Source organism: Janthinobacterium sp. UMAB-60, from assembly GCF_900095235.1.
GTDB lineage: Bacteria > Pseudomonadota > Gammaproteobacteria > Burkholderiales > Burkholderiaceae_D > Janthinobacterium.
Genome location: NZ_LT607484.1, coordinates 333,498 through 425,317, shown reverse-complemented (window position 1 = coordinate 425,317; position 91,820 = coordinate 333,498). Strand labels below are relative to the sequence as shown.

General features: G+C 63.6%; 76 protein-coding genes. 58 read left to right on the top strand and 18 right to left on the bottom strand.

Features of this window, described 5'->3' with window-relative positions:
* Positions 1 to 198: 198 nt before the first annotated feature.
* Complete coding sequence (locus K0F86_RS07790) at positions 199 to 1,020, top strand: sulfotransferase (RefSeq protein WP_219133864.1); 822 nt, start codon at positions 199 to 201, stop codon at positions 1,018 to 1,020.
* Between the two features lie 68 nt (positions 1,021 to 1,088).
* On the opposite strand, the gene K0F86_RS07785 is transcribed toward K0F86_RS07790, so the two are convergent.
* The 4 genes from K0F86_RS07785 to cphA (K0F86_RS07770) all read right to left on the bottom strand — a co-directional run bounded on the left by K0F86_RS07785 (position 1,089) and on the right by cphA (K0F86_RS07770) (position 12,136).
* Positions 1,089 to 3,767: a TonB-dependent receptor gene (locus K0F86_RS07785; protein ID WP_219133863.1), complete on the bottom strand. Its 2,679-nt coding sequence runs from the start codon at positions 3,765 to 3,767 to the stop codon at positions 1,089 to 1,091.
* A 214-nt stretch (positions 3,768 to 3,981) separates the two neighbouring features.
* Entirely contained in the window at positions 3,982 to 7,125 is a 3,144-nt protein-coding gene (locus K0F86_RS07780) for an EAL domain-containing protein (protein ID WP_257572035.1), read from the bottom strand.
* A gap of 193 nt (positions 7,126 to 7,318) precedes the next feature.
* Positions 7,319 to 9,889: a cyanophycin synthetase gene (gene cphA / locus K0F86_RS07775; protein ID WP_219133861.1), complete on the bottom strand. Its 2,571-nt coding sequence runs from the start codon at positions 9,887 to 9,889 to the stop codon at positions 7,319 to 7,321.
* 69 nt (positions 9,890 to 9,958) lie between these two features.
* A complete protein-coding gene (cphA, locus tag K0F86_RS07770; RefSeq protein ID WP_219133860.1) occupies positions 9,959 to 12,136 on the bottom strand; it encodes a cyanophycin synthetase in 2,178 nt (725 codons plus the stop codon).
* A 467-nt stretch (positions 12,137 to 12,603) separates the two neighbouring features.
* Between cphA (K0F86_RS07770) and K0F86_RS07765 the strand changes: the two genes are divergently transcribed.
* The 4 genes from K0F86_RS07765 (at position 12,604) to K0F86_RS07750 (ending at position 16,436) form a co-directional block, all read left to right on the top strand.
* Positions 12,604 to 14,886, top strand: coding sequence for an ABC transporter ATP-binding protein (locus K0F86_RS07765; RefSeq protein WP_257572034.1), 2,283 nt, complete (start codon positions 12,604 to 12,606; stop codon positions 14,884 to 14,886).
* A 2-nt stretch (positions 14,887 to 14,888) separates the two neighbouring features.
* Positions 14,889 to 15,359 (top strand): DUF1854 domain-containing protein, encoded by a 471-nt coding sequence (locus tag K0F86_RS07760; protein WP_219133859.1) that lies wholly within the window; start codon positions 14,889 to 14,891, stop codon positions 15,357 to 15,359.
* 133 nt (positions 15,360 to 15,492) lie between these two features.
* Positions 15,493 to 15,969, top strand: a complete 477-nt coding sequence (locus K0F86_RS07755) for an MbcA/ParS/Xre antitoxin family protein (RefSeq protein ID WP_257572033.1) — start codon at positions 15,493 to 15,495, stop codon at positions 15,967 to 15,969.
* Positions 15,966 to 16,436 carry an RES family NAD+ phosphorylase gene (locus tag K0F86_RS07750; protein ID WP_219133858.1) on the top strand — a complete coding sequence of 157 codons (471 nt, stop codon included), beginning with the start codon at positions 15,966 to 15,968 and terminating at the stop codon, positions 16,434 to 16,436. The genes K0F86_RS07755 and K0F86_RS07750 overlap by 4 nt, the downstream gene beginning before the upstream one ends.
* 7 nt (positions 16,437 to 16,443) lie before the next feature.
* Here K0F86_RS07750 and K0F86_RS07745 read toward each other — a convergent pair whose 3' ends face one another.
* On the bottom strand, positions 16,444 to 17,958 hold the full coding sequence (locus tag K0F86_RS07745) for an AMP nucleosidase (RefSeq protein ID WP_219133857.1): 1,515 nt from the start codon (positions 17,956 to 17,958) through the stop codon (positions 16,444 to 16,446).
* Between the two features lie 123 nt (positions 17,959 to 18,081).
* Here K0F86_RS07745 and K0F86_RS07740 point away from each other — a divergent pair, with 123 nt between their 5' ends.
* The 4 genes from K0F86_RS07740 to K0F86_RS07725 are packed head-to-tail and all read left to right on the top strand — an operon-like array spanning position 18,082 to position 20,613.
* Entirely contained in the window at positions 18,082 to 18,681 is a 600-nt protein-coding gene (locus tag K0F86_RS07740; RefSeq protein WP_219133856.1) for a TetR/AcrR family transcriptional regulator, read from the top strand.
* Between the two features lie 17 nt (positions 18,682 to 18,698).
* Entirely contained in the window at positions 18,699 to 19,502 is an 804-nt protein-coding gene (gene map, locus K0F86_RS07735; protein WP_099666967.1) for a type I methionyl aminopeptidase, read from the top strand.
* 2 nt (positions 19,503 to 19,504) lie between these two features.
* The gene (locus tag K0F86_RS07730; RefSeq protein ID WP_219133855.1) at positions 19,505 to 19,909 is read left to right on the top strand and encodes a hypothetical protein; all 405 of its coding nucleotides are present in this window, start codon (positions 19,505 to 19,507) and stop codon (positions 19,907 to 19,909) included.
* A 56-nt stretch (positions 19,910 to 19,965) separates the two neighbouring features.
* Positions 19,966 to 20,613 carry an FABP family protein gene (locus tag K0F86_RS07725; protein ID WP_219133854.1) on the top strand — a complete coding sequence of 216 codons (648 nt, stop codon included), beginning with the start codon at positions 19,966 to 19,968 and terminating at the stop codon, positions 20,611 to 20,613.
* On the opposite strand, the gene K0F86_RS07720 is transcribed toward K0F86_RS07725, so the two are convergent.
* Entirely contained in the window at positions 20,610 to 23,072 is a 2,463-nt protein-coding gene (locus K0F86_RS07720) for a tetratricopeptide repeat protein (protein WP_219133853.1), read from the bottom strand. The two genes, K0F86_RS07725 and K0F86_RS07720, sit on opposite strands and share 4 nt — an antisense overlap.
* An 81-nt stretch (positions 23,073 to 23,153) precedes the next feature.
* Positions 23,154 to 23,933, bottom strand: a complete 780-nt coding sequence (locus K0F86_RS07715) for a helix-turn-helix transcriptional regulator (RefSeq protein WP_219133852.1) — start codon at positions 23,931 to 23,933, stop codon at positions 23,154 to 23,156.
* 101 nt (positions 23,934 to 24,034) lie between these two features.
* Between K0F86_RS07715 and K0F86_RS07710 the strand changes: the two genes are divergently transcribed.
* Positions 24,035 to 24,925, top strand: coding sequence for a DMT family transporter (locus tag K0F86_RS07710; protein WP_219133851.1), 891 nt, complete (start codon positions 24,035 to 24,037; stop codon positions 24,923 to 24,925).
* 37 nt (positions 24,926 to 24,962) lie between these two features.
* Positions 24,963 to 25,559 carry an O-methyltransferase gene (locus K0F86_RS07705; RefSeq protein WP_219133850.1) on the top strand — a complete coding sequence of 199 codons (597 nt, stop codon included), beginning with the start codon at positions 24,963 to 24,965 and terminating at the stop codon, positions 25,557 to 25,559.
* Here the strand turns inward: K0F86_RS07705 and K0F86_RS07700 are convergent, their stop codons facing one another.
* Positions 25,560 to 26,069, bottom strand: a complete 510-nt coding sequence (locus K0F86_RS07700; RefSeq protein ID WP_306823188.1) for a GAF domain-containing protein — start codon at positions 26,067 to 26,069, stop codon at positions 25,560 to 25,562.
* A gap of 67 nt (positions 26,070 to 26,136) precedes the next feature.
* The gene (locus tag K0F86_RS07695) at positions 26,137 to 27,027 is read right to left on the bottom strand and encodes a LysR family transcriptional regulator (protein ID WP_257572032.1); all 891 of its coding nucleotides are present in this window, start codon (positions 27,025 to 27,027) and stop codon (positions 26,137 to 26,139) included.
* 83 nt (positions 27,028 to 27,110) lie between these two features.
* Between K0F86_RS07695 and K0F86_RS07690 the strand changes: the two genes are divergently transcribed.
* From K0F86_RS07690 to K0F86_RS07630, 13 genes are all read left to right on the top strand, one after another.
* On the top strand, positions 27,111 to 28,103 hold the full coding sequence (locus K0F86_RS07690) for an aldo/keto reductase (RefSeq protein ID WP_219133849.1): 993 nt from the start codon (positions 27,111 to 27,113) through the stop codon (positions 28,101 to 28,103).
* A gap of 129 nt (positions 28,104 to 28,232) precedes the next feature.
* The gene (locus tag K0F86_RS07685) at positions 28,233 to 29,078 is read left to right on the top strand and encodes a protein-glutamate O-methyltransferase CheR (RefSeq protein WP_219133848.1); all 846 of its coding nucleotides are present in this window, start codon (positions 28,233 to 28,235) and stop codon (positions 29,076 to 29,078) included.
* Between the two features lies 1 nt (position 29,079).
* Entirely contained in the window at positions 29,080 to 29,688 is a 609-nt protein-coding gene (locus K0F86_RS07680; protein WP_219133847.1) for a chemotaxis protein CheB, read from the top strand.
* Between the two features lie 106 nt (positions 29,689 to 29,794).
* On the top strand, positions 29,795 to 30,919 hold the full coding sequence (locus K0F86_RS07675; protein ID WP_219133846.1) for a hybrid sensor histidine kinase/response regulator: 1,125 nt from the start codon (positions 29,795 to 29,797) through the stop codon (positions 30,917 to 30,919).
* The gene (locus tag K0F86_RS07670; protein WP_257572031.1) at positions 30,916 to 34,314 is read left to right on the top strand and encodes a PAS domain S-box protein; all 3,399 of its coding nucleotides are present in this window, start codon (positions 30,916 to 30,918) and stop codon (positions 34,312 to 34,314) included. Before K0F86_RS07675 ends, K0F86_RS07670 begins: the two co-directional genes overlap by 4 nt.
* Positions 34,315 to 34,361: 47 nt before the next feature.
* Positions 34,362 to 34,760, top strand: a complete 399-nt coding sequence (locus K0F86_RS07665; RefSeq protein WP_099762835.1) for an MAPEG family protein — start codon at positions 34,362 to 34,364, stop codon at positions 34,758 to 34,760.
* A gap of 106 nt (positions 34,761 to 34,866) precedes the next feature.
* The gene (locus tag K0F86_RS07660) at positions 34,867 to 36,546 is read left to right on the top strand and encodes an ATP-dependent DNA helicase RecQ (RefSeq protein WP_219133845.1); all 1,680 of its coding nucleotides are present in this window, start codon (positions 34,867 to 34,869) and stop codon (positions 36,544 to 36,546) included.
* Between the two features lie 86 nt (positions 36,547 to 36,632).
* Entirely contained in the window at positions 36,633 to 37,673 is a 1,041-nt protein-coding gene (locus K0F86_RS07655) for a ligase-associated DNA damage response exonuclease (RefSeq protein ID WP_219133844.1), read from the top strand.
* Positions 37,666 to 39,303: an ATP-dependent DNA ligase gene (locus K0F86_RS07650; RefSeq protein WP_219133843.1), complete on the top strand. Its 1,638-nt coding sequence runs from the start codon at positions 37,666 to 37,668 to the stop codon at positions 39,301 to 39,303. The genes K0F86_RS07655 and K0F86_RS07650 overlap by 8 nt, the downstream gene beginning before the upstream one ends.
* Positions 39,300 to 41,765 carry a ligase-associated DNA damage response DEXH box helicase gene (locus tag K0F86_RS07645; RefSeq protein ID WP_219133842.1) on the top strand — a complete coding sequence of 822 codons (2,466 nt, stop codon included), beginning with the start codon at positions 39,300 to 39,302 and terminating at the stop codon, positions 41,763 to 41,765. Before K0F86_RS07650 ends, K0F86_RS07645 begins: the two co-directional genes overlap by 4 nt.
* Complete coding sequence (pdeM, locus tag K0F86_RS07640) at positions 41,762 to 42,436, top strand: ligase-associated DNA damage response endonuclease PdeM (RefSeq protein ID WP_219133841.1); 675 nt, start codon at positions 41,762 to 41,764, stop codon at positions 42,434 to 42,436. Before K0F86_RS07645 ends, pdeM begins: the two co-directional genes overlap by 4 nt.
* Positions 42,437 to 42,629: 193 nt before the next feature.
* On the top strand, positions 42,630 to 43,007 hold the full coding sequence (locus K0F86_RS07635; protein WP_219133840.1) for a KGG domain-containing protein: 378 nt from the start codon (positions 42,630 to 42,632) through the stop codon (positions 43,005 to 43,007).
* Positions 43,008 to 43,180: 173 nt separating this feature from the next.
* On the top strand, positions 43,181 to 43,453 hold the full coding sequence (locus K0F86_RS07630) for a hypothetical protein (protein WP_219133839.1): 273 nt from the start codon (positions 43,181 to 43,183) through the stop codon (positions 43,451 to 43,453).
* 109 nt (positions 43,454 to 43,562) lie between these two features.
* Here K0F86_RS07630 and K0F86_RS07625 read toward each other — a convergent pair whose 3' ends face one another.
* Entirely contained in the window at positions 43,563 to 44,060 is a 498-nt protein-coding gene (locus K0F86_RS07625) for a pyridoxamine 5'-phosphate oxidase family protein (RefSeq protein WP_219133838.1), read from the bottom strand.
* 263 nt (positions 44,061 to 44,323) lie between these two features.
* Between K0F86_RS07625 and K0F86_RS07620 the strand changes: the two genes are divergently transcribed.
* From K0F86_RS07620 to K0F86_RS07600, 5 genes are read left to right on the top strand one after another with little or no spacing between them, the layout of a single operon-like run.
* On the top strand, positions 44,324 to 44,977 hold the full coding sequence (locus K0F86_RS07620; RefSeq protein WP_219133837.1) for a PepSY-associated TM helix domain-containing protein: 654 nt from the start codon (positions 44,324 to 44,326) through the stop codon (positions 44,975 to 44,977).
* A 32-nt stretch (positions 44,978 to 45,009) separates the two neighbouring features.
* Positions 45,010 to 45,525: a DUF2271 domain-containing protein gene (locus K0F86_RS07615; protein ID WP_099403641.1), complete on the top strand. Its 516-nt coding sequence runs from the start codon at positions 45,010 to 45,012 to the stop codon at positions 45,523 to 45,525.
* A 10-nt stretch (positions 45,526 to 45,535) separates the two neighbouring features.
* A complete protein-coding gene (locus K0F86_RS07610) occupies positions 45,536 to 46,360 on the top strand; it encodes a DUF4198 domain-containing protein (RefSeq protein WP_219133836.1) in 825 nt (274 codons plus the stop codon).
* A 26-nt stretch (positions 46,361 to 46,386) separates the two neighbouring features.
* Positions 46,387 to 47,424, top strand: a complete 1,038-nt coding sequence (locus tag K0F86_RS07605) for an FAD:protein FMN transferase (protein ID WP_219133835.1) — start codon at positions 46,387 to 46,389, stop codon at positions 47,422 to 47,424.
* 13 nt (positions 47,425 to 47,437) lie between these two features.
* Positions 47,438 to 48,802, top strand: a complete 1,365-nt coding sequence (locus K0F86_RS07600) for a sulfite reductase subunit alpha (protein WP_219133834.1) — start codon at positions 47,438 to 47,440, stop codon at positions 48,800 to 48,802.
* A 15-nt stretch (positions 48,803 to 48,817) separates the two neighbouring features.
* On the opposite strand, the gene K0F86_RS07595 is transcribed toward K0F86_RS07600, so the two are convergent.
* The 6 genes from K0F86_RS07595 to K0F86_RS07570 form a co-directional block, all read right to left on the bottom strand.
* On the bottom strand, positions 48,818 to 50,047 hold the full coding sequence (locus K0F86_RS07595; protein ID WP_219133833.1) for a DUF2325 domain-containing protein: 1,230 nt from the start codon (positions 50,045 to 50,047) through the stop codon (positions 48,818 to 48,820).
* Positions 50,048 to 50,087: 40 nt separating this feature from the next.
* A complete protein-coding gene (locus tag K0F86_RS07590) occupies positions 50,088 to 50,414 on the bottom strand; it encodes a hypothetical protein (protein WP_219133832.1) in 327 nt (108 codons plus the stop codon).
* Between the two features lie 86 nt (positions 50,415 to 50,500).
* A complete protein-coding gene (gene hemP, locus K0F86_RS07585) occupies positions 50,501 to 50,698 on the bottom strand; it encodes a hemin uptake protein HemP (protein ID WP_102298110.1) in 198 nt (65 codons plus the stop codon).
* 260 nt (positions 50,699 to 50,958) lie between these two features.
* Entirely contained in the window at positions 50,959 to 51,765 is an 807-nt protein-coding gene (locus tag K0F86_RS07580; RefSeq protein WP_034750901.1) for a Crp/Fnr family transcriptional regulator, read from the bottom strand.
* A gap of 331 nt (positions 51,766 to 52,096) precedes the next feature.
* Complete coding sequence (locus K0F86_RS07575) at positions 52,097 to 52,741, bottom strand: response regulator transcription factor (protein ID WP_219133831.1); 645 nt, start codon at positions 52,739 to 52,741, stop codon at positions 52,097 to 52,099.
* Between the two features lie 156 nt (positions 52,742 to 52,897).
* Complete coding sequence (locus tag K0F86_RS07570) at positions 52,898 to 53,365, bottom strand: universal stress protein (protein WP_092710636.1); 468 nt, start codon at positions 53,363 to 53,365, stop codon at positions 52,898 to 52,900.
* 467 nt (positions 53,366 to 53,832) lie between these two features.
* Between K0F86_RS07570 and K0F86_RS07565 the strand changes: the two genes are divergently transcribed.
* The 18 genes from K0F86_RS07565 (at position 53,833) to K0F86_RS07480 (ending at position 74,828) form a co-directional block, all read left to right on the top strand.
* Positions 53,833 to 54,690, top strand: coding sequence for a protein phosphatase CheZ (locus K0F86_RS07565; RefSeq protein ID WP_219133830.1), 858 nt, complete (start codon positions 53,833 to 53,835; stop codon positions 54,688 to 54,690).
* Positions 54,690 to 56,573, top strand: a complete 1,884-nt coding sequence (locus tag K0F86_RS07560) for a chemotaxis protein CheA (RefSeq protein WP_219133829.1) — start codon at positions 54,690 to 54,692, stop codon at positions 56,571 to 56,573. Before K0F86_RS07565 ends, K0F86_RS07560 begins: the two co-directional genes overlap by 1 nt.
* Before the next feature lie 268 nt (positions 56,574 to 56,841).
* A complete protein-coding gene (gene leuC, locus K0F86_RS07555) occupies positions 56,842 to 58,245 on the top strand; it encodes a 3-isopropylmalate dehydratase large subunit (protein WP_219133828.1) in 1,404 nt (467 codons plus the stop codon).
* 68 nt (positions 58,246 to 58,313) lie between these two features.
* Positions 58,314 to 58,436: a lipoprotein gene (locus K0F86_RS07550; RefSeq protein WP_010400408.1), complete on the top strand. Its 123-nt coding sequence runs from the start codon at positions 58,314 to 58,316 to the stop codon at positions 58,434 to 58,436.
* Positions 58,437 to 58,487: 51 nt separating this feature from the next.
* Positions 58,488 to 59,135: a 3-isopropylmalate dehydratase small subunit gene (leuD, locus tag K0F86_RS07545; RefSeq protein WP_096237214.1), complete on the top strand. Its 648-nt coding sequence runs from the start codon at positions 58,488 to 58,490 to the stop codon at positions 59,133 to 59,135.
* Between the two features lie 11 nt (positions 59,136 to 59,146).
* Positions 59,147 to 60,217, top strand: a complete 1,071-nt coding sequence (leuB, locus tag K0F86_RS07540) for a 3-isopropylmalate dehydrogenase (RefSeq protein WP_219133827.1) — start codon at positions 59,147 to 59,149, stop codon at positions 60,215 to 60,217.
* Between the two features lie 45 nt (positions 60,218 to 60,262).
* Entirely contained in the window at positions 60,263 to 61,390 is a 1,128-nt protein-coding gene (gene asd, locus K0F86_RS07535; RefSeq protein WP_096237210.1) for an aspartate-semialdehyde dehydrogenase, read from the top strand.
* A 303-nt stretch (positions 61,391 to 61,693) separates the two neighbouring features.
* Positions 61,694 to 64,108 (top strand): FimV/HubP family polar landmark protein, encoded by a 2,415-nt coding sequence (locus tag K0F86_RS07530; protein WP_257572030.1) that lies wholly within the window; start codon positions 61,694 to 61,696, stop codon positions 64,106 to 64,108.
* 46 nt (positions 64,109 to 64,154) lie between these two features.
* On the top strand, positions 64,155 to 64,985 hold the full coding sequence (truA, locus tag K0F86_RS07525) for a tRNA pseudouridine(38-40) synthase TruA (RefSeq protein WP_219133825.1): 831 nt from the start codon (positions 64,155 to 64,157) through the stop codon (positions 64,983 to 64,985).
* Between the two features lie 22 nt (positions 64,986 to 65,007).
* Complete coding sequence (locus K0F86_RS07520) at positions 65,008 to 65,691, top strand: phosphoribosylanthranilate isomerase (RefSeq protein WP_219133824.1); 684 nt, start codon at positions 65,008 to 65,010, stop codon at positions 65,689 to 65,691.
* On the top strand, positions 65,684 to 66,934 hold the full coding sequence (trpB, locus tag K0F86_RS07515) for a tryptophan synthase subunit beta (protein ID WP_219133823.1): 1,251 nt from the start codon (positions 65,684 to 65,686) through the stop codon (positions 66,932 to 66,934). The genes K0F86_RS07520 and trpB overlap by 8 nt, the downstream gene beginning before the upstream one ends.
* A gap of 86 nt (positions 66,935 to 67,020) precedes the next feature.
* Entirely contained in the window at positions 67,021 to 67,818 is a 798-nt protein-coding gene (gene trpA, locus K0F86_RS07510) for a tryptophan synthase subunit alpha (protein ID WP_219133822.1), read from the top strand.
* A 195-nt stretch (positions 67,819 to 68,013) separates the two neighbouring features.
* Positions 68,014 to 68,886, top strand: a complete 873-nt coding sequence (accD, locus tag K0F86_RS07505) for an acetyl-CoA carboxylase, carboxyltransferase subunit beta (protein ID WP_010400390.1) — start codon at positions 68,014 to 68,016, stop codon at positions 68,884 to 68,886.
* A gap of 135 nt (positions 68,887 to 69,021) precedes the next feature.
* On the top strand, positions 69,022 to 70,320 hold the full coding sequence (gene folC / locus K0F86_RS07500) for a bifunctional tetrahydrofolate synthase/dihydrofolate synthase (RefSeq protein WP_219133821.1): 1,299 nt from the start codon (positions 69,022 to 69,024) through the stop codon (positions 70,318 to 70,320).
* Positions 70,321 to 70,344: 24 nt separating this feature from the next.
* Complete coding sequence (locus K0F86_RS07495; protein WP_219133820.1) at positions 70,345 to 71,367, top strand: SPOR domain-containing protein; 1,023 nt, start codon at positions 70,345 to 70,347, stop codon at positions 71,365 to 71,367.
* A 20-nt stretch (positions 71,368 to 71,387) separates the two neighbouring features.
* Positions 71,388 to 71,876 (top strand): CvpA family protein, encoded by a 489-nt coding sequence (locus tag K0F86_RS07490; protein WP_219133819.1) that lies wholly within the window; start codon positions 71,388 to 71,390, stop codon positions 71,874 to 71,876.
* 38 nt (positions 71,877 to 71,914) lie between these two features.
* On the top strand, positions 71,915 to 73,438 hold the full coding sequence (gene purF / locus K0F86_RS07485; RefSeq protein ID WP_219133818.1) for an amidophosphoribosyltransferase: 1,524 nt from the start codon (positions 71,915 to 71,917) through the stop codon (positions 73,436 to 73,438).
* A 148-nt stretch (positions 73,439 to 73,586) separates the two neighbouring features.
* Complete coding sequence (locus K0F86_RS07480; protein WP_219133817.1) at positions 73,587 to 74,828, top strand: cystathionine gamma-synthase family protein; 1,242 nt, start codon at positions 73,587 to 73,589, stop codon at positions 74,826 to 74,828.
* A gap of 66 nt (positions 74,829 to 74,894) precedes the next feature.
* Here the strand turns inward: K0F86_RS07480 and lexA are convergent, their stop codons facing one another.
* Complete coding sequence (gene lexA, locus K0F86_RS07475) at positions 74,895 to 75,530, bottom strand: transcriptional repressor LexA (RefSeq protein ID WP_219133915.1); 636 nt, start codon at positions 75,528 to 75,530, stop codon at positions 74,895 to 74,897.
* Positions 75,531 to 75,806: 276 nt separating this feature from the next.
* Between lexA and rpsF the strand changes: the two genes are divergently transcribed.
* The 7 genes from rpsF (at position 75,807) to K0F86_RS07440 (ending at position 80,609) form a co-directional block, all read left to right on the top strand.
* A complete protein-coding gene (rpsF, locus tag K0F86_RS07470) occupies positions 75,807 to 76,196 on the top strand; it encodes a 30S ribosomal protein S6 (protein ID WP_116745195.1) in 390 nt (129 codons plus the stop codon).
* 20 nt (positions 76,197 to 76,216) lie between these two features.
* The gene (priB, locus tag K0F86_RS07465; RefSeq protein ID WP_034783455.1) at positions 76,217 to 76,516 is read left to right on the top strand and encodes a primosomal replication protein N; all 300 of its coding nucleotides are present in this window, start codon (positions 76,217 to 76,219) and stop codon (positions 76,514 to 76,516) included.
* Positions 76,517 to 76,541: 25 nt separating this feature from the next.
* On the top strand, positions 76,542 to 76,832 hold the full coding sequence (rpsR, locus tag K0F86_RS07460; protein WP_010400024.1) for a 30S ribosomal protein S18: 291 nt from the start codon (positions 76,542 to 76,544) through the stop codon (positions 76,830 to 76,832).
* A gap of 27 nt (positions 76,833 to 76,859) precedes the next feature.
* The gene (gene rplI / locus K0F86_RS07455; RefSeq protein WP_034783456.1) at positions 76,860 to 77,315 is read left to right on the top strand and encodes a 50S ribosomal protein L9; all 456 of its coding nucleotides are present in this window, start codon (positions 76,860 to 76,862) and stop codon (positions 77,313 to 77,315) included.
* A gap of 135 nt (positions 77,316 to 77,450) precedes the next feature.
* Positions 77,451 to 78,836 (top strand): replicative DNA helicase, encoded by a 1,386-nt coding sequence (locus K0F86_RS07450; protein ID WP_071076107.1) that lies wholly within the window; start codon positions 77,451 to 77,453, stop codon positions 78,834 to 78,836.
* 93 nt (positions 78,837 to 78,929) lie between these two features.
* A complete protein-coding gene (locus K0F86_RS07445) occupies positions 78,930 to 79,556 on the top strand; it encodes a DUF47 domain-containing protein (protein ID WP_010400015.1) in 627 nt (208 codons plus the stop codon).
* A 42-nt stretch (positions 79,557 to 79,598) separates the two neighbouring features.
* Positions 79,599 to 80,609, top strand: a complete 1,011-nt coding sequence (locus K0F86_RS07440) for an inorganic phosphate transporter (protein WP_219133816.1) — start codon at positions 79,599 to 79,601, stop codon at positions 80,607 to 80,609.
* A 59-nt stretch (positions 80,610 to 80,668) separates the two neighbouring features.
* On the opposite strand, the gene K0F86_RS07435 is transcribed toward K0F86_RS07440, so the two are convergent.
* Positions 80,669 to 81,565, bottom strand: coding sequence for an MBL fold metallo-hydrolase (locus K0F86_RS07435; RefSeq protein WP_219133815.1), 897 nt, complete (start codon positions 81,563 to 81,565; stop codon positions 80,669 to 80,671).
* Between the two features lie 198 nt (positions 81,566 to 81,763).
* Here K0F86_RS07435 and K0F86_RS07430 point away from each other — a divergent pair, with 198 nt between their 5' ends.
* The 4 genes from K0F86_RS07430 to K0F86_RS07415 form a co-directional block, all read left to right on the top strand.
* The gene (locus tag K0F86_RS07430) at positions 81,764 to 83,386 is read left to right on the top strand and encodes an HD family phosphohydrolase (RefSeq protein ID WP_219133814.1); all 1,623 of its coding nucleotides are present in this window, start codon (positions 81,764 to 81,766) and stop codon (positions 83,384 to 83,386) included.
* A gap of 17 nt (positions 83,387 to 83,403) precedes the next feature.
* Complete coding sequence (locus tag K0F86_RS07425) at positions 83,404 to 85,635, top strand: CHASE2 domain-containing protein (protein ID WP_257572029.1); 2,232 nt, start codon at positions 83,404 to 83,406, stop codon at positions 85,633 to 85,635.
* A gap of 116 nt (positions 85,636 to 85,751) precedes the next feature.
* Complete coding sequence (locus K0F86_RS07420) at positions 85,752 to 87,338, top strand: ShlB/FhaC/HecB family hemolysin secretion/activation protein (RefSeq protein ID WP_219133812.1); 1,587 nt, start codon at positions 85,752 to 85,754, stop codon at positions 87,336 to 87,338.
* 27 nt (positions 87,339 to 87,365) lie between these two features.
* The coding region (locus tag K0F86_RS07415) for an S-layer family protein (RefSeq protein ID WP_219133811.1) at positions 87,366 to 91,820 on the top strand (4,455 nt) is incomplete at its 3' end.

Here is a 91,820-nt window from a genome sequence, read left to right as displayed (position 1 = left end):
AGTGTGGTCGATACGGGCCTGCGACTGCCTGTGGCGGCTGGCAACAGCAGTATCGAAAGCCAGTAAGCGTGCATTAACCGGGCTTGCCAGTGGGTGTGCCGCTTCGTGATGTACGCGAAGCGGCATTTTTTCTGCCGCCTGCTGGTGCCGTGCTCTCCTATAATCGGGAAATGGCCTTCACAATCTCACAGGTATGCAATGACTCCACATTTTATCGGCGTATCCGGCTTGCCGCGTGCTGGCTCGACGTTGCTGTGCCAGTTACTGGCCCAGCATCCCGATCTGCACAGTGAAGGCAATAGTTCGCCATTGTGCAATGCCTTGCTCGGCATGCGGCATACGATCAGCGACGATCCTTTTTTTCTGTCCCAGCTCGATACGAGCTTCGACGCCAGCTATGGGCATTTGACGACGGCGATGCGCGGCTTCCTGCGCGGCTGGTACCAGGACTGCGGCAAGCAGGCCGTAGTGGACAAGAATCGCGGATGGCTGAAGGCGATGGAGATGCTGCTGCAACTGGCGCCGGAAGCGAAGCTGATCGTCTGCGTGCGCGAACTGGGGCAGGTGTATGGTTCGGTCGAAGCCCAGCACCAGCGTACGATCCTGCTCGATTTCATCGATCACCTGGCCGATTACGACCGGCTGGGCAGGGCCGACATGCTGTTTGGCAAGGATCGTACCATCGGCGCTCCATTGAGCGATTTGCAAGGCATCCCCGACTTGCCACTGGCAGTGCAGCAAAGGTTGTACGTGCTGCGGTTTGAAGACATGATGGCACGCCCGGCCGAATGCATGGCGCATCTGTATGCCTGGCTGGGATTGGCACCGTTCCAGATCGATCCGGGCAAGCTGCGCGTGGGTTTGCGCGAAAGCGACAGCCACTACCGCATGAAATATACGCACCGGCAGTTTTCCAGCATCCGTCCGCCGCAACAGCATGCGATTCCGCCGCGTATCCAGCAGTATATCGAAAATGCTTGCGGCTGGTTTTACGACATGTACTACCCTGCCAATACTTGAAGCAGGCAAAAAAAACGCCAACCGTTGCCGGCTGGCGCTGAAAACCCTCGCAAGGAAGAAAGAGGGGGCTAGTAACTCCAGCGTACCGATAAACCGACGACCTTGTCATAGCGGCGCACATCGCGCACGTAGTCCGGTGTGTCGTGGTAGTCGCGGTAGGTCGAGTCGAGCAGGTTGTTTGCGTCCAGCGTCACCGTGGTGTGCGGGTTGAGCTTGTACGACACCGACGCGTCCAGGGTTTTTGTCGGCGCCACGGTCAGGTGCATGCCCTTGCCGCGGTAGTTGTAGTCGTCCACATATTTATCGCGCCAGCTGTACGCCAGGCGCGCCGACCACGGTCCCTGTTCGTACAGGCCGACGAGATTGGCCGACCATTTCGACATGCCCGTGAATGGATGCACGCCGCCATCGAGTTCTTCCAGTTCGCCCGTCATGTAGGTGGCGTTCGCCTGCAGGCCCAGGCCGCTCATCCAGCCGGGCAGCTTGTCATAGAACTGCTGGTAGGCCATTTCCAGGCCTTGCAGATGGCCCTTCGAGGTGTTGCGCGGACGCGTGATGTCGTACACGATGCCGCCATACGTTTCCTTGGCTGAACCGGACAGGATGTAATTCTTGAAGTTGTGGTGGAATACGGTGGCCGTGACGGAGCCCGTCGGCGCGAAATACCATTCCAGCGCCACATCGAGGTTCTTGCCTTCCACGGGTTTCAGGTCGGGATTGCCGCCGCTGCCCGTCGGGCGCACCATCTCCAGGCTCTGGCCCAGGCTCACGCCGGGATTGAAGTCGGCGAAGTTCGGGCGCTGCACGGCCTTGCCGGCCGTCAGGCGGGCGATCAGGTCCTGGCGCAGCATGGCTTTCAGGGTCAGGCTGGGCAGCACGTCCGTATCCGACGTTTTCACCTGCACCGGCGTGATGATGCCGTTTTGCGAGGAATTGCCTTGCAAATCCTGCTTGGTCTGCACCACGCGCACGCCCAGGGTACCGTCGACCGGTACTTGTGCCAGGTCAAAGCCGATGCGCGCCTTGCCGTACACGGCATTGGTTTTTTCCACATCCCTGTAGTGGGTCATCGGATCGTCGGGGCTGCGTTCGCTGCTGCCCGTAAACAGCTGGCGCAGCACGGCCGTGTTGTTGAGCATGAAGTCGCGGCATGGCGTGAGCCAGCTTTGCAGGCCGAAGTTGCCCGTGTTCTGGTGCGAGGTGCACGCCAGGCCGGGAATCGCGTCCGCATACATGGTCGACGTCAGGCCGCCCTGGCCATTTTTTTCGCGGATCGATTCGGCCTTGCGCTTGGCCAGGCGCACGCCGCCCGAAAATTCGCGGAAGAAGCCCGTGCTGTCCATGTCGTAGGTAACGTCGCCGCGCCAGTCGGTCGAGCTGCCTTCGTCGTGGCTGTGGTTATCGTAGAAGCCGAGCAGCGTATAGTTCTTCGGGTCCAGCATGTTGTAGCCGGGGTAGCTGATTTGCGCGCCGCCGTTGACGTTCGTGCTGCCGATGATGCTGGTCGGATGCGCGAGGAAGTCGAGGATGGGGAATTCGCGTTCGAAGTTGCTGACCGTGCGCGCCAGCTCCGTGGTGGCGCGCAGCTGCGGCGTGATGTCCCAGCGCGCGCCGATGGCGCCTTGCGAGCCGATCGAGCGGTCGCGCCGCGCCTGGGTCGAGCCGAGCGTGAAGGGCGACCACGGGCCGTCGATCTTGCCCACCGTGGCCGCCTGGTTGGTGCCGGGGATCAGAGTGATGTCCGGGTTCTGGCCCCAGGGCAGCGAACCGACGAAGAACTGGCTGTCGAACGCGTGCTTGATCAGGGTCGACATGCCTTCCGCATACACTTCCACCTGCGAGTTCGGGCGCCACTGGAAGGCGGCATTGGCCGCGTAGCGCTTGCGGTCGCCCACGGTCGGGATCATGCCGACGGAATCGGGGCCCGTGATATTGCCCGCTTCGGGGCGCTTCACGGGTTCGGCGTTCCAGATCGTCTCGTCATAGTATTTGCTGCGCTGGTAGGACAGGCCGAGCAGGGCGCCGAATTCGCCATATGGGGTCCTCCAGCGGTTCGAGACCATGCCGCTGACGTTCGGGTCCGTCGAGCCGGACTTGTCGCGGTGCTCGGCGCGCACGTTGCCCGATGCCGTAAAACCCTTGAAGTCGAACGGACGGTTGGTGCGCACGTCGACCACGCCGGCCGTGCCGCCTTCGACCATGTCGGCGCCCTGCGATTTATACACGTCCACGCGCTGCAGCATGGCTGTCGGAATGTCGGCCAGGTACAGGCTGCGGCCCACCGACGTAAACATCTCGCGGCCGTTGAGCAGGGTCACCACGCCGGGCAAGCCGCGGATGATGACGGAGCCCGCCTCGCCGCCTTCGCGGCGGATCTGCACGCCCGTCACGCGGCCGAGGATTTCGGCCACGTTCTTGTCGGGGAATTTGCCGATTTCATCGGCGACGATGGAGTCGACCACCTGGTCGTTGTTCTTCTTGATCGTCTGCGCGCTTTGCGCTGCCCTGCGCACGCCCGTGACGGCGACGACGGCGATGCCTGCATTGTCGGCATTGTCGGTTGGCGCCGCCACCGGCGCTGCTTCTGCCACTTCTGCCGCCGGTGTCTCCACGGCGGGCGCCTGTTGCGCCCAGACGGAAGCGCTGCTCAGCAGGCCCGCGCCGGCCAGGGCGGCCACCGTGGCCTTCAAGGTCAACCGTGTGTTGTGCTTGGGCGTGCGGGTGCCCGTTGCCATCCATTGCTTCATCTTGTCTCCACCTGTATTTTAGTTATGTTGAGAACGCTGCAGCAGTTGCCGCCAGAGCTGAAACTTGCTCAGGAAACATGGTAGGGGGAATGACTTTGCCCCACAAATGACTTCTTTTGCGATGTCCATATCATTTCCGGTATCCCTGCTGCATTCATGCGCCCTGGCGGCGCACTGCACGTTGTCGAATCCGGCGCGTGCCGCACCGGAGGTGTCAGGCGGCGCAGGGCGCGGCGCTGTGCGCCAGCCATGCCATGAAGCGCGCCTGCGGCATGGGGCGGGCAAAGTAAAAGCCTTGCAGTTCGTCGCAGCCGGCGTGGCGCAGCACGTCGGCATCGGCCGCGCTTTCCACGCCTTCGGCGGTGACCGTCAAGCCCAGGGTGTGGCCCAGGCCGATGATGGTTTTCGTCACCGCCAGGTTTTGCGGCGAACCGTGGATGTCCTGCACGAAGCTCATGTCGATTTTCAGCTTGTCGAGCGGGAAGCGGCACAGGTAATTCAGGCTCGAATAGCCGGTGCCGAAATCGTCGATCGACAGCGCAAAACCCAGCGCCTTGATGGCGTGCAGGGTGGCGATGGTATCGTCCACATTGTCCATCAGGATCGATTCGGTCAGTTCGAATTCGATCTGTCCTGGCGTGACGGAAAACTCGCGCAGCACCTCGCGCAAGGTGGCCACCAGGGTGCCGCTTTTCAGCTGGATGGCCGACAGGTTGATCGACACGGCGATGTCGCCCGCGCCCGCCTCGCGCCAGGCCAGCTGCTGGCGGCACGCTTCGCGGATGACCCATGCGCCGATGGAGACGATCAGGCCCGACTCCTCGGCGGCGGGAATGAAACTGTCGGGCGCGATCAGGCCGTGCTGCGGGTGCTGCCAGCGGATCAGGCTTTCCACGCCATTCAGGCGGCTGCTCTGCGCATCGATGCGCGGCTGGTAGTACAGCACCAGTTCCTGCCGCTCGATGGCGTGGCGCAGGTCGCTTTCCAGGTGCAGCTGCTGCAATTGCTGCTCCTGCATCTGCGGCGTGAAAATGCGCGCATGGTCGCGCCCCCCGCTCTTGGCCTGGTACATGGCCGCATCGGCGTGACGCATCAGGGTATCCATGTCGTCGCCGTGGTCCGGGTAGATGGCCACGCCCACGCTGCACGAGACATACAGCACGTTGCCTGCTACCTGGTGCGGCTCGCGCATGGCCGGTATCAGCCGCGTGTCGAGCAGGGCGGCGATGGCCTCCGCGTCGCCGATGCCGTTGAGGATGACGACGAATTCATCGCCGCCCAGCCGGCTGACGGTGTCGCCTTCGCGTACCAGTTGCAGCAGGCGCTTTGAGACCGATTGCAGCAGGGCGTCGCCCACGTGGTGACCCAGCGCGTCGTTGACGTGCTTGAAGCGGTCCAGGTCGACGAACAGCACGCCCACCTTTTCGCCGCTGCGGCGCGCTTGCGCGATGGCGGCCGCCAGGCGCAGTTTTGACACGTGGCGGTTCGCCAGTCCCGTCAGCGCATCGTGGTGGGCCATGTGCTCGATCTGCCGCTCGCTGGCCTTGCGTTCGCTGATGTCGAGCGAGCTGGCGATGAAATGCGTGGTGACGCCATCGAGGTCGCGCACGGCGTTCATCACCAGCCAGGCCGGATAGTTTTCCATCGACTTGCGCTGCACCGAGATTTCTCCCTGCCAGTAGCCGCGCCGCGCCAGGGTCTGGCGCAGGCTGTCGAGCTGCTCGGGAGGGTTGTCCGGCGCGAGCAGGAAAGAGGGGCGCTTGCCGATCAGCTCCACCATGTCGTACAGCGAATGGCGGCGGAAGGCCTGGTTGACGGTAATGATGCGCATGTCGGCATCCATCACGATCAGGCTTTCAGCCGATGCCTCGAACACCTTGGCCCACAATTCCAGGCGCGACTCCATCAGCTTCATCTTGTTGATCGGCGTGAAGGTCGACAGCACGGCGCGCTGGCCCTGGTAGTCGATCAGGCGCGCGGAAATCAAGGCCCAGGTGGGCGTGCCACCGCCGCTCCAGCACACCTCGAATTCATCGACGGCGCCCAGGTCGCTCAAGCGCTGGAAGAAGCGTGAACGGGCTTGCGGACTCATGCCGCCCACCCACGGGTCCAGTTCCAGGCCGCCCTGCCACGCGTGCGCGGCCTGGTTCGCGTGCAGCACCTGGTGATGCGGGATCGAGGTGACCATCAGCGGGATGGGAATGGCGTCAACCAGCTGGCGCTGCGCATCGGCCGCGCTGGCGCGCGCCACCAGGTCCTGCTGCGCCATGCGCTGGAAGTCGAGCTGCTGCAGCATGGTATTGAAGGCGCTGACCAGGCGCCCCGTTTCGTCCTCGCTGTCCCAGATGGCGCGCAGGCTATGGTCGCCCGTTTCGCGCACTTCCTGCGCCACGCGCGCCAGGCGGCGGATGGGCAGGGCGATCTGCCGCGCGACGAAAAACACCAGGCCCAGTATCATCGCCAGCAGCAGCACGGCCGTGCCCAGGTGCAGCCACATGCGCGTGAAAAAGCCGTCCACGCGCAGCTGGATCAGGCGGTGCAATTCGTTTTCCGCCGCGCGCCAGGCACGCTGCAGGGCCGCGACGGCGGCCGCATCGTGCCGCAGCAGCGCGGCGTTGCCATCGGCATGGGCCGGCATGCCGGCCAGCGCCTGGGCGCTGGCGCGAAACTGCGCCACGGCTTGCCGCAGGGCCGCGCGCGAACCGTCCAGGTGCCGGCGCAGCAGCGGCGTGCTGGCCGCGAACGCCTCCGTGTAGTCGCTGCCGATGCCGCCCATGGTGGCATCCATGCGGCCTTCGAGAATCAGGAACTGGGTCTGCAGGCGCTGGCGCTGCGCGCCTTCGGCCGTCGCCAGTTGCAGCGCCAGGGCGCGCGTGCTGTTGATCACTTCCAGCAGCTCGGGAAAGCGCAGGATCACCAGCGACATCGTGTAATAGCTGTCCAGATCCGGGTCGAGGATCAGGTTCGACTGGTTGCCCACGCGCGTGAGCAGTGCGCGTCCGGCCACAAAGGCGGGCGCGGGCGCCATGCCGTCATGTGCCGCTGGCGTGCCGCCGGCCTGGCGCAGCAGGGTGGCGAATTCCCCGCTCAATTGCGCGCTGCGCATGCCTGCGCCGAACTGGCGCTCGGCCTGTTCGATGGCGGTGGCTTGTGCGTCCGCTTGCGCCGTGCTGCGCGTCAGTGGCAGCAGCGCATCGCGGATGGCGGCGATGTAGTCGTTGCCCGCCATCTCCTTGCGCGAGAAATCGATGGCGATGTATTTTTCGTTGATGAGGATGCCGGAAATGAAGATGACGGCGGACAGGTCGAGCAAATAGATCAGCGCCAGTTTGCGCCCCACCGTCAATTTTCCGATCATGCGCGAAATTCTGCCCACCATGCGTGCCCCACCTTCTCGTCAGCCCACTGATGTTTTCTTATGAGCAATTTTCATGCCTGAATTTACAAGCTTGCAAGAGGGCTTTTGCACCATGCGGGTGCGCGCAGGAAGGCGACCGGCGCCAATAAAAAGGGCGGCCCGCAGGCCGCCCTTGTCTGCAGTCAGACTGCGCTTACGCTTCGGCGACGCGCTTGGCGATGTGCGCCAGCGCTTCTTCCACCTGGTCGATCAGGATCAGGCACAGATCGCCTTCGTTCAAACGCGCCAAGGCCTTGTCGATGGCGACGAATTCGCCGTTGATTTCATCGATATGGCTGGTGCGCTTGGCGCCGTTCAAGCCCTGGCGCAGCAAGGCCACGACTTCGCCGTCGGCGCGGCCGCGCTGGCATTGATCCTGGTACAGCAGCACGTCGTCGAAGGCGGCGCCGAGGATTTCCGTCTGCTGGCGGATGTCTTCGTCGCGGCGGTCGCCGGCGCCGCTGATGACCACCGAACGGCGCTTGGCCGGCATGCTTTCCACGGCCTGCACCAGCGCCAGGATGGCGTCCGGATTGTGGCCGTAGTCGGCGATCAGCGTGGCACCCTTGTAATCGAACACATTGAAGCGGCCCGGCGCATTGTCGGCTTCATTGGCAAAGGTTTTCAGGCCCAGCGCGATGGTTTTCCAGTCCAGGCCCACGGCCCAGGCGGCGGCCAGCGACGCCATGACGTTGTCGACCTGGAAGCCGATGGCGCCGTTGCGCGTGATCGGCACCTGCGACAGGGCGATTTCGTGGCGTTCCTTGCCCTGCGCGGCGACCAGCTTGCCGTCTTCCACGTACACCACGCGGTTGCCCTGCGCGCGGTGCGTGGCCATCACGGGATGCGTCTTGTCGGCGGCGAAGAAGGTCACCGTGCCGCTGCAATTCTTGGCCATGCGCGCCACGGCAGGGTCGGTGGCGTTCAGCACGGCCACGCCGCTGTCGGCCACGTTCTGCACGATCACCCTTTTGAGTACCGCGAGGTCTTCCACGGTGGTGATGTAGTTCAGGCCCAGGTGATCCCCGGCGCCGATATTCGTCACCACGGCGACCTGGCAGCGATCAAAAGCCAGGCCTTCGCGCAGCATGCCGCCGCGCGCCGTCTCGAACACGGCCGCGTCCACGTCCGGGTGCAGCAGCACGTTGCGCGCGCTGCGCGGACCGCTGCAGTCGCCGCTGTCGATCTGGCGTCCTTCGATGTACACGCCATCGGTATTGGTCATGCCGGTGCGCAGGCCCGAGGTGGTGAGCAGGTGGGCGATCAGGCGCACGGTGGTGGTCTTGCCGTTGGTGCCCGTGACGGCAACGACGGGGATGCGGCCATCGTCGCCCTCGGCGAACATGGCGGCGATGATGGCTTCGCCCACGGGGCGCGGCTTGCCGAACGACGGCGCCAGGTGCATGCGCAAACCTGGTGCTGCGTTCACTTCGACGATGCCGGCGTTCTGCTCTTCCAGCGGTTTCAGTATGCTTTCGGAGACCACGTCCACGCCGCAGATGTCCAGGCCCACCATGTGCGCGGCGGCGACGGCGCGCGCCGCCACTTCCGGGTGCACGTCGACGGTGACGTCGGTGGCCGAGCCGCCCGTCGACAGGTTGGCGTTATTGCGCAAAATTACGCGCTGGCCCACGGGCGGCACGGATTCGGCCACATAGCCCTGCTTGGCCAGGCTGGCCAGGGCGATGTCGTCGAAGCGGATTTTCGTCAGCGAGGTGGCGTGGCCGCTGCCGCGGCGCGGGTCCAGGTTGACCTGGTCGACCAGTTCGCGCACCGTGTGCTGGCCGTCGCCCACCACTTGCGGCGGGTCGCGGCGGGCCGCTGCCACCATCTTGTTGCCGATGACGAGCAGGCGGAAATCGTGGCCCGGCAGGTAGCGTTCGACGAGGATGTCGTCGCGGAATTCCTGCGCCGCGAGGAAGGCGGCCGTCAGCTGTTCGCGCGTGGTGACATTGACGGTGACGCCCTTGCCCTGGTTGCCATCTTTTGGCTTCACGACGACGGGCAGGCCGATCTCGCAGGCGGCGGCCCAGGCGTCGTCCGCATCGATGGCGACACGGCCGTGCGGCACCGGCACGCCGGCCGAATCGAGCAGCTTCTTGGTCAGTTCCTTGTCCTGCGCGATGGCTTCGGCAATCGCGCTGGTGCCGTCCATTTCGGCGGCCTGGATCTTGCGTTGCTTGCTGCCCCAGCCGAACGTCACCAGGCTGCCTTCGGTCAGGCGGCGGAACGGGATGTTGCGCGCCACGGCGGCGTTGACGATGGCGCCGGTGGACGGTCCCAGGCGCACGTCTTCATCGAGTTCCTGCAGCTGGTGCAGGGCGCCGGTCAGGTCGAACGGCGCATCGTCGAGCGCGGCCTGGCACAGCTGCTGCGCCAGTTCCAGGGCCAGGCGGCCGACGGCTTCTTCCGAGTATTCGACGACGACCTGGAAGATGCCCGTTTCCAGGGTCGGCGTGGTGCGGCTGAAGGTGACGGGGCAGCCGGCTTGCGCCTGCAGGCCCAGCGCCGCCAGCTCCAGCACCTGCGCCATCGGCGCGGCGTTGTAATTGCCCAGCGGTTGCAGCGGGCTCAGATGCGGAAAGCGCGCGCGCAGGCGGGCTTCGAAGCCGGGCAACTGGGCGATGTCGAGTTCCTGCGTGGTGCAGGAAACAATGGCTTCCACGGCGGTGTCGTGGCTCCAGAGGTTAGGGCCCCGCAAGGCCCGTACGCGAGATACTTCCATAATTAAACCGTAATCCTGTTGTGTTCTTGTGGGCCCGGCCGTAGCCGGGCTTGAGTCTTAGCTTGAGTCTTAGTTGCCGATGCAGCCGGGGGCCGCGTCGAACGTGCGCAAGCCTGCGCAAATCAAATCGACGGGCAGGTTCATGGCCCAGGCGGCGGCCGCAACGGCCAGCACGCTGTCGACATTGCCGGCCGTGGCCGGTTTCAGCAGGTCCAGGCACAGCAAGACCGTTTCGATGCCGCCTTCGGCCAGCACGATGTGGTTGCCGCGCACGAATACGGCACGCTGGCCGGCGGCCAGCTGCGCCGCGATGGCCGGCAAGCTGCCATCCTGCGCGTACAGGGTCACCGTGCCGTCGCACAGTTCGGCCAGTTCCAGCACGTGCGCGTTGGCGGCGTTGAGCACGGCCACGCCCGTTGGCACCACCACGTCGACCTGGCTGCGTACGGCCTTGTACAGGCCAGCATCGTCGAGCACGTCGAAATCCTTGACGCTCTCCAAACTGCCCATGTCGGTGACGATGCCGACCTGGCACTTGTCGTAGGCCAGGCCTTCGGCCAGGATCATGCGCGGATTGCTCTCGAACAGGGCCGTCTGCACGGTGCGGTTGAGCAGCAGGCGCTGGCCCGCGTCCCAGTTCACGCAATCGCTGCTGACGACTCTGCGCTGGTCCAGGTACATGCCTTCGCTGCACACGGCGCCCGTGTGCAGGCCCGACAGGTTGAGCAGTTTGCACAGCATGCGCACGATCAGGCTGGCGCCGCGCGTGCCCGTCACGCCGATCAGCGGAATGCGGCCCGTTTCCTCTGGCGCGAACAGGTGGTCGACGATGGCCGCGCCCACAGGGCGGGGCTGGCCCACGCCCGGCTTGATGTGCGCCAGCAGACCGGGGCTGGCATTGACTTCGATGATGGCGCCGCGCTGCTCTGCCAAAGGACGCGTGATGTCGGTGGTGACCAGGTCGATGCCGGCGATATCGAGGCCCACCACGCGCGCGGCCAGCAGGGCCGCATGCACGACGGACGGATGCACGTCGTCGGTGACGTCGATGGCCACGTTGCCGTTCGGCTGGATCAGCACTTTCTGGCCCGCTTGCGGCACGGACAGGGCGGTCATGCCCTGGCGCTGCAGTTCCAGCACGATTTCGCCCGATTCATGCGGCTTGACGGTACCCAATGGAAAATCTTCGCCTTCGCCGCGGCGCGGATCGGTATTGATCTGCGTGTTGACCAGGTCCAGCACGGTGGAGACGCCGTCGCCGTCGACCCACAGGGATTCGCCCTTGGCGGCCGCGATCAGCTTGTTGCCGACGACGAGCAGACGGTGTTCGTCGCCCGTGATGAAGCTTTCCACCAGCACGGCCGAGCTGTCGCCCTTGCGCGCGGCCAGTTCGTAGGCTGCCTTGACGTCCGCTTCCGTCATCAGGTTCAGCGACACGCCGCGGCCATGGTTGCCGTCATATGGCTTGACGACGACGGGCACGCCGATGTCTTGCGCTTCTTCCCAGGCCGCCTCGGCGCTGCGCACCAGGCTGCCTTCAGGGACGCGCACGCCGCACGATTTGAGCAGGAATTTGGTGAGATCCTTGTCGCTGGCGATGCCTTCGGCAATCGCGCTGGTGCGGTCCGTTTCGGCCGTCCAGATGCGGCGCTGCGCGGCGCCGTGGCCCAGCTGCACCAGGTTGCCGTCGTTCAGGCGCAGCGAAGGGATGCCGCGCTCGGTGGCCGCATCGACGATGCTGGCCGTGCTCGGACCCAGGCAGCGCGCGTCGACCATGTCGCGCAGGGGCGCCAGGGCCGCTTCCAGGTCGTAGGCTTCGTCGTTGATGGCGGCCATCAGCAGTTCGCGCGCGGCGGCCAGGGCCGCGCGGCCCACGTGCTCTTCACGCGTGCGGAAAGCCATCTTGTAGACGCCGCGCTGGCTGGTCGAGCGCGTCTGGCCGAAGCCCGTGCGCATGCCTGCCAGGTTTTGCAATTCCAGCACCACGTGTTCGAGGATGTGCGCCGACCAGGTGCCTTCGCGCAGGCGTTCGAAAAAGCCGCCCCGTTCTCCCACGCCGCAGCGGTGCTCGATCATGCCGGGCAGCCATGCCACCAGACGCTCGTACAGGCCGGGCAGGGTATTCGATGGGTAATCTTCCAGTTCGCCGATGTCGACCCAGGCTTCAATCACCGGGCGATACGTCCAGATGTTGGGGCCGCGCAAGTGGGTGACGCGGGCAAATTCGATGTTCTTCTTCTTGATCATGTAAGTGGTTTCTTGATAACAAGCCAGGCGTCTGGGCGCCAGATACTTTATGGTGGCTCTACAGAGTCTTTTCAGGCTCGTGCTTGGTTCTTTATCCCGGGTATGCGCAGTGTGCCACTTTTAGCGGCCTCTTGTCGCGTTTGCTTCTCGTATTCTGCTGCTGTTGTCATACTAATTGTTACTAAATGTTGCCTTACTTGTTATAAAGATACCGACTCCGGGCCAAGCTGGAGCATTTGCGCAACAGCGGGCTGTTGTATACTTGTCGCTGGTCGATGGCTGCTCATTTTTTGCGCCGTTTTGCCATCCAATCCTTACCGGCAGGCATCCATTCGATACAATACAGGAAATTGCCACTGGTGCATCCACCTCGCCATCGCGCAGTACACAAACATTGATCGGGCGTCTGCCCCATCCCCCAAATCCCGCCCTGAAGGGCTTGGCCTCGAGCCGGAGTATGCTTTACGATGACAACTGAACTGAGTGTTCCTGCAACAACTATTCCCCTCAACTCGCTGCCTGCGCCTGTCGCAGAGGCCTGGCTGGCGGAGGTGGAGAGCAAGCTTTCTCCAGGGGAGAACGTTTTAAGTAGCGTTGAGGTTGACCTCGATGCGCGATTACGTTTCACAAAAGGCATAATTGTTGTCACCGAGAAGCGTTTGCTTGCCCGTTCGCCGGGCGATACCACCTGGAAAAGCTGGTCTTTCCGCCCCGGACTGCGCCTGACGCACCATGACCACGCCGGTGTCGGCCACCTGGAATTGTTCGATGACCACGGCCGCCTGGCCTCGTGGCGTTTTACTTTGGGCCAGAATCTGCATGCGATCCGCGTGCTGGAGCAGTTCGTCGAGCGCCTCGACAGCCACCTGACGGGCCAGCCCGTGCTGCAAGCGGAGCAGGAAGTGTGTCCGAGTTGCAAGGCGCCTCTGGAGCCGGAGCAGGAAGAATGCCCGATCTGCGCCAAGGTGCTGTACACGCCGCCATCGACCTGGACCCTGTTCCGCCTGTGGCGCTTCGCCCACCCTTACCGTGGCCAGCTGGCCCTGGGCTTCATGCTGATGCTGCTCTCCACTGCCGCGCACATGATTCCGCCTTACCTGACGGCGCCGCTGATGGACAATGTGCTGATCCCGTATCAGAACGGCAAGCACATCGACCCGTGGCTGGTGGTGTACTACATGAGCGGCTTGCTCGGTTCGGCCCTGCTGGCCTGGCTGCTGGGCTGGGGCAAGACCTATGTGCTGGCCCTGGTGTCCGAACGCATGGGCGCCGACTTGCGCTCGGCCACGTATGAACACCTGATGAAGCTGTCGCTGGAATTTTTCGGCGGCAAGCGCACGGGCGACCTGATGTCGCGCATCGGCAGCGGCAGCGACCGCATCTGCGTCTTCCTCTCGCTGCACTTGCTCGATTTCGCCTCCGACGTGCTGATGATCATCATGACGGGCGTGATTCTGTGGTCGATGAATCCGTGGCTGGCCATCATGACCCTGGCACCCTTGCCTTTCATCGCCTGGATGATCCACCTGGTGCGCGACCGCTTGCGCACGGGCTTTGAAAAGATCGACCGCGTGTGGAGCGAAGTGACCAACGTGCTGGCCGATACCATCCCCGGCATTCGCGTGGTAAAAGCGTTTGCGCAGGAAAAGCGCGAAGCGGCCCGCTTCCGCGACGCCAACGCGCACAACCTGGCCGTCAACGACAAGTTGAACAAGGTCTGGTCGCTGTTCTCGCCTACCGTCTCCTTTTTGACGGAGATGGGTTTGCTGGTCATCTGGTGCTTCGGCATCTGGCAATTGTCGCGCGGCGAAATCACCGTCGGCGTGCTGACCGCCTTCATCGCCTACAGCACGCGCTTCTATGGCCGCCTCGATTCCATGAGCCGCATCGTTTCCGTGACGCAGAAATCGGCGTCCGCCGCCAAGCGCATCTTCGACATCCTCGACCACGTGTCGAGCGTGCCGGAACCGGCGCACCCTGTGAAACTGGAGAAGATCGAAGGCAGGATCGACCTGCGCGAAGTCGGTTTCCGCTACGGCAACCGCGCCGTCAACCGTGGCATCACGCTGAACATCAAGGCCGGCGAGATGATCGGCCTGGTGGGCCACAGCGGTTCGGGCAAGAGCACGCTGGTCAACCTGATCTGCCGCTTCTATGACGTGTCGGAAGGGGCGATTTTGCTCGACGGCGTCGACATCCGCTCGTTCGCCGTGTCCGACTACCGCCGCAACATCGGCCTGGTGCTGCAAGAGCCGTTCCTGTTCTTCGGCACCATCGCGGAAAATATCGCCTACGGCAAGCCGCACGCGTCGCGCCAGGAAATCATCGCCGCCGCGCGCGCGGCGCATGCGCACGAATTCATCCTGCGCCTGCCGCAAGGCTACGATTCGATGGTGGGCGAGCGGGGCCAGGGTCTGTCCGGCGGCGAACGCCAGCGCATCTCGATCGCCCGCGCCCTGCTGATCGACCCGCGCATCCTGATCATGGATGAAGCGACATCGTCGGTCGACTCGGAAACGGAAAAAGAGATTCAAAAGGCGCTGGACAACCTGGTGCAGGGCCGCACGACGATCGCCATCGCGCACAGACTGTCGACCCTGCACCGGGCCGATCGCCTGGTGGTGCTGGACCGGGGCCAGGTCGTCGAAGTGGGCAGTCACGATGAGCTGATGGCGAAGGAGGGCGCCTATTTCCGCCTCTACGAAGCACAGGCGCGCAACAACGAACTCGCCCTGGATGACAAGGAATAAGCATGGCCAGTACAACTTTTACATTAAGCCGCGACCCCTTCGGCAAGCTGGTGATGACGGCCGAAGACGGCCAGGTCTTTGAAGGCGTGGCGCCCGTGCGCGCCTTCCCCATCCAGTCGCCCGACGAAGGCATTTCGCTGGTGCTGGGCAACGGCAAGGAAGTCGCATGGATCGAGCGCCTCGACGCCTTGCCGGAGCCGGCGCGCAGCCTGCTGCGGGAAGAGCTGGAAGGGCGCGAATTCATGCCCGAGATCGCACGCGTGAAAAGCGTTTCCAGCTTTGCCACGCCATGCACCTGGCATGTGGACACGGACCGGGGCGAGACGCAGTTCGTGCTCAAGGGCGAGGAAGACATCCGCCGCATTGGCGCTGCGTCGCTGCTGATCGCCGATAACCACGGCATTCACTTTTTGATCCGCGACATGTTCAATATCGACAAGACGACGCGCAAGATACTCGACCGCTTCCTGTAAGGAGCGCCCTGGAACGCGGCGCAGTGCCGCCGCTCATGCCGTTCAGCCTGCGCTGAACGGCATTTTTTTTGACATGAGCAAACCTTGTGATTTGCCTCATTTGAGCTATACTGATGTCTTAAAGGAGGCGATTATGGCGCAGCAAGTTGACATTCCCGTCCCGCTCCAGCAAGCGAGGACGCTATACGAGGGCATGGTGCTGTATGGCTTTGATACTGATGCGCGCATTGCGCTGATACGGCGGGGCATTCCAGCTTCGACGATCAGCCGCCTGTCTGCGCGCATGGGCATGAGCAAGGAATTCCTGTTGTCCAGCCTGGGACTGTCGCGTGCCACCATCAGCCGCAAGGAGAAAGACGCCAGCTTGCTGTCGAAGGATGAATCGGAACGCGTACTGGGTGTTGAAACCCTGATCGGCATGGTGCAGGCGATGGTCGAACAATCGGGCGATCCCGCCGGCTTTGACGCGGCGCGCTGGGTCTCCGATTGGCTGAGCAAGCCGCTGCCTGCGCTGGCGGGCGCGACGCCGGCCAGCTATATGGATACCTTCGAGGGACAAAAACTGGTGGTGCAATTGCTGTCCATGACGCAGAGCGGAGCCTATGCATGAATGTGCTCTGGCGTATTGCCGTCGAGACGCCAGCCTATCCCGCCAGTGACCTGAGCGGCACCGGCGCGAGGATCACGGGCGGCCGCTGGAACAGCCAGGGCGTCCCCGTCGTGTATTGCTCGACAAGTATCGCCCTGGCCACCCTGGAAACCGTGCATTACCTGCGCGGTGGCGGCCTGCCGTTCAACCGTTACCTGGTGCGTATCGCCATTCCCGATGGCGTATGGAATGCGCGCCAGGTACTCGACCCATTTCCCGGCGGCTGGGATGCCATACCGGCCGGCTTGTCGGGCAAGCGGGCCGGCGATGGCTGGATCGCAGCGGGAAAATCCGCCTTGCTGCTGGTGCCTTCCGTGATCGTGCCCGACGAATACAATGTCTTGCTCAACCCCTGCCATGCCGATGCCGCGGCGGTCACCGCCAGCACCGTCAGGCGGTGGAGCTACGATCCCCGGTTTTTCCCTTGACGCACGCTTACTGAAACGCCACTTCCGCAAAGCTGCGCAATTTGCGGCTGTGCAGCCGGTCCACGCCCTGGCGGCGCAGCAGTTCCACGGCGCGGATGCCGATGCGCAGATGCTGGTCGACCCGCTCGCGGTAGAAGTGGTTGGCCATGCCGGGCAGCTTGATTTCGCCGTGCAGCGGCTTGTCGCTCACGCACAGCAGGGTGCCGTACGGCACGCGGAAGCGGAAGCCGTTGGCGGCGATCGTCGCGCTTTCCATGTCCAGCGCGATGGCGCGGCTCTGGCTGAAACGGCGCTCCGGCGTGCGCTGCGGCAGCAGTTCCCAGTTGCGGTTATCGGTGCTGGCCACCGTCCCCGTGCGCATGATGTGTTTCAGATCATGCCCCGTCAGTTGGGTGATTTCCGCCACCGCCGTTTGCAGCGCCTGCTGGATTTCCGCCAGCGGCGGGATCGGCACCCACAGCGGCAAGTCTTCGTCGAGCACGTGGTCTTCGCGCACATACGCATGCGCCAGCACGTAGTCGCCCAGGCTTTGCGTGGTGCGCAAGCCCGCGCAATGGCCGAGCATCAGCCAGGCGTGCGGGCGCAGCACGGCGATGTGGTCGGTGATGGTCTTCGCATTGGCCGGTCCCACGCCGATATTGACCATGGTGATGCCGCTGCCGTCGGCGCGCAGCAGGTGATACGCGGGCATCTGCGGCAGGCGCGGCGGCGCGGCGCCCAGCGCATCGTCGCTTTCCACGGTCTGTCCCACGCGGCGCGTGACGACGTTGCCCGGTTCGACAAAGGCGATGTAGCCGTCTTCGTCCGAGGGTGCGGCGGCGTCCGGCGCGCGCTCCATCATGGCGTGCCCCAGGCGGATGAATTCGTCGATGTAGAACTGGTAATTGGTAAACAGGACGAAGTTCTGGAAGTGCTGCGGCGAGGTGCCGCTGTAGTGGCGCAGGCGCTGCAGCGAGTAATCGACGCGCGGCCCCGTGAACAGCGACAGCGGCTGCGCTTCGCCGTGCGCCGGTTCGTGCGTGCCGTTGGCGATGCCGTCGTCCATGGCCGACAGGTCGGGCAGGTCGAACAGGTCGCGCATGGCCAGGCGGCGGCCCGCATCCATATTGCCTTCGATATGGTCATGCTCGGCGAACGAGAAATGCACGGGGATGGGCTGCGCGCTGACGCCCACTTCCAGGTGTACTTTCTGGCCGCTGTTATGGTTTTTCAGCAGCAGGGTGAACTGGTCGAGGTAATAGTCGCCGAACAGGTCGGGCCGCGTCAGCGTGGTTTCAAATACGCCGGGACCGGCGACAAAACCGTAAGCCAGCGGCGAGTCGGCGCGCGCCACGGTGTCCGTCTGGATGCGCACGAAGGGGTAGCAGGCGCGCACGCGCTCGTGCATGTCTTCGCCGGCGACAAAGCGCTGCAGCGCATCGCGCAAGTGTTCAATGCTGCCGCGGTAAATGGCTTGCACCTGTTCCAACGCCAGGCGTGGATCGTCGAAGCGGGAGGAGGCGATGAAGGGGGGCGTAAGCAAGCGGATTCTCCTGGTAGCGGTTCGTGCATACCATTGTAAGGCAGCGGGGCAACTCGCGTTGGACGCGTTTCTTGCCTGCCTGGGGCGCTTGACGGATTCAAATAGAATCTGTATTCTATTTGAATGGTCAGACTCGCCAAATTCAACGAAAACAACTTCATCGACAGCGCGATCGCCGTCGCCGCCCAGTGCGGCGTGGCCGCCGTGTCGATGGCCGCCATCGCCGTCAAGGCCGGTGCGCCCATCGGTTCCGTGTATCACCGCTTCGACTCGCGCAACGCGATTTTGGCGCGCGCCTGGCTGCGCGTGAAAGGCGACTTCCGCGAGGAGGTGGCCAGCCGCTGGCTCGGCGGCGACACCTGGGCCGGCGTGCACGGCTTGCTGGACTGGTGTCGGCGCAAGCCCGTGTACGCGCGCTTCCTGCTGCAATGCGCGGACAGCCCCGATTTCAGCAGTGGCCTCAGCGAGGACTTGCTGGCCGCCGTGGAAGAGGAGCAGGCGGCGCTCGACGCCTGCTTTGTGCGCTGCGCCGAAGCCATGCCCGCCACCACGGAGCTCGACCTGGACCACATGCTGCTCAAATTCGTGCTGATCGACGCGCCCGTGGCGGTCGTCAAGCCTTACCTGACCCAGGAGCGGCCGATACCGGCCAGCGTCGACGCCATGCTGCGCGCTTCGCACGACGCCGTGCGCGGCTGGGCCTTACATGCCACATCACACTAACAAAGAAAAGAATCCCCATGCGCTATTCCACCCAGCTTGAACACGGCAAGAAAATCCCCCTGCACGACGAAGAAGGTTTCATCGGCATGCGCGCGGCCGGCCGCATCGCCGCCGACACGCTCGACTACATCGCGCCTTTCGTGAAACCGGGCGTCTCGACGGCCAAACTCGACGCCCTGTGCGAAGAATTCATGCGCGCCGCCGGCGCCATCCCCGGCACCATCGACTACCACGGCTACAAGCACGCCAGCTGCATCTCCGTCAATCACGTGGTCACGCACGGCATCCCGTCGGAAACGAAAATCCTGAAAGTGGGCGACATCCTGAACATCGACGTGACGCCGAAGTTCCAGGGCTGGTTCGGCGACACCAGCCGCACCTTCAAGGTGGGCGCCGTCTCCATCCTGGCCAACCGCCTCGTCAACACGGCGTATGAGGCCATGATGGCCGGCATCCACACGGTGCGTCCGGGCGCGACCCTGGGCGACGTGGGCGCCGCCATCGAGGCGGTGGCCAAGGCGCAGGGCTTTTCTTCCGTGCGCGACTTCTGCGGCCATGGCGTGGGCCAGGTCTTCCACGACACGCCGCAAGTGCTGCACTATGGCCGCGCGGGCACGGGCATCGTGCTCGAACCGGGCATGATTTTCACGATCGAGCCGATGCTCAACGTGGGCAGCTATCAGGTCAAGGTCTTGCCCGACAAATGGACGACGGTAACGAAAGACCGTTCGCTGTCGGCGCAGTTCGAGCACTCGCTGGCCGTGACGGAAACGGGTTTTGAGATTTTCACCCTGACCGGTTCGACCGATCCGCTGGTCTGAGCATGGATGCGGCCAGTGCCAGCCTGACGCAGCGCCTGCTGAACAAATACCGGCACGACGCGGAAGACGCGCTGCAGCAGGTGGCGCTGGCCGTGCAGCAGCAGGAAGGCATCCGCAGCGACAGCGTGCTGCGCCTTGATCGCATCGCGGCCCTGGCGCCGCCCGTCGCCGGCGTGGTGATGCTGGCCGAGTGGCTGGCCTATGTGGACTGGGAAGGCTTCGACAGCGCCTTGTACGTCAATATCGACGCGGTGGCGGCGTTCATCGCCGATGACTTGCTGCTGCCCGAGGCGGGCGCCAATCTGCTGCAAACGCGCGCTGCAGCCGTGTTTGAATCGCAGCGCCCTTTGCTGGCGACAGCGGCCTTGCGGTTCATCGAACGCCACATCGCGCTCTTTCCCGGATAGCGGCCTGCGTCTTACAATGGCGGCAAGCACTGTTGCCCCATTTTGAAGACTTCCGCATGAGCGATTTTCCCGAAGATATCTACACCGAGCCGTCCGCCGACGTGCATACCCTGAACAATCTTGGCCCCTTGACCGGCATGGCCGGCATCTGGACGGGCACGCGCGGCCTGGACGTCAAGCCGAAAGCGGACGGTCCGCGCAAGCAGGTCTTCGTCGAGCGCATCGAACTGCAGCCGATCGACCCCGTCACCAACGGCCCGCAACTGTTCTACGGCTTGCGCTACTACATCCACATCACCAAGCCGGACCAGGTCAAAACGTATCATGAGCAGGTCGGTTACTGGCTGTGGGAGCCGGCCACGGGCGCCGTGATCCAGACCCTCGCCATCCCGCGCGGCCAGATCGCCATGGCGTCCGGCACGACGACGGCGGACGCCAGCAGTTTCGAACTGGTGGCCAAGCGCGATTCGACGGCGTACGGCATCTGCTCGAACCCTTTCCTCGAACACGCGTTCACCACCGTCGAATACCGCATCAAGGTCGACATCCACGCCGACGGCACCTGGGGCTACGACGAAGACACGGTCATGCTGATCCGCGGCAAGGACGAACCGTTCCACCACACGGACCGCAACCTGCTGACGAAAATCGCCGAGCCGACACCGAACCCGATGGCCTTGCAGGCGCTGGCGGCAGCCGCTTAAGGCTGTCCCTGCGCGACGGCCTTGATCGCGCGCTCTTCTCCCATGGCGGCGGCGATCTTCCAGCGCTGCATGGCGCTGGCGCGGTCCGGGCGTTTTAATCCAGCGCCTTCCCAGTCCATCAGGCCCAGGTTGTAGATATCGCCCGCGCTGCCCTTGTCGGCGGCCAGGGTGAACCATTTGCGCGCTTCCTTGTGGTTGACGGGGATCTGGTAGCCGCGCACGTGGTACAGGCCCAGCAAATGCATGGCTTGCGCATTGCCCTTGTTGGCGGCCTGTTTCAGCAAGTCCAGCCCGCGCGCCATGTTGCGCGGCTCTTGCCAGCCTTCGGCCAGCATCACGCCCTTCGCCGTCAAGGCGTAACTGTCGTTTTTCAGCAGGCCCTTGCTCACCAGGGGCTTGGCGGCCACCTGGCGCGCTTCGCGCTGCTGCGCCGTCGGCGCGATGGCGGGACCGCTCTTGCCTTCGCCCATCAGCAGCATCCAGCCATATAGTCCATACGCGCCCGCGTCGCCCTTGCCGACCAGGCTTTCCAGCATGGCCAGCGCCTGCGCCTTGTCGCCATTTTCGTACAGCTTGACGGCTTTGGCGCTGCTCGCATCCTGCTGCACGACTGTCGGCGCATGGAGCGCGACGGGCGCCGAGGCCATGGCCGCCTGTTGCGGCGGAGCGGCCGGGCGCACGCGCACGGGCAAGCCATAGCTGGCGGCCAGCACGGCCAGGCTGGCGGGCGCGAGGACCAGCACTTGCGCCAGCTGGTTGCGGCGCCCCTTGCCGGCGATGCCCATGGCGCGTGCGGCCTGCTGTTCGCCGCCCAGCGCTTCGCTCAGCACGGCTTTGACCTTGCGGTTGAACAGCCAGTAGCCGGCGGCAGTGACGAGCAGGCCGGCGACGGCGGCGGCGCCGCGTCCCGCAAAGAACCAGGTGGCGATGGCGGCGGCCAGCGCGGCCAGCGCGCTTTTCCACCAGAATTGCTTGGCTAGCCGCGTGTAGACCTGGCGCAAGGCCCCGAGCACGCAGGTGCGCACATTCTGCGCATACTCGGCGGAGACGACGTCGACGTGCGCGTGGTCGGCGTCGCCGCTGAGGACAGACTCGATCACGTCCGCATTCAGTTCCGAGGCGGCCACGTCGCGCAGCGGCGTCAGCAAACCCTGTACATGGGCCGAGAACAGGCCGTCGTCGGCGCTGCCGGCGAGCGCATCGCTGAGCGCCTTGAGGTCGCCGCGCAGCAGCTTTTCCACGATGTCGTCCAGCGTCAGCCAGCGCAAGTCCGTGCCGTACGCCACCAGGTGGTGCTTTTCGGCGTTGCACGATGCGTCCAGGCGCACGATGCGCAGCTTGCCTCCGTACAGGGCGTCGACTTCCTGCGGCTGGTCTTCATTGTAAATGCTCACTTTCGCCAGGGCCAGGCTGCTGGCAATGGCGGCCAGTGAGTGCACGCTCTCCTTGTCGCGGATGCGGCGCGCGTCGTCGGGCGCCTGCTTGGGCAGGCTGACGCCGTAGCCGGGCGCGACGTGCACGTCGACCCAGGCCGCCTTGCCCACCTTGCCGGAACCGTCGCAGGGGTTGCAGCGCAAGTCGCCCACGCCGCTGCAGGTACGGCAGGTGACACTGCCGCTGGCGCGGCAGGTGCCGCAATTGATGTTGCCGGAACCGTGGCAGCTGTTGCACGTGACCTTGCCGTAGCTGCAATGGTAGCAATTGCGATGCTCGGTGCGGTATTGCGTGCGCGTTTCGCTGTGGTAGCTGGTATGCGAGCTGCCGTTGCTGTAGGTGGTCGTGGGCACCTGCACCGTCACGTAATCGGTGACTTGCTCGGACACGGTGCCGCTGCCGCTGCAATACGAGCACGACACCTTGCCGCTGCCGTAGCAGCCATACGCGTCACAGCTGACGGTGCGCCCGCCGTGGCAGTTCCAGCAGGTTTCCGTGGTCAGACCGTGGCAGGTGTGGCAGCTGATGCGGCCTTTTCCATGACAGTTGTTGCAGGTGTCGAGGTGCCAGTACTTGACGGCGTGCGGCAGGTAGATGCCCGCCTCGACCCCATTGTAGGCCTGGCCCGCCTGGCGCAAGGCAGCGTCGAGCTTGCCCGCCGCGCGGCGCAGCCGTTCCTTCTCCTGCGCGTGAGCGAGCGCTCCCACCTCGTGCGAGCCACAGCGGCAGTCATTGCCCGATGGCGTGAAGTAGCCATTGATGACGCGCTGTTCGAAGCGCGCTTCGAGCGCGTAATTGGCTTGCAGGGAAAAATCCTGCAGCACGTCTTCCTCGCCCAGCGGCGTGATGTCCTGCGGCTCGAAACGCGTCTTGTCCTGCACCAGCGTGTGCAGCTTGCCCAGCACGGTGGGGATGTCTTCCTTGTCCAGGCGGATGGGCGCTGGCGCCGTCACGGTCGTCTCTGTCACCTGTGGCGCATCCTCGCTGCCTGGGGTTTCATGGGCCGTCTCGGTGCTGGGGTTCATGCGCATCCTTTTGCTCTCTGGAAAGATGTTTGAATTTTAGCATCCTCATATGACACAGCATGACAAAGCGGATCCGCTTTGTCAGCGCAGGCCGCGGCGGAACTGGTCCGGCGTGCCGCCGCTCTGGCGGCGAAACATGGCGATGAAAGCGGAAGCCGTGCTGTAGCCCAGTTCCAGCGCGATCGCCTGCACGGTGTCGCCCTGTTCCAGCAGGGGCAGGGCCGCCAGGAAGCGCTGGCGCTGGCGCCATTCGCCGAACGGCATGCCCAGTTCGCGCTGGCAGCGGCGCGCCAGCGTGCGTTCGGTCACGTGCAATTGCGCGGCCCACTCGGCCAGTGAGCGGTTACTCCCCGGCTCCGCCTGCAGGGCGGTCAGCAGCGCCGCGATGACGGGCTCGTCGCTGCCGGGCAGGTAGTTGCGGCTGCACGGCGCCAGCTGCAACTGGTCGACCAGCACCTGCGCCAGGCGCTGGTCGGCCTCGGTGGCGGGCGTGGTGACGCCCCTTTCGGCAAAGTCGCCGAGTATGGCTTTGAGCAAGGGACTCAGCACCAGCGCGCACGGCTGGGCCGGCAGCTGCGCGCACAGGCCGGCATCGATGTAGGCCGAGTGAAACACGACATCCTGGCGAATATAGCCGTCATGCAAGGTGTCCGGCGGTATCCACACGGCATACTGGGGCGGCGACAGGTAGCGCTGGCCCGCCACCATGATTTCCATCACGCCCGTGGAGCAATACGTGAGCTGGCCCCACGGATGGCTCTGGTAATCGAACTGCTGGTGCGCGTGGTAATCGTCGAGGCGAAAGTACACGGGATAGGGCAGGGCGTCGGAAACGGCGGGAAAATGCTGGTTGCTGGCCATGGGGTCTTTGTCCTGTTCTTCGCATCGATTGTCCGGTATTCATTATATCCATGGAATCGGACCATGCGAAAATGGCGGTATTCAAATCTGGAGTCCGCCGCATGCAAGCCAAGCATTATCTGTTTCCCGTGATCGCCGTGCTGATCTGGGCCATCAATACCATCGTCAGCAAGATGGCCGTCGGCGTGATCGACCCGGCCGCCATCTCGTTCTACCGCTGGCTGCTGGCCGGCGTGCTGCTGGCGCTCGTGTTTGCCCGCCCCGTGTGGAAGCAGCGGGCCGTGGTGCAACCGTATCTTGGGAAACTGTTTGTGCTGGGCATGCTGGGCATGGTCATGTACCAGTGCCTCGCGTACATCGCCGCGCAAACGACGACGGCCACCAACATGGGCATTCTGGCGTCGATGATGCCGCTGCTGGCCGTGGGCCTGTCCGTACTGGTGTTGAAAGAGGCGCCCACCGTGGGCGGCGTGTTCGGCGGCATCGTGTCCTTGCTGGGACTCGGCTACCTGCTCAGCCATGGCGACCCGGCCGCGCTGCTCGCCCATGGCGCTGCTGTGGGCGACGCGCTGATGCTGCTGGCGTGTTTGTCGTATGCCGGTTACGGCGTGTTGCTCAAGCGCTGGAAGATTCCCCTGAATAACTGGCATTCGCTGCTGATCCAGGTCTGGTGCGCCGTGCCCGTGCTGTTCGTGTATTACCTGAGCCAGTCCGCGCCGCCCGTCACCAGTGCCGGCTTGCCGCTGGTGCTGTTTGCCGGCATTCCCGCCTCCATCATCGCGCCGTTTTTGTGGATGCATGGCTTGGCCAAGCTGGGCCCCAGCCGCGCGACGACCTTGATGAATTTGCTGCCCGTGTTCACGGTGATCATTGCCATGCTGTTCCTCGGGGAAACCTTGCACAGCTACGATGTGATCGGTGGCGGCGTGACCCTGCTGGGCGTGCTGATGGTGCAAACCCTGAAACGTCCATTGAGGCGCGCACAAGCGTAGTATTTTTGCTATGCTGGTATTTTGTAAAGGAGCCATCATGGCAAGCGCCGATACCATCGATACCCTGCTGGACGAACTGGAAGCGTTCGGTCTGGCCAATGATGCTGAACATGCCGAGCGCGCCAGCCGCATGCTCAACATCACGCGCGACACGGGCGAATTGCTGGCCGTGCTCGTGCACGCGCGCGGCGCACGGCGGGTGCTGGAAATCGGCACCTCGAACGGCTACTCGACCCTGTGGCTGGCGCGCGCGGCGCGCTCGCTGGGCGGCAGCGTGGTGACGGTGGAAAAGGAGCAGGACAAGTTCGACATGGCGCATGCGAACTTTGCGCGCGCGCAATTGCAAGGCGTGATCGGCCAGCTGCTGGCGGACGCGGGCGACGTGCTGCGCGATGCGGCGGACGGCGCCTACGATTTCATCTTTCTCGATTCCGCGCGCCAGCAGTACGAACAATGGTGGCCGCAGCTGGACCGCGCGCTGGCGGCCGGCGGCGTGCTGGTGGTCGACAACGCCAGTTCGCACTACGCGGACATGGCGCAGTTCCTCGATGCCATCCGTGCCGACAGCCGCTATACGGCCTGCCTGGCCACTGTCGGCAAGGGCGAATTCATCGCCGTCAAGGCGGGCAACTAGTTATTCAGCAACAATCGCCGCTTCCAGCACGCGCACCAGCGATTCGACGCCTTGCGCGTCGATATCGTCGAAGCGGCCGACCAGTGGGCTGTCGAGGTCGAACACGCCGATGATCTGCTCGTGCGCAAACACGGGCACCACCAGTTCCGAACGCGAATTGACGTCGCAGGCGATGTGGCCCGGAAACGCGTGCACATCCTGCACGACGATGGATTTGCCTTCGACCACGGTGGTGCCGCACACACCGCGGCCCTTCTTGATGCGGATGCAGGCCGGCTTGCCCTGGAACGGTCCCAGCACCAGTTCCTCGCCTTTCAGGAAATAAAATCCGGCCCAGTTCAGGCCCGGCATGGTGTTGAAGACCAGCGAGCTGAAGTTGGCCGTATTGGCGATGAAGTCGGTTTCGCCCGACAGCAAGCCTTGCAGCTGCGAGCGCAGGTCCGCATACATGGCTTGCTTGGCTGCGGGAGTATCGGTGGCGTAGGCGGCGTCGCTGATAGTAAACGTCATGGTCGTGGTGGCGCGCAAAATGGGGAAGGCGTTATGGTAGCGCGTCTGGCGCATCCGCGCGCGGCCTTCACTTTGTCAGATGTTCTTGCGCCAGCTGGCGCAGCAGGGGCAGGGCCGCATGGCCGTGTTCTTGCCGCCAGGCCAGGCCGATGCCGGCCGCCAATTCCTCGCCCTCCAGCAATGGCCGGTAGGCCACGCCAGCGAGACGCAGTGCGCGGAACGAGTCGGCCAGCAGCGCCATGCCCTTGCCGGCCGCCACGTCGCCGAGCAGCACATGGTGGTCCACGGCTTCGCGCAGGAAGGCGGGCGCGAAGCCGTGGCGGCGAAATACCTGCTGGCAATGGTCGAAGAAGGCGGGCTGGCGCGCCCGCTCGAACCAGTAGACGGATTCCTGCGCGATATCAGACAGGCCCAGCTTGCGCTTCTTCGCCAGCCGGTGGCCGGCGGGCAGCGCCAGCATCATGGGCTGGCGCGCCAGCGGCTGCACGGCCAGCTCGAACGTGGCGCTGGGTAGCGCCAGCAGGGCCGCGTCGAGCTGGCCCTTGCGCACGCTAGCCACCAGGCGCGGCGATGGCGCCGCCGTCAATTCCAGCCGAATATTGCCCAGCTGCCCCTCCAGCGCCGCCAGCAGCGGGCGGAACAGGCCTGCCGCCACGGAGCTGGTCAGGCCCAGGCGCAGGCGCTCCGGGGCGGCATCGCGCTGCAGCGATGTTTGCGCCAACTCCAGCAAATCGAGGATGTGCAGCGCCTGCGGCAACAGGGTGCGGCCCGCCTGCGTCAGGGCCACGCCCTGCGTGTCGCGCTCGAACAATCGCGCGCCCAGTTTTTCTTCCAGCGTCTTGATGGCGCGCGACAGGGGCGGCTGGGTCATGTGCAATTGCTCCGCCGCCTGGCGGAAGTTCAGGCAGCGGGCGACGGCGCAGAACAGGGTCAATGCATGGGTGTCGAGGGCTCTCATACCAGAAAGGTATCACGAAATTGCGCATTCCCTCGCCAGCCGGCGCAGCCTAGACTGGCCGTATTGACGTGAGGGAGATGAACATGCAACTGCAACAACGACGCATCGGCCATAGCGGCTTGAGCAGCTCGGCACTGGGCCTGGGCTGCATGGGCATGTCGGAATTCTATGGCGCCACGGACGAGGCGCAATCGATGGCTACGCTGGAAGCGGCCCTGGCGGCGGGCGTGACCCTGTTTGACACGGCCGACGCCTACGGCTTCGGCCACAACGAGCAATTGCTGGGCCGTTTCCTGGCCCGCCATCGCGGCCAGGCGCTGGTCGCCACCAAGTGCGGCCTGGCGCGCGAGGCGGGCAGCTATGCGCGCCGCGTCGACAATGCACCCGCCTATATCCGCCAGGCGTGCGAGGCGTCGCTAACGCGCCTGGGCGTGGATGCCATCGACCTGTTCTACCTGCACCGCCTGAACCTCGATACCCCACTGGCAGACTCGATGGGGACGCTGGCGCAATTGCGGCAAGAAGGAAAAATTCGCGCCGTGGGCCTGTGCGAAGTGAGCGCCGCCACCTTGCGGCGCGCGGCGGCGCTCTGCCCCGTGGCCGCCGTGCAGAGCGAATACTCGCTGTGGACGCGCGAGCCGGAGCAGGGCGTGCTGGCCGCCTGCCGCGACGTGGGTGCCAGTTTCTTTGCCTACAGCCCGCTGGGCCGCGGTTTCCTGACGGGTGCCATCGCCGATGCGGCCAGTCTCGACGCGGGAGATTTCCGCCAGTTCAATCCCCGTTTTGCCGTCGACAACCTGGCGCGCAACCAGGCCATCGTCGCGCAGGTCCGGGACCTGGCGCGCGCAAAGGGCTGCACGCCGGCCCAGCTGGCGCTGGCCTGGCTGCTGGCGCAAGGCGACGACATCATTCCCATTCCCGGCACCAAGCGCATCGCGTATTTGCACGACAACCTCGGCGCGCTGGCCGTGCACCTGGACGGGGCGGAACTGGCGGCGATGAACGCCGCCTTTCCCCTGGGCATGGCGGCGGGGGCGCGCTACACGGAGGAAGGCATGAAGGGCGTGGATGCCTGAAAAAAGTGGGCCGAGCGTACGCCAGCGTACCTAACTGACGCTTTTCCTGCGGGATAATCCCCTGTGATCTGCTAGCATTTCGGCTGGCCCCATGCGCCCGCGAAGTGGTGCGGGGTCGGGGAATGCTGCATGGATAGAAGGGTGGATGTCAAATTGCTAGATGATGATATTTTCGATATCGAACTGAAGTTATTACTTGAGGGAATACTGCTGCGGTATCAGCACGATTTCCGCGATTATTCCGTGGCGTCCCTGCGCCGGCGCATGCGCCAGGCCATGGAACGCTTCGGCTGCGCCAGCCTGTCGCAGTTGCAGGATCGCATCTTGCACGAGCCGGCCATGTTCGCGCAGATGCTGCAATTCTTTACGGTGCAGGTGAGCGAGATGTTCCGCGATCCCGCGTATTTCCGCGCCTTGCGCGAAAAAGTCGTGCCCGTCCTGCACACCTATCCCTCGATCAAGATCTGGGTGGCCGGTTGCAGCAGCGGTGAAGAGGTGTGGTCGCTGGCGATCTTGCTGGAAGAGGAAGGCTTGCTCGAACGCAGCATGATTTATGCGACCGACATCAATGTCGAGGCGCTGGCCGCCGCCGAAGCGGGCATCTATTCGGTCGAGCGCATCGCCCAGTTCAGCGAAAACTACCAGCTGGCGGGCGGCAAGCGTTCGCTGTCCGACTATTACACGGCCGCCTACAAGGGCGCCATCTTTGACCGGCGCCTGCGGCGCCAGTTCGTCTTCGCCGACCATAGCCTGGCGACGGACAGCGTGTTTTCGGAGGTGCACATGGTTTCTTGCCGTAACGTCATGATTTACTTCAATAAAGACTTGCAAGACCGCAGCCTGGGCCTGTTCCACGAAGCGCTGGTGAACCGGGGCTTCCTGGGCCTGGGCATGAAGGAAAGCTTGCATTTCAGCCGCCACGCGGCCAGCTTCAACGAGCTGAGCCCGGCTGAACGCATCTTCCAGCGTGCCTGACATGTTGCCGACCTGCGACATGGCGCCACCGCCCGCCGGCCTGCGCCTGATCGCCATCGGCGCCTCGGCCGGCGGCGTGGAAGCGCTGGGTACCGTGCTGCGCGCCTTGCCCGCCACCTGCTGCGCCACCGTAGTGGTGGTGCTGCACCTGGCGCCGGGCCGCTCCAGCCAGTTGCCGCAGCTGTATGCGGCGCGCTGCCAGCTGCCCTTGCGCGAAGCGCAGGACAAGGAACCGCTGCAAGCGGGCGTCGTGTATTTCGCGCCGCCCGACTATCACCTGCAAATTGAACCCGATGGCTGTTTTTCCCTGTCGCAGGAAGAACCCGTGTATTTTTCGCGCCCGTCCATCGATGTCCTGCTGGAAACGGCAGCCTACGCCTACCGGCGCGCCATGCTGGCCATCATCCTGACGGGTGCTTCGGCCGACGGCGCGGCGGGACTGGCGCGCGTGCGGCAACTGGGCGGCAGTGCCTGGGTGCAAGACCCGCAGCGGGCCAGTTGTGGCATCATGCCGGCGGCCGCGCTCAAGCTGGCCGGCGCCGACCGCGTGCTCGATTTGCCGCAGATGGCTGCCAGCCTGGCCTTGCTCGGTGATGGCGAACACAAGTGAATGGGAGTGGGGCAGTGCGTGTAATATATGTGAGAATTGAAACAATGTTGATGTTCATATCGAAACACGATGGCATCTTGCCGTTGCGATGCCTGAAGATGATTCCGTGACCGCTCCTATCCATATCCTCGTCGTTGACGACATCGCGCAAAACCTGGTCGCCGCCGAAGCCGTGCTGGCACGGCCCGGTATTGTCATCCTGAAAGCAAGTTCAGGCGCAGAAGCGCTGGAATTGCTGTTGACGCATGAAGTCGCACTGGCCCTGATCGACGTGCAGATGCCGCAGATGGACGGTTTTGAACTGGCCGAACTGATACGCGGCAGCGAACGCACGCGCGGCATCCCCTTGATTTTCCTCACGGCCGCGTCGCGCGAACCGAGCTACAGTTTCCGTGGCTACGAGGCGGGCGCCGTCGATTTCCTGTACAAGCCCATCGACGTGAAAGCCTTGCAAAGCAAGGTGGCGGTGCTGGTGCAGCTGTACCAGCAAAAGCGCGAATTGTCGGCCCAGCTCGACGAGCTCAAGCATGCGCTGCACCTCAATGAACTGTTCACGGCCGTGCTGGGCCACGACTTGCGCACGCCCCTGTCGGTGGTGATGAACGGCGCCATGCTGTTGCCGATGATGAGCGACCATCCGAAGGTGATCGTCACGGCGCAGCGCATCGAAAGCAGCGCCAAGCGCATGGCGCGCATGGTCGACCAGCTGCTGGACCTGGCGCGCATCCGTTCCGGCACGATGGAGTTGCGCGGCAGCACGCACGACTACCTGGCGCTGGCGCGCGCCATCGTCGAGGAATGCGAGACGGCCGGCCAGGCCCCGCTGGTCGAAGTCAGCAGTGTCGGCGAGCTGCACGGGCAATGCGATGCCGGCTTGCTGTCGCAAGTCATCTCGAATCTGTTATGCAATGCCATCACGCATGGCGAGGCGGGCACGCCGGTGCAACTGACCCTGGACGGACGCGACGCCGGCAGCATTGAATTGCGCATTGCCAACCGTGGCGTGATTCCCGCCGCTTTGCTGCCGACCCTGTTCGAACCGTTCCAGCAGGCAGGCGAGAAGCGCCGGACGGGGCAGGGCCTGGGACTGGGCCTGTACACGGTAAACATGTTCGTCAAGGCCCACGGCGGCACCGTCGAGATCAGTTCGACGGCCACGCAGGGCACGCTGGCGACGGTGCGCATCCCGCGCCAGTGCCAGGTGTGCGTGCAAGCGGGACTGGCCACATGAGCGGCGATATGCGCGCGCCAGCCTGGCCGCTTGGCGGCGGCGGCATGGGCGAACTGGTACGCCAGCATGACTGGTCCGCCACCAGCCTGGGCGCCCTCGAAGGCTGGCCCGCCAATTTGCGCACCAGCGTCGACATCATGCTCAATTCGCCGATGGCGATGGTGCTGATGTGGGGCCCGCAGCACGTCATGATTTACAACGACGATTACATCCAGATCGCCGGCGCGCGCCATCCGGCGGCGCTGGGCGGCACGGTGCCGGTCGTCTGGCCCGAAATCTGGGACTGGAACGCACGCATCCTCGCAGCGGGACTGCGCGGCGAGACGCAGGTGCACCGCGAGCGCTGTTTGCCGCTGTTGCGTGATGGAAAACCGACGGATGTGTGCTTCGACCTGTTTTATGCGCCCGTGCATGGCGCCGACGGCCAGGTGGACGGCGTGCTGTGCACGGCGCTGGAATTGACGGCGCGCATGGAAGAGGGGCGCCAGCTGAAGCTGGCCACGGCCGAGCTGGGCCAACTCAATACCACCTTGCAGGCGGAGAGCGAGGCCGTGCGCGCGGCCAACCGCCGCCTGGGCGAGGAACGCGCGCTGCTGCGCGCCCTGTTCCAGCAGGCGCCCAGCTTCATGACCATGCTGCGCGGGCCACAGCATGTGTTCGAGCTGGCGAATGAGCATTATCTGCGCCTGGTGGGCCGCCCCGAACTGGAGCTGCTGGGGAAAACCGTGGAATCGGCCTTGCCTGAGGTCAAGGCGCAGGGCTTCATCGAACTGCTCGACCAGGTCTACCGCACGGGCGAGCCGTTCGAAGGGCGCCAGGTGAAGGTGGATTTGCAGACGGCGGACGGGCAGACGGGCCAGCGCCAGATCGACTTCGTCTACCAGCCCATCAAGGATGACGAGGGCGTGGTCACGGGCATTCTCGTCGAGGGCATCGACGTCACCGAGCGCATGGAAGGCGAGGAGCGCTTGCGCCTGGCCCAGCAGGCGGGCGGCATCGGCACTTTCGAATGGTTTCCCGAGACGGGCGCGATGCTGGTGTCGCCTACCTTCCGCCGCCTGTGGGGCATTGCCGACGAGGTGGAAGTGACGGAGCGCCTGCTGGTGAGCCTGGTCGATGCGCGCGACCAGCAAAAGGTCGGACCCAGCAAGCTTGATCTGGCGCCCAATCCCCTGGAATACGTGGAGTACCGCATCCGCCGCCCTGCCGACGGCGCGCTGCGCTGGATCGCGCGCCAGGGCGAGGTGTTCGCCGGCCGCATGCCGGGCCAGCGCCGCTACGTGGGCGTATCGTTCGACGTGACGGAGCGGCGCCAGATCGAGGATGAACTCAACGCCAGCCAGGAGCGCATGGCCGCCATTTTCGGCCAGGCTTCCGTGGGCTTGTCCGAGCTGGGCCTCGATGGCCGTTTCCAGCGGGTCAACGGCGCCCTGTGCCGCATGCTGGGGCGTTCCGCCGAAGAGCTGCTGAGCCTGAACATGAACGACATCCTGCATCCGGCGGATGTGCCTGGCAACAACGTACTGTTCCAGCGCCTGGTGGAAACGGGTGAGTCTTTCTCGCTGGAAAAACGCTATTTGAAACCCGATGGCTCGCAAGTGTGGGTGTCGAGCAATGTCAGTCGCCTGGTCGATGAGCAGGGTCATACGCGTTCCCTGATCGCCGTCAAGACCGATATCACGGACCGGCGCCGCGTGGAAAAGGCGCTGCATGAATTGAACGAAACGCTGGAGCACCGTGTCGAACAGGAAGTGAGCGAGCGCACCAAGGCCGAAGACGCCTTGCGCCAGGCGCAAAAGATGGAAGCCGTGGGCCAGTTGACGGGTGGCATCGCGCACGACTTTAACAATGTGCTGCAAATCATCTCCGGCAATTTGCATTTGCTGCACCACCTGACGGGCTCGGATGGCCTCATGCGCCAGCGCCTGGACACGGCGATTGCCGCCGTCGAGCGGGGCGCCAAGCTGTCGTCGCACCTGCTGGCGTTTGCGCGGCGCCAACCGTTGAAACCCGTGGTGGCCGACCTGGCCCGCGTGGTGCGCAACATGGATGCGCTGCTGCGGCGCGCCCTGGGTGAAGCGATCGACATCGTGCTGGTGGGCGGCGGCGGGTTGTGGAATACCCTGGTCGACCGCAGCCAGATCGAGAACGTCATCCTGAACCTGGCCATCAACGCGCGCGACGCCATGGATGGCGCGGGCAAGCTGACCATCGAACTGGGCAATGTCGTGCTCGATGAACAGTATGTGCACAAGCTGGTCGACGTGCCGGCCGGACAGTATGTGATGCTGTCGGTGACGGACACGGGCCGCGGCATGAGCGGCCCCGTGCTGCAGCGTGCGTTCGAGCCGTTTTTCACCACCAAGCCGGAAGGCGCGGGCACGGGCCTGGGCCTGTCGATGGCGTATGGTTTCGTCACGCAAAGCCGCGGCCATATCCGCATTTACAGTGAACCTGGCGTGGGCACGGGAGTCAAAATCTATTTGCCCCGTTCCCTGATGGCCGAAGCGGACGAGGAACTGGAATTGAGCGGCGTCGTCACGGGCGGCACGGAAACCGTGCTGGTGGTGGAAGACGACGTGGGCGTGCGCACTACCGTGGTCGACATGCTCGGCGCGCTCGGCTATACGGTGCTGAAAGCCGAAGATGGAGAAAGCGCGCTGGCCGTGCTGCACAGCGGCGCGCAGATCGACTTGCTGTTTACGGACGTGATCATGCCCGGTCCCGTCAGCAGCACGGAGATGGCGCGCCAGGCGCGCGAGTTGCAGCCCGATATCGCCGTCTTGTTTACCTCGGGCTACGCGCAGGATGTGATCGTGCACGAGGGCCGGCTCGACGCAGGCGTGGAATTGCTCAGCAAGCCATACCGGCGCGAAGAGTTGGCGCGCAAGCTGCGCCATGTGCTGGCCAACCGCCAGCAGCAAATGCGCGCGCGCCAGTTTGAACGGTCCGGCGCGCCGGTGGCCGGCTCTCCGGCAAGCGTGCTGGGGAGCGGCACGCCGGGGCTGGACCTGACGGGTCATGCGCCAACACCACAGGGGGACATGCCGACATCGATGAAGATACTCGTGGTGGAAGACAATCTCGATTCCCAACTGATGGTGTGCGAACTGGTGGGCATGCTGGGCCACACGGTCAGCGGCGTGTCCGATGGCGAGGCGGCGTGGAAATTGCTCAACGAGCAAGACTTCGATATCCTGTTTACCGATGTCAGCCTGCCCGGCATGTCCGGCATCGCGCTGGCGCGCATGGTGCTGCGCGAGAAACCGGATATGCGCATCATCTTTTCCACCGGCTATGGCAAGGAATCGATGGATGAGCTGGGCTTTTCCGCCAGTGTCTTGCGCAAACCCTATGATTTGACGGAATTACAAGCGGCACTCGACCAATCCTGACGGGCACGCGCCGGTACGGCCTGCCTACCCCACCCACAGAGGTAAAGATGACTCCTGAACTGACCATGCTGGGCTGTACTTTGGTGCTGGCGCTGGTGCAAATCCTGCTGCCCGCGCTGTTCCGCACGCGCGAAACGGGCACGGCGTATAACGTCAGCGCGCGCGACGGCGACGGGCCGCCCGTGGGCAAGATCACGGGCCGCTTGCAGCGGGCCCAGGCGAACCTGTTCGAAACCTTGCCCCTGTTCGCCGCCGCCGTGCTCATCGCCCACGTGACGGCGCAGGAAAGCGCGCTGACCCTGTATGGCGCGGCCCTGTACCTGGCCGCCCGCGTGCTGTATTTGCCCCTGTACGCGTTCGGCGTGCCCGTCGTGCGCACGCTGGTCTGGTGCGTGTCGATTGCCGGTCTGCTGATGCTGTTCTGGGCCATCCTGTTCGCTTCCTGAATTCCTACGCTGGCTGTAGCAGCCGTCCTATGGTCGTACGCCAGGCCCGGCCGTAAAGTGGCGGCAAGCTGGCAATCGGCGCCGGCATGTGAGGGACCGGACCACGATGGCGACTACCATTTCTGCAGTGAGCGAACCGGGCAGTGCCCGCCAGCGCAAGATCCAGCGCCTGCTGCGCTCGGTATTCGGCATCGCGCGCCTGCGGGCGGGCCAGCAGGACGTCATCGACAGCGTGCTGGCCGGACGCGACACCCTGGCCATCATGCCCACCGGCAGCGGCAAGTCGCTGTGCTACCAGCTGCCCGCCGCGCTGTTGCCCGGCGCGACTCTGGTCGTGTCGCCGCTGATTTCACTGATGAAAGACCAGCTGGAAAAGCTGCACGCACTGGGCATCACGGCCGTGCAGCTCAACAGCAGCCTGTCGCGCGCCGAGGAAGACGACGCCATCGCCCGCGTCGCCCGGGGCGGCAGGCTCATCATCTTTTGCACGCCGGAACGCCTGGCCAGTCCCGCCTTCCTGTCCCTGCTGGCCGGCGCGCCGCCCAGCCTGGTCGTCATCGATGAAGCCCATTGCATTTCCCAGTGGGGCCACGACTTCCGTCCCGCCTACCTGGACATCGCGGCGGCCCTGCGCGCGCTGGGCCGCCCGCCCGTGCTGGCCTTGACGGCCACGGCCACCGGGGAAGTGGTGGCCGATATTGATACGCAACTCGCAGCGCGCAAGCTCAACGTCATCAATACGGGCACCTACCGCGCCAATTTGCGCTACCGCGTGATCCAGGTCACGAATGCCGGCGAGAAACAGGATGCAGTCCTGCGCCTGCTGCGCGAAACGGCCGGCGTGGGCATCGTGTACGCGGCCACCGTCAAGGCCGTCGAAGACCTGGCGGCGCGGCTGGAGGCATTGGGCGAGAGCTTCACGTGCTACCACGGCAAGCTGGCGGCGCGCGAGCGCAAGCACAACCAGGACTTGTTCATGGGCGGCGAGCGCCGCATCATGGTCGCCACCAACGCGTTTGGCATGGGCATCGACAAGCCCGACACGCGCTTCGTCATCCACTTGCAGGTGCCGGCCAACCTGGAAGCGTATTACCAGGAATCGGGCCGGGCGGGGCGCGACGGCTTGCCCGCCGACTGCACCTTGCTGTATTTCCAGGAAGACAAGCGGGTCCAGCAGTTTTTTCTGGCCAAGCGCTATCCCACGGCCGACGATTTGGCCACCATCGTGGCGGTAGCGCAAGAATTGCCAGCCACGTTTGCTTTCGCTGCGCTGGCATCCAGCCTGCCCGAGTTTTCCGACGGCCACCTGAAGGTATGCCTGAAACTGTTGAAAGACGGCAAGTTGCTGCGCCAGGACCGCAAGCTGGGCTACAGCCTGAAAGCGCCCTCGGCCAGCTCGCCCTCGTATGCGCAACTGGCGCAGATCTACGTCGACAAGCAGGAGCGCGACAAGCAGGCGCTCGAACAAATGGTGGCCTATGCGCAAAGCGGCTTGTGCCGCTGGAAACTGCTGCTCGATTACTTTGGCGATGCCGGCGATTTCGAGCGCTGCTGCGCCTGCGACAATTGCCAGTCGCCGCCCGCGCTGGCCGCGCCCATTTCCCTCGACGAGTTGCCGCCTGCTCCCGCGCCAGCGCCAGCGCCCCAGATCGCCGTCGGCAGCCGCGTGCGCGTGCCACGCTACCAGATCGGCACCGTGCTGTCGGTGGCGGGCGACCAGGTCACGATTGCCTTTCCGGAAAATACGACGCGCACCTTCATGGCCGAGTTTGTCGCACCGGCTTGAATCCATGGTGCGCTGTCGAACAGTGATCGGGCGCAAGAGCGCTAGAATCAGCCCATTCCAACGCGTTTTAAGGTAGGGGGCAGGGCATGGCGGACATGGTGGTGGTGCGCAAGGAAGGCTTGTACTGTGTGCCGGGTCAGTTCTACATCGACCCGTGGCGCCCCGTCGAGCGCGCCATCATCACGCATGCGCATGCCGACCATGCGCGCGTCGGGCACCGGCACTACCTGTGCGCGGCCGACGGCGAGCAAGTGCTGCGCGCGCGCCTGGGCCCCGTGTCCATCCAGGCGCTCGCGTATGGCGAGACCATCGAACACCACGGCGTGCAGGTGTCGCTGCATCCGGCCGGCCACGTGCTCGGTTCTGCCCAGGTGCGCATGCAGTATGGCGGCGCAGTGTGGGTGGCGTCGGGCGACTACAAGCTGCAGCCCGACCCTACTTGCGCACCGTTCGAGTCCGTGCGCTGCGATACCTTCATCACGGAATCGACCTTTGGCCTGCCCATCTACCGCTGGCAGGCGCCGCAGGAAATATACGACGACATCAACCAGTGGTGGCGCAGGAATGCGGCTGACGGACGCACCAGCGTGCTGTTCTGCTATGCCTTCGGCAAGGCGCAGCGCATCCTGGCGGGCCTTGACGCCAGCATTGGTCCCATCATCTGCCATGGCGCGGCGCAAGCCCTGACGCAGGTCTACCGCGAATCGGGCGTGGCCTTGCCCGCCACCGTGATGGTGGGCGAGGTGACGGACAAGGCCGCCCTGAAGACGGCGCTGGTGATCGCGCCCCCGTCGGCGGCCGGCTCGCCGTGGATGAAGCGTTTCGGCGACTACAGCGATGCGTTCGCCAGCGGCTGGATGCTGCTGCGTGGCGCGCGCCGGCGGCGCGGCGTGGACCGGGGTTTCGTGCTGTCCGACCACGCGGACTGGCCCGGCCTGATGCAAGCGATCAAGGCCACGCAGGCCGAACGCATCATCGTCACGCATGGCTCGATTCCCGTGATGGTGCGCTGGCTGCGGCAGAACGGCTGGCAGGCGGGCGGTTTCGAGACGGAATACGGCGACGACGAGGCCGATGACGGTGCGCCCGGTGCCGCCACGGCAGCGGAGGAAGTCACCCATGCGTGACTTTGCCCGGCTGTACGCGGAACTCGACGAGACGACCTCCACCAGCCGCAAGCTGGCGGCGCTGCAAGCCTATTTTCGCGGCGCGTCGCCCGAGAACGCGGCCTGGGCCGTGTATTTCCTGGCCGGCGGCAAGCCGCGCCAGGCCGTACCCACCCGATTGCTGCGCGAATATGCGACCGAACGGGCGGGCCTCGATGCCTGGCTGTTCGACGAGGCCTATCACGCCGTGGGCGACCTGGCCGAAACCATCGCCCTGATCCTGCCCGCACCCGCCAAACGCAGCGACGTGGGCCTGGCCGAATGGGTCGAGCAGCGCATCGCACCCTTGCGCGGTGCCGCGCCGGATACCATCCGCGCCGCCCTGCTGGAATACTGGGACGAGCTGGAAACGCGCGAACGTTTTCTGCTGATCAAGCTGATCGGCGGCGGCTTTCGCGTGGGCGTGTCGAAACTGCTGGTGACGCGCGCGCTGGCCTCCATCGCCGCCGTCGACAGCAAGCTGATCGCCCAGCGCCTGATGGGCTGGACCGATGGCAAGGTCAGCCCCACGGGCACGGGATTCTTGAAACTGATCGCCGCGCCGTCCGATGGCGAACATGCGCTGCGCGGCGGCCAGCCTTACCCCTTTTTCCTGGCGCACCCCTTGCAGGCGGCGCCGGAGAGCCTGGGCGAGCTCGCCAACTGGCTGGTCGAATGGAAATACGATGGCATGCGCGCCCAGCTGCTGCGCCGCGATGGCGTGAACTGGCTGTGGTCGCGCGGCGAGGAATTGATCACGGAGCGCTTTCCCGAACTGGCGCAGCTGGCCTTGCCCGAGGGCACCGTGCTCGATGGCGAAATCCTCATCTGGCAGCCGGGCGACGTGCCGGCGCCATTTGCCGATTTGCAACAACGGATGGGCCGCAAAACGGTCTCGCCCAAGTTGCTGGCCCAGCTGCCCGCCGTGCTGGTGGCCTACGACGTGCTGGAACTCGATGGCGTGGACGTCCGCCAGTTGCCCCAGCTGGAACGGCGCGCGCTGCTGGAAAGCGTCGTGGCCGGCGTGCATTCTCCGGCGCTACGGCTGTCGCCGCGTGTTGAGGCGCCTAGCTGGAAGGCATTGGCCGCCATCCGCGAGGAGTCGCGCGCGCGCGGCGTGGAAGGCCTGATGCTCAAGGCCGTGTCGGCCGCGTATGGCGTGGGCCGCACGAAAGACGTGGGCACGTGGTGGAAATGGAAGATAGCCCCGTATGCCATCGATGCCGTGCTGATCTACGCCCAGGCGGGCCACGGCCGCCGCGCGTCGCTGTACACGGACTATACGTTCGCCATCTGGGATGAAGGGGACGGCGAGCAGGGGGAGCGCAAGCTGGTGCCGTTCGCCAAGGCGTATTCAGGCTTGACCGATGCGGAGATCGCGCAAGTCGACGCGGCCATCCGCAAGACGACGATAGAAAAATTCGGCCCCGTGCGCAGCGTCAAGCCGACGATGGTGTTCGAGATCGGCTTCGAGGGCATCGCCGCGTCCAGCCGCCACAAGGCGGGCATCGCCGTGCGCTTTCCCCGCATCCTGCGCCGCCGCGAAGACAAGACAGTCGCCGACGCCGACACCCTGGCCACCCTGCAAGCCATGCTGGCGCACAACACATGAGCAAGAGCGCGCTGGCGCAGCGCATCGATGCGTGGTTCACGGGGCGCGGCTGGACGATCTTTCCCTTCCAGCGCGCCGTCTGGCGGGCTAGCGCGCAGGGACAATCGGGCCTGCTGCATGCGAGTACGGGGTCCGGCAAGACGTATGCCGTCTGGTTCGGCGCCTTGCTGCGCGCCGAGCGCCTGGCGCGTAAGAGTAAAAGGCAGGGCTTGCGGGTGCTGTGGATCACGCCCATGCGGGCGCTGGCGGCCGACACGGTGCGCGCATTGCAGGCGTCCGGCGAAACGCTGGCGCCCGGCTGGCGCATCGAGGCGCGCACGGGCGATACCAGCGCCGCGCAGCGGGCGCGGCAGGCGAAAGCGTGGCCCGAGGTGCTCGTCACGACGCCGGAAAGCCTGTCCCTGATGCTGAGCCAGGCGGACGCGCAGGAACGCTTCAGCCTGCTGGAAACGGTGATCGTCGACGAGTGGCACGAATTGATGGGCAGCAAGCGCGGCGTGCAGGTGCAGCTGGCGCTGGCCCGTTTGCGCCGCTGGCAGGACAAACTGATGACGTGGGGCCTGTCGGCCACCCTGGGCAATCTGCGGCAGGCGCAGGATGTCTTGCTGGGAGAGCAAAGCGATGGCGTGCTGGTGGAAGGCAAAATTAAAAAACGCATCCTTGTCGACAGCCTGATTCCCGTGAACCCCACGCGCTTTCCCTGGGGCGGCCATTTGGGCATCCAGATGCTGCAGCCGCTGATCGCCGAGATCGAGGGCAGCGCCACCACGCTGGTGTTCACCAACACGCGTTCGCAGGCCGAGCTGTGGTACCAGCACCTGCTCGATGCGCGCCCCGACTGGGCGGGACTGATCGCCTTGCACCACGGTTCGCTGGACCGCGAAGTGCGCGAGTGGGTCGAACAGCACCTGAAGACGGGGGCGCTGAAAGCCGTCGTGTGCACGTCCAGCCTGGACCTGGGCGTCGATTTCCTGCCCGTCGAACGGGTGCTGCAGGTGGGCAGCGCGAAAGGCATCGCGCGCCTGGTGCAGCGGGCAGGGCGCAGCGGCCACGCGCCGGGGCGCATTTCGCGCGTCACCCTGGTGCCCACCAACAGCCTGGAATTGCTGGAAGCGGCCGCCGCCCGCGCTGCCCTGGCGCAGGGCCACCTGGAAGCGCGGCCCGTGCCGGACAAGCCGCTCGACGTGCTGGTGCAGCACCTGGTGACGATCGCGCTGGGCGGCGGTTTTGACTCGCCCGCGCTGTACGCGGAAGTGCGCGCGGCCTGGTCCTACCGCCACCTGACAGCGGACGAGTGGCAATGGGCGCTCGACTTCGTCGCGCGCGGCGGGCAAAGCCTCACCGTGTATCCGGAATACCGCAGAGTGCTGCCCGACGATGCTGGCATTTACCGCGTGCCGGATGTGGCGCTGGCGCGGCGCCACCGCATGAGCATCGGCACCATCGTCTCGGAAGCGGCGATCCAGGTCAAGTTCCTTGGCGGCGGACGAATCGGCAGCATCGAGGAATCGTTCATCGCGCGCCTGAAGCAGGGCGACCATTTTCTGTTTGGCGGGCGCATCCTGGAATTCGTGCGCGTGCACGAGATGACGGCCTACGTGCGGCGCGCTACGGGCAGCCGCGGCGCCGTGCCGCGCTGGCAGGGCGGCAAGATGCCGCTGTCGTCGGAACTGGCGCACGCCGTGCTGGACCAGTTGCAGCTGGCGCAGCAGGGCAAGGCCAGCGGGCCGGAAATGCGCGCGCTGGCGCCGCTGCTGGCCATCCAGCGGAAATGGTCCAGCCTGCCCACGCGCACCGACTTGCTGGTGGAAACCTTGTCCAGCCGCGAAGGCCATCACCTGTTCGTGTATCCGTTCGCGGGCCGCTCCGTGCACCTGGGCCTGGCGTCCCTGCTGGCCTACCGCATCGCGCGCGTGCAGCCGGCCACCTTGTCGATCGCCGTCAACGATTACGGCTTTGAATTGCTGGGCGCGGACGATATCGCGTTTGCGCCGCTGCTGACGGCCGCCAGCGGCGCCGATCTTGCCCTGTTCAGCACGGACAATTTGCTCGAAGACGTGCTGGCCAGCCTGAACGCGACGGAACTGTCGCAGCGGCGCTTCCGCGAAATCGCCCGCATCGCCGGCCTCGTGTTTCAGGGCTATCCGGGCCAGCCGAAAAGCGCGCGCCAGTTGCAGGCCTCGTCCTCGCTGTTCTTTGAAGTGTTCCGCAAGCACGACGCGGCCAATTTGCTGCTCACGCAGGCGCAGCGCGAAGTGCTGGAACAGGAACTGGAACTGACGCGCTTGCGCGCCACCTTGCGCGAGCTGCATGGACGCAGCATCTGCCTGCAGGCGCTGGAGCGCGCCTCGCCATTTGCCTTCGGCCTGATGGTCGAGCGCTTCCGCGAACAGCTGACGACGGAAAAACTGTCGGACCGGGTGGCGCGCCTGGTCAGCGCGCTGGAAAAGGCGGCCGCATGAGCGGGCAGCGGCAAGCGCACTGCGTGGTGGAACTGGCTGGCGAGAGCGTTTGGCTGTTGGCGCACAAGGCCGTGTACTGGCCGGCGCGCCGGATGCTGATCATTGCCGACATCCATTTCGGCAAGGCGGCCGCGTTTCGCGCGCTGGGTGTGCCCGTGCCGCGCGGCACCACCACGCAAAACCTGCTGGCGCTCGACGCCTTGCTGGCCAGTTACGCCTGCGAGGAAATCGTCTTTCTCGGCGATTTTTTGCATGCGCGCGCCGCCCATGCGGCCGCCACCGTGGCGGCCATGCTGGCCTGGCGCGCGCGCCATCGGGACGTACGCCTGACGGTGGTGCGCGGCAACCACGATGCGCATGCGGGCGATCCGGCCGCCGCGCTGGACATCCGCATGGTCGATGAACCGCACCAGGTGGGTAATCTGTCGTTCTGCCATCACCCGGACACCGTGGCGCCCGGCTATGTGCTGGCCGGCCACGTGCATCCCGTGTTTCACTTGCGCGCAGACCGGGGAGGCCTGCGCCTGCCATGTTTCCTGCTGGGCCGCGAGCGCGCCATCCTGCCCGCGTTTGGCGCCTTCACGGGCGGCCATGCGCTGCGGCCCGCAGCTGGCGAACGCGTCTACGTGACGGCCGACGCGGCGATCTTTCCGCTGCCCGCCCACAGCTGAGTATTAGATACTTTTGGTGGAAAACTGAAAGTAACTGCGCCACCGTGGGCGGGACTCATCCTACATGCGCTCTTGCCATCCTCCTATTTCTTGTGCCCCATGTGCGCACTAAGATGAGGGTTCCCTTGCCATGCGAGGGGGAAGAATTGCATGGTTTGCACTGTTTCGGATTCCATCGATCAAGGAGATCATCATGGCCACATCGAGCGACAATAAACAGCAAGGTAGTAAAACCAGTAGCAGCAGCGGCAGCAGCGGCAGCGGCAGCAAGCAAAGCGATACCAGCAAGCGTGGCTTCGCTTCCATGGACCCCGCCCAGCAGCGCGAAATCGCCAGCGAAGGCGGACGTGCAGCGCATGAAAAGGGCACGGCCCATGAATTCACGTCGGAAGAAGCGCGGCGCGCAGGCAGCCAAAGCCACAAGAACGATGCCAGCCGGCAAAGTGCCGCCAGTTCCAGCGGCTCGCGTGACAATGCCAGCATGAACCAGGAGGGCAACCGCGACAGTGGCAACAAGCAAAGCGGCGGCTCAGGTTCAGGGTCGGGCTCGTCCGGTTCGCGCAACAAGTAAGCGCAAGCCGTAGCAAGGCAATCTGGCCGGCGGGAATCGCGCATTGCCGCTGGCCAGTCGCAAAATTTTGATGCAATGCAGCAGGCATGGACTATGATGAAGTAGCGGCGTCGGCGATGGCCAGGCCGCAGTCAAGCTGCAATCCACTCGCACTCACGATCAGGGGGAAGATGATGGGTAACTCCACTACGCCGCAGCCCGGCAATAGCCAGGGCGGCACGCCGTCCATGCCGTCCACGCCGGGCAACAAGCAAAGCACGGCCGAGTCGGCCGAGAACTTTGTGCTGGTCGATAGCGAGCAGGGGCTCGATATCGGCGACGATCTGTTTTCCATCGGCGAAGTGCGGCGCGCCGACCGCTTGCCCCATCATCAGTCCGGTTCCGCCGGCCTGAGCCGACAGAGCGCCGACGATGCACCCGATACCACGGGCAGTACGGGGGTCTGAGCGGCCCTTCCTGGCTGTCTGATCATCCCCGCAGGGTCAGCCGTCAGGCGTGTTCGCGCACGTCGGCTGGCCATGCCAGCCTGTGCGCGGATAAATCAGGAAGGCCCTGCTACAGCTCGACCCGGCCATGTTCACCCAGGTCTTTCGGCGGCTCGCCCGTGATGGCCGCCTTGGCCATCTCATAAAATTGCATCATCTTGCTGGCGCTGCTGTCCCAATACTCGGCCGACTGGATCGTCACCTTGATCAGCGACAGTTTCGGATCGTCGAGTCCGCCCGGGAACCAGGCTTTTACCAGCGGGTTCCACAATTCCTCCGCCTTGGCGCGGTCCTTCAGCAACTGCGCGTGGCCGCAGACGGACACATACAGGCTGTCGCCCGTGTCGACAAAGCTGACGTTGACCTGCGGGTTGTTCAGCAAATCGCGCGTGTAGCTGGCCTCGTCCGAGACAAAGAACCAGATCTGCCCTTCGTTGTCGACCTGCTGCTGCGTCAGGGGCCGGCTGGTCAGCGTGCGCATGTCGTCGCTGGTGGTCAGCATGCCGAATTTGACGTCCTTGATCCTGGCTGCGATGCTGGCCAGTTGTTCGCTGGAATACGCTTGCATGGGTGCTCCCTTGTTGGTTGTCCTGAACAACAAGCATAGGCGCTTGCTACATGCTGCTCTGTACGGCAGCTTACGTAGCCGCGGAGCTTTGTTTCAAAGCTGTTACAAAACGCTGGCCCGGCGGGGTGCCCCATGTATTGACTTAATAAATGATAATCATTATCATTTGTTTGAAAATATCAGCATGCACTTTGATTGAAGGATGGGAATGAAGCACACTGACTTGTCGCGCCACCCGGCCCGCTCCTTGCCGGGAGCGAGCCATGGGTAATGCGGGCGCCGCAGACAAGGCCAAGAACAACGCCAGCCGCGCCGTCTGGCTGAAGAACTTGCATCAATGGCACTGGATCAGCTCAGCACTTTGCCTGTTGGGCATGTTTCTGTTTGCCATTACCGGCATCACCCTGAACCACGCTGGCCAGATCGAGGCCAAGCCGGCGATCACGCGCCAAAAGGCGCAGTTGCCGGCACCCCTCGTCACGGAACTGGCCGCGTATGCCGCCAGTCACGATGGCGCCAATGCGCCCATGCCGGCCGCCGCCGAGACCTGGCTCAAGCAGCAATGGTCGCTCAACGCGGGCGGCCGTCCCGCCGAATGGAGCGTCGACGAAGTCTACCTGCCGCTGCCCAAGGCGGGCGGTGACGCCTGGGTGCGCATCGGCCTGGAAGACGGCGCCGCCGAATACGAGTTGACGGACCGGGGCTGGGTATCCTGGCTCAACGATGTGCACAAGGGCCGCAACACGGGCGTGGCCTGGAGCTGGTTCATCGACATTTTTGCCGGCGCCTGCATCGTGTTTTGCCTGACGGGGCTATTGATTTTGAAGTTCCACGCGGCCAACCGGCCATTTACCTGGCCGATGGTTGGCCTCGGTATCTTGATACCTTGCGCGATCGCCTTGCTGTTTATTCACTGATCGTTTTTATTTTTCCTTTTTACAGGCACACCATGAAATTACGCTACTCCCTGGCGCTTGGCCTTCCCCTGATCGGTACGTCGGCGATGGCGGCCGACCTGGCCCTCAAGCTTGAAATCCCGCAACTGAACGTGGCGGAATACCACCGTCCCTACGTGGCGGCGTGGCTGGAAACGGCCGATCAAAAGGTGGTCGGCAACCTGACGGTGCTGTATGACGTGAAAAAGAAGGACAAGGCCGGCGAGAAATGGCTGAAGGACATGCGTCAATGGTGGCGCAAGAGCGGCCGCGACCTGGCCATGCCCGTCGATGGTGTCAGCGGTGCCACGCGTGCGCCGGGCGAACATACCCTGACTTTCCCCGGTGCCAAGGCCCTGCTCGACAAGCTGCCGGCCGGCGAATACCAGGTGGTGGTGGAAGCGGCGCGCGAAGCGGGTGGACGCGAACTGGTGCGCGTGCCGTTCCAGTGGCCGCTGAAATCGGCCCAGTCCGTGCCTGCCAAAGGCAAGGAAGAACTCGGCAATGTCGTCGTCCAACTCAAACCATAAGGCGCACATCATGTTCAAGCAATTCAATAAACCGCTGCTCGCCCTGGCCCTGGCCGGCCTGGCCATGAACGCCCACGCCCACCGGGGCTGGATGGTGCCATCGAGCACGATGGTGGAAAGCAAGGACGCCTGGGTAACGGTGGATGCGGCCGTCTCCGATGGCCTGTTCGAAATTGACCACCAGCCGCTGCGCCTGGACGCGCTGCAAGTCATCGGTCCCGATGGCGCGAAAGTGGCGCCGGCAAACACGGTGACCGGCCGCTTGCGCAGCGTCTTCGATGTGAAAATGGAAAAGCCGGGCACGTACAAGGCGGCCATCGTGTCGCAAAACGTGATGGCCAGCTACAAGCAAAATGGCGAGCAGAAGCGTTTCCGCGGCAACGAGGAAACCTTCAAGAAAGACATGCCGGCCGATGCGCAAGACGTGAAAATCACGCGCACGGCCAGCCGCCTGGAAACCTTTTTCAGCAATGGCGAAACCAGCACGGAAGTGTTCAAGCCGACGGGCGTGGGCCTGGAATTCGTGCCGGTGACGCATCCGAACGACTTGCGCGCGGGCGAAAAAGCCACGTGGCGCTTCCTGGTCGACGGCAAGCCGGCGGCCAACCAGGCCTTCAGCCTGGTGCCAGGTGGCGTGCGCTACCGTGGCGTGCTCGGTGAAATCCGCCAGAGCACCGATGCCAAGGGCGAGATCACGTTCACCGTGCCGGCGGCAGGCATGTATTACCTGAGCAGCACCTGGCCAGCGGCCGTACCGGCCGTGGCCGGCCAACCGCCAGCCATGCCCGAGCGCCGCATGACGTACGCGGCCACCGTGGAAGTGCTGCCGCAGTAAGCGGCGGCCTCTTCACGAGCTCGCCGATGCGCCGGGTCCTGCTGCCGCAGCATATGTCCGATCAGGTCGCGCCGCCCGGCGCCGCGATCCGGGACTTGCGCGGCCTGACCATGGGCACCAGCTGGTCGGTGCGCCTGGTCGAATCCGCCATGCCGGGACGCGCCGGCAGCGCCGACCTGCAGCAGGGCTTGCAGCAGCAGCTGGACCTGGTCGTGGCGCAAATGAGCCACTGGAGCGATGAGTCCGACCTGGGCCGCTTCAACCGAGCCGAGCCGGGCAGCTGGCACAGCCTGCCCGCCGCGTTTTGCGAGGTGCTGGGCTTTGCCATGCACGTGTCGCAAGCGTCCGGTGGCGCGTACGACCCGTGCGCGGGCACCCTCGTCAACCTGTGGGGCTTCGGCTCCCGCAATCGCTACGATGAACCGGGCTTCCTGCCGCCGAAAGACGATACCGTGGCGCTGCTGCTGTCGCAGCGCCAGCGCCGCCGCCTGGAGCTGGACTTGCCGGCCCGCCGCGCGCGCCAGCCCGGTGGCTTGCAGCTCGATTTGTCGGCCGTGGCGAAGGGCTATGGCGTGGACCGCCTGGCTCGCTACCTGGACAGCCAGGGCATCCATCACTACCTGGTGGAAGTGGGCGGCGAGCTGCGCGGTGCCGGCGGCAAGCCCGACGGCCAGCCGTGGTGGGTCATGCTGGAACAGGTCGATGGCGCCGATAGTGCCGAGAATGCGCAGCATCCCGCGGAAATGCTGCTGGCGCTGCACGGCCTCTCCGTGGCCACCTCGGGCGACTACCGGCGGTTCTTCCAGGATGGCACGGTGCGTTTTTCCCATACGATCGATCCGCGCAGCGGCATGCCGATCGCCAATCAACTCGCTTCCGTCACCGTCGTGCATGAGCAATGCATGGCGGCCGACGCCTGGTCGACGGCCCTGACGGTGCTGGGCGTCGAGGCCGGCATGGCGCTGGCCGAAGAGCAGGGCCTGGCCGCGCGCTTCCTGCAACGCGACGGCGCTGGCTTTCACGAAACGCTGAGCAGCCACATGCTGGCCATGCTCGACGAATGAACATTGATTCCCCATGATTTTTACGCACGATACGACACGGCTGGCCTTGCTGGCCGCCCTGTCCCTCAGCTACGCGGGCGTATGCCTGGCGCCCTGGCTGCGCGCGCGCGCCAAGCGCCGCGCGTCCGATGCCGCCAGGGCGGCGCTGGCCAACAGTCCTGCCTGGCTGGTGGCGTATGCGAGCCAGACGGGCAATGCCGAGGAACTGGCCACGCAAACGGCGCAGAGCCTGCAACTGGCCGGCATCCCCGTGCGCCTGTGCGCGCTGGCCGAACTCACGGCCCTTGATCTGCAACAAGCGGAACGGGCCTTGTTCCTGGTCAGCACCTATGGCGAAGGCGACGCGCCCGACAATGCGGCCGCCTTCATGGGCCGCCTGATGACGGGCGAACTGGCGCTGCCGCAATTGCATTATGGCGTGCTGGCACTGGGCGACCGCAGCTATGGCCATTATTGTGGCTTCGGCCGCGCGCTCGATGCCTGGCTGGCCGCGCAAGGCGCCTCGCGCCTGTTCGAACGCATCGAGGTCGACCGCAGCGCCAGCGCCGCCATCGAACAATGGTTCCAGCACCTGAGCCACCTGGCCGGCACCAGCGACGCGCCCGACTGGAGCGCCCCCGCGTTTGGCGACTGGAAATTGTTGCAGCGGCGTTTGCTCAACCCGGGCAGCGCTGGCGGCGCCATCTATCATGTGGAACTGGTGCCCGTGGCAGGCAGCTTGCCGGATTGGCAGTCGGGCGACCTGGTGCAGGTGACCGCGCCCGCCGACCCATCGCGGCCGCGCGAATATTCGATCGCCTCGATTCCGCACGATGGCGGCGTGCACTTGCTGGTGCGCCAGCATGCGCATCCCGACGGCAGCCTGGGCCTGGCCTCGGGCTGGCTCACGGCGCAAGCGGCAGTCGGTGACGTGGTGCAATTGCGCCTGCGCCAGCATAAACGCTTTCGCCTGGAAGACAATGCCCAGCGGCCGTTGATTTTGATCGGTAACGGCAGCGGCATCGCCGGCTTGCGCGGGCATTTGAAAAGCCGCGTGCTGGCAGGGCAACGGCGCAACTGGCTGATCTTTGGCGAGCGCAATGCGGCCCACGATTTCCATTATCGCGAAGAAATTGAAGGCTGGCATGCCAGTGGCGACTTGCCGCGCCTGGACCTGGCGTTTTCGCGCGACGAGGCGGAGCGGATGTACGTGCAGGACCGCCTGCGCGGCAATGCCGATGAAATCACATTGTGGCTGCAGCAGGGCGCCGCCATCTATATTTGCGGCAGTCTGGCCGGCATGGCGGGCGGTGTCGACCAGGCCCTGCAGGAGATGCTGGGCCGGCCCGCGCTCGATGTGCTGGCGGCCGAGGGGCGCTACCGGCGCGACGTGTATTAATACAGACGCGGCTGCTTACGGCTGGAGCGCGGCCAGCGGCGTCGCTTCCATCTCGCCGCTCACTTCCTGCAAGCCGCGCGCCAGGCTGGAAATGCTGGGGTTGTCGATGAAGACGCAGCGCTTGCCCGTGCGCTTGCAATAATCCTTCACGCGCCAGTAGGCGCTGTGGCTGATGCAGCCCGTCTGGCAAATCACCAGGTCGGCCGCCGCCAGGCTCGAATCGAGCAGGTTGGCGTTGTCTTCCAGGCCGCCGTCGTGGTGGGCGAACTGCGCGCCGACCCGCTCGATCAGGGCGCGGTAGGTGGCGACATTGCCGCTGCGCCCGCCCACGCACAAGACGCTTTGATCGACCAGGCGGATCGGCATTTTCAGCTTGCCGCCCGTCGGCACTTCCAGCTTCGGTGCCGGTGGCGGCACGGCGGCTACCGGGCGTGGCTGGGCCTGCTTTAATTCCGCGATTTGCTGGCGCAATTCTTTCTCGCGCTCATCCATTTGCGCCAGGCGTTCGACCAGGCGCGTGCGCGATTCCAGTGCCGGGATGGCGGCCTGCAATTGCGCCAGCTCAAAGCGCAAGCCATCGATGACGCTATCCTTGCCAATGGATTCGGCCCGCGTGCGCAGCAGCACGGCTTCCTGGCGGTCCAGCTCGCCCGTTTTTTCCGTCAGCATGGCCTGGCTACGCTGTTGCAGCTTGGCCAGTTCGTGCGTCAGGCGCGCATTTTCTTCCTGCAAGGCCGTAAATTTGCCCATGTCGGCGCGCACGCAGGCACCGGCCTGGTGCTGGATCATGTGCAAGTCGCGGCACATCTGTTCTTCCAGCTCGGCGTCGCAGCGCGGATGCGTCAGGCCGGCCCAGAAAGCGCCCGACACGTCGCCGTTGGCGACGGCCGTGCGCCACAGTTGCGCTACCTGCTCCGTGGTCTTGGCGCCGCGAAAGCGCAGGATGACGGGAGCGTAGCGGCGTTCGAGTTCCTTTTGCAGCGCTTCGGACAGGCGGTTGCGCACTCCGCATTCCGTCACGGCGCCTACGTGCACTTCGTAGTCGTCGGCCAGCACGCGTCCGCCCGTCATCTTGCCCACCAGCTTGCGCAGGTATCCCAATGGCAAACCCACGCCGACCAGCGGGCAATGGCAGGTGTGCGACAGTTCCCACAGCCGGCGGCGGCGCGAAGCGAGCGCGGCCGTTTCGGCCTCGCCGCTGGAACAATTGCTGATGACGGGCAGGGACTGGTCTTTGTCACACATGGCGATATCCTGTTGGGCGGTGGGAAGTGTTGAATAGAAATTATTGCGGCAGGGGCGAGGCAGGGCGCCTGGCGCTCAGCAGGCGTACCAGGCGATCGAGCAAGGTGGGCTTTGGCGGCGCAGGCCGGTGCAGCGCCACCAGGGCGGCCCATTGCTGCGACAGTTGCTGGCAGGTCGCTTGCAGCACGGGACCGAGGCCGGGTGAGCTGGACAGCAATTGCAGATGGCGTTCGATGACTGCGGCCAGTTTCTCGCAGGGACTGCCCGCATGGTAGTGCGACATCAGGTGCAGCACGGCCGACAGCAGCAATTCAGGCTGCTGGCCTTGCGGGGAAGGAAACATCGGGGAAGGTCGGTCGTTCGCCATCAAACACTCCTGTGCGGGTGGTTTGGCTGGCTGCGCGCACGGGGCGCGACTGGCTGGCGAGTGTGGTGACTGGCTGCCGTGCTGCTTCAGGCAGTCAGGATCAGCTTGTTCAATTGGGTGACGCGCAGGCGATAGATCTTGCCGCTGTGCTCAATTTCCACTTCGCGACCCTGCTGCAGCAGCGCTTCGCTGGTGATGCGGCGCGCCGGCTGGGCCATGCTGACGGGAGGACGGACGTGGGCGCTAGCGGCATCCTGGATCAAGGCTGGTTTTGAGCTTTGCATGTTGGGCTTTCTTTATCTCAGTTGAGAATGATTCGTATTTGCATTATTGTTGAATGTGGCCCGAAAAGCAAGGCTTATTTATGCCCGATGCAGGCTTTTTTTTGACTGCCGGGAGGGGAGTGCCGTGTGCGTGGCGCGCGGTGGCGCCAGCGGGCGGGAGACGGGGCGGACAGCAAAAAAGACCCGGCAAGGCGGTGTGCCTTGGCCGGGTCAAGCCTGTGCCAAGCTTGAAGGAATCGGGTGGCGTGAATCGGCTGGCGTTAAATCGTGGCCAGCAATTGCGCCGAGGCAGTGGCGGCCGCCGTGGTGTCGGCTTTGAGCTTGGCGGCGGCCAGTTGCTTGGCGCGCGAGCGCGAGGGCGGCAGGCGGCGCAGGGTTTTCAGGGCATCCGGGTCCTTGATGCCGATGGTGCGCTGGTCGACCGAGATCAGGCCGATTTCATTGAAGGCGGACAGGGTGCGGCTGACCGTTTCCAGGGTCAGGCCCAGGTAGCTGCCGATTTCATGGCGCGTCATGCGCAGGTTGAACAGCTTGCTCGAATAACCCATCTGTGCGAAGCGGTCGGCCAGCGAGACGAGGAAGCGCGCCACGCGGGCTTCGGCGCTGAGGGCGCCCAGCATGCCGATCATGGCTTGCTCGCGCACCAGTTCGCGGCTCATCACGCCGTACATGACATTTTCCAGCTCCAGGTGGACTCTGCCCAGCGCCGTCAGCTTCTTGAACGGCAGCAGGATCAGGTCGCAGTCGGACAGGGCCACCGCTTCCGAGGAGTAATGGCGCGAGTGGATGCCGTCGACGCCCAGCATGTCGCCCTTCATGGGAAAGCTGAGTACCTGCTCATTGCCGAATTCGTCGATGAGCACGGTTTTCAGGAAGCCCGAATTGACGATGTACAGAGTGTCGAAGGGCTGGCCGATGGTGTGCACGCGCTGGCCCGTCTTGAATTGCACGTGCTGGAACAGCAGTTCATCGGCGGCGATGGTGCAGGCGCTGGAAATATGCAGCAGGTCGCACACCTCCTTCAGGTTCGACCATAGCCGCCCTTGGCGCTGGCGCCCCGCTTCCATCGGAGAGGAGGGGGGCAGCGATGGAGTGGCAGCGCGGGTTTCAGGCGTTTGCGTGGACAGCATGTTCATCTCCTGGTGACAGGTAGTTCAGAGTTGAATGACGGGGTGCACAGGGCGGCGGGCGGGCAAGGGCCGGCGGCGCGCGTCCAGGCAGGTAAAGCTCAATTCGCTGAAGACTTGTTGTGTGATGAAATAACTTCCCAGCAACTTGATTACTGGTTTCAGTATGCCAACAACCGTATGCAATTAATATCAGCAGTGGCTGAATATGGCAGTAGGAGCTGTGGCAGTTGATGTAGGATTGTTCCTACGGCTGGCGCGCGCAGGCAGCTCAGGTCTTGAAGGGGGATAGCAGGCGGTGTGCCACGGCATACTGCACCATTTCCGACAGCGAACTCATGCCCATCTTTTGCATGATGCGCGTCTTGTGCGTACTCACGGTTTTTACGCTCAGGTGCAGATTGTTGGCGATTTCCGTGATCGACTTGCCTGCCACCAGCAGGGAAAAGACTTCGAACTCGCGGTCCGACAGCTGTTTGTGCAGCAAGCTTTCATTCGGCATCATGATGTTGAGCACGAGCTGCTCCGCTACCTCGGCGCTGATGTAGGGACGGCCCGATGCCACCTTGTGGATGGCGCCCACCAGCTGGGTGCCCGCGCTTTCCTTGGTCAGATAGCCTTGCGCGCCGGCGCGGATGGCGCGCACCGCATATTGCTCTTCCTCGTGCATGGTGAGGATCAGGATGGCCAGCTTGGGCGCCTCGCTGCGGATTTGCCGGATCAGGTCGACGCCGCTGCGGCCCGGCATCGACAGGTCGAGCAGCAACAGGTCGAAGCCGCCCTGGCGCACGTGGTTGAGTACCTCAAAGCCATCGATGGCTTCGCCCACGATGTCGATGTCCGGCGCGCCGTCGAGGATGCGCTTCAATCCTTGCCGCATGATGGTGTGGTCGTCGGCAATCACAATACGTATCATAGGCGCGCAATCTGGAGGCGTGTAATTGGTCCTGGCCGTTTCGTGGCGGCCAGGTGTTAAGAAACGAGAAACGTTGTCATTTTAACTGAAAAGGCCGCAGTGTTGCCTTTTTACCCGCGATGCGGGATGCGGCGGCCTGCGTGGCCATGTGACCCCTTATTTTGATGGGGGTTCCTTGATCAGCCTATGCACGAGCACCGGCAATTTCGAGTGCGACAGTACTTTGTTGGTCACGCTGCCCAGCAGCAATTGCCCCCAGCCGCTGCGGCCATGCGAGCCCATGAAGATCAGGTCGCAGTGCTGCAATTGCGCCACTTCCACGATTTTCAGGGCCGGACTGTCGGAAAAGGCCGTCAGGCCCGTCGCTTCCAGGCCCCGCTTGGCGGCCGCGTCGAGGATCGGCTGCCAGTGGTCCGCGCCCGCCTTGCGCATGGCGATGCGGTACTCTTCTTCGCTGGGATAGCTGGGTGGAATGATTTCGATGTATACCGGGTACTGGTACTCGGGCGCCACGTACACGGCAAGGATATCGGCGTGCATCTGTTCGGCAAAGGCAACGCCGGCACAGGCTGTCAGGTTGGAGACGGTGGAGCCGTCCGTGGCGATCAGAATTTTCTTATACATGGCAGGTCCTTTGGCGGTGACTCAGCGCGTGCAACGCCCCTTATTGTAGGCGCGGCGGCAGCATGGTATTCATGTAAAGACTTGATAATTATCAATACTATTGCACCTTCAGTATAGACAACATTGGCAGAAAGATCGTGTTTTAGCCGCAACGATAGCCACGGAGCACTGTTGCGCAGCCGCCCGTGGGCAGGATTTCTTGTGCGGCGCGTGGTCTTGCACGCACGCCAATGGTAGTATTTCAAAATACAACAGCAGGAACACTTATTTCCTGACGGAAAAGCTCTTGTGGACCAGCTTTACACCAGGAAGCGCGTTTTGAGATTTACCAACAGGGCGGCGCCCTGCTACACTCGCACCATCGCAGCGGTATTGCCTCAAATCATCTTAATCGAGAAATTGTGGGTATCAGTCTGTAAAACGCACAGTTCAGGCGGAATTTTGACAAATTATGGAGAAGCAGGGATATGACCAACGCCGCTGATGATTTCGATGCATTATTCGATGAAGTATCTGCGCAAAGTGCGGCCGCTCCCAAGCCCGCGCCTGCCGCAGCGCCCGCAGCCGTGATCGCGGACGACGATTTCGACGCGCTGTTCGACTCCGTGTCGGCCAGCGCCGCCGTGCCGCCAGCCGCAGCGGAAGCGCCAGTCGCCGCCGCGCCGGAAGCGCCACCCGCGGCTGCCGCAGGCGCGCCGGGCGAAGCGGCCGATCCTGTCGACCAGTCCGACAAGCCGATGTTCGAGCGCCTGGGCGGCATCGTACGCCTGCTGCACGATTCGCTGCGCGAACTGGGCTACGACAAGGCGTTGACGGAAGCGTCGTCGCAGATCGTCGACGCGCAGGACCGCCTGGAATATGTCGCCACCCTGACGGAACAGGCCGCCAACAAGGTCCTCAATACGCTCGACGAAGGCATGCCGGCGCAAGATGTGCTGTCGAAGAAAGCCAAGGACATGGACAGCCGCTGGACGGCGCTGTTCGATGGCAAGCTGAGCCTGGAAGAGTTCAAGGCCCTGGCCGGCGATTCGCGCCAGTTCGCGCAAGCCGTTGCCGAGGCAACGGAAGCGGAAAAAGCGCGCTTGCTGGAAATCATGATGGCGCAGGACTTCCAGGACATCACGGGCCAGCTGATCAAAAAAGTGGTCAACATCACCAAGACGGTGGAGCACGAGCTTGCCCAGCTGCTGCGCGACAACGCGCCGGCCGAAGTGCGCGAAAAACTGGCGCAAAAGCCGGTGCCGCTGATGCAGGGCCCGTCCGTGCCGTCGGTGGCGCTGGACCAGGATAATGTAGACGACCTTCTTGCGGATTTGGGATTCTAATGGACGATATGCTCAAGGATTTCGTCGTTGAGGCGATGGATCTTGCGGTTAATGTTGAAGAGCACTTATTGCGCCTCGAGCGTGATCCTGACAACAAGGAAACACTGAATGCCGTGTTTCGTTCCTTCCACACCATCAAGGGTGGCGCCGGCTTCATGGGCCTGCCCGCACTGGTGGCGGCCTGCCATCTGACGGAAAACCTGTTCGACGCCCTGCGCACGGGTGCCGCGCCGGTGACCCCGATCGCCATCGAGGCGGCGCTGCAAGCGTCCGGTTTCGTCGCCGACCAGCTGACGGAACTGGCCAACGGTGCCGCGCCGGAAAGCTTGCCGGCCATGCCGGAAGAACTGGAACACATCCTGACGAACGCCATCGAAGGCAAGGGCATGGACGCACACGCGCCGGCCGCCGCCGTGGTGGCGGAAGTCGCCGTGGTGGTTGCCGAGGTGGTCGTGGCGGCGCCAGCCGCCGCCGTTTCCACCGCCACCGCCAGCGCCGATGGCCTGGACTGGGAAGGCATGTATAACGCCGTCGTGCCGGCGGGCAGCCAGGTCGCTGCCGCACCGGTCGCCGTCGCCGCTGCGCCTGCCGCCGTGGCCGCCGCGCCTGCCGCTGCTGCTGCCGCCAAGCCGGCCGGCAAGGCCTGGGATGGCGCGGAACGTCGCGATGAGCGCCCGGAAGTGCGTCATGCCGCGCCCGTCAAGGAAGACAGTATCCGCGTCGACGCCGTCAAGCTCGACGCGCTGCTGGAAGTGGCCGGAGAATCGGTACAGGCCGCCAACCAGGCTGCCGTGCTGCTCGAGCGCTTGCTGCAATTTAAATTCGAAGGCCAGGCCGCCACCCTGATGGCGACCCTGGCGGAAACCCTGGAACGCGCGTCGCGCTACTCGACGGAACTGCAGCGGGCCACCCTGGCCACGCGCATGCAGCCCGTGGGCCGCCTGTTCCAGAAATTCCCGCGCCTGGTGCGCGAGCTGGCAAAAGACCTGGGCAAGGATGTCGAGCTGACCATCGAGGGTGCGGAGACGGAAGTCGACCGCGTGGTGGTCGACAGCCTGTACGATCCGCTGGTGCACATGCTGCGCAATTCGCTCGACCATGGCGTCGAATCGCCGGAAGCGCGTATGGCCGCCGGCAAGCCAGCCAAATCGTATATTTCGCTGAAGGCCTGGCAGGAAGCCAACAGTGTCATGATTGTGTTGCAGGATGATGGCAAGGGCATGGACCCGGCCTTCCTGCGCAGCAAGGCCCAGCAAAAGGGCTTGATCAGCGAAAACGCGCAATTGAGCAACGACGAATGCTTCCAGCTGGTGTTCCTGCCGGGCTTCTCGACCAAGGAAGTCGCTTCCAGCGTCTCCGGACGCGGCGTGGGCATGGACGTGGTGAAGACGGCCGTGGAGAAAAACCGCGGCGCCATCCACATCGAGTCGACGCTGGGCAAGGGCACGAAGTTTGCCATCCGCCTGCCGATCGAGCTGTCGATCGTGCCGACCATGCTGGTGTCGACCTCGGGCGCCGCGCTGGCGCTGCCGATGGCGGTGGTGCAGCGCGTCGTCGAATTGCCGGAAACCTTCATGGAAGTGGGCGGCGCGCCCGTGCTGAAAGACCAGGGCCGTCCATTGCCCGTGCGCTCGCTGGCCGGCGCCCTCGGTTACGAAGCGTGCAGCGAACGCGTCGGCATTGTTGTCGCCGCGCCACAGCCGTACATTCTCGCCGTGGCAGCCGTCGATGGCACGGCCGATCTGGTGATCAAGCCGATGACGGCCATCACCGTGGAAGGCATTACCGGTACTGCCCGCTCGGCCGAAGGCGAGCTGGTGCTGGTCGTGGGCCTATCTTTCCTGATGGATGGTTGCAGGGGAAGTGTGCGCATGGCTGCCTGACAACACAGGCCAGTTCACAACCAGCCCGCTGCAGACCTCTGCAGCGGGCTTTTTTTTCGATTTTTATTCGCCCCGCCGGCATTTTGGCAGATTTTCGTATCAGCAATTTTTTAACCATATCCGCAAGGCAGGCCGAATTTTGTATCGTCCATCCCACGCTGGGGCGGCTTTTGCTTCTGCATTGCACAATATATGGCATAATCATTGCCGATCCCTTCGATCAGTACGACAGATCACTTAAACAGGCTGTGGCAACGCTGCATAAATCATGATGAAGACGCTTTACGACAAACTCTGGGAATCCCACGTTGTTCGGGCCGAAGATGATGGCACGACAATTTTGTATATCGACCGGCACCTGCTGCACGAAGTCACCAGCCCGCAAGCCTTCGATGGTCTCAGCGTGGCGGGCCGCCAGCCGTGGCGCATTTCCGCCAACCTGGCCGTGGCCGACCATAACGTGCCCACCACCAGCCGCATCGACGGCATTGCCGACCCGGTCTCGCGCCTGCAGGTGGAAACGCTGGACAAGAACGCCAAGCATTACGGCTTGACCTACTTCAACATGAACGACAAGCGCCAGGGCATCGTGCATGTGATCGGCCCTGAACAGGGCGCGACCCTGCCCGGCATGACGGTCGTCTGCGGCGATTCGCACACGTCCACGCACGGCGCGTTCGGCGCGCTGGCGCACGGCATCGGCACGTCCGAAGTGGAACACGTGCTGGCCACGCAGACCTTGCTGCAAAAGAAATCGAAGTCCATGCTGGTGCAGGTCGACGGCGCCTTGCCGGCCGGCGTGACGGCGAAAGATATCGTGCTGGCCATCATCGGCAAGATCGGCACGGCCGGCGGCACGGGCTACTGTATCGAATTCGGCGGCTCGGCCATCCGCGCCCTGTCGATGGAAGGCCGCATGACGGTGTGCAACATGGCCATCGAGGCGGGCGCGCGCGCCGGCATCATCGGCGTGGATGACACCACCATCAACTACGTCAAGGGCCGCCCGTTTTCGCCGGCCGGTCCGCACTGGGAACGCGCCGTGGCCTATTGGCGCACCCTGCATTCGGACCCGGGCGCCCGCTTCGACTTCGTCGTCACCCTCAACGCGCAAGAGATCGTGCCGCAAGTGACCTGGGGCACCTCGCCCGAGATGGTGGTCGGTATCGATGGCCGCGTGCCCGATCCTGACCAGGAAAAAGACGGCGTCAAGCGCGATGCGATGGAAAAGGCGCTGGTCTACATGAATCTCAAGCCCAACACCGCCATCGAAGACATCCGCATCGACAAGGTCTTCATCGGTTCCTGCACCAATTCGCGCATCGAGGATTTGCGCGCGGCCGCGGCCGTTGTGCGCGGCAAGTACCGCGCCTCGAACGTCACCCTGGCGCTGGTCGTGCCCGGTTCCGGTCTGGTGAAAGATCAGGCCGAGCGCGAAGGCCTGGACCGCATCTTCAAGGATGCCGGTTTCGAGTGGCGCGAGCCGGGCTGCTCCATGTGCCTGGCCATGAATGCGGACCGTCTGGAACCGGGTGAACGCTGCGCCTCGACCTCGAACCGCAACTTCGAAGGCCGGCAAGGGCAGGGCGGACGCACGCACCTGGTGTCGCCCGCGATGGCGGCAGCGGCGGGCATCGCCGGCCACTTTGTCGACGTGCGGGCTTTGCGATGACGGCAGGGACCTGCGCCGCTGGTTTACACTAGCGTTCCCGGTCCCTTACTTACTATCAATAAATCATCATGAAAAAACTCTTCGCCCTGCTCATCGCCACCGTCATCTTGTCCGGCTGCAACACCGTCTCCGGCATCGGCCGCGATGTGCAGAAAGTCGGCCAGGTCGTCACTGGCGCCGGCGGAAAATAAACCGTGACGTGCCGGCGCCCCGCGTCGCGCGTCCTACCGAGTAGAAACAGCATGGATAAATTTACGATTTACGAAGGCCTGGTGGCCCCGCTGGACCGCGCCAACGTCGACACCGACGCGATTATCCCGAAGCAATTCCTGAAATCGATCCACCGCAGCGGTTTCGGCCCCAACCTGTTCGACGAATGGCGTTATCTGGACCATGGCGAACCGGGCCAGGACAACAGCCGCCGTCCGCTGAACCCCGAGTTCGTGCTCAACGAGGCGCGTTACCAGGGCGCCTCGATCTTGCTCACGCGCAAGAACTTCGGCTGTGGTTCCTCGCGCGAACACGCGCCGTGGGCGCTCGATCAATATGGCTTCCGCGCCATCATCGCGCCTTCGTTTGCCGACATCTTCTTCAACAACTGCTACAAGAACGGCTTGCTGCCCATCGTGCTGTCGGAAAGCCAGGTCGAACACCTGTTCAATGAAGTCAAGGCCTTCCCCGGCTACAAGCTGGTGGTGGACCTGGAGCAGCAATGCGTGCGCACCAGCAATGGTTCCGTCTCGTATCCATTCGAGATCGATGCCTTCCGCAAATATTGCCTGATGAATGGCCTCGACGATATCGGCCTGACCCTGCGCCATGCGGACGATATCCGCGCCTTCGAAGAGCGCCATTTGAATAGCCAACCGTGGCTCGCCAACGTCATTTAAGCGATAAAAATATGAAAATTGCAATTTTACCCGGCGACGGCATCGGTCCTGAAATCGTCGCGCAAGCCGTCAAGGTGTTGAACGTGCTGGGCGAATCGTTCGAGCTGGAAACAGCGCCCGTGGGCGGCGCCGGCTATGCGGCCCATGGCCACCCGCTGCCGGAAGCCACGCTGGCGCTGGCCAAGGCGGCCGATGCCGTGCTGTTCGGCGCCGTGGGCGACTATCAATACGACAGCCTGGAGCGCCAGTTCCGTCCCGAGCAGGCGATCCTGGGCCTGCGCAAGAACCTGGGCCTGTTCGCCAACCTGCGTCCGGCCATTTTGTACCCGGAACTGGCGGGCGCCTCGACCCTGAAGCCGGAAGTGGTCTCCGGCCTGGACATCCTGATCATCCGCGAATTGACGGGCGACATTTATTTCGGCCAGCCGCGCGGCGTGCGCGAGTGTCCTGACGGTCCGTTCAAGGGCCAGCGCGAAGGTTTCGACACCATGCGCTATGCGGAAGGCGAAATCCGCCGCATCGCCCACGTGGCCTTCCAGGCCGCGCAAAAGCGCGACAAGCGGCTCACCAGCGTGGACAAGGCGAACGTGCTGGAAACCTTCCAGTTCTGGAAAGACATCGTCACCGACGTGCACAAGGAATACCCGGATGTGGCGCTCGATCATATGTATGTCGATAACGCGGCCATGCAACTGGTGCGGGCGCCGAAGAAATTCGACGTCATGGTGACGGGCAATATGTTCGGCGACATCCTGTCGGATGCGGCCGCCATGCTGACGGGCTCGATCGGCATGTTGCCGTCCGCTTCGCTGGACGCCAACAACAAGGGCTTGTACGAGCCGTCGCACGGCTCGGCGCCCGATATCGCGGGCAAGGGCATCGCCAATCCGCTGGCGACGATCCTGTCGGCGGCCATGATGCTGCGCTATTCGCTGAACCGCGAAGAGCAGGCAAACCGCATCGAGGCTGCCGTCAAGAAGGTGCTGGCGCAGGGCCTGCGCACGGCCGACATCCATGAAGCGGGCACGACCTTGGTCGGTACCGAGGCGATGGGTGATGCAGTTGTAAAAGCGCTGGGATAAAATAGTCTAATGACGGCAGTCGCCGTCTCATCTTGAGGAATGGTAATGAAATTAGTTGGCTTGGTAGGTTGGCGCGGTATGGTCGGTTCGGTCCTGATGCAACGCATGCAGGAAGAGGGCGATTTCGCCCACATCGAACCGGTGTTTTTCACGACGTCGAACACGGGCGGCGCGGCGCCGGCCATGGCGAAGAATGAAACCATCCTCAAGGATGCCAACAACATCGCCGAACTGTCCAAGTGCGACATCATTATTTCCTGCCAGGGCGGCGACTACACGAGCGCTGTCTTCCCGCAATTGCGCGCCAGCGGCTGGAATGGCTACTGGATCGATGCGGCCTCGACCTTGCGCATGGAAAAAGACGCCGTCATCGTGCTCGACCCCGTCAACCTGCACGTCATCAAGGATGCGCTGGGCAAGGGCGTCAAGAATTACATCGGCGGCAATTGCACCGTCTCGTGCATGATGATGGGCCTGGGCGGCCTGTTCCAGCACGACCTGATCGACTGGATGACGTCGATGACCTACCAGGCGGCCTCGGGCGGCGGCGCGCAGCACATGCGCGAACTGCTGACGCAGTTTGGCACCATCAACAGCTCCGTCAAGGCGCTGCTGGAAAACCCCGCTTCCGCCATCCTGGAAATCGACCGCCAGGTGCTGGCCACCCAGCACGGCTATTCCCCGGATGAAATCAAGCAATTCGGCGCGCCGCTGGCCGGCAACCTGATCCCGTGGATCGACAAGGACCTGGGCAACGGCCAGTCGAAGGAAGAGTGGAAGGCCGGCGCGGAAACGAACAAGATCCTCGGCCGCGGCATCGATTTTGGCACCAGGGAAATTCCTGTCGACGGCCTGTGCGTGCGCATCGGCGCCATGCGCTGCCATTCGCAGGCGCTGACCATCAAGCTGAAAAAAGACGTGCCGCTCGATGAAATCAACGACATCATCGCCAGCAACAATCAATGGGTCAAGCTGGTCCCGAACACGCGCGAAGCATCCGTGCGCGACCTGTCGCCGGCAGCCGTCACGGGCAGCCTGACGATTCCTGTGGGCCGCGTGCGCAAGATGAGCATGGGCGGCGAATACCTGTCCGCCTTCACCGTGGGCGATCAATTGCTGTGGGGCGCGGCCGAGCCGCTGCGCCGCATGCTGCGTATTTTGCTGGATGCGTAACAGCAATAAATCAGCAAGCAATTGCTGATGCAGATCAAGCCGGGGCTGTTTTCCCGGCTTTTTTTTCGTCCTGAGCCCGTCAAGGCTCAACCATGCGGAGCTTGCATAGCTTTGGGCATGATGATATGTTGATACCTCTGGAAAAGTAACAGTTTTCCCATGTCAACTAAGATGCCGCCAACTATGCCTGTACATACTCGTCCTCGGGTCGCCTCCCTTGCCATTAAAACACTCAGCAGCGCTGTTGCCTGTGCGGTGTTATTGTCACCGGCGGTATCCGCAGCCGAGCTGGGCAAGATTACCGTGTTGTCCGCCGCCGGCCAGCCGCTGCGCGCCGAGGTCGAATTATCGGCCGTCAAGCCAGGCGAGGCCTCCAGCCTGCTGGCCAAGCTGGCGCCGCCGGACGCGTATCGGCAGGCCAACGTGGAATTCAATCCGGCCCTGAACGCGCTGACGTTTGCCGTGGAAAACCGCGACGGCAAATCCTTCATCCGCATCAGCTCGGCGCAAGCGGTGGCCGAGCCCATGGTCGATTTGCTGCTGGAACTGAGCAGCAAGAGCGGGCGCCAGGTACGCGAATATGCGTTCGTGCTCGACACACCCGAGGCGCGCCAGACGCGCGGCGCGCAAGTGACGGCGCCCGTGCAGCCAGGCAAGGGCAAGCCGGCCGCAGCTGATACTGCACCGGCGAAAAAGGCGGCGGGCGAATACAAGGTCAAGGCGGGCGACACTCTGAGCCGTATCGCCAGCGAACTCAAGCCATCGGGCGTGTCGCTCGACATGATGCTCGTCGCCCTGTACCGTGCCAATCCCGATGCCTTCAGGGGCGAGAACATGAACCGCATGCAGGCCGGGCGCATCCTGGCCGTGCCGGGCGCGGACGCCGTGCGCGCCACCGACGCGGCCGAAGCGAAGGGCGTCGTGACGGCGCACGCCATCGATTTCGAAGCCTACCGCAACAAGCTGGCGGGGCAGGTATCGCAAAGCAAGCCGGCCAAGGCGGCGCAGGCGACGCAAAGCACGGCTGGCAAGATCGGCGCGACCAAGGTCCAGGAAAAGCCGACGGCCGTGAGCGAGTCGCAAGACAAGCTGAAACTGTCGAAGGCGGAGCCGGCGGCCAAGTCGGCCGGCAAGAGCGCCGTCGCCAGCGAGGAAGACAAGATCGCCAAGGCCAAGCAGGTCGATGAAGCGGCCGCGCGCGTCAAGGAGCTGGAAAAGAACGTCAGCGATCTGGAAAAGTTGATGGCGGTGAAGAGCAAGGCCATGGCCGACAAGAGCGCTCCCGCGCCCGCCAAGCCGGCCGAGGCTGCGGCCAGCGTTTCGGCCGGTGCAGCGGCCAGCGCCGTCGCCAGCGCGCCAGCCGAAGCGCAGCCGGCCGCACCCAAGGCCAAACCGGTGCCGCTGGTGAAAAAACCCTCGCCGCTGGAACCGACGATTACCGACAAGATCAATGAGCACCTGGGCGCCATCGGCATCGGCATTGCCGCGCTGCTGGCGGCCGTGGCCGCACTGGTGGTCGCGCGCCGCCGCAAGGATGCGCCACCCGCGCCAGAGAGCGTGGCTCCCGTGCTTGAACCGGAAGCACCGGTGGCGCCGTCGGCCGGCCTGGCGCCGGAAGACCAGCAGTCCGAAGCGAGCAACCACCTGTTCGGCACGGGCGCCGCCGCTGCAGGGGTGGCTGCCGCCGCGGGCGCCAGCATGCTCGACGCGAATGAAACGGACCCCGTCGCCGAAGCGGACGTGTATATCGCCTACGGCCGCGATGGCCAGGCGGAAGATATCCTCAAGGAAGCCTTGCGCATCCATCCCGAGCGCCATGCGGCCCGCCTGAAGTTGCTGGAAATCTATTCGGCCCGCAACGATGTGCGCGCGTTCGAAGACCAGGCCAGCGAGCTGTACAGCCTGACGCGGGGCCAGGGCGAAGAGTGGCCGCAGGCGGCCGCGCTGGGCCTGGCGCTCGATCCCACCAATCCCCTGTATGGCGATACGGAAGACGACGCCGTTGTCAGCCTGAGCAAGGGCGCCGGCGACGATTTGCATGGCCAGAGCATGGACTTGCCCGACGATCTGGCTGCGCCCGCAGCGCCGGCCGAGCCGGCCAGCATGCCCGTCCGCGATACGCGCGCGCCCCTCGATTTTGACCTCGACAGCCTCGATTTCGAACCCGTCTCCACCAGCGACCCGATCATCATGCCGGGGCCGGACAGCAAGCCGCAGACGGCCGCGCACGATAGTCAGTATGACGCCAGCATGGATTTCGGCCTCGACCTGGAGCCGCCAGCGGGCCCCGTGAATGGCGTGGGCGCCGGTTTGACGCCTTTGCCTGACCCGTTGAAGGATGTGGATCTGGCCCATTTTGACCTCGACGAGCCGGTGGCGCCGGCTGCCGCACCGGTGGCGGCCACCGAGCCTTCCATCGACAGCCTGTTTGACGACGCGCAAACGCCAGCGACCTTGCCGGAAGCCATACCGCCCGCGCAAGAATTCGACCTGTCCGGCATCGACCTGGACCTCAACGATGGCAAGACGGCCAGCGTGGGCGTGGACGACCCGCTGTCGGCCATCCACATGGAAATGGATACCAAGCTGGACCTGGCGATCGCTTACCAGGAAATCGGCGACAAGGAAGGCGCGCGCGAGCTGATCGATGAGGTCATCAAAGGCGGCAGCGAAGAGCAGGTCGCCAAGGCGAACACAATGAAGGCACTCCTCAGCTAGCAATGCCCGCCGGCGCGGCAGGCTGCCGCGCCGGTATAATGCTTGGATGCAAAATATTACGACAGCAACGCCACTCAAGCGTATCGTCCTCGGCCTGCAGTACGACGGCACGGCCTGGCATGGATACCAGAAACAGGAAGATGGGCAGACGGTGCAGGACCAGCTGGAAAACGCGCTGGAGCAGTTTGCCCGCGTGCGCCTGGCCACCACCTGCGCCGGCCGCACGGACACGGGCGTGCATGCGCTTGAGCAAGTGGTGCATTTCGATACGGAACTGAACCGCGACGTGCACTCGTGGGTGCGCGGCGTCAACGCCTTCCTGCCGAAATCGATCGCCGTGCGCTGGGCCAAGGAGCTGTCCGGCGATCCTACCGTCAACGATTTCTTCCACGCCCGTTTCAGTGCCCGCGCGCGCACCTATCATTATGTGTTGTACAACAACGCCACCCGTTCGCCGCTGGTGGAAGGGCGCGCCGGCTTCTTTTTCCGTCGGCTGGACGTGGAACTGATGCGCCAGGCCGTGCAGCCGCTCCTGGGCTGGCACGACTTCACGGCCTTCCGCGCCGCGCAATGCCAGGCCAAGTCGCCCGTCAAGCTGATGCACGACATCCGCATCGAGCGGCGCGGCGATTGCGTGATTTTTACGATTACTGCGAATGCCTTCCTGCACCACATGGTGCGCAACCTGGTCGGTTCGCTCGTCTACATCGGCACGGGGCGGGAAAAGCCGGACTGGCTGGGTCACTTGCTGGAAAGCAAGGATCGCCATGCTGCCGCGCCCACCTTCATGCCCGACGGCTTGTACCTGGCGCAGATCGATTACGATCCCAAGTGGGAGTTGCCGCAAGACAGCAGCAGCGCCTTGCCCTGGTTTTGAGCTGCATCAATAAAGGAATACCATGCCACGCACACGCATCAAGATCTGCGGCCTGACCCGCGCCGAAGACATCCAGGCGGTCGTGGCGGCGGGCGCCGACGCCATCGGCTTCGTGTTTTATCCGAAAAGTCCCCGTTACGTGACGCCCGAGCAGGCGGCGGCCCTGATCGCCGCCATGCCGCCCTACGTGACGACGGTGGGCCTGTTCGTCAATGCCAGCGTGGACGAGGTGCGGGCCACCAGGGCCGTGGCGCCGTTATCTCTGCTGCAGTTTCATGGCGATGAGACGCCGGAACACAGCGCCGCGCTCGCCGGCGCCGTGAATACGCCGTTTACGCAAGTGTTCCGCGTCAAACCCGACACCTCCTGTGAAGATTTGCTAGAATACGAACAGCGCTATCGCGCCGCCAGTCCCTTGTTCTCGAGCCTTTTGCTCGATACCTATGTGGATGCCTACGGCGGTGCAGGAAAGGTATTCGATTGGTCCCTCATTCCAGAAGAACTCGCGCCTCGGGTCGTTTTAAGTGGTGGCTTGAGCGTACAAAACGCGACTGACGCAGTGGTGCGCGTGCGCCCTTACGCCGTCGACATCAGCAGTGGTGTCGAAGCGTCCAAGGGTATCAAGGACGCATCCAGAGTCCGCGCGTTCATCGCCGCGGTGCAGGATGCCGATGCCATCATTGCCAGAGGAAACCACCATGAATGACCATACCAACGCGCCCGGCGCAGCCGCCGCATTGTTCCACGCCACCGATTACCCGTTTCCTGACCTGCGCGGCCACTTCGGCCCGTATGGCGGCGCGTTTGTCGCTGAAACCCTCACGCATGCGCTGGCCGAGCTGAAAGACGCCTACGCCCGCTACAGCGTCGACCCGGAATTCCTCGAAGAATTCCGCTACGAGCTGAAACATTTCGTCGGCCGTCCGTCACCGATCTACCACGCCAAGCGCTGGTCCGAGATGGCCGGCGGCGCGCAAATCTACTTCAAGCGCGAAGACTTGAACCACACGGGCGCGCACAAGATCAATAACGTCATCGGCCAGGCCTTGCTGGCCAAGCGCATGGGCAAGCCGCGCATCATCGCCGAGACGGGCGCGGGCCAGCATGGCGTGGCCACGGCCACCATCTGTGCCCGCTTCGGCCTCGAATGCGTGGTCTACATGGGCAGCGAAGACGTCAAGCGCCAGGCGCAGAACGTGTACCGCATGAAATTGCTGGGCGCCACCGTCGTACCCGTTGAATCGGGCTCGAAGACCCTCAAGGATGCGCTGAACGAAGCCATGCGCGACTGGGTCACCAACATCGAAAACACCTTTTATATCATCGGCACCGTGGCCGGCCCCCATCCTTACCCGATGATGGTGCGCGACTTCCAGTCCGTGATCGGCGAGGAATGCCTGGTGCAGATGCCGGAAATGACGGGCCGCCAGCCCGACTATGTGGTCGCCTGCATCGGCGGCGGCTCGAACGCCATGGGTATCTTTTACCCGTATATCGACCAGAAGGATGTGAAACTGATCGGCGTGGAAGCGGCCGGTGAAGGATTGAATACGGGCAAGCACTCGGCTTCGTTGGCGGCCGGTTTTCCGGGCGTGCTGCATGGCAACCGCACCTATCTGTTGCAGGATGAGAACGGTCAGATCATCGAGACGCATTCCGTCTCGGCCGGCCTCGACTATCCCGGCGTGGGTCCGGAACATGCGTGGTTGAAAGACTTGGGCCGCGCGCAATACGTCTCCATCACGGATGACGAGGCGTTGCAGGCGTTCCACGACTGCTGCCATATCGAAGGCATCATCCCGGCGCTGGAATCGTCGCACGCGCTGGCCTACGCGGCCAAGCTGGCGGCCACCTTGCCGAAAGACCAGATCGTGCTGGCCAACCTGTCGGGCCGTGGCGACAAGGACATGCATACCGTGGCGGAGCGCATGGGATTGAATTTCAGTTAAACAACTGTCAATTCTCAATAACGCGTAGGTCGGATTAGCGCGCAAGCGCGTAATCCGACATCCTCCACCGATAAAGAAAGCTCCCCATGTCCCGTATCGCCACCACCTTCGCCCAATTAAAATCCGACAACAAGACCGGCCTGGTCACCTTCATCACCGCCGGCGACCCTGGCCCTGACGCCACCGTGCCCCTGATGCACGCGCTCGTCGAGGGCGGCGCCGACATACTGGAACTGGGCGTGCCGTTTTCCGACCCCATGGCCGAAGGCCCTGTCATCCAGCGCGCCTGCGAGCGTGCCCTGGCATTCAATGTGGGCATTCACGACGTGTTCGGCTATGTGCGCCAGTTCCGCGAAACAAACCAGACGACGCCGGTGGTACTGATGGGTTACGCCAACCCCATCGAGCGCATCGGCAGCGCCGCCTTCATTGCCGCCGCGCAAGCGGCCGGCGCCGATGGCGCCATCGTCGTCGACTATCCGCCGGAAGAGTGTGAGGAGTTTGCTGCCGCCATGCGCGAAGCGGGCCTCGACCTGATCTTCCTGCTGGCGCCCACCTCGACCGAAGAGCGCATCGCGCAAGTGGCCAAGGTTGGCGGCGGCTTCAGCTATTATGTGTCGCTCAAGGGTGTCACGGGCGCCGGTAACATTGATACGGAACAGGTGGCGGAACGTCTCGCGGCCATCCGCCAGCATGTAAAATTACCCATCGGCGTGGGCTTCGGCATCCGCGATGGCGCAACGGCCAAGGCCGTTGCCAAGGTGGCCGATGCCGTCGTGATCGGCAGCCGCATCATCCAGGAGATAGAAAACGCGCCGGCAGGTGGTGCCGTCGATGCCGTGCGCAGCTTTACGGCAGGCATCCGCGCCGCTCTGGACGCCTGAGCAAGCTTGCCGTTTACGCAAGATGCGTTGGCGGCAAAGTTCGACAGCCCGGCGATAAACGGCTACACTTCGGCCACTGAATGCCCGTTATTGTGCAATAGATAAAATTTTTGGTGGCGCCCTGCGGGGCGTCGCCGTTGACCGTCTGCCGGGGGCGTCCACCGACGCTACCCTACAAGGGCCCAAGGAGAAAATATGAGTTGGTTGGAAAAACTGCTGCCACCGCGCATACAGCGTTCTGATGCTGCCGCGCGCAAGACCATGCCGGAAGGCCTGTGGGTCAAGTGCCCGTCGTGCGAAGCCGTGCTGTACCGTACGGACCTGGAATCGAATTTGCACGTGTGCCCGAAATGCGATCACCACATGCGCATCCGCGCGCGCGAACGCCTCGACAGCCTGCTCGACGCGGGTGGCCGCTATGAAATCGGCCAGGAAATCCTGCCTGTCGATACCTTGAAATTCAAGGATAGCAAGAAATACCCGGACCGCCTGAAGTCCGCCATGGAAGCGACGGGCGAGACGGATGCGATGGTCGTCATGGGCGGCGCCATCATGAGCCTGCCAGTGGTCGTGGCGTGCTTCGAATTCGAATTCATGGGCGGCTCCATGGGCTCCGTCGTGGGCGAGCGCTTCGTGCGCGGCGCGCAGATCGCGCTGGAACAGAAAGTGCCGTTCATTTGCATCACCGCCACCGGTGGCGCGCGCATGCAGGAAGGCTTGCTGTCGCTGATGCAGATGGCGAAAACCACGGCCATGCTGACCAAGCTGTCGGAAAAGAAATTGCCATTCATCAGCGTGCTTACCGACCCGACCATGGGTGGCGTGTCCGCCTCGTTCGCCTTCATGGGCGACGTGGTGATCGCCGAGCCGAAAGCGCTGATCGGCTTTGCCGGCCCGCGCGTGATTGAAAACACCGTGCGCGAAAAACTGCCGGAAGGCTTCCAGCGCGCCGAGTTCCTCGTCACCAAGGGCGCCGTCGACATGATCGTCGACCGCCGCAAGATGCGCGAAGAAATCGCCCGTCTGCTGGCCTTGTTGCAGAACCAGGCTGTGGAAGTCTTGGCGTAATTGTATTGAATGGAGTAATGTCCATTTGCCCGAACCCGTGAGCCGCTGGGGTCGGACCCTGAGGGTCCGACCCCAGATGTTGTTTAGGGTTAGCTGTTTCTTTGCCTCGCGCATCCTTACCTCAATAAGTCTCCCATGCAAAACCTCCCCACCACCTTGCCGGACTGGCTCGCCATGCTGGAAACCCGCCATTCGGAAACCCAGATCAACATGGGCTTGGACCGCGTGCAAGCCGTCAAGGCGCGCATGCAACTGGCGTTTACTTGCCCCGTGATCATGGTGGCGGGCACGAATGGCAAGGGTTCCACCTGCGCCATGCTGGAATCCGTGCTGTTGCGTGCCGGCTACAAAGTGGGGCTGTACATCAAGCCGCACTTCCTCGATTTTAACGAGCGCGCGCGCGTGCTGGGCGAGATGGCCAGCGACGAACAGCTCGTTGCCAGCTTCAATGCCGTCGAAGCCGTGCGCGGCGACACGCCGCTCACATATTTCGAATTCACCACCCTGGCCATCCTGCACCTGCTGTCGCAGGCCAAGCTGGATGTGGCCATCCTGGAAGTGGGCCTGGGCGGGCGTCTCGATGCCGTCAACGTGATCGACGCCGATGTGGCCATCGTCACCAGCGTCGACATCGACCATACGGATTACCTGGGCGACACGCGCGAAGCGATCGGCTTTGAAAAGGCCGGCATCTTCCGCCCGGGCAAGGCGGCCATCTGCAGCGACCCCGTGCCGCCGCAGTCGCTGATCGACCATGCCGAGGCCATCGGCGCCGACCTGTGGCTGATGGGCCGCGATTTCAACTATTCGGGTGACAAGCAGCAGTGGAACTATGGCGGGCGCGAGCAGCGCCGCAATTCGCTTGCGTATCCAAGCTTGCGCGGTGCCAACCAGATCCTCAATGCGACGGCCGTGCTGGCCGCGCTGGAAGTGCTGAAGCTGACACTGCCCGTGGGCGCGCAGGAAGTGCGCACGGGTCTGGTGACGGTGGAATTGCCGGGCCGCTTCCAGGTCTTGCCTGGCCGCCCCAGCGTGATCCTCGACGTGGCGCACAACCCGCACGCGGCGTCGGCGCTGAACCAGAACCTGGGCAATATGGGCTATCACCCATACACCTATGCCGTGTTCGGTTCCATGCACGACAAGGATATCGATGGCGTGCTGGCGGCGATGAGCGAACACGTCGACCACTGGTGCCTGACGGGCCTGCCGTCGCCGCGCGCGGCCACGGCTTCCGAGCTGGCCGCCAAGGTGCAGATCATGCTCGAAGATAAGCCCGACAGCAGCGAGCATACTGTGTCTATTTTCGATGATCCGGCACAAGCTTTTGCAAATGCAATGAGCCGGGCCGGTGAGAATGATAGAATTGTGGTCTTTGGTTCTTTCCTCACCGTCGCCGGCGTGATGAAGGCCCGAAAATCCTCACTTCACTGAAACGCACTCGACTGAAAATCACGCATGGGCTTGTTCTCGAAACTGTTTAAAAACAAGCAAGAATCCTCTGGCGAAGACAGCGGCTTTTATGTCCCTGGCGAAGCACAGTCGCCGACCCGCAAACGCGCCGCCAACACCTCCGGTGGTGGCGGATCGCGCCGTGGCGGCAAGGAAGCGCCGGACCCGGTCTTGCCTGAAAAAAAGCGCGCCCGCCGCCGCCTGGTCGGTGCCATCGCCCTGGCCCTGGGTGTGGCTGTCGGCTTGCCGATGCTGCTCGATTCCGAGCCGAAAGCGCCATTCAACGATATCGCCATCGACATTCCGTCGAAAGAAAAGGCCGCCGCGCCTGCGCCTGCGCCCGTGCCGGCCGTGCCCGCTCAGGCGGCAGCGCACAATGGCCTGGACCAGTCCGAGGAAATCATCGACGCGCCCCTGCCGCCTGCGGCCAAACCCACGCCGGCACCAGCAGCGGCACCGGCCCCCGTGCTGGCCGCCGTCCAGCCTGCGCCGGTCAAGCCGGCCTATGTGGAACCGAAACCCGAGCCCAAGCCTGAGCCCAAGCCTGTCAAGGTGGAGCCGAAGCCTGAGCCGAAACATGAAGCCAAGCCGGAACCGAAGCACGAGGTCAAGGTGGAATCGAAGCCTGAACCCAAGCATGAGGTAAAACCGGAAGCCAAGCCTGAACCGAAGCCTGCCAAGCCGGCGCAATCGGCCGACGATGCCGCGCGCGCCATGGCGATTCTGGAAGGCAAGCCACTCGATAAGCCGCAAGAGAAAGCGCAAGAGAAAGCGCAAGACAAGGCACACGACGCCGGCAGCGGCAAGTTCGTGGTGCAGGTGGCGGCTCTGGCGACGCAGGACAAGGTCGATGAATTGCAGGACAAGCTGCGCGAAGCGGGCATCAAGTCCTATACGCAGAAAGTCTCCAGCCCGTCGGGCGAGCGCATCCGCGTGCGCGTGGGCCCGTTCGGCAGTCGCGAAGACGCCGAAAAGACCCGCGCCAAGCTGCAAAAGCTGGGCCTGGGCGGCAGCCTGGTGCCGGCTTGATGTTGCAAGGCTGAACGGGCGTGACGATCTTCGATTACCTGGTGCTGTTCGTGCTGGTGACGTCCGTGCTGATCAGCATGATGCGTGGCCTGGTCAAGGAAATACTGTCATTGGTCAGCTGGATCGTGGCTTTCGTCATCGCCAACGCGTATGGCGCCACTCTGGCGAAATTCCTGCCGGAAGCCGTGCCGGGCGAAGCCGTCCGCCTGTTGCTGGCCTTCGTGGTGCTGTTCATCGGCGTGCGCATTTTGATGGGATTGCTGTCCATGACGGTCGACGCACTGGTCAAGGTGACGGGCCTGAGCCTGGCCGACCGCACCTTGGGCAGCCTGTTCGGCGTGGCGCGGGGGCTGGTGATCGTGCTGACCGCCGTCATCTTGTGCGGCATGACGTCCATACCGCAGCAGCCATTCTGGAAAAACGCGCTGCTCAGTCCGTTCGCGGAGCAGGGCGCGCGCGCCATCAAGCCTTATCTGCCTGCCGCTTACGCGCAGCATGTGAAATTTTGAATTTTTTTAAAATCAGTAGCACAGTTTAGGAGCACACCATGTGTGGCATCGTCGGCGTCGTTTCCCATCAACCTGTCAATCAATTGCTCTATGATGCATTGTTGCTCTTGCAACATCGCGGTCAGGACGCGGCAGGGATTGCGACCAATCACAGCAGTATGTTTTCCATGCACAAAGCCAATGGCCTCGTGCGTGACGTCTTCCGTACGCGCAACATGCGTTCGCTGCAAGGCACGACGGGCATCGGCCATTGCCGCTATCCGACGGCCGGTTCGTCGAGCGAAGAGGAAGCACAACCGTTTTATGTGAATGCGCCGTTCGGCATTACCCTGGCGCACAATGGCAACCTGACCAACTGGGAACAGTTGAAGCAGGAAATGTTCAAAAATGACCGCCGCCACATCAATACCGATTCCGATTCGGAAGTGCTGCTCAATGTGCTGGCGCATGAAATCCAGGAAGCGACGACGGGCCTGAATCTGGACCCGGAAGCCATCTTCAAGGCCATCACCGTGCTGAATCGCCGCGTCAAGGGCGGCTACGCCGCCGTGGCGCAAATCGCCGGCGTGGGCTTGCTGGCCTTCCGCGACCCGCACGGCATCCGTCCGTTGTGCCTGGGCATCAATGAAACGGAGCAAGGCCCCGAATACCTGATCGCCTCCGAATCCGTGGCCCTGGAAGGCATGGGCTTCCGCTTCGTGCGCGACATCGGTCCCGGCGAAGCCGTCTTCATCGATGCCGACAAGAAATTGCACAGCGCCCAGTGCGCCGACAACGCCAGCCTGAATCCGTGCGTGTTCGAATTCGTCTACCTGGCCCGTCCCGACTCCGTCATCGACGGCGCCTCCGTGTACGCCACGCGCCTGAAAATGGGCGAATACCTGGCTGAAAAGATCCGTGCCGAATTGCCGGACGTGCATATCGACGTGGTCATGCCGATTCCCGATTCCTCGCGTCCTGCCGCCATCCAGCTGGCACTGGCGCTGAACCTGGAATACCGCGAAGGCTTCATCAAGAACCGCTACATCGGCCGCACCTTCATCATGCCGGGCCAGGCGGCGCGCAAGAAATCCGTGCGCCAGAAGCTCAACGCGATTCCGTCCGAATTCAAGGATAAAGTGGTGTTGCTGGTCGACGATTCCATCGTGCGCGGCACGACCAGCCGTGAAATCGTGCAGATGGCACGCGAAGCGGGCGCGACGAAAGTCATCTTCGCCTCGGCCGCGCCACCGGTGATTTACCCGAACGTGTACGGCATCGACATGCCGACGCGCGATGAGCTGATCGCCTATGGCCGCACGACGGAAGAAGTGTGCCGTGAAATCACGGCCGACTATCTGGTGTACCAGGATATCGGCGCGTTGAAGCAGGCGATCGCCGACGTCAATCCTGCCCTGGTCAATTTCGAGGCGTCGTGCTTCGATGGCGTGTACGTGACGGGCGACGTGTCGCAGGAATATCTGGACCGCCTGGAATATGCGCGCCACCATCCGAAGGCGGCAGCGCCCGAAGATACGCCACGTTCCCAGCTGAACCTGAACCTGGCGACGACAGAAGCATAAGTAACCTGCCCGGCCGATGCCGGGCTTTTTTTCGGGGTCAGACCTTCAGGGGAATGCGCGCCAGTGGTGCGCATTCCGATCCCGCAGGGACTGACCCCAGCATTTGCCTTGGGGTTAAGCGGCAAATCGAATATCCGGAACTTCCACCATGACCACCAAAAAAAACTACGGCTTTACCACCACCATCCTGCATAACGACCGCCGCAAGGGTATCGAGCATGGCTCGCTGCACAAGCCTGTGCACACCTCCGTCGCGTTCGGCTACAGCGACGCACGCCAGCTCGCTTCCGTGTTCCAGGGCAAGGAGCCGGGCTTTCGCTATGGCCGCCAGGGCAATCCCACCGTGTCCGCGCTGGAAGACAAGGTCAACCAGATGGAAGACGGCGTGGCGACCCTGTGCTTCGCCACCGGCATGGGCGCCATCGGCGCCGTGGTGCAGTCGCTGCTGCGCGCGGGCGACCATGTCGTGTCGTCGGCCTTTTTGTTTGGCAACACCAACAGCCTGTGGCAAACGGTGACGGGGCAGGGCATCGCCGTCTCCTTCGTCGACGCCACCGAGGTGGCCAATGTGGCGGCCGCCATCACGCCGGCCACGCGCATCGTGTTTGTTGAGACCATCGCCAATCCGCGCACGCAGATCGCCGACCTGAAAAAGATCGGTGACTTGTGCCGCGAGAAGGGCATCCTGTACATCGTCGACAACACCATGACGACGCCTTACCTGTTCCGCCCGAAAGCGGTGGGCGCGGGGCTGGTGGTCAATGCGCTGACGAAATCCATCGGCGGCCACGGCAATGCGCTGGGGGGCAGCTTGACGGACACGGGCGTGTTCGACTGGACGCGCTACCCGAACATTTTCGACAATTATAAAAAAGCGGCGCCAGCCCAGTGGGGCATCGCGCAAATCCGCGCCAAGGCCTTGCGCGATTTCGGCGCATCGCTGGGGCCGGAAGCGGCGCACCATATCGCCGTCGGCGCGGAAACCATGGCCTTGCGCATGGACCGTACCTGCTCGAACGCCCTGGCGCTGGCCAGCATGCTTGCCGCCGACCCGCGCGTCGCGGCCGTGCATTACCCGGGCTTGCCCTCGCACCCGCAGCACGCGCTGGCGACGGACTTGTTCCGCAGCTATGGCTCGCTGTTCAGCTTTGAATTAAAAGAGGGCATCGATTGCTTCGATTTCCTCAATCGCCTCAATCTTGCTATTCCAGCGAGCAACCTCGGTGATACGCGCACCCTGGTCATTCCTGTCGCCCACACGATCTTTTATGAGATGGGTGCCGAGCGCCGTGCCAGCATGGGCATTGCCGAGTCACTGATCCGCGTGTCGGTTGGTATCGAGGACGAGGTTGATTTGCTCGAGGATTTTAGCAACGCGCTGGAGGCATAAAACGCCAGGGCAATAAAAAAGGGCCGCAACAGTCATGCTGTTGCGGCCCTTTTTACCTGCGGTGGTTTAATGCCAGCTGCGCATCAAGCCTACCGCTAAACCTTCCAGAGCAAACTCATCTTCCGGCGACACGGTGATGACCTTGAAGTCGGGGTTTTCCGGCAGCAGTTCGATGACGGAACCCGTCTTCTTGTAGCGCTTGACGGTGACTTCGTCGCCGATGCGGGCGACGACGATCTGGCCGTTCTTGGCGCTGTCGACCTTCTTCACGGCCAATAAGTCGCCATCCATGATGCCGGCGTCGCGCATGGACCAGCCGCGCACCTTCAGCAGGAAGTCGGGCTTGGCCGAGAACAGGGCCGGGTCGACGTTGTAGCTTGCCTCCAGGTTTTCCTGTGCCAGGATGGGCGAGCCTGCCGCCACCCGGCCGATCAGGGGCAGCGACATCAGCAGTGCCGCCGGCACTTTCGATGCCTGCGCTTCGGCCGCCGCGCCGATCAGGCGGATGCCGCGCGAGGTACCGGGCGAAATCTCGATCGCGCCCTTGCGGGCCAGGGCCTGCAAATGCTCTTCGGCCGCATTGGCCGATTTGAAACCCAGTTCATTGGCGATTTCGGCACGGGTGGGAGGAAAACCCGTGTTTTCAATCGCGTCCTTGATCAGGTTCAGGATTTGTTCTTGTCGTGCTGTCAGCTTGATCATGAGCGGTGGGTGCATACTAAAATGCTGTCTATATGAACAGTCTGTATTTTTGTACAGTATCGCCCACTATGCAAGGGGATTTCCGTCATTTGCGCGAATTTCGTGCGAAATACCGGAATGGGCAGGAAAAAACGCCTGACCTGCCCCGTGCGCGGGCCGCTTGTTGAAGGAATGATTGAAACGTTTGCAAAAGGCGGTTATAATCTTCGGCTGACCTTCCCACACCCGTCTTGACGCCGGGGTGGGCGATTATCAATCCGACCTGAAGGAGTTTGCATGCGTCATTATGAAATAGTCTTTATCGTCCATCCGGACCAAAGCGAGCAAGTGCCCGCGATGATCGAACGCTACAAAGCCAGCGTAACCACCCGCGGCGGTTCGGTTCACCGCGTGGAAGATTGGGGCCGCCGTCAAATGGCTTACTCGATCCAAAAGCTGCCTAAAGCACACTACATCTGCCTGAACATCGAATGCGACAACGAGACCCTGGTCGAGTTGGAAACAGCATTCAAATTCAATGATGCCGTGTTGCGTCACCTGACCGTTAAAATGAAGAAAGCTGAAACAGCTCCTTCGCCGATGATGAAATCGGTACAACGCGAAGACGCGGCCAAAAGCCACCGCACCGAAGCACCAGCAGCCGCTCCAGTCGCAGCCGCAGCTTAATTCTTGACCAGGATCGTGCGCTGAACCAGCTACAAGTTACCGCCATCATTGCCGAGCGCGAAATATTGCGCTATACCCCGGCAGGGCTGCCGATTGTGAATGCAGTATTGCAACACAGTTCGCAGCAGATGGAAGCAGGGATTGCCCGTTTGACCGAGTTTGATGTTGCCGCGCTAGCCGCTGGCGAAATCTCAGGCCGGTTCAGCCAGGCAAGCTTGGGTGGGGTGTATCAGTTCACGGGTTTCCTGGCCAGGAAGAGCCGCAACAGCAAGAGTTTGGTGTTTCACATCATTGATTTTAGTGCAGTCAATTCTGACTAGCGCATTTTAGATACAGGAGCCTGACATGGCATTCGGTAAAAAGTTCGACAAAAATAAGCTCAAGCTTAAAGAAAAACGCAAACAGCAAAACCCTTTGTTCAAACGCAAGAAGTTCTGCCGCTTCACTGCAGCTCACGTTGAGCAAGTCGACTACAAAGACGTCGACACGCTGAAAGACTTCGTCCAGGAAAACGGCAAGATCATGCCAGCACGCCTGACCGGTACCAAAGCGCACTACCAGCGCCAAGTCGACACCGCAATCAAGCGCGCTCGCTTCCTCGCGCTGCTGCCATACACCGATCTGCACCACGCTTAATCGGTCAGATATTCCTGGAGAAGAACTATGCAAATCATTCTGTTAGAAAAAGTTGTTAACGTCGGTAACCTCGGCGAAGTCGTCAAAGTCAAAGACGGTTACGCACGTAACTTCCTGATCCCGCAACGCCTGGCACGTCGTGCCACGGCAACCGCTGTGGCTGAATTCGAAGTCAAGCGCGCCGAACTGGAAAAAGCTGCTGCCGCCAAACTGGCCGCATCGCAAGCCCAGGGCGAAAAACTGAGCGGCCTGACCGTTCAAGTTGCTCAAAAAGCTGGTGTTGATGGCCGTCTGTTCGGTTCCGTCACCAACTTCGACATCGCTGAAGCGCTGACCAAGCAAGGTTTTGCTGTTGAAAAAGCACAAATCCGCATGCCTACCGGCCCGCTGAAGATCGTTGGCGAGCACAACGTTTCGGTTGCTCTGCACACCGACGTGGTTGTGGAAGTTGTTATCGCTGTCGTACCAGACGCGAACGCGTAATCGTCTGCGGGCCTGGCCCGCAAGCATTGCCGCACTATGAAAAGCCGGGTTCGCCCGGCTTTTTTGTGGCCTTTTTTTCGCTCAATTTCAGCCCTTTATTTTTGCCAGCACGCCGAAGCGGGTATAATTCGCGCCATGAACGCCCCCTCTGATCCGCAACTGGATTCCCTCCGTATTCCGCCGCATTCGATCGAAGCAGAACAATCCGTTATCGGTGGTCTGTTGCGCGACAATGCAGCGTATGACCGCATCGCCGACTTCATGCATGCGGAGGATTTCTATCGCTATGACCATCGCATCATCTTCGAGCAAATCGTCAAGATGATTAACGGCTCCAGGCCCGCCGATGTCATTACTGTTTTTGAAACCCTGACCCAGCTCGGCAAGGCCGATGATGTGGGCGGACTCGCTTACCTGAACGCCATGGCGCAAAACACGCCATCGGCCGCGAACATCCGGCGTTATGCCGAGATCGTGCGCGACCGCGGCGTGCTGCGCAAACTCATCACCGTCGCCGACGATATCTCCGGCACGGCCTTCAGCCCGCAAGGCAAGGAAGTCAAGCAGATGCTTGACGAGGCCGAATCGAAGATTTTCGCCATCGCCGAAGAAGGCGCGCGCGGCGCCCAGGGCTGGACCGCCATCCAGCCCCTGCTGACGCAGGTGGTCGAGCGTATCGACGAGCTGTACAGCCGCGACAACCAGAGTGAAATCACGGGCGTGCCCACTGGTTTCATTGACCTCGACCGCATGACCTCCGGTCTGCAGCCGGGCGACCTGGTGATCGTGGCGGGCCGTCCTTCGATGGGCAAGACGGCGTTTTCCGTCAACATCGGCGAAAACGTGGCCATCGACAGCGGCTTGCCCGTGGCCGTGTTCTCGATGGAGATGGGCGGCGCCCAGCTGGCCATGCGTATGCTCGGTTCCGTCGGCCAGCTCGACCAGCACCGTCTGCGCACGGGCCGCCTGAACGACGAAGACTGGCCACGCCTGACGAATGCGATTCAAAAGATGAACGACGCGCAGTTGTACATCGATGAAACGCCGGCCTTGAATTCGATCGAATTGCGCGCCCGCTCGCGCCGTTTGTCGCGTCAATGCGGCAAGCTGGGCCTGATCATCGTCGATTACTTGCAACTGATGTCGGCCAATAGCCCGGGCGACAACCGCGCCACGGAGATTTCCGAGATTTCGCGGGGCTTGAAAGGCCTGGCGAAAGAACTCGGTTGCCCCGTGATTGCGTTGTCGCAGCTGAACCGCTCGCTGGAACAGCGCCCGAACAAGCGTCCCGTGATGTCGGACTTGCGCGAATCGGGCGCTATTGAGCAGGATGCCGACGTGATCCTGTTCATTTACCGTGACGAGGTGTATAACCCCGACTCGCCAGACAAGGGAACGGCCGAAATCATCATCGGTAAACAACGTAACGGTCCGATCGGCAGCATCCGCCTCACCTTCATGGGGCAGTACACCAAATTTGGCAATTACAGTGGTGGCCTGGCGCTTTACCAAGGCGACTAAGACTCAGCAGCACTGATATTCCATTGGCCGCCCCCTCATACGGGGCGGCTTTCTGTAGTAAATAACACGACTCAATGCTTAACGGAGAATGACATGTTTGGACGCTTGATGCCCACTGAGGGCAAGTTTTTTGAATTGTTTAACCAGCACGCGGAACTGTGCGTCAAGGGCGCTAAAGAAATGCTCGGCCTGATGACCAATTTCGATGACCTGGAAAACCGCGTGCATGCGATCGAAAGCATCGAGAAACAGGCGGACAAAGTCACCTACGCCACCGTGGAAATGCTGCACAAGACCTTCATCACGCCGATCGACCGCGACGACATCCATCAGCTGATCACGCGCCAGGACGACATCCTCGACCTGCTGGAAGATGCGGCGCAAACCGTTTCGCTGTACGACCTGAAAGCCGTCACGCCGGAAGCCAAGCGCCTGGCCGAACTGGTGCTGGCCTGTACCGAAAAGGTGCGCGACGCCGTCGCCATGCTGCACAACATGGACAACTCGCGCAAGATCGTCGCCATCTGCGAAGAGATCGACCGCCTGGAATCGGACGCCGATCACGTGATGCGCGCCGCCATGTCCAAACTGTTCCGCGACGAACCGGACGTGCGCAACCTGATCAAGCTGAAAGCGATCTACGAAATTCTGGAAACCGTGACCGACCGTTGCGAAGATGTGTCCAATATTATCGAAGGCATCATCGTCGAAAACGCGTAAGCGTTGGGCCTGTCCTGAACCAGAATCAGAAAAGAAACTACAATGACCATACAAATCAGCATCTACGTGCTAGGCCTGTTGATCGCCCTCGCGCTGCTGTTTGACTTCATGAACGGCTTCCACGATGCCGCCAACGCGATCGCCACGGTGGTCTCGACGGGCGTATTGAAACCGCAGACCGCGGTTGCCATGGCCGCCACGTTCAACTTCGTCGCCATCTTCGTGTTCCACCAGCTGACCGTGGCCGCCACCGTGGGAAAAGGAACCATTGACCCGACGGTGATCGACCAGTACGTGATCTTCGGCGCGCTGATGGGCGCCATCTTCTGGAATTTGTTTACCTGGTACTACGGCATTCCATCGTCGTCCTCGCACGCCCTGATCGGCGGCCTGGTGGGCGCCGCCGTCGCCAAGTCGGGCACGGGCGCGCTGGTCGCGGCCGGCCTGTGGAAAACCGTCGCCTTCATCGTCATCGCACCCGTGCTGGGCTTTGTGTTCGGCTCCATCATGATGCTGCTGGTGTCGTGGATCTTCGTGCGCTCCACGCCGCGCAAGGTCGATAAATGGTTCCGCCGTTTGCAACTGGCATCGGCGGCCGCCTACAGCCTGGGCCACGGCGGCAATGATGCGCAAAAGACCATCGGCATCATCTGGATGCTGCTGATCGCCGCCGGCTACTCGAACGTGGCCGACGAGATGCCGCCGCTGTGGGTCATCATCTCGTGCTACACGGCGATCAGCTTCGGTACGCTGTTCGGCGGCTGGCGCATCGTCAAGACCATGGGCCAGAAGATCACCAAGTTGAAACCCGTCGGCGGCTTCTGCGCCGAAACGGGCGGCGCCATCACCCTGTTCGTCTCGACGGCGCTGGGCATTCCCGTGTCGACCACGCACACCATCACGGGCGCCATCGTCGGCGTCGGCTCGGCACAAAAAATGTCGGCCGTGCGCTGGGGTGTCGCGGGTAACATCGTCTGGGCCTGGATCTTTACGATTCCCGCTTCCGCGTTTGTTGCCGCAGTCGCCTGGTGGATTGGTCACCACATCATGTAAGGCGGCCTTGGGCCAACTGGACGCATGTGTGAAAAAGGGAACCAAAAGGTTCCCTTTTTTTATGCCCCGGCCAGTTCCACCGTCAGTCCCTCGCAGGCGAGGAACACTTGCAAGCCATCCAGGCGGCGCGCATAGCGGCCCATCACGTCGGCAAACACGGCTTCGAGCTGCTCGTCGCTGCGGGTCGGCTCGTGGTGGGTGCAGTACAGGCGCCGCGCACCGCAGCGCAGGGCCAGGTCGAAGGCGGCGTCGAAGGTGCCGTGGCCCCAGCCCTGCTTGGCCGGGTATTCCTCGCGCGTGTACGAGCAATCCATGATCAGCGCATCGACGCCGGCGACTACCGCGTCGATGCCGGCCTGGCGCTGCACATTGCGCTCGGCGCAGGCCGCATGCTCGGCATGGCCCGGCGGATGCAGGTTGTAGAACGGTTCATGGTCGCCGCTGAAAAACAGCGAAGCGCCGCCGCAGTCGATGCGGTAGCCCAGGTTGACCACCGGATGGTTCATTTCCGCGCCGCGCACGCATGCATCTCCCACCTCGACGGTTTCGCCGGGCGCCAGGGTGCGGTATTCGATGCTGGCCGCCATGGCCGCTTCGCTGACGGGAAAATAGCTGCCTTGCAGTTGCACCGCCATCACGTGCTCGATGCCCCGTCCGGCGACGGCATCGTACGCGCCGTGCAGGCGCATGCGGTTGCCGGTCACGAACAGGGGGCTGAACATGGGCAGGCCGTGGATGTGGTCCCAGTGGCTGTGCGTGATGAAAACGTGCGCGTCAACCGGCAGGCCGGGCGGCAATTGCTGCGCCAGCGAGAAGATGCCGCTGCCCGCATCGAGAATGATCAGGCTGTCGTTGTCGGTGCGTACTTCGATGCACGTGGTATTGCCGCCATAGCGCGCCGTGCGCGGGCCGGGGGAGGGTATGGAGCCGCGCACGCCCCTGAACGTGAATTTCATTCAGTACCTTGTTACGGTGTAATTATTGTTGATTCTATTCTAATTAATGGAATTGGCGGCAACATTTATGTATGTTGCAATACGGAAAGTTATTTCGTTTTGTTGCAACTAAGTAATGTACAGTGCGCTGGGTGACCGTTACACTGGCGCTTGCCGACTTCCCTTTTTTTGCTTGCCCATTACCTGATTGCCATCAACATGCCTCAGTTGCACCCTGAGAAAATCGCCCACAGACTGGAGCAATTGACCGAGCTCAGTGTCGCGCTCGGCCATGGCCTCGGTGGCCAGGGGCGCGATATCGGGCCGCTGTTGCAGCGCATCGTGCTGCTGGCAAAAAGCATGAGCGGTGCCGATGGCGCCACCCTGTACCGGCCCATGGCCGAGGGCCGCCAACTGGCGTTCGACATCAGCGTCAACGACAGCCTGGGCATCGCGCAGGGGGGCGACATGGGCTTGCCGGGCGTGCCCCTGTTCGATGGTGGGGGCCAGCCCAACCTGGCCTCGGTGGCCGCGTATGCGGCGAACATGCGCCGCAGCGTGAATATCGCCGATGTCTACCGCGACGAGGGCTTCAATTTTTCCGGCATGCGCGACTTTGACCGTCACCATGGCTACCACACGCAATCGATCCTGACGGTGCCCATGAGTGACCACGAGGGCGATCTGATCGGCGTGCTGCAGTTGGTCAATGCCAAGGATGGGGAAACTGGCCAGGTGCGCGCCTTTTCCTCCACCGACCAGCGCTTCATCGAGGCGCTGGCTGCGCAGGCGGGCGTGGCGCTGACGAATCAGCTGCTCATTTCACAACTGGAAGAGCTGCTCGAATCGCTCGTTACCCTGATCAATATCGGCATCGATGAAAAGTCGCCGTACACGGGGCGCCATTGCCAGTTCGTGCCCGAGCTGACGATGCTGCTGGCCGACGCCGCGCACGCCACGCAAACGGGGCCGCTGGCCGATTTCCGGCTCAGCGACAACGAGCGCAAGCAGCTGTGGCTGGCCGGCTTGCTGCACGATTGCGGCAAGATCACCACGCCCGTGCACGTGGTCGACAAGGCCACCAAGCTGGAAACGATTTTCGACCGCATCGCCCTGATCGACACGCGCTATGAAGTGCTGCTGCGCGACGCCGAGATCGCCGCCCTGCGCCAGCAGGCGGCGCAGCCGGAACGCAAGGATGCGATCGCCCGCGCGCTGGCGCAGGAGCAGGCCGCGCTGCGCGAAGAGCGCGACTTCATCCGCACGGTGAACATCGGCGGCGAGAGCATGGCGCCAGCCGACCAGGAAAGAGTGCGGCGGATCGCCAGACGGCGCTGGCGCGCGGCCGACGGCGAACTGCGCGATTTTCTCGACGCCGACGAGACGGAAAACCTGACCATCCGCGCCGGCACCCTGACGGCGGCCGAGCGGGCCATCGTCAACAACCATATCAGCGTCTCGATCCGCATGCTCGAAGCACTGCCGTGGCCCAAGCACCTGCAAAAGGTGCCCGAATATGCGGGTGGCCATCACGAGCGCATGGATGGCAAGGGCTATCCGCGCGGGCTGACGAAAGAGCAGATGTCGGTGCCGGCGCGCCTGATGGCGATCGCCGACATTTTCGAGGCGCTGACGGCGCGCGACCGTCCCTATAAAAAGGGCAAGTCGCTGTCCGAGTCGCTGCGCATCCTCGGCAATTTCAGCCTGAACGGGCATATCGACCCGGAACTGTTCGACGTTTTCATCCGCAGCAAAGTCTATCTGACCTTCGCTGAAAAGCACATGCATCCGAGCCAGATCGATGCCGTCGACGAGGCGGCCATTCCCGGTTACGTGCCCTGATGCGCTGGCTTGCGGTCATGAAAAAGCATGGCGCGCGGCTGCTGCTAGGCGCGCTGTTGACGCTGCTGGCCGCCTGCGCCAGCATCGGCCTGTTCGGCGTCGATACCTTGGGCCGGCTGGACGCCATGCTGGGCGACATGCGCATGCGTGCCGAAGCGCCGCAGCTCGACAAGCGCATCGTGATCGTCGATATCGATGAAAAAAGCCTGAACCAGATCGGCCGCTATCCGTGGGGCCGCGACGTGCAGGCGCGGCTGGTGACGCAATTGACGGGCCACTATAGCGTGGCCGCGGTCGGCTTCGATATCTCGTTTCCCGAACCCGACAGCAGTTCCGGCTATGGCGTGCTGGCCGACCTGGCCAAGGGCGAACTGGCTGGCGTGCCGGGCTTCAGCGAGCAGCTGGAACGCCTGAAACCGCGGATGGATTACGACGCCCTGTTTGCCGAGGCGATGCGCGGCCAGCCGGTGGTGCTGGGCTATAGCGTGTCGGAGCGGCAAAAGAAAGGCGTGCTGCCCAAGCCGGCGTTCAGCGTGCTTGATCTGAACGGGCGCACGGTGACGGCGTTTACGTCGCCCGGCTATGAAGCCAACCTGGCGCAGCTGCAACAGGCGGCGCAAGGGGCCGGCATCTTCACGGCCCTGACCGACAGCGACGGCGTGCTGCGCTCATCGACCCTGCTTGCGCGCATCGGCGACGCGTATTACCCGTCGCTGTCGCTGGCCACGGCCAGCGTGTACCTGAAGGCGCGCGCGATCGCGCCCGTGTTCGGCCAGACCGCCGACAAGTTGTCCGAGGCCGAGCGCGAGCACGGCGGCCTGGACCGCATCGCCGTCTTTACGCCGCGCGGACGCCTCGATATCCCGGTCGGCGAAGCCTTGACCACCACCATCGAGTTTCGCGGCAAGGGCGGCCCGGACGGCGGCGCCTTCCGCTATGTGTCGGCGGCCGACGTGCTGATGGGGGCGGTGCCGACGGACGTGTTGCACGGCGCCATCGTGCTGGTGGGCACCACAGCCGCCGGCCTGAACGATATTCGCGCCACGCCCGTCAATGCCGAGTTTCCCGGTGTGGAAGTGCACGCCAACCTGATCAAATCCATCCTTGACGGCCATTTCAAGTCGCGACCCGACTATGCGCTGGCGATCGAGTTCGGCCAGGTGGTGCTGGTGGGCTTGCTGCTCGGCGGCGCACTGGCGCTGGCCGCGCCGGCGACGGCCGTGTTGCTGGCCGGCGCCGCGCTGGCCGGCGCGCTGGGCCTGAACTGGTGCTTGTATCGCCACTTCGACGCGGCGCTCGATGTCGCCGTGTTGCTGCTGTTGATCGCGGCGCTGTTCGTCGCCAATCTGGCCTGGGGCTATTTTTTCGAAGTGCGCAAGGGCAGGGCGCTGGTGTCGCGCTTTGGCCAGTACGTGGCGCCGGAACTGGTGGCGCAGATGGCCGACAATCCCGACCGCTACAGCATGGATGGCGAAAGCCGCGAGCTGACGGTGCTGTTTGCCGACGTGCGCGGCTTTACGGCCATTTCGGAACAGATGACGCCGCAGCAGTTGCGCGAATATATCAACCTGTACCTGACGGCCATGTCGGAAGACATCCGCGACAGCCACGGCGGCACGCTGGACAAATATATCGGCGACGCCGTGATGGCGTTCTGGGGCGCGCCGGTGGCGTTTCCCGACCATGCGGGCCGTGCCGTGGCCAGCGCCCTGCTGATGCAGCGCAGCGCAGGTCGATTGAACCAGCAATTCCAGGCGCGCGGCTGGCCGCCGCTGCGGATCGGCATCGGCATCAACAGCGGCCTGATGCACGTGGGCGACATGGGCTCGCGCATCCGCCGCGCGTATACCGTGATGGGCGACGCCGTCAACCTGGCCGCGCGCCTGGAAGGCATGACCAAGGTGTATGGCGTGGGCATCGCCGTGAGCGATTTTACCCGTGCGCAGGCGCCGCAATTCGCTTACCGCGAACTGGACCGCGTGCGGGTCAAGGGCAAGACCGAAGCGGTGGCCATTTTCGAGCCGCGCTGCCTGCTGGCCGAAGCCGATGCCGGTGAACTGGCGCTGCTGGCGCGTTGGTCGCGCGTGCTGGAACTGTGGCGTGCGCGCGACTGGGATGGCGCAGAGGCAATTTTATCGGAATTGCCAGATGATGGGCTGCGCCGGCTGTACGCCGGACGCCTGCGCCAGTATCGTGAAACGCCGCCTGGCGAAGACTGGGATGGTGTGACCAACTTCCAGACCAAGTAACCGTCGCCAGCAGAGAAATTTCTGACTGGAAATCAAAATCCGTCTAAACTTTGCTTTTCATTAATTGATGGCCTAGCCGCGCCTGGCTGGCCATGCAACCACAAGAACTCTCACACATGAATTATCGTCTGGTGCGCCTGCTTGCAGGTTCCGCGCTGTTGTTCTGCGCGGCATGCGCAAACGCCCAAACCCCCGCCGCCGACAGTGCCGTCCCGCTGTTTGATATCGCCCGCTACGAGGTCAGCGGCGACACCTTGCTGGGACCGCAACTGGTGCAATCGCTGGTGGCGCCGTTCGCCGGCCGGCAGCGCGACTTTGGCGCCATCCAGCAAGCCGTCGAGGCACTGGAAAACGCCTACCGCGCGCGCGGCTACACCATGGTGCTGGTGGCCTTGCCGGAACAGGAGCTGGCGCATGGCGCCGTGCGCCTGGAAGTGGTGCAGACGCAGCTTGGCAAGGTGGCCATCACCGGCAACCAGTATGTCGATGACGCCAATGTACGGCGCGCCTTGCCGGCCCTGGTCGAAGGGCAGACGCCGAACATGTCGGCCCTGGGGCAAAGCCTGAAGCTGGCCAATGAAAATCCGGCCCGCAAGATGGAGGTCAAGCTGGCTACCGGCGAGGCCGACGGCACGGTCGACGCCAGCATCGCGGTGGCGGACGAACGCGCCTGGAAAGCCACACTCAACCTCGACAATACCGGCAGCAAGGACTCCGGCAAGACCCACGCCAGCGTGGTGCTGCAGCATGCCAACCTGTGGGGCCGCGATCATGTGGCCAGCCTGCAATACACCACCTCGCTTGAGCATGCCAACCAGGTCGCCGTGTACGGCCTCGGCTACCACGTGCCGCTGTATGCGCTGGGCGATTCGCTGGACTTTTTTGCCAGTTATTCGAACGTCGATTCGGGCAGCGTCGCGGCCGGTATCTTCGACCTGGCCGTCAGCGGCCGCGGCACCACCGCCGGCGCGCGCTACAACCAGAACTTCGGCAAGCGCGACAACTATGAACCCAAGCTGGTGTATGGCCTGGACTTCAAGGCCTACCGCAACAGCCTGCAGTTCTTCGGCATGGAGCTGGGCACCGACGTGACGGTGCACCCCGTCAGCATCGCCTATATCGGCGCCTGGAGCTTGCCACGTGGCGAGGCCAGCGTGGGCATGACCCTGGCGCGCAATATTCCCGGCGGCAAGAATGGCAGCCAGCAGGATTTTACGCGGGCACGTTTCGGCGCCAAGGCCGGCTACAGCACCTTGCGCCTGAGCGCCAGTCATACCCAGGTGCTGGACAACGACTGGCAATGGCGCGCGTTGTTCAACGGCCAGTACACGCCCGACGCGCTGGTGCCGGGCGAGCAGTTCGGCGTCGGCGGCGCGGCCACCGTGCGCGGCTTCCTGGAACGCGAAGTGGCGAACGATTCCGGCGCCAACCTGAATCTGGAACTGTACACGCCGAACTGGTGCGGCGATGGCGGCTACCAGTGCCGCGCGCTGGCGTTTTATGACACGGGCTGGGTGCGCCGCAATCATGCCTTGCCCGGCGAAATCGACAGCATGGCGATCGGTTCAACCGGCCTGGGCCTGCGCATCCTGCTGAACCGCTACGCCAACCTGCAACTGGACTATGCGCATGTGGTCAACCCCGGCCAGACGGGGCGCCGCGACGCCAACCGCCTGCATTTCAGAGTTGCGCTGTCGTACTGATGTACTGAGCCCCAAGGATAAAACACCATGACCGAACAAAAACCATTGCGCAGCGTGCCTGCTGGCGGCCCTGTCGAGCCGCCGCTGCGCCGCACCGCGCTGGCGCTCTTGATTGCCGCCTGTTTCAACGCCGCCCACGCCAATCCGGTCTTGCCGCAAGTGGTGCATGGCCAGGCCACCTTCAACCAGCAGGGCAATCTGTTTACGGTCACCAATACGCCCAATACCATCATCAACTGGCAGAGCTTTTCCGTCAATCCGGGCGAAATCACGCGCTTTCTCCAGCAAAACGCCGGCAGCAGCGTGCTCAACCGCATTACGGGGCAAGACCCCAGCAAGATCCTCGGCTCCCTGCAATCGAACGGCAAAGTTTTCCTGATCAATCCGAACGGCGTGCTGTTCGGCCGCGATGCGCGGGTCGACGTGGCGGGGCTGGTGGCGTCCAGCCTGGCGCTGTCGAACCAGGATTTCCTGGCTGGCAAGATGAATTTCAATGCCGGCGAGCAGGCCGGCGCCGTCATCAACCAGGGAACCATCCATGCCGGCAGCGGCGGGCAGATTCTGCTGATCGCGCCGAACGTGGAAAACAGCGGCATCATCACCGCGCCGAACGGCGACGTGCTGCTGGCCGCCGGCCACAGCGTGCAACTGGCCGACGCCGCCAACCCGGACTTGCGCGTGGTGCTGTCGGCCCCCGCGGATCAGGCCATCAATGTGGGCCAGATCGTGGCGCAGGGCGGGCGCATCGGCATGGTCGGCGCGCTGCTGAACCAGCGTGGCGTGCTCAACGCCAATAGCGCGGTGGTGGGAGAGAACGGCAAGATCGTGTTGAAAGCCAGCGGCAAGGCGCTGCTGGAAAACGGCAGCGTCACCAGCGCCACCAGTGCGGTGGGCAAGGGTGGCGAGATTACCGTGTTGGGCGACCAGGTCGGCATGCAAGGCAACGCCAAAGTGGACGCCAGCGGCGCCACGGGCGGCGGTACGGTGCTGCTGGGCGGCGACTATCAGGGCAAGAACGCGGCGATTGCCAATGCGCGCCAGGTCGCCGTCGGCAAGGACGCCACCATCGTCGCCGACGCGATTCAAAGCGGCGACGGCGGCAAGGTCATCGTGTGGGGCAACGAGACGGCGCGCGTGTTCGGCAGCATTTCGGCGCGCGGCGGCAGTGCTTCGGGCAACGGCGGGCTGGTGGAAACGTCGGGCCATTACCTGGCCGTCGACGGCGCCAGGGTCGATACGCGCGCCCGCGCGGCGCGCGGGAAGACGGGCGACTGGCTGCTCGATCCGTATGACATCGACGTGGTCGCCGGCAATGGCGGCGCGCTGAGCGGCGTCAATGATTTTGCGGCTGCGCCGACGACGGGCACGACCACTATCGGCGCCGGCCTGATTTCGGCGGCCACCAGCAATGTGGTGCTGCAGGCGCAGCACGACATCAACTTCAACGCAGCCGTCGCCATCACCCAGGCCGGCGTGGGACTCACGGCGCAGGCTGGCAACAGCATCAACGTCAACCAGGCCATTACCACCAATGGCGGCGCGCTGACTCTGTCGGCCAACGACAATGGCGGCGCCACGGCACAAGGCAGCTCGGCTGTCTTGCATGTCGATGCGGCCCTCTCCAGCCAGGGCGGCGGGGTTGCGCTGACGGGCGCCGATATCGTCTTCGGCGTGGCGGGCAGCTTGAATGTCGGCGGCGGCAATGCGGAACTGCGCGCCAACAAATTCGACGGACGCATCGGCCTCAATGGCAGCGGCGGACAGATCGTCGGCACGGCGGTGGGGCAGACATTGCTGTTGCAGGCCGATAACATGAATTTGCAGGGCGGCGTGGCCTACGGCGGCGCGGCAGGCGGCGCTGCGGTGACCTTGCGCGCGCAGTCGGCGAACCGTGAAATCAATCTCGGCAGCAAGGCGGTTGGCAAACTCAGCCTGTCCAGCGCCGACCTGAATGCCATTTCCGCGGCGAACCTCACGCTCGGCCATGCCGCCATGACAGGCACCATCGGCGTCGACCAGGCGGTGACGGTGGCGAGCGGCGCCACGGGGCCGGCTACCTTGCAGCTGGTGACGGGCGGCGCCATCGCGATCGATCATGCGCTAGCTGTGGCCGGCAGCCTGAGCCTCACTGCGGGATCGACAGTGAGTGCCGCGGGCGCCGTCAATGTGGGGGCGACCTTCAGGTTGGCCAGCGGCACCTGGACGCAAAATACGACCGGTCTGCCAGCCTTTTCAGCAGGCAATTTCATCATCGCTCCCGGTGCCAGTTTCTTGCGCGCTACAAACGGCGACGGCAGCGCGGGCGCACCGTATGTCATCGCCGACGTGTATGGCTTGCAAGGCATCGCCAGCCTGGACCTGAGTAATAGTTATCGCCTGGCCGGCAATATCGACGCCAGCGGCACGGGCGCCTGGAATGACGGCGCCGGTTTTCGTCCCATCGCGCATAGCGATTCGGGCGGTTTTTCCGGGGTGCTGGACGGCGCCGGCTATGCCGTCAGCGGCTTGCAAATCCACGGCGAGAGCGCGCCGAACGGCAACCTGAACACCGGTCTTTTCGGCAAGCTGGGGAACGGCACGACAGGCACGGTGCGCCAGTTGAACCTGCTGGGTGGCAATGCCAGCGGCAACAACAATGTGGGCGCCGTGGCCGGCGTGGTCGCTGCGGGCGGCACGATAGAGCAGGTGCAAAGCAGCATGAGCGTGACCGGCCAGGCTGGCGTCGGTGGCCTGGTGGGCGTCAACAACAGCGGCGGCACGATCACCGTGGCGCGCGCCAGCGGCGCCGTCACGGCTTCCGGCGAACGGGTCGGCGGCCTGGTGGGCGATAACGATGGCGCCATCTCGCAAGCGTATGCCACCGGTGCCGTGGGCGGCGGCGCCAGTGTCGGCGGCCTGGTCGGACGCAATGGCGGCACTATCGCAGACGCCTATGCGACCGGCGCCATCGGCTTGTCCGCCAACAGCGCGGTGAGCCAGCAGAATCTGGGTGGTGTGATTGGCTGGAGCGTGGCGGGCAGCAGCGCCAGCCGCCTGTATTTCTCAGGCATCGTATCGGGCAGCGGTTTTGCGTCGGGCACGGTGGGCGCCGTGGTCGGACGCGCAGATGCGGGCGCGGCCGTGGGGCCGGCTTTCTTTGACTACACTACCGCCGGCACCATTTTCGACCAGGGCGGCTCTGCCGGGCGCACTACGGCCGAAATGAGGCAGCAAAGCAGCTTCGGCGGCTTCAATTTCGGCGAGAATGCCATCTGGCGCATCTACGACGGCCATACCACGCCGCTGTTGAAGGCTTTCCTGACATCCTTGACGGTCACCGCCGACGGCGCGGCCAGCCGGGTTTATGATGGCCAGGTGGCCAGCGTCGGCCAGCTCAGCTATATTGGCCTGCTCAATGGCGACCTGGCAGCCAGCGGTACGGCCAGTTACGGCAACGCGCGCAATGTCGGCAACTATGCGCTGGGCGGCCTGTGGTCGACCCAATACGATATCAGCTATGCCGGTACCTCCACCGTGGCCATCACGCCGCGCGCCCTGAGCGTGATCCTCGGCGGCAGCAAGGTGTATGACGGTCAGCTCGGCTTTGCCAACGCGGCCCTCAGCCTGGGCAACACGGTCAGCGGCGATACCGTGGGCGTGACCGGCAGCGCGCAATTTGTCGACAAGAACGCCGGCAGCGTCAAGGCCGTCAATCTCAGCGAACTGACCTTGACCGGCAGCGCGATGGGCAACTACAGCCTCGCTGCCACCGCCAGCGGCACGGCAGAGATCACGCAACGCACCTTGAATCTGGCCTTTGCCGGCGCCAATAAAGTCTACGATGGTGGCACTGCCGCGTCATTGACGATTACCGACAACCGTATCGCCAACGACGTGCTGACGGCAACGGCCATCGGCGCATTCGCCGACAAGAATGCTGGTGCCAACAAAGTGGTTACCGTGCAAAACGCCAGCCTGTCCGGCACCGATGCCGCCAACTATGTGCTCGCCTCGACCACCGGCGCCACCAGCGCCACCATCACCCAGCGCGAACTGGCGCTGGGCTTTGCGGCGGCCGGCAAGACCTATGACGGCAACAGCGCCGCGTCATTGACGATTACCGACAACCGTATTGACAACGACGTGCTGACGGCAACGGCCAGCGGCGCATTCGCTGACAAGAATGCCGGCAGCAACAAAGTGGTGACGGTGCAAAACGCCAGCCTGTCCGGCACCGATGCCGCCAACTATGTGCTGGCCTCGACCACCGGCGCCACCAGCGCCACCATTACCCAGCGTGAACTGGCGCTGGGCTTTGCGGCCGCAGGCAAGACCTACGACGGCAACAGCGCCGCGTCATTGACGATTACCGACAACCGTATCGCCAACGACGTGCTGACGGCAACGGCCATCGGCGCATTCGCCGACAAGAATGCTGGTGCCAACAAAGTGGTTACCGTGCAAAACGCCAGCCTGTCCGGCACCGATGCGGCCAACTATGTA

What these genes read in the sequence shown, in the direction of transcription:
- asd (WP_096237210.1), top strand. Translation starts at nt 60,263, where the DNA reads ATGAAATTAGTTGGCTTGGTAGGTTGGCGCGGTATGGTCGGTTCGGTC.
- K0F86_RS07645 (WP_219133842.1), top strand. Translation starts at nt 39,300, where the DNA reads ATGAGCAAGAGCGCGCTGGCGCAGCGCATCGATGCGTGGTTCACGGGG.
- K0F86_RS07450 (WP_071076107.1), top strand. Translation starts at nt 77,451, where the DNA reads ATGAACGCCCCCTCTGATCCGCAACTGGATTCCCTCCGTATTCCGCCG.
- K0F86_RS07660 (WP_219133845.1), top strand. Translation starts at nt 34,867, where the DNA reads ATGGCGACTACCATTTCTGCAGTGAGCGAACCGGGCAGTGCCCGCCAG.
- K0F86_RS07665 (WP_099762835.1), top strand. Translation starts at nt 34,362, where the DNA reads ATGACTCCTGAACTGACCATGCTGGGCTGTACTTTGGTGCTGGCGCTG.
- K0F86_RS07570 (WP_092710636.1), bottom strand. Translation starts at nt 53,365, where the DNA reads ATGTATAAGAAAATTCTGATCGCCACGGACGGCTCCACCGTCTCCAAC.
- K0F86_RS07780 (WP_257572035.1), bottom strand. Translation starts at nt 7,125, where the DNA reads ATGATCGGAAAATTGACGGTGGGGCGCAAACTGGCGCTGATCTATTTG.
- K0F86_RS07615 (WP_099403641.1), top strand. Translation starts at nt 45,010, where the DNA reads ATGAAATTACGCTACTCCCTGGCGCTTGGCCTTCCCCTGATCGGTACG.
- K0F86_RS07605 (WP_219133835.1), top strand. Translation starts at nt 46,387, where the DNA reads ATGCGCCGGGTCCTGCTGCCGCAGCATATGTCCGATCAGGTCGCGCCG.
- rpsR (WP_010400024.1), top strand. Translation starts at nt 76,542, where the DNA reads ATGGCATTCGGTAAAAAGTTCGACAAAAATAAGCTCAAGCTTAAAGAA.
- K0F86_RS07420 (WP_219133812.1), top strand. Translation starts at nt 85,752, where the DNA reads ATGAATTATCGTCTGGTGCGCCTGCTTGCAGGTTCCGCGCTGTTGTTC.
- K0F86_RS07790 (WP_219133864.1), top strand. Translation starts at nt 199, where the DNA reads ATGACTCCACATTTTATCGGCGTATCCGGCTTGCCGCGTGCTGGCTCG.
- rplI (WP_034783456.1), top strand. Translation starts at nt 76,860, where the DNA reads ATGCAAATCATTCTGTTAGAAAAAGTTGTTAACGTCGGTAACCTCGGC.
- K0F86_RS07765 (WP_257572034.1), top strand. Translation starts at nt 12,604, where the DNA reads ATGACAACTGAACTGAGTGTTCCTGCAACAACTATTCCCCTCAACTCG.
- K0F86_RS07755 (WP_257572033.1), top strand. Translation starts at nt 15,493, where the DNA reads ATGGCGCAGCAAGTTGACATTCCCGTCCCGCTCCAGCAAGCGAGGACG.
- K0F86_RS07750 (WP_219133858.1), top strand. Translation starts at nt 15,966, where the DNA reads ATGAATGTGCTCTGGCGTATTGCCGTCGAGACGCCAGCCTATCCCGCC.
- K0F86_RS07630 (WP_219133839.1), top strand. Translation starts at nt 43,181, where the DNA reads ATGGGTAACTCCACTACGCCGCAGCCCGGCAATAGCCAGGGCGGCACG.
- K0F86_RS07600 (WP_219133834.1), top strand. Translation starts at nt 47,438, where the DNA reads ATGATTTTTACGCACGATACGACACGGCTGGCCTTGCTGGCCGCCCTG.
- K0F86_RS07620 (WP_219133837.1), top strand. Translation starts at nt 44,324, where the DNA reads ATGGGTAATGCGGGCGCCGCAGACAAGGCCAAGAACAACGCCAGCCGC.
- K0F86_RS07740 (WP_219133856.1), top strand. Translation starts at nt 18,082, where the DNA reads ATGGTCAGACTCGCCAAATTCAACGAAAACAACTTCATCGACAGCGCG.
- K0F86_RS07670 (WP_257572031.1), top strand. Translation starts at nt 30,916, where the DNA reads ATGAGCGGCGATATGCGCGCGCCAGCCTGGCCGCTTGGCGGCGGCGGC.
- K0F86_RS07445 (WP_010400015.1), top strand. Translation starts at nt 78,930, where the DNA reads ATGTTTGGACGCTTGATGCCCACTGAGGGCAAGTTTTTTGAATTGTTT.
- purF (WP_219133818.1), top strand. Translation starts at nt 71,915, where the DNA reads ATGTGTGGCATCGTCGGCGTCGTTTCCCATCAACCTGTCAATCAATTG.
- rpsF (WP_116745195.1), top strand. Translation starts at nt 75,807, where the DNA reads ATGCGTCATTATGAAATAGTCTTTATCGTCCATCCGGACCAAAGCGAG.
- K0F86_RS07655 (WP_219133844.1), top strand. Translation starts at nt 36,633, where the DNA reads ATGGCGGACATGGTGGTGGTGCGCAAGGAAGGCTTGTACTGTGTGCCG.
- K0F86_RS07435 (WP_219133815.1), bottom strand. Translation starts at nt 81,565, where the DNA reads ATGAAATTCACGTTCAGGGGCGTGCGCGGCTCCATACCCTCCCCCGGC.
- accD (WP_010400390.1), top strand. Translation starts at nt 68,014, where the DNA reads ATGAGTTGGTTGGAAAAACTGCTGCCACCGCGCATACAGCGTTCTGAT.
- K0F86_RS07480 (WP_219133817.1), top strand. Translation starts at nt 73,587, where the DNA reads ATGACCACCAAAAAAAACTACGGCTTTACCACCACCATCCTGCATAAC.
- leuC (WP_219133828.1), top strand. Translation starts at nt 56,842, where the DNA reads ATGATGAAGACGCTTTACGACAAACTCTGGGAATCCCACGTTGTTCGG.
- K0F86_RS07495 (WP_219133820.1), top strand. Translation starts at nt 70,345, where the DNA reads ATGGGCTTGTTCTCGAAACTGTTTAAAAACAAGCAAGAATCCTCTGGC.
- K0F86_RS07785 (WP_219133863.1), bottom strand. Translation starts at nt 3,767, where the DNA reads ATGAAGCAATGGATGGCAACGGGCACCCGCACGCCCAAGCACAACACA.
- pdeM (WP_219133841.1), top strand. Translation starts at nt 41,762, where the DNA reads ATGAGCGGGCAGCGGCAAGCGCACTGCGTGGTGGAACTGGCTGGCGAG.
- K0F86_RS07595 (WP_219133833.1), bottom strand. Translation starts at nt 50,047, where the DNA reads ATGTGTGACAAAGACCAGTCCCTGCCCGTCATCAGCAATTGTTCCAGC.
- K0F86_RS07440 (WP_219133816.1), top strand. Translation starts at nt 79,599, where the DNA reads ATGACCATACAAATCAGCATCTACGTGCTAGGCCTGTTGATCGCCCTC.
- K0F86_RS07725 (WP_219133854.1), top strand. Translation starts at nt 19,966, where the DNA reads ATGAGCGATTTTCCCGAAGATATCTACACCGAGCCGTCCGCCGACGTG.
- K0F86_RS07425 (WP_257572029.1), top strand. Translation starts at nt 83,404, where the DNA reads ATGAAAAAGCATGGCGCGCGGCTGCTGCTAGGCGCGCTGTTGACGCTG.
- K0F86_RS07565 (WP_219133830.1), top strand. Translation starts at nt 53,833, where the DNA reads ATGACCAACGCCGCTGATGATTTCGATGCATTATTCGATGAAGTATCT.
- trpB (WP_219133823.1), top strand. Translation starts at nt 65,684, where the DNA reads ATGAATGACCATACCAACGCGCCCGGCGCAGCCGCCGCATTGTTCCAC.
- K0F86_RS07715 (WP_219133852.1), bottom strand. Translation starts at nt 23,933, where the DNA reads ATGGCCAGCAACCAGCATTTTCCCGCCGTTTCCGACGCCCTGCCCTAT.
- K0F86_RS07720 (WP_219133853.1), bottom strand. Translation starts at nt 23,072, where the DNA reads ATGAACCCCAGCACCGAGACGGCCCATGAAACCCCAGGCAGCGAGGAT.
- K0F86_RS07685 (WP_219133848.1), top strand. Translation starts at nt 28,233, where the DNA reads ATGGATAGAAGGGTGGATGTCAAATTGCTAGATGATGATATTTTCGAT.
- cphA (WP_219133860.1), bottom strand. Translation starts at nt 12,136, where the DNA reads ATGATCAAGAAGAAGAACATCGAATTTGCCCGCGTCACCCACTTGCGC.
- K0F86_RS07610 (WP_219133836.1), top strand. Translation starts at nt 45,536, where the DNA reads ATGTTCAAGCAATTCAATAAACCGCTGCTCGCCCTGGCCCTGGCCGGC.
- K0F86_RS07650 (WP_219133843.1), top strand. Translation starts at nt 37,666, where the DNA reads ATGCGTGACTTTGCCCGGCTGTACGCGGAACTCGACGAGACGACCTCC.
- K0F86_RS07700 (WP_306823188.1), bottom strand. Translation starts at nt 26,069, where the DNA reads ATGACGTTTACTATCAGCGACGCCGCCTACGCCACCGATACTCCCGCA.
- folC (WP_219133821.1), top strand. Translation starts at nt 69,022, where the DNA reads ATGCAAAACCTCCCCACCACCTTGCCGGACTGGCTCGCCATGCTGGAA.
- K0F86_RS07520 (WP_219133824.1), top strand. Translation starts at nt 65,008, where the DNA reads ATGCCACGCACACGCATCAAGATCTGCGGCCTGACCCGCGCCGAAGAC.
- K0F86_RS07430 (WP_219133814.1), top strand. Translation starts at nt 81,764, where the DNA reads ATGCCTCAGTTGCACCCTGAGAAAATCGCCCACAGACTGGAGCAATTG.
- map (WP_099666967.1), top strand. Translation starts at nt 18,699, where the DNA reads ATGCGCTATTCCACCCAGCTTGAACACGGCAAGAAAATCCCCCTGCAC.
- leuB (WP_219133827.1), top strand. Translation starts at nt 59,147, where the DNA reads ATGAAAATTGCAATTTTACCCGGCGACGGCATCGGTCCTGAAATCGTC.
- K0F86_RS07705 (WP_219133850.1), top strand. Translation starts at nt 24,963, where the DNA reads ATGGCAAGCGCCGATACCATCGATACCCTGCTGGACGAACTGGAAGCG.
- K0F86_RS07710 (WP_219133851.1), top strand. Translation starts at nt 24,035, where the DNA reads ATGCAAGCCAAGCATTATCTGTTTCCCGTGATCGCCGTGCTGATCTGG.
- K0F86_RS07550 (WP_010400408.1), top strand. Translation starts at nt 58,314, where the DNA reads ATGAAAAAACTCTTCGCCCTGCTCATCGCCACCGTCATCTTGTCCGGC.
- truA (WP_219133825.1), top strand. Translation starts at nt 64,155, where the DNA reads ATGCAAAATATTACGACAGCAACGCCACTCAAGCGTATCGTCCTCGGC.
- leuD (WP_096237214.1), top strand. Translation starts at nt 58,488, where the DNA reads ATGGATAAATTTACGATTTACGAAGGCCTGGTGGCCCCGCTGGACCGC.
- K0F86_RS07760 (WP_219133859.1), top strand. Translation starts at nt 14,889, where the DNA reads ATGGCCAGTACAACTTTTACATTAAGCCGCGACCCCTTCGGCAAGCTG.
- K0F86_RS07590 (WP_219133832.1), bottom strand. Translation starts at nt 50,414, where the DNA reads ATGGCGAACGACCGACCTTCCCCGATGTTTCCTTCCCCGCAAGGCCAG.
- K0F86_RS07690 (WP_219133849.1), top strand. Translation starts at nt 27,111, where the DNA reads ATGCAACTGCAACAACGACGCATCGGCCATAGCGGCTTGAGCAGCTCG.
- K0F86_RS07635 (WP_219133840.1), top strand. Translation starts at nt 42,630, where the DNA reads ATGGCCACATCGAGCGACAATAAACAGCAAGGTAGTAAAACCAGTAGC.
- K0F86_RS07730 (WP_219133855.1), top strand. Translation starts at nt 19,505, where the DNA reads ATGGATGCGGCCAGTGCCAGCCTGACGCAGCGCCTGCTGAACAAATAC.
- hemP (WP_102298110.1), bottom strand. Translation starts at nt 50,698, where the DNA reads ATGCAAAGCTCAAAACCAGCCTTGATCCAGGATGCCGCTAGCGCCCAC.
- K0F86_RS07580 (WP_034750901.1), bottom strand. Translation starts at nt 51,765, where the DNA reads ATGGAAGCGGGGCGCCAGCGCCAAGGGCGGCTATGGTCGAACCTGAAG.
- K0F86_RS07560 (WP_219133829.1), top strand. Translation starts at nt 54,690, where the DNA reads ATGGACGATATGCTCAAGGATTTCGTCGTTGAGGCGATGGATCTTGCG.
- cphA (WP_219133861.1), bottom strand. Translation starts at nt 9,889, where the DNA reads ATGGAAGTATCTCGCGTACGGGCCTTGCGGGGCCCTAACCTCTGGAGC.
- lexA (WP_219133915.1), bottom strand. Translation starts at nt 75,530, where the DNA reads ATGATCAAGCTGACAGCACGACAAGAACAAATCCTGAACCTGATCAAG.
- trpA (WP_219133822.1), top strand. Translation starts at nt 67,021, where the DNA reads ATGTCCCGTATCGCCACCACCTTCGCCCAATTAAAATCCGACAACAAG.
- K0F86_RS07625 (WP_219133838.1), bottom strand. Translation starts at nt 44,060, where the DNA reads ATGCAAGCGTATTCCAGCGAACAACTGGCCAGCATCGCAGCCAGGATC.
- K0F86_RS07680 (WP_219133847.1), top strand. Translation starts at nt 29,080, where the DNA reads ATGTTGCCGACCTGCGACATGGCGCCACCGCCCGCCGGCCTGCGCCTG.
- K0F86_RS07695 (WP_257572032.1), bottom strand. Translation starts at nt 27,027, where the DNA reads ATGAGAGCCCTCGACACCCATGCATTGACCCTGTTCTGCGCCGTCGCC.
- K0F86_RS07575 (WP_219133831.1), bottom strand. Translation starts at nt 52,741, where the DNA reads ATGATACGTATTGTGATTGCCGACGACCACACCATCATGCGGCAAGGA.